This window comes from Serratia sp. 22264, assembly GCF_052045345.1.
In the GTDB taxonomy this organism is placed as follows: Bacteria; Pseudomonadota; Gammaproteobacteria; order Enterobacterales; family Enterobacteriaceae; genus Serratia; species Serratia plymuthica.
Genome location: NZ_JBQEOY010000007.1, coordinates 167,606 through 270,613, shown reverse-complemented (window position 1 = coordinate 270,613; position 103,008 = coordinate 167,606). Strand labels below are relative to the sequence as shown.

At 54.4% G+C, this 103,008-nt stretch carries 96 protein-coding genes and 2 tRNA genes (1 of these 98 running past the window's edge); 53 read left to right on the top strand and 45 right to left on the bottom strand.

Translation table 11 applies throughout. The features are described 5' to 3' along the window. Nucleotides 1-36 precede the first annotated feature (36 nt). From ACTJJ1_RS21645 to yjfF, 6 genes are all read left to right on the top strand, one after another. Nucleotides 37-113: transfer RNA gene (locus ACTJJ1_RS21645), tRNA-Asp, on the top strand. A gap of 53 nt (nt 114-166) precedes the next feature. Continuing rightward, nucleotides 167-242 (top strand) — tRNA-Trp (locus ACTJJ1_RS21640). A 317-nt stretch (nt 243-559) separates the two neighbouring features. Continuing rightward, nucleotides 560-1,516 (top strand): galactofuranose ABC transporter, galactofuranose-binding protein YtfQ, encoded by a 957-nt coding sequence (gene ytfQ / locus ACTJJ1_RS21635; RefSeq protein WP_004951740.1) that lies wholly within the window; start codon nt 560-562, stop codon nt 1,514-1,516. A 23-nt stretch (nt 1,517-1,539) separates the two neighbouring features. Beyond that, complete coding sequence (ytfR, locus tag ACTJJ1_RS21630) at nt 1,540-3,054, top strand: galactofuranose ABC transporter, ATP-binding protein YtfR (RefSeq protein ID WP_122288646.1); 1,515 nt, start codon at nt 1,540-1,542, stop codon at nt 3,052-3,054. Then, nucleotides 3,051-4,073, top strand: a complete 1,023-nt coding sequence (gene ytfT / locus ACTJJ1_RS21625; RefSeq protein ID WP_086012904.1) for a galactofuranose ABC transporter, ATP-binding protein YtfT — start codon at nt 3,051-3,053, stop codon at nt 4,071-4,073. Before ytfR ends, ytfT begins: the two co-directional genes overlap by 4 nt. Beyond that, a complete protein-coding gene (gene yjfF, locus ACTJJ1_RS21620; protein ID WP_440835231.1) occupies nt 4,070-5,062 on the top strand; it encodes a galactofuranose ABC transporter, permease protein YjfF in 993 nt (330 codons plus the stop codon). The genes ytfT and yjfF overlap by 4 nt, the downstream gene beginning before the upstream one ends. A 4-nt stretch (nt 5,063-5,066) precedes the next feature. On the opposite strand, the gene hdfR is transcribed toward yjfF, so the two are convergent. Then, nucleotides 5,067-5,894, bottom strand: coding sequence for an HTH-type transcriptional regulator HdfR (gene hdfR, locus ACTJJ1_RS21615; RefSeq protein WP_004951728.1), 828 nt, complete (start codon nt 5,892-5,894; stop codon nt 5,067-5,069). A gap of 119 nt (nt 5,895-6,013) precedes the next feature. On the opposite strand from hdfR, the gene ACTJJ1_RS21610 reads away from it, so the two are divergent. Beyond that, nucleotides 6,014-6,352, top strand: coding sequence for a DUF413 domain-containing protein (locus tag ACTJJ1_RS21610; RefSeq protein WP_004951725.1), 339 nt, complete (start codon nt 6,014-6,016; stop codon nt 6,350-6,352). 27 nt (nt 6,353-6,379) lie between these two features. On the opposite strand, the gene ACTJJ1_RS21605 is transcribed toward ACTJJ1_RS21610, so the two are convergent. Further along, nucleotides 6,380-7,903 (bottom strand): YifB family Mg chelatase-like AAA ATPase, encoded by a 1,524-nt coding sequence (locus tag ACTJJ1_RS21605; protein WP_006328780.1) that lies wholly within the window; start codon nt 7,901-7,903, stop codon nt 6,380-6,382. Between the two features lie 341 nt (nt 7,904-8,244). Here ACTJJ1_RS21605 and ACTJJ1_RS21600 point away from each other — a divergent pair, with 341 nt between their 5' ends. The 8 genes from ACTJJ1_RS21600 (at nt 8,245) to ACTJJ1_RS21565 (ending at nt 16,956) form a co-directional block, all read left to right on the top strand. Next, the gene (locus ACTJJ1_RS21600; protein WP_440835229.1) at nt 8,245-9,477 is read left to right on the top strand and encodes an MFS transporter; all 1,233 of its coding nucleotides are present in this window, start codon (nt 8,245-8,247) and stop codon (nt 9,475-9,477) included. Between the two features lie 133 nt (nt 9,478-9,610). Further along, nucleotides 9,611-9,709, top strand: a complete 99-nt coding sequence (gene ilvL, locus ACTJJ1_RS21595; RefSeq protein ID WP_013814970.1) for an ilv operon leader peptide — start codon at nt 9,611-9,613, stop codon at nt 9,707-9,709. A 142-nt stretch (nt 9,710-9,851) separates the two neighbouring features. Continuing rightward, nucleotides 9,852-11,498 carry an acetolactate synthase 2 catalytic subunit gene (gene ilvG, locus ACTJJ1_RS21590; protein ID WP_004951717.1) on the top strand — a complete coding sequence of 549 codons (1,647 nt, stop codon included), beginning with the start codon at nt 9,852-9,854 and terminating at the stop codon, nt 11,496-11,498. Then, nucleotides 11,495-11,752, top strand: coding sequence for an acetolactate synthase 2 small subunit (gene ilvM, locus ACTJJ1_RS21585; protein WP_004951714.1), 258 nt, complete (start codon nt 11,495-11,497; stop codon nt 11,750-11,752). The genes ilvG and ilvM overlap by 4 nt, the downstream gene beginning before the upstream one ends. Before the next feature lie 22 nt (nt 11,753-11,774). Next, nucleotides 11,775-12,701, top strand: coding sequence for a branched-chain-amino-acid transaminase (gene ilvE, locus ACTJJ1_RS21580; RefSeq protein WP_004951712.1), 927 nt, complete (start codon nt 11,775-11,777; stop codon nt 12,699-12,701). A 131-nt stretch (nt 12,702-12,832) separates the two neighbouring features. Next, the gene (gene ilvD, locus ACTJJ1_RS21575; protein ID WP_004951710.1) at nt 12,833-14,683 is read left to right on the top strand and encodes a dihydroxy-acid dehydratase; all 1,851 of its coding nucleotides are present in this window, start codon (nt 12,833-12,835) and stop codon (nt 14,681-14,683) included. Nucleotides 14,684-14,688: 5 nt separating this feature from the next. Continuing rightward, the gene (gene ilvA, locus ACTJJ1_RS21570) at nt 14,689-16,233 is read left to right on the top strand and encodes a threonine ammonia-lyase, biosynthetic (protein WP_004951707.1); all 1,545 of its coding nucleotides are present in this window, start codon (nt 14,689-14,691) and stop codon (nt 16,231-16,233) included. 21 nt (nt 16,234-16,254) lie between these two features. Then, nucleotides 16,255-16,956, top strand: coding sequence for a DUF2461 domain-containing protein (locus ACTJJ1_RS21565; protein ID WP_325987400.1), 702 nt, complete (start codon nt 16,255-16,257; stop codon nt 16,954-16,956). 115 nt (nt 16,957-17,071) lie between these two features. Here the strand turns inward: ACTJJ1_RS21565 and ilvY are convergent, their stop codons facing one another. Then, nucleotides 17,072-17,953, bottom strand: a complete 882-nt coding sequence (gene ilvY / locus ACTJJ1_RS21560; RefSeq protein ID WP_006328776.1) for an HTH-type transcriptional activator IlvY — start codon at nt 17,951-17,953, stop codon at nt 17,072-17,074. Between the two features lie 179 nt (nt 17,954-18,132). Between ilvY and ilvC the strand changes: the two genes are divergently transcribed. Further along, complete coding sequence (ilvC, locus tag ACTJJ1_RS21555; RefSeq protein WP_004951700.1) at nt 18,133-19,608, top strand: ketol-acid reductoisomerase; 1,476 nt, start codon at nt 18,133-18,135, stop codon at nt 19,606-19,608. A gap of 118 nt (nt 19,609-19,726) precedes the next feature. Here ilvC and ACTJJ1_RS21550 read toward each other — a convergent pair whose 3' ends face one another. Continuing rightward, nucleotides 19,727-20,659: a sugar kinase gene (locus tag ACTJJ1_RS21550; protein ID WP_440835225.1), complete on the bottom strand. Its 933-nt coding sequence runs from the start codon at nt 20,657-20,659 to the stop codon at nt 19,727-19,729. Between the two features lie 165 nt (nt 20,660-20,824). Continuing rightward, nucleotides 20,825-21,028: a 2-hydroxymuconate tautomerase family protein gene (locus ACTJJ1_RS21545; RefSeq protein WP_004951695.1), complete on the bottom strand. Its 204-nt coding sequence runs from the start codon at nt 21,026-21,028 to the stop codon at nt 20,825-20,827. Nucleotides 21,029-21,170: 142 nt separating this feature from the next. Between ACTJJ1_RS21545 and pdeH the strand changes: the two genes are divergently transcribed. Then, nucleotides 21,171-21,956 (top strand): cyclic-guanylate-specific phosphodiesterase, encoded by a 786-nt coding sequence (gene pdeH / locus ACTJJ1_RS21540; RefSeq protein WP_006328773.1) that lies wholly within the window; start codon nt 21,171-21,173, stop codon nt 21,954-21,956. A gap of 103 nt (nt 21,957-22,059) precedes the next feature. Beyond that, on the top strand, nt 22,060-24,093 hold the full coding sequence (locus ACTJJ1_RS21535) for an AsmA family protein (protein ID WP_440835222.1): 2,034 nt from the start codon (nt 22,060-22,062) through the stop codon (nt 24,091-24,093). Nucleotides 24,094-24,121: 28 nt separating this feature from the next. On the opposite strand, the gene ACTJJ1_RS21530 is transcribed toward ACTJJ1_RS21535, so the two are convergent. The 4 genes from ACTJJ1_RS21530 to ACTJJ1_RS21515 all read right to left on the bottom strand — a co-directional run bounded on the left by ACTJJ1_RS21530 (nt 24,122) and on the right by ACTJJ1_RS21515 (nt 28,023). Next, nucleotides 24,122-24,883 (bottom strand): CDP-diacylglycerol diphosphatase, encoded by a 762-nt coding sequence (locus tag ACTJJ1_RS21530; protein ID WP_440835220.1) that lies wholly within the window; start codon nt 24,881-24,883, stop codon nt 24,122-24,124. Between the two features lie 99 nt (nt 24,884-24,982). After that, entirely contained in the window at nt 24,983-26,305 is a 1,323-nt protein-coding gene (locus ACTJJ1_RS21525) for an MFS transporter (RefSeq protein WP_004951686.1), read from the bottom strand. A gap of 328 nt (nt 26,306-26,633) precedes the next feature. Then, complete coding sequence (gene yhjD, locus ACTJJ1_RS21520; RefSeq protein ID WP_006328769.1) at nt 26,634-27,653, bottom strand: inner membrane protein YhjD; 1,020 nt, start codon at nt 27,651-27,653, stop codon at nt 26,634-26,636. 160 nt (nt 27,654-27,813) lie between these two features. Beyond that, entirely contained in the window at nt 27,814-28,023 is a 210-nt protein-coding gene (locus tag ACTJJ1_RS21515; protein ID WP_006328760.1) for a hypothetical protein, read from the bottom strand. Nucleotides 28,024-28,116: 93 nt separating this feature from the next. Here ACTJJ1_RS21515 and ACTJJ1_RS21510 point away from each other — a divergent pair, with 93 nt between their 5' ends. Next, a complete protein-coding gene (locus ACTJJ1_RS21510; protein WP_006328758.1) occupies nt 28,117-28,983 on the top strand; it encodes a crotonase/enoyl-CoA hydratase family protein in 867 nt (288 codons plus the stop codon). 16 nt (nt 28,984-28,999) lie between these two features. On the opposite strand, the gene pdeR is transcribed toward ACTJJ1_RS21510, so the two are convergent. Next, nucleotides 29,000-30,994 (bottom strand): cyclic di-GMP phosphodiesterase, encoded by a 1,995-nt coding sequence (pdeR, locus tag ACTJJ1_RS21505; protein ID WP_004951678.1) that lies wholly within the window; start codon nt 30,992-30,994, stop codon nt 29,000-29,002. Between the two features lie 556 nt (nt 30,995-31,550). Between pdeR and spy the strand changes: the two genes are divergently transcribed. Continuing rightward, entirely contained in the window at nt 31,551-32,048 is a 498-nt protein-coding gene (spy, locus tag ACTJJ1_RS21500) for an ATP-independent periplasmic protein-refolding chaperone Spy (RefSeq protein ID WP_004951675.1), read from the top strand. 128 nt (nt 32,049-32,176) lie between these two features. Here the strand turns inward: spy and ACTJJ1_RS21495 are convergent, their stop codons facing one another. Together ACTJJ1_RS21495 and ACTJJ1_RS21490 are read right to left on the bottom strand one after the other, a co-directional pair. Beyond that, nucleotides 32,177-33,010, bottom strand: coding sequence for a phosphoenolpyruvate hydrolase family protein (locus ACTJJ1_RS21495; protein ID WP_004951670.1), 834 nt, complete (start codon nt 33,008-33,010; stop codon nt 32,177-32,179). 12 nt (nt 33,011-33,022) lie between these two features. Further along, on the bottom strand, nt 33,023-34,240 hold the full coding sequence (locus tag ACTJJ1_RS21490; RefSeq protein ID WP_062792997.1) for a Tm-1-like ATP-binding domain-containing protein: 1,218 nt from the start codon (nt 34,238-34,240) through the stop codon (nt 33,023-33,025). 317 nt (nt 34,241-34,557) lie between these two features. Here ACTJJ1_RS21490 and ACTJJ1_RS21485 point away from each other — a divergent pair, with 317 nt between their 5' ends. From ACTJJ1_RS21485 to ACTJJ1_RS21470, 4 genes are all read left to right on the top strand, one after another. Beyond that, complete coding sequence (locus tag ACTJJ1_RS21485) at nt 34,558-35,193, top strand: TetR/AcrR family transcriptional regulator (RefSeq protein ID WP_004951666.1); 636 nt, start codon at nt 34,558-34,560, stop codon at nt 35,191-35,193. A gap of 405 nt (nt 35,194-35,598) precedes the next feature. After that, nucleotides 35,599-38,697 (top strand): autotransporter outer membrane beta-barrel domain-containing protein, encoded by a 3,099-nt coding sequence (locus ACTJJ1_RS21480; protein WP_440835216.1) that lies wholly within the window; start codon nt 35,599-35,601, stop codon nt 38,695-38,697. Nucleotides 38,698-38,766: 69 nt separating this feature from the next. Further along, nucleotides 38,767-41,856: an autotransporter outer membrane beta-barrel domain-containing protein gene (locus tag ACTJJ1_RS21475; RefSeq protein ID WP_440835214.1), complete on the top strand. Its 3,090-nt coding sequence runs from the start codon at nt 38,767-38,769 to the stop codon at nt 41,854-41,856. Between the two features lie 475 nt (nt 41,857-42,331). Next, nucleotides 42,332-43,183: a helix-turn-helix domain-containing protein gene (locus tag ACTJJ1_RS21470; protein WP_004951658.1), complete on the top strand. Its 852-nt coding sequence runs from the start codon at nt 42,332-42,334 to the stop codon at nt 43,181-43,183. Here the strand turns inward: ACTJJ1_RS21470 and ACTJJ1_RS21465 are convergent. From ACTJJ1_RS21465 to ACTJJ1_RS21455, 3 genes are all read right to left on the bottom strand, one after another. Then, nucleotides 43,173-44,957 carry an ATP-binding response regulator gene (locus ACTJJ1_RS21465; RefSeq protein ID WP_004951655.1) on the bottom strand — a complete coding sequence of 595 codons (1,785 nt, stop codon included), beginning with the start codon at nt 44,955-44,957 and terminating at the stop codon, nt 43,173-43,175. The two genes, ACTJJ1_RS21470 and ACTJJ1_RS21465, sit on opposite strands and share 11 nt — an antisense overlap. Then, nucleotides 44,954-45,448 (bottom strand): molybdopterin-dependent oxidoreductase, encoded by a 495-nt coding sequence (locus tag ACTJJ1_RS21460; RefSeq protein ID WP_004951652.1) that lies wholly within the window; start codon nt 45,446-45,448, stop codon nt 44,954-44,956. The genes ACTJJ1_RS21465 and ACTJJ1_RS21460 overlap by 4 nt, the downstream gene beginning before the upstream one ends. Nucleotides 45,449-45,609: 161 nt before the next feature. Continuing rightward, on the bottom strand, nt 45,610-46,257 hold the full coding sequence (locus ACTJJ1_RS21455) for a hypothetical protein (RefSeq protein WP_004951649.1): 648 nt from the start codon (nt 46,255-46,257) through the stop codon (nt 45,610-45,612). Nucleotides 46,258-46,330: 73 nt separating this feature from the next. Here ACTJJ1_RS21455 and ACTJJ1_RS21450 point away from each other — a divergent pair, with 73 nt between their 5' ends. Both ACTJJ1_RS21450 and ACTJJ1_RS21445 read left to right on the top strand, forming a co-directional pair. Beyond that, nucleotides 46,331-47,095, top strand: a complete 765-nt coding sequence (locus tag ACTJJ1_RS21450) for an AraC family transcriptional regulator (RefSeq protein ID WP_440835211.1) — start codon at nt 46,331-46,333, stop codon at nt 47,093-47,095. Nucleotides 47,096-47,223: 128 nt separating this feature from the next. After that, entirely contained in the window at nt 47,224-47,796 is a 573-nt protein-coding gene (locus ACTJJ1_RS21445) for a DinB family protein (protein WP_004951642.1), read from the top strand. Between the two features lie 77 nt (nt 47,797-47,873). On the opposite strand, the gene ACTJJ1_RS21440 is transcribed toward ACTJJ1_RS21445, so the two are convergent. Together ACTJJ1_RS21440 and ACTJJ1_RS21435 are read right to left on the bottom strand one after the other, a co-directional pair. After that, entirely contained in the window at nt 47,874-49,526 is a 1,653-nt protein-coding gene (locus ACTJJ1_RS21440) for a ShlB/FhaC/HecB family hemolysin secretion/activation protein (protein WP_110605952.1), read from the bottom strand. Between the two features lie 57 nt (nt 49,527-49,583). Then, nucleotides 49,584-50,993 (bottom strand): filamentous hemagglutinin N-terminal domain-containing protein, encoded by a 1,410-nt coding sequence (locus tag ACTJJ1_RS21435; RefSeq protein ID WP_440835208.1) that lies wholly within the window; start codon nt 50,991-50,993, stop codon nt 49,584-49,586. Nucleotides 50,994-51,494: 501 nt separating this feature from the next. Here ACTJJ1_RS21435 and ACTJJ1_RS21430 point away from each other — a divergent pair. The 3 genes from ACTJJ1_RS21430 to ACTJJ1_RS21420 all read left to right on the top strand — a co-directional run bounded on the left by ACTJJ1_RS21430 (nt 51,495) and on the right by ACTJJ1_RS21420 (nt 53,383). Beyond that, nucleotides 51,495-51,665 (top strand): hypothetical protein, encoded by a 171-nt coding sequence (locus tag ACTJJ1_RS21430; RefSeq protein WP_440835206.1) that lies wholly within the window; start codon nt 51,495-51,497, stop codon nt 51,663-51,665. A 478-nt stretch (nt 51,666-52,143) separates the two neighbouring features. Continuing rightward, the gene (locus ACTJJ1_RS21425) at nt 52,144-52,920 is read left to right on the top strand and encodes a winged helix-turn-helix domain-containing protein (protein WP_440835204.1); all 777 of its coding nucleotides are present in this window, start codon (nt 52,144-52,146) and stop codon (nt 52,918-52,920) included. Next, on the top strand, nt 52,892-53,383 hold the full coding sequence (locus tag ACTJJ1_RS21420) for a hypothetical protein (RefSeq protein ID WP_020457656.1): 492 nt from the start codon (nt 52,892-52,894) through the stop codon (nt 53,381-53,383). Before ACTJJ1_RS21425 ends, ACTJJ1_RS21420 begins: the two co-directional genes overlap by 29 nt. Nucleotides 53,384-53,578: 195 nt before the next feature. Here the strand turns inward: ACTJJ1_RS21420 and ACTJJ1_RS21415 are convergent, their stop codons facing one another. After that, nucleotides 53,579-54,346 (bottom strand): winged helix-turn-helix domain-containing protein, encoded by a 768-nt coding sequence (locus ACTJJ1_RS21415; RefSeq protein WP_440835203.1) that lies wholly within the window; start codon nt 54,344-54,346, stop codon nt 53,579-53,581. 422 nt (nt 54,347-54,768) lie between these two features. Between ACTJJ1_RS21415 and ACTJJ1_RS21410 the strand changes: the two genes are divergently transcribed. From ACTJJ1_RS21410 to ACTJJ1_RS21360, 11 genes are all read left to right on the top strand, one after another. Next, nucleotides 54,769-55,320, top strand: a complete 552-nt coding sequence (locus ACTJJ1_RS21410) for a fimbrial protein (protein WP_440835202.1) — start codon at nt 54,769-54,771, stop codon at nt 55,318-55,320. A gap of 87 nt (nt 55,321-55,407) precedes the next feature. Further along, entirely contained in the window at nt 55,408-55,953 is a 546-nt protein-coding gene (locus ACTJJ1_RS21405; RefSeq protein WP_440835244.1) for a fimbrial protein, read from the top strand. A 37-nt stretch (nt 55,954-55,990) separates the two neighbouring features. Then, nucleotides 55,991-58,522: an outer membrane usher protein gene (locus tag ACTJJ1_RS21400; protein ID WP_440835200.1), complete on the top strand. Its 2,532-nt coding sequence runs from the start codon at nt 55,991-55,993 to the stop codon at nt 58,520-58,522. 39 nt (nt 58,523-58,561) lie between these two features. Beyond that, nucleotides 58,562-59,326, top strand: a complete 765-nt coding sequence (locus ACTJJ1_RS21395; RefSeq protein ID WP_004951614.1) for a fimbria/pilus periplasmic chaperone — start codon at nt 58,562-58,564, stop codon at nt 59,324-59,326. Between the two features lie 36 nt (nt 59,327-59,362). Continuing rightward, on the top strand, nt 59,363-60,010 hold the full coding sequence (locus ACTJJ1_RS21390) for a fimbrial protein (RefSeq protein ID WP_440835198.1): 648 nt from the start codon (nt 59,363-59,365) through the stop codon (nt 60,008-60,010). Between the two features lie 13 nt (nt 60,011-60,023). Continuing rightward, on the top strand, nt 60,024-60,545 hold the full coding sequence (locus tag ACTJJ1_RS21385) for a fimbrial protein (protein ID WP_440835243.1): 522 nt from the start codon (nt 60,024-60,026) through the stop codon (nt 60,543-60,545). After that, nucleotides 60,542-61,033: a fimbrial protein gene (locus tag ACTJJ1_RS21380; protein ID WP_440835196.1), complete on the top strand. Its 492-nt coding sequence runs from the start codon at nt 60,542-60,544 to the stop codon at nt 61,031-61,033. Before ACTJJ1_RS21385 ends, ACTJJ1_RS21380 begins: the two co-directional genes overlap by 4 nt. Nucleotides 61,034-61,041: 8 nt before the next feature. Beyond that, nucleotides 61,042-61,578, top strand: coding sequence for a fimbrial protein (locus ACTJJ1_RS21375; protein ID WP_421414446.1), 537 nt, complete (start codon nt 61,042-61,044; stop codon nt 61,576-61,578). Nucleotides 61,579-61,831: 253 nt separating this feature from the next. Further along, a complete protein-coding gene (locus tag ACTJJ1_RS21370) occupies nt 61,832-62,656 on the top strand; it encodes a hypothetical protein (RefSeq protein ID WP_440835194.1) in 825 nt (274 codons plus the stop codon). Nucleotides 62,657-62,985: 329 nt separating this feature from the next. After that, the gene (locus ACTJJ1_RS21365) at nt 62,986-64,713 is read left to right on the top strand and encodes a Wzy polymerase domain-containing protein (protein ID WP_440835241.1); all 1,728 of its coding nucleotides are present in this window, start codon (nt 62,986-62,988) and stop codon (nt 64,711-64,713) included. Between the two features lie 33 nt (nt 64,714-64,746). After that, nucleotides 64,747-65,328 (top strand): helix-turn-helix transcriptional regulator, encoded by a 582-nt coding sequence (locus ACTJJ1_RS21360; protein ID WP_440835192.1) that lies wholly within the window; start codon nt 64,747-64,749, stop codon nt 65,326-65,328. Between the two features lie 490 nt (nt 65,329-65,818). On the opposite strand, the gene ACTJJ1_RS21355 is transcribed toward ACTJJ1_RS21360, so the two are convergent. Genes ACTJJ1_RS21355 through ACTJJ1_RS21345 form a run of 3 tightly spaced genes read right to left on the bottom strand, consistent with a single transcriptional unit; the run spans nt 65,819 to nt 66,869 of the window. After that, entirely contained in the window at nt 65,819-65,956 is a 138-nt protein-coding gene (locus ACTJJ1_RS21355; RefSeq protein ID WP_080653258.1) for an IS3 family transposase, read from the bottom strand. Beyond that, nucleotides 65,904-66,527 (bottom strand): IS3 family transposase, encoded by a 624-nt coding sequence (locus ACTJJ1_RS21350; protein WP_440835189.1) that lies wholly within the window; start codon nt 66,525-66,527, stop codon nt 65,904-65,906. Before ACTJJ1_RS21350 ends, ACTJJ1_RS21355 begins: the two co-directional genes overlap by 53 nt. 30 nt (nt 66,528-66,557) lie before the next feature. Continuing rightward, nucleotides 66,558-66,869, bottom strand: coding sequence for a transposase (locus ACTJJ1_RS21345; RefSeq protein WP_440835187.1), 312 nt, complete (start codon nt 66,867-66,869; stop codon nt 66,558-66,560). Between the two features lie 576 nt (nt 66,870-67,445). Here ACTJJ1_RS21345 and ACTJJ1_RS21340 point away from each other — a divergent pair. Then, the gene (locus ACTJJ1_RS21340) at nt 67,446-68,027 is read left to right on the top strand and encodes a hypothetical protein (protein ID WP_440835185.1); all 582 of its coding nucleotides are present in this window, start codon (nt 67,446-67,448) and stop codon (nt 68,025-68,027) included. Between the two features lie 263 nt (nt 68,028-68,290). Here ACTJJ1_RS21340 and ACTJJ1_RS21335 read toward each other — a convergent pair whose 3' ends face one another. Together ACTJJ1_RS21335 and ACTJJ1_RS21330 are read right to left on the bottom strand one after the other, a co-directional pair. Continuing rightward, nucleotides 68,291-68,611, bottom strand: a complete 321-nt coding sequence (locus tag ACTJJ1_RS21335; protein WP_004951599.1) for an SMR family transporter — start codon at nt 68,609-68,611, stop codon at nt 68,291-68,293. A 2-nt stretch (nt 68,612-68,613) separates the two neighbouring features. Continuing rightward, on the bottom strand, nt 68,614-68,970 hold the full coding sequence (locus ACTJJ1_RS21330) for a DMT family transporter (RefSeq protein WP_440835183.1): 357 nt from the start codon (nt 68,968-68,970) through the stop codon (nt 68,614-68,616). A 99-nt stretch (nt 68,971-69,069) separates the two neighbouring features. Here ACTJJ1_RS21330 and ACTJJ1_RS21325 point away from each other — a divergent pair, with 99 nt between their 5' ends. Continuing rightward, entirely contained in the window at nt 69,070-69,942 is an 873-nt protein-coding gene (locus ACTJJ1_RS21325) for a LysR family transcriptional regulator (RefSeq protein WP_440835181.1), read from the top strand. 160 nt (nt 69,943-70,102) lie between these two features. Here the strand turns inward: ACTJJ1_RS21325 and gorA are convergent, their stop codons facing one another. Both gorA and ACTJJ1_RS21315 read right to left on the bottom strand, forming a co-directional pair. Continuing rightward, entirely contained in the window at nt 70,103-71,455 is a 1,353-nt protein-coding gene (gene gorA, locus ACTJJ1_RS21320; protein WP_004951597.1) for a glutathione-disulfide reductase, read from the bottom strand. Nucleotides 71,456-71,785: 330 nt separating this feature from the next. Beyond that, nucleotides 71,786-72,628 (bottom strand): 23S rRNA (adenine(2030)-N(6))-methyltransferase RlmJ, encoded by an 843-nt coding sequence (locus tag ACTJJ1_RS21315; protein ID WP_004951595.1) that lies wholly within the window; start codon nt 72,626-72,628, stop codon nt 71,786-71,788. 135 nt (nt 72,629-72,763) lie between these two features. Here ACTJJ1_RS21315 and ACTJJ1_RS21310 point away from each other — a divergent pair, with 135 nt between their 5' ends. After that, nucleotides 72,764-73,168: an ASCH domain-containing protein gene (locus ACTJJ1_RS21310; RefSeq protein WP_440835179.1), complete on the top strand. Its 405-nt coding sequence runs from the start codon at nt 72,764-72,766 to the stop codon at nt 73,166-73,168. A 16-nt stretch (nt 73,169-73,184) separates the two neighbouring features. Continuing rightward, nucleotides 73,185-73,655, top strand: a complete 471-nt coding sequence (locus ACTJJ1_RS21305) for an HIT family protein (RefSeq protein WP_004951592.1) — start codon at nt 73,185-73,187, stop codon at nt 73,653-73,655. 194 nt (nt 73,656-73,849) lie between these two features. On the opposite strand, the gene ACTJJ1_RS21300 is transcribed toward ACTJJ1_RS21305, so the two are convergent. The 9 genes from ACTJJ1_RS21300 to ACTJJ1_RS21260 are packed head-to-tail and all read right to left on the bottom strand — an operon-like array spanning nt 73,850 to nt 81,685. Continuing rightward, nucleotides 73,850-74,107, bottom strand: a complete 258-nt coding sequence (locus tag ACTJJ1_RS21300) for a YfhL family 4Fe-4S dicluster ferredoxin (protein ID WP_071824751.1) — start codon at nt 74,105-74,107, stop codon at nt 73,850-73,852. Nucleotides 74,108-74,149: 42 nt separating this feature from the next. Further along, the gene (locus ACTJJ1_RS21295; RefSeq protein ID WP_440835176.1) at nt 74,150-74,875 is read right to left on the bottom strand and encodes a carboxymuconolactone decarboxylase family protein; all 726 of its coding nucleotides are present in this window, start codon (nt 74,873-74,875) and stop codon (nt 74,150-74,152) included. A 22-nt stretch (nt 74,876-74,897) separates the two neighbouring features. Further along, complete coding sequence (locus ACTJJ1_RS21290) at nt 74,898-75,209, bottom strand: YdhR family protein (RefSeq protein ID WP_110605955.1); 312 nt, start codon at nt 75,207-75,209, stop codon at nt 74,898-74,900. Continuing rightward, nucleotides 75,206-75,838: a maleylacetoacetate isomerase gene (maiA, locus tag ACTJJ1_RS21285; RefSeq protein WP_020457648.1), complete on the bottom strand. Its 633-nt coding sequence runs from the start codon at nt 75,836-75,838 to the stop codon at nt 75,206-75,208. Before maiA ends, ACTJJ1_RS21290 begins: the two co-directional genes overlap by 4 nt. Then, a complete protein-coding gene (locus tag ACTJJ1_RS21280) occupies nt 75,838-77,106 on the bottom strand; it encodes an MFS transporter (RefSeq protein WP_110605956.1) in 1,269 nt (422 codons plus the stop codon). The genes maiA and ACTJJ1_RS21280 overlap by 1 nt, the downstream gene beginning before the upstream one ends. A gap of 41 nt (nt 77,107-77,147) precedes the next feature. Beyond that, a complete protein-coding gene (locus tag ACTJJ1_RS21275) occupies nt 77,148-77,666 on the bottom strand; it encodes a cupin domain-containing protein (protein WP_020457647.1) in 519 nt (172 codons plus the stop codon). Beyond that, nucleotides 77,663-79,510, bottom strand: coding sequence for an FAD/NAD(P)-binding protein (locus ACTJJ1_RS21270; RefSeq protein ID WP_004951586.1), 1,848 nt, complete (start codon nt 79,508-79,510; stop codon nt 77,663-77,665). Before ACTJJ1_RS21270 ends, ACTJJ1_RS21275 begins: the two co-directional genes overlap by 4 nt. A gap of 2 nt (nt 79,511-79,512) precedes the next feature. Then, nucleotides 79,513-80,310, bottom strand: a complete 798-nt coding sequence (locus ACTJJ1_RS21265; protein ID WP_110605957.1) for an N-acyl homoserine lactonase family protein — start codon at nt 80,308-80,310, stop codon at nt 79,513-79,515. A 25-nt stretch (nt 80,311-80,335) separates the two neighbouring features. Then, nucleotides 80,336-81,685, bottom strand: coding sequence for a KamA family radical SAM protein (locus tag ACTJJ1_RS21260; RefSeq protein ID WP_440835172.1), 1,350 nt, complete (start codon nt 81,683-81,685; stop codon nt 80,336-80,338). Between the two features lie 177 nt (nt 81,686-81,862). Between ACTJJ1_RS21260 and ACTJJ1_RS21255 the strand changes: the two genes are divergently transcribed. From ACTJJ1_RS21255 to rsmJ, 3 genes are all read left to right on the top strand, one after another. Further along, nucleotides 81,863-82,744 carry a LysR family transcriptional regulator gene (locus ACTJJ1_RS21255; protein ID WP_004951576.1) on the top strand — a complete coding sequence of 294 codons (882 nt, stop codon included), beginning with the start codon at nt 81,863-81,865 and terminating at the stop codon, nt 82,742-82,744. A 133-nt stretch (nt 82,745-82,877) separates the two neighbouring features. Continuing rightward, nucleotides 82,878-84,920, top strand: a complete 2,043-nt coding sequence (prlC, locus tag ACTJJ1_RS21250; RefSeq protein WP_004951573.1) for an oligopeptidase A — start codon at nt 82,878-82,880, stop codon at nt 84,918-84,920. A gap of 7 nt (nt 84,921-84,927) precedes the next feature. After that, nucleotides 84,928-85,674: a 16S rRNA (guanine(1516)-N(2))-methyltransferase RsmJ gene (rsmJ, locus tag ACTJJ1_RS21245; protein WP_004951569.1), complete on the top strand. Its 747-nt coding sequence runs from the start codon at nt 84,928-84,930 to the stop codon at nt 85,672-85,674. 36 nt (nt 85,675-85,710) lie between these two features. On the opposite strand, the gene ACTJJ1_RS21240 is transcribed toward rsmJ, so the two are convergent. From ACTJJ1_RS21240 to ACTJJ1_RS21200, 9 genes are all read right to left on the bottom strand, one after another. Then, nucleotides 85,711-86,310, bottom strand: a complete 600-nt coding sequence (locus ACTJJ1_RS21240; protein WP_006328695.1) for a KpsF/GutQ family sugar-phosphate isomerase — start codon at nt 86,308-86,310, stop codon at nt 85,711-85,713. Beyond that, nucleotides 86,310-87,947: an FGGY-family carbohydrate kinase gene (locus ACTJJ1_RS21235; protein ID WP_004951563.1), complete on the bottom strand. Its 1,638-nt coding sequence runs from the start codon at nt 87,945-87,947 to the stop codon at nt 86,310-86,312. The genes ACTJJ1_RS21240 and ACTJJ1_RS21235 overlap by 1 nt, the downstream gene beginning before the upstream one ends. Before the next feature lie 13 nt (nt 87,948-87,960). Beyond that, entirely contained in the window at nt 87,961-88,914 is a 954-nt protein-coding gene (locus ACTJJ1_RS21230) for an ABC transporter permease (protein WP_004951560.1), read from the bottom strand. 1 nt (nt 88,915) lies between these two features. Further along, nucleotides 88,916-89,905 (bottom strand): ABC transporter permease, encoded by a 990-nt coding sequence (locus ACTJJ1_RS21225; RefSeq protein ID WP_004951557.1) that lies wholly within the window; start codon nt 89,903-89,905, stop codon nt 88,916-88,918. Beyond that, complete coding sequence (locus ACTJJ1_RS21220) at nt 89,898-91,397, bottom strand: sugar ABC transporter ATP-binding protein (protein ID WP_440835168.1); 1,500 nt, start codon at nt 91,395-91,397, stop codon at nt 89,898-89,900. The genes ACTJJ1_RS21225 and ACTJJ1_RS21220 overlap by 8 nt, the downstream gene beginning before the upstream one ends. Nucleotides 91,398-91,514: 117 nt before the next feature. Continuing rightward, a complete protein-coding gene (locus tag ACTJJ1_RS21215; protein WP_004951554.1) occupies nt 91,515-92,501 on the bottom strand; it encodes an autoinducer 2 ABC transporter substrate-binding protein in 987 nt (328 codons plus the stop codon). 338 nt (nt 92,502-92,839) lie between these two features. Beyond that, entirely contained in the window at nt 92,840-94,183 is a 1,344-nt protein-coding gene (gene gdhA, locus ACTJJ1_RS21210) for an NADP-specific glutamate dehydrogenase (RefSeq protein ID WP_004951552.1), read from the bottom strand. A gap of 322 nt (nt 94,184-94,505) precedes the next feature. Continuing rightward, complete coding sequence (uspA, locus tag ACTJJ1_RS21205) at nt 94,506-94,952, bottom strand: universal stress protein UspA (protein ID WP_004951550.1); 447 nt, start codon at nt 94,950-94,952, stop codon at nt 94,506-94,508. 35 nt (nt 94,953-94,987) lie between these two features. Then, nucleotides 94,988-95,269 (bottom strand): hypothetical protein, encoded by a 282-nt coding sequence (locus tag ACTJJ1_RS21200; protein WP_139281166.1) that lies wholly within the window; start codon nt 95,267-95,269, stop codon nt 94,988-94,990. A 298-nt stretch (nt 95,270-95,567) separates the two neighbouring features. On the opposite strand from ACTJJ1_RS21200, the gene uspB reads away from it, so the two are divergent. Then, entirely contained in the window at nt 95,568-95,903 is a 336-nt protein-coding gene (uspB, locus tag ACTJJ1_RS21195) for a universal stress protein UspB (RefSeq protein ID WP_004951547.1), read from the top strand. Between the two features lie 75 nt (nt 95,904-95,978). Here uspB and pitA read toward each other — a convergent pair whose 3' ends face one another. Further along, nucleotides 95,979-97,481 carry an inorganic phosphate transporter PitA gene (pitA, locus tag ACTJJ1_RS21190; RefSeq protein WP_004951543.1) on the bottom strand — a complete coding sequence of 501 codons (1,503 nt, stop codon included), beginning with the start codon at nt 97,479-97,481 and terminating at the stop codon, nt 95,979-95,981. A 301-nt stretch (nt 97,482-97,782) separates the two neighbouring features. Here pitA and ACTJJ1_RS21185 point away from each other — a divergent pair, with 301 nt between their 5' ends. Continuing rightward, nucleotides 97,783-98,982 carry an NAD(P)/FAD-dependent oxidoreductase gene (locus tag ACTJJ1_RS21185; protein WP_311995098.1) on the top strand — a complete coding sequence of 400 codons (1,200 nt, stop codon included), beginning with the start codon at nt 97,783-97,785 and terminating at the stop codon, nt 98,980-98,982. 185 nt (nt 98,983-99,167) lie between these two features. On the opposite strand, the gene ACTJJ1_RS21180 is transcribed toward ACTJJ1_RS21185, so the two are convergent. Further along, the gene (locus ACTJJ1_RS21180; RefSeq protein WP_004951537.1) at nt 99,168-99,794 is read right to left on the bottom strand and encodes a TetR/AcrR family transcriptional regulator; all 627 of its coding nucleotides are present in this window, start codon (nt 99,792-99,794) and stop codon (nt 99,168-99,170) included. A 261-nt stretch (nt 99,795-100,055) separates the two neighbouring features. Between ACTJJ1_RS21180 and ACTJJ1_RS21175 the strand changes: the two genes are divergently transcribed. The 4 genes from ACTJJ1_RS21175 to ACTJJ1_RS21160 all read left to right on the top strand — a co-directional run. After that, complete coding sequence (locus tag ACTJJ1_RS21175; protein WP_440835163.1) at nt 100,056-100,718, top strand: DUF3313 domain-containing protein; 663 nt, start codon at nt 100,056-100,058, stop codon at nt 100,716-100,718. A 149-nt stretch (nt 100,719-100,867) separates the two neighbouring features. Next, nucleotides 100,868-101,500, top strand: a complete 633-nt coding sequence (locus tag ACTJJ1_RS21170; RefSeq protein WP_440835161.1) for a paraquat-inducible protein A — start codon at nt 100,868-100,870, stop codon at nt 101,498-101,500. Then, nucleotides 101,493-102,098 (top strand): paraquat-inducible protein A, encoded by a 606-nt coding sequence (locus ACTJJ1_RS21165; protein WP_004951527.1) that lies wholly within the window; start codon nt 101,493-101,495, stop codon nt 102,096-102,098. The genes ACTJJ1_RS21170 and ACTJJ1_RS21165 overlap by 8 nt, the downstream gene beginning before the upstream one ends. Further along, a protein-coding gene (locus ACTJJ1_RS21160) for a PqiB family protein (protein ID WP_440835159.1) crosses the window boundary here: on the top strand, nt 102,095-103,008 show its 5' portion. 736 nt of this gene lie beyond the right edge of the window; 914 of the gene's 1,650 nt are visible here — the first part of the coding sequence; the start codon lies at nt 102,095-102,097; its stop codon lies off the right edge, out of view. The genes ACTJJ1_RS21165 and ACTJJ1_RS21160 overlap by 4 nt, the downstream gene beginning before the upstream one ends.

Sequence of the window (103,008 nt, the reverse complement as noted above, 5' to 3'; positions counted from 1 at the left end):
TGCCTGCATCGAAAGATGCAACGTAAAAGAATCGGTGGAGCGGTAGTTCAGTTGGTTAGAATACCTGCCTGTCACGCAGGGGGTCGCGGGTTCGAGCCCCGTCCGTTCCGCCACTTATTTAAATTATGCCTGCTAATTTTAGCAGGCATAATGTTAAGCGAGATTTAGGGGCGTAGCTCAGTTGGTAGAGCACCGGTCTCCAAAACCGGGTGTCGCGAGTTCGAGTCTCTCCGCCCCTGCCATATTAAAAACCCTTTGCGAAAGCAAAGGGTTTTTTTTGCTTTCTACATTTTCTAACTTTTTGCTACTCCTCTGAAAAACTGCCTAAAAACCCCTCTGAAATCGTTCCCAATTTAGACATTTTTAGCTGAATCCATGTACAAAATGGTTGTTCTACCGCGATGTGATACTGCTCATTATTCCTGCCTGATTTTCAACTACAACTAAGTAGCGCCCAACCTTTTGGCCGCCAACTCCACCAGAAAAATATGCAGCATATACAACAACGACTACCCCTGTCGGAGGGAGTCACATCCCTGGGCAAAGCGAGGAGAACAACATGGTTAAACGTCTGCTGTTAGCGGCCGCCATTACTGGCGCATTGATCGGGACGGCACAGGCAGCACCGCTGGTCGTCGGTTTTTCTCAGATTGGTTCTGAATCGGGCTGGCGCTCGGCGGAAACCAAAGTATCGAAACAAGAAGCGGAAAAGCGCGGAATTACGCTGAAAATCGCCGATGCGCAGCAAAAACAGGAAAACCAGATCAAAGCGGTCAGATCTTTTATTGCCCAGGGCGTTGACGCTATTTTCATTGCGCCAGTTGTCGCTACCGGCTGGACCCCGGTACTGCAAGAGGCGAAAGAGGCCAAAATCCCGGTATTCCTGCTCGACAGGATGATCGAAGTGAACGATCCCTCGCTGTATACCGCGGCTGTGGCATCGGACAGTGTGCATGAAGGCAAAGTTGCGGGGGAGTGGCTGGTCAAAGAGGTAGCCGGTAAGCCTTGTAACGTGGTGGAACTGCAAGGCACCGTGGGCGCCAGCGTTGCAATCAACCGCAAGAAAGGTTTTGCTGACGGTATTGCCAGCGCCGCCAACGTCAAAATTATCCGTTCGCAATCCGGCGACTTCACCCGCAGCAAGGGTAAAGAAGTGATGGAAAGCTTCATCAAGGCCGAGCAAAACGGCAAAAATATCTGCGCCGTATACGCTCACAACGACGATATGGCGATAGGTGCCATTCAGGCGATCAAAGAAGCCGGCTTGAAACCAGGCTCACAAATTAAAATCGTCTCCATTGACGGTGTTCCCGATATCTTCAAAGCGATGATCAATGGCGAGGCCAATGCGTCGGTCGAACTGACACCGAATATGGCTGGCCCTGCGTTCGACGCGCTGTTGGCGATGAAAAAAGACGGAACGCAACCCGCGAAGTTTATTCAGACCGAATCGAAACTGCTGCAGCCTGATACCGCAAAACAGGAATTCGAGCTGAAGAAAAGCATGGGTTATTAATCCACTCACCGACGGGACAAAAGATGGCCGCATCGCAGACCACGTTATTGGCGATTAAGGGATTATCCGTCGAGTTTCCTGGCGTAAAGGCGCTGGAAGAGGTTGATTTCACGCTACAGCGCGGAGAGATCATGGCGCTGTTGGGTGAAAACGGCGCGGGAAAATCCACGCTAATCAAAGCGCTGACCGGGGTTTATCAGCGTTCCGCCGGTGAAGTTCTGCTGGAGGGCAAAGCCATTGCGCCGCAAAGCACCGCGCAAGCGCAGGCGCTGGGGATTGGTACGGTTTATCAGGAAGTTAACTTGCTGGCGAATATCTCGGTGGCCGCCAATTTGTTTATCGGCCGCGAACCTACCCGTTTCGGCCTGGTCGATCAAAAAACCATGCTGCGGCGGGCCCAGCAACTTTTGCTGGGTTATGGGTTGCAGTTGGATGTCAGCCAGCCATTAGGCAATTATTCGATTGCGATCCAGCAGATTGTCGCTATCGCACGGGCGGTCGATCTTTCAGCCAAAGTCCTGATCCTGGATGAACCCACTGCGAGCCTGGATGCTAAAGAAGTCACCATGCTGCTGGATATTCTCAGTCAACTGCGATCGCAGGGGATAGGCATGATCTTTGTCACCCATTTCCTCGATCAGGTTTACCGCATCAGCGATCGCATTACCGTGCTGCGCAACGGTAGGTTGGTGGGTACCAAGCCTGCCAACGACTTGCCACGGCTGGAGCTGGTCCAGATGATGCTCGGTCACGCCTTTGACGAGTCGTTGCTCAAGCGGGGCGAGCATGTGCCGACGGATGCGTCTCCGCTGGTCGAATTTAACGGCTACGGGCGTCGTGGCATGGTTGAACCCTTCGATCTGAGAATAAGGCCGGGTGAGATTGTCGGATTGGCCGGTCTGCTCGGTTCGGGGCGCACCGAAACGGCCCAACTGATATTTGGCATCAAATCGCATGATAGCGGCAATGCAAAAGTGGAGGGCCGCGCGGTGAATATTCGTACGCCGCGCAAAGCTGCCAGTCTTGGCTTCGGCTATTGCCCGGAGGATCGTAAAACCGACGGAATTATCGGTGCTGCGACGGTGCGAGAAAATATCATTCTGGCTCTGCAGGCTCAGCGCGGCTGGTTAAAACCGCTTTCGCTACGAGAACAAACCCGCATTGCCGAGAGTTTTATCCAATTGTTGGGTATTCGCACGCCGGGCCCGGAGCAACAGATCCAATACCTGTCCGGAGGGAATCAGCAGAAGGTGCTGCTGTCGCGTTGGTTGGCAACCAAACCCCGTTTTCTGATCCTGGATGAACCGACGCGCGGGATTGACGTCGGTGCGCATGCTGAAATCATTCGGTTGATTGAAAGGCTGTGCGATGAAGGGTTAGCGCTGCTGGTGATCTCTTCTGAGCTGGAGGAATTGGCGGGATATGCCGACCGCATCGTGGTATTGCGCGACAGAAAACACGTTACGCAGCTTGAGCATACGGCTATTACGGTACCTGCGATTATGCAGGCTATTGCTGTGCAACAGGGGGCAGGATGAACCACAGGAGCTTCTCCATGACCGGTGGACCACGCAAAGTCAAATGGGTATTCCCGGCCGGGGCGACGCAGTTGGGAGCGTTGGCGGCGATTTTGCTGATCGACAGCCTGGTCGCCCCGAATTTCTTTTCCATTCACGTTCAGGATGGCCGTTTGTTTGGCAGCGTGATCGATATCGTTAACCGCGGTGCGCCGGTCGCCTTGCTTGCCTTGGGCATGACGCTGGTTATCGCCACCGGGGGTATCGATCTTTCCGTAGGGGCGGTGATGGCAATCGCCGGTGCTACGGCGGCAACGCTGACCAGTGCGGGCTATCCATTGGGTTACGTGCTGGCCGCTGCGCTGGCCGTGGGGGCGTTGTGTGGCCTGTGGAACGGATTTCTGGTCGCGGTGCTGCAGATACAACCGATTGTCGCCACGCTGATGTTGATGGTGGCTGGGCGCGGTATTGCACAGTTGATCACCGAAGGGCAAATCGTCACTTTCGAACGTGAAGGTTTGGCGCAACTGGGCAGCGGCGCGCTGATGTATTTGCCGATGCCGGCGATCATTGCCGCCGTGATGCTGTTGTTGATCTGGCTGCTGACGCGCAAAACCGCGTTGGGGCTGTTTATCGAAGCGGTGGGAATTAACCTGCGCTCGGCGCGCAATGCGGGGGTGAGTACGCGTTGGGTGGTCATGGCGGTCTATGTGATCTGCGGGTTGTGCGCCGCCGTGGCGGGGATTATTGTGACCGCGGATATCCGTGGCGCAGATGCCAACAATGCCGGGCTGTGGCTGGAGCTGGATGCGATTTTAGCGGTGGTGATTGGCGGAGGATCTTTGCTGGGCGGCCGTTTTAATCTTCTGTTGTCGGTAGTGGGGGCATTGATTATCCAAGGGATGAATACCGGCATTCTACTGTCCGGCTACCGGCCGGAGTTCAATTTGGTGCTGAAGGCGATAGTGGTGCTGGCGGTACTGATGATTCAATCGCCGAGCGTATCGTTGCATCGGCTGTTAAGGAGACGAAAGCCATGATCAAACGTAATCTGTCATTGTTGATTACCCTCGTGGTCTTTCTTCTGGGCTACGGATTTTGTCTCACCCAGTTCCCCAGCTTTGCGTCAACGCGGGTATGGTGCGATTTACTGACAGACAACGCGTTTCTCGGCATTGTTGCGGTGGGGATGACGTTTGTGATCCTTTCCGGCGGTATCGATCTGTCGGTTGGCTCGGTGATCGCCTTCACCGGCGTATTGTTGGCCAAGCTGATCGGCGTTTACGGCATTGCACCGGGCTATGCGTTCGTCATTGCTCTGTTGATGGGGGCGTCGTTTGGCGCTCTGATGGGCTGGATCATTGATACGCTCAAGCTACCGGCATTTATCATCACGCTGGCTGGGATGTTCTTCGTACGCGGCATGAGTTTTATCCTTTCGGAAGAGTCGATACCCATTGATCATCCGCTGTATGCGACGCTGGCCAACTACGCCTGGAAACTGCCGGGTGGTGGCCGCTTCACGCTGTTAGCGCTGGTGATGCTGTTGGTGGTGGCGGTTGGCATGGTACTGGCGCACCGCACGCGCTTCGGCCATAACGTCTATGCCATCGGCGGCAATCGGGTATCTGCGGCATTAATGGGTGTGCCGGTACAACGCACCACGGTGCTGATTTATATGCTTTCAGGCACGCTGGCGGCGCTGTCCGGGATTATTTTCTCGTTATATACCTCTGCGGGCTATGCGCTGGCGGCCAGCGGTGTGGAGCTGGATGCGATTGCCGCCGTGGTGATTGGTGGCACTTTGTTGACCGGCGGTGTCGGCACCGTGCTGGGCACGCTGTTTGGCGTGCTGATCCAGGGGCTGATTCAGAGCTATATCACCTTCGACGGTACGCTTAGCTCATGGTGGACCAAAATCGTCATCGGTATCCTGCTGTTCTGCTTTATCGGCCTCCAGAAGGCGATGAGCGCATTTTGGCTCAACAGACGAACCAAACCACGCCATCCCCGACTAAAGCCGTTATAGCGTCTTAGGCTGCGGTGTTTAAAGGTATTTTCAGCAATTGCCGGATGAGTGGCTGCTGGTCGCTATTTTGCAGCCACACAGCGTACAGCGGGCGGATAATCGCCGGGATTTCGGGGGTCGCGACCAACTGTGGATAGTCCTTCTCCCACTGGCTGGGCAGGAAGGCGCAGCCGCCGGTGGTTTCCAGTAACTGGCGGGTCAGGTGTGCCGAGGTGGTGGTAAGCACCGGCAGATTATCGCTTTCCAACATGCGGCTTTCTTGCGGATGAAAGTCGGCCCCCCATTCCAGCTTGATATACGGCATCGGCGCATGCTTATCGCGCAGGGTAGAAGAGAATAGCCGCAGCGAGAAATTCCCCAGCAGCTGGCTGGCCAGCTCATCCATCTTTGGCGGTTCGGTAGTGATGAGCAAATCGAGCTGTCTCTCATGCAGCTGTTTTACCAAAGAATGCCGTAGCGCAACCCTGGCCTCAAGTTGTAGCGCCTCACGTTGTTGATAGAGCGATTGCAGCCATGGGGTTAGGTAGGCCTCCCACAAAGATGCGGTGGCGCCGATGGACAACTCGGTATGCTGCAGCGAACGCACCACCTCTTTTTTTGCCAATTGCCAGGTTGTCATCAGGCTCTCAGCATAGGGCAGAAGCCGCTCTCCGGCGGGCGTCAGGCGAATATTGTTACGGTGACGGGTGAATAAATTCGCGCCTAATTGGTTTTCTAACTGGCGGATGCGGAAACTGACCGCAGACTGCGTTAAGTACAAGGATTCCGCGGCTCGGCCAAAGTGACGCGTTCTACTGACCTCCAAAAAGGTTTTCAGTAATTCGGTATCCACACCTATCTCCAGAAATTTTTATCGTTAAGATTTAAATGTTTTGTTTTACACAATGTCAAGCCTATCTAATACTCCGCGCCATAAACAGCACGGCCATGAGAGAATTAGGAGCGTGTCAGATGGCGGATAGCTTCACCACGACCAATCGTTTTTTTGATAATAAACATTATCCTCGCGGGTTCTCCCGTCACGGCGATTTCACCATTAAAGAAGCGCAATTGCTAGAGCGCTTCGGGTATGCGTTCAACGAGTTGGACGCAGGCAAACGCCAGCCAGCCACTGAAGAAGAACAGCTGTTCGTCGCAGTGTGCCACGGTGAGCGTGAGCCGGTAACCGAGCAGGAAAAAGTATGGGCTAAATATCTGGCGCGCACACGTCGCCCGAAAAAATTCCATACCCTGTCTGGTGGCAAGCCGCAGGCTGATGCGGTGGAAGACTACACCGAAAGCGACGATTGATAACGATGGGGCCTGTGGGCCCCATTTTTATTCCAGGCTGCGATGCAGCTGCAACAACAGTCGGTCCATACAACGGTAGCCAAGCGCTTCGCTCAGGTGGCGCTTATCAATATCCCGATCCCCCGCCAAATCCGCCAGCGTGCGTGCCACTTTTAAAATTCGTTGCCAGGCACGAACCGATAATCCCAACTTGTTTAACGTCGTCTCAAGAAAATCGGCATCCGGTGCGCTGAGCGTACAATCCCGTTCGACTTCGGGATTACTCAACAGGGCGTTGATTTTTCCTGCCCGGCAGAGTTGCCTTTCACGCGCCTGCAATACCCGTTCACGTACCTGAATGCTGCTTTCTCCTCCGGCGCGCTTTTTACTGAGCACGCCTGGCGGCAGCAACGGCACCTCAATCGATAAATCGAAACGATCGAGAAACGGCCCTGAAAGCCGCCCGAGATAGCGCAGGACCTGTTGCGGCGACGCGCGGTTATGCATGCCCTGGTAGTGTCCTGTCGGGCTGGGATTCATTGCGGCGATCAACTGCACCCTGGCCGGGAAACAAACCTTGGCGCTGGCGCGTGAAATGACGATTTCGCCAGACTCCAGCGGTTCACGCAGGGCATCCAGCACGCGCCGTTCGAATTCCGGCAACTCGTCCAGAAACAGTACGCCGTTGTGCGCCATGGAGATTTCCCCCGGCCGCGGCAGTGAGCCACCGCCGACCAGCGCAACCATTGAGGCGCTGTGATGCGGTGCGCGAAATGGCCGCTGGCGCCATGGCAGCGTTTCGGCAGGGTGATGCAGCAGGCTGGCTACGGCCACGCTTTCCAGCGCCTCCCGGTCGGTCAGCGGTGGCAGCAGGCCGTTCAGGCGGCTGGCCAACATGGTTTTCCCGGTACCCGGGGGGCCGACCAGCAACAGGTTATGCCCCCCTGCTGCGGCGATCTCCAGCGCACGCTTGGCCTGTTCCTGGCCCAGAATATCCTGCAAATCGGCGGGTTCCTGCCGGGTTTCGGCGGGAGCCGGGGCGGTGGCCCCCGGTAAATCGCCTTTGCCCAACAAAAAGGCGCACACTTCCAGCAGATGTTCCGCAACCCGGCTTTCACTCTGTGCAATCAGGCCCACTTCCTTACCATTGGCTGACGCCAGAATCAGCTGTCTTCCGGCATCCATTGCCGCCAGCGCGGCGGGTATTGCGCCACTTACTCCCCGCAGAGCGCCGGAGAGCGCCAGCTCCCCGAGGAACTCATAGCGCGCAAGCTGATCGGCCGGCAGTTGTTCGGAGGCGGCGAGGATTGCCAGGGCAATAGGCAGATCGTAACGGCCGCCCTCTTTGGGAAGATCGGCTGGAGCCAGGTTGACGGTGATGCGTCGGGCGGGAAAGGTGAAACCGTTGTTGATCAACGCGCTGCGTACCCGATCGCGGGCCTCTTTCACCGTGGTTTCCGGCAGGCCGACCATCGTCAGGCCGGGTAACCCGTTACTGATATGTACTTCGACCGTCACCGAAGGGGCCTGAACGCCCATCGTTGCCCGGGTATAGATAACCGCCAGTGACATATTGCTCTCCTTTCTGAAGGCAACATGATGCGGGATTCGCGCCCCCGGAGCGCGGCAACATTGAAGAGTTTACGTAAAGGTTCGCAAGTTAGATCTTTTATTTCAAACAGATATAAATATTTTGCGAAGCGCACCGCAAGTGATGGCAATACCCCTTAACAATTACGCGAACGCTGCAACACATTAGCGGGCTAGCCCTGTTGCAGACGGAGGTTGGATGGGTGTATTTAACAATTAGTTAAAATAAAAGCCCTTTAATTAACAAACCCCGACCGCCGACGCGTTCCGCCACGGCAGCCGCTAAATCTCACGACTTCGTAAGCTAGAGTAGGGATAACACTATGTTTGGTTGGACCCCGCAGCAACGCAATGCGGCTATCGCCAGCTTTTCAAGCTGGACGCTCGATGCGTTTGATTTCTTCGTGCTGGTGTTTTTGCTCAGCGATATCGCGCAATCTTTCCATGTCGGCATGGAAGAGGTGACGCTGGCGATCCTGCTGACGCTGGCAGTACGTCCGATCGGCGCGCTGATCTTCGGCCGCGCGGCGGAAAAATACGGCCGCAAACCGATTTTGATGCTGAACATCGTGTTCTTCTCGGTGTTTGAGCTGCTGTCTGCAGCGGCCCCGTCGCTGACGGTATTTTTGCTGCTACGGGTATTGTACGGCGTGGCGATGGGCGGGATCTGGGGCGTGGCGTCATCGCTGGCGATGGAAACCATCCCGGACCGTTCACGCGGCCTGATGTCGGGGATTTTCCAGGCGGGTTATCCGTTCGGGTATCTGTTGGCGGCGGTGGTGTACGGCCTGCTGTTTGAGGCGGTGGGTTGGCGTGGCATGTTTGTTATCGGCGCAGCGCCGATTTTGCTGTTGCCGTTTATTTACTATTGCGTACAGGAATCGCCGGTGTGGCTGGCGGCGCGTGAACGCAAGGAAAGCAGCGCGTTGCTGCCGGTGCTGAAGAGCCATTGGAAACTGTGTGGCTATCTGGTGCTGCTGATGGCCGCGTTTAATTTCTTCTCGCACGGTACCCAGGATATGTATCCGGTGTTTCTGAAAGTTCAGCATGGTTTCGATGCTAAAACCGTCAGTATCATCGCTATTAGCTACAATATCGCGTCAATTATCGGCGGGGTTTTCTTCGGCGCGCTGTCGGAAAAAATCGGCCGCAGGAAAGCGATTATCATCGCTGCGCTGCTGGCCTTGCCGGTGATCCCGCTGTGGGCGTTTTCCAGCGGTTCGCTGATGCTCGGGATTGGCGCATTCTTGATGCAATTCATGGTGCAGGGCGCCTGGGGCGTGGTGCCGAGCTATCTCACCGAGCTGGTACCGGCTAATACCCGTGCGGTGCTGCCGGGGTTCGTTTACCAGTTGGGCAATCTGCTTGCGTCGGTGAACGCGACATTGCAGGCAACGATTGCCGCTCACAATGGCCATAACTATGGGCTGGCGATGGCGATCATTGCCGGCACGGTGGCGATTGTTATCGCACTGTTGGTGTTCCTCGGCAAGGATACGCGCGGCAAGGCGATCTCTGGCGAGGTGAAAACCCCAAGCCTGCACGCTAACGTTTGAAATCGCGGTAGTTTGCGCGAGGTATGACCAGATTGCGTCGAATAATAACGCAAAAAAAGTGTTGTCATGCCGAGCATGACTATGGTACCTCTGTAGGCATTAGTTCGAAACGAGCACAGTGAACAAACCTATTATGAAAGCCTTTGCCCAAGTGATTAGCCTAGTCGTGATTAGCGTGGTGGTGATTATTATCCCACCGTGCGGGGCTGCACTTGGACGAAGAAAGGCTTAGAAAACAAGCCGGAATCGCAAGAGAACCCCCGCACCGTAAGGTCCGGGGGTTTTTTATTGGCATAAGAAAAGTGAAGCGAGGATAAGAGAATGAATAACAGAGCAAAATCCTGCAATTATCGAAGTAAGGCGGGGAAATAACCATGAACGGGGCTCAGTGGGTAGTACAAGCGTTGCGTGCGCAGGGTGTTGATACGGTATTCGGCTATCCGGGCGGCGCAATCATGCCAGTCTACGATGCATTGTATGACGGCGGTGTGGAACACCTGCTGTGCCGCCACGAACAAGGCGCCGCAATGGCCGCCATCGGCTATGCCCGTTCAACCGGTAAAATCGGCGTTTGTATCGCCACTTCCGGGCCTGGCGCCACCAACCTGATCACCGGCCTGGCCGATGCGCTGCTGGACTCCGTGCCGGTCGTGGCTATCACCGGTCAAGTGGGATCTGCGCTGATCGGCACCGATGCCTTTCAGGAGATCGATGTTCTCGGCCTGTCTCTGGCCTGCACCAAACACAGCTTCCTGGTGGAGTCATTGGACGCGCTGCCGGGCATCATGGCGGAAGCCTTCGCCATCGCCGGCAGCGGTCGTCCAGGCCCGGTGCTGATCGATATCCCGAAAGACATCCAGTTGGCACAGGGTGACCTGCATCCTCATCTGATGCCGGTAGTGGAACAACTGAACTACCCGGCGGCAGAGCTGGCGCAAGCCGCCGAATTGCTGGCGCAGGCGCACAAACCTATGCTGTACGTTGGCGGTGGGGTTGGTATGGCACAGGCGGTGCCGGCGTTGCGCGAGTTTATCGCCGTGACTCAGATACCAAGCGTCGCCACGTTGAAAGGGCTGGGCGCGCCAGATGCGGAACACGCCTATTATCTCGGCATGCTGGGCATGCACGGTACCAAGGCCGCCAACCTGGCGGTGCAGGAATGCGATTTGCTGATCGCCGTCGGCGCGCGTTTTGACGATCGCGTGACCGGAAAACTGAACGCTTTCGCACCGCACGCCAAGGTGATCCACATGGATATCGACCCGGCGGAGATGAGCAAGCTGCGTCAGGCGCACGTGGCATTGCAGGGCGATTTGAAAGCCTTGTTGCCTGCGCTGCAGCAGCCGTTGAATATCAGCACCTGGCAGCAACGGGTCGCTGAGCTGAAAGAAACCCATACCTGGCGTTACGATCACCCAGGCCAGCCGATCTACGCGCCGCTGCTGTTGAAACAGTTATCCGAGCGCAAACCGGCCAATACTGTGGTTACCACCGACGTGGGCCAGCACCAGATGTGGACCGCGCAGCACATGACCTTTGAATGCCCTGAAAACTTCATCACGTCCAGCGGTCTGGGCACCATGGGGTTCGGCGTGCCGGCCGCGGTGGGGGCCCAAATGGCGCGGCCGCAGGATACGGTGATCTGCGTGTCGGGCGACGGTTCCTTCATGATGAACGTGCAAGAGCTGGGCACCATAAAACGAAAACAGCTGCCGCTGAAAATCGTTTTACTGGATAACCAGCGTTTAGGGATGGTTCGACAGTGGCAGCAGCTGTTTTTTGACGGTCGTTACAGCGAAACCAACCTGTCCGATAACCCCGATTTCCTGATGTTGGCCAATGCCTTCGGTATCCCCGGCCAGCGCATTACCCGCAAAGACCAGGTGGCAGACGCCCTCGACGCCTTACTCAACAGCGAAGGGCCTTATCTGCTGCATGTGTCCATTGATGAACTCGAAAACGTCTGGCCGCTGGTGCCGCCGGGCGCCGGCAACGAAACCATGTTGGAGAAAATGTCATGATGCAGCATCAACTCTCGATCCAGGCACGTTTCCGCCCTGAAATGTTAGAGCGCGTATTGCGCGTCGTGCGTCATCGCGGCTTTCAGGTTTGTGCTATGAATATGGTTTCAGCGGTGAATACCGACAACATTAATATTGAATTGACCGTTGCCAGCCAGCGCCCGGTGGATCTACTGTCATCACAGTTAAGCAAACTGATGGACGTCTCCTGCGTTGAGATCCAGCAACCAACATCACAACAAATACGCGCCTAAGGCGCGAGAAGGATAAAGAATAATGACGAAGAAAGCCGATTACATTTGGTTCAATGGTGAGATGGTTCCCTGGGCTGACGCCAAAGTGCACGTGATGTCGCATGCGTTGCACTACGGCACTTCGGTGTTTGAAGGAGTCCGCTGCTACGACTCCCATAAAGGCCCGGTGGTATTCCGCCACCGCGAACATATGCAGCGTCTGCACGACTCGGCAAAAATCTATCGCATGCCGGTATCGCACAGCGTCGATGAACTGATGGAAGCCTGCCGCGCCACGCTGCGTAAAAACAATCTGATCAGTGCTTATATCCGTCCGCTGGTGTTTGTTGGCGACGTCGGCATGGGGGTTAACCCGCCAGCCGGTTACAATACCGACGTGATTATCGCGGCGTTTCCTTGGGGCGCGTATCTGGGTGAAGAAGCGCTGGAACAAGGCATCGATGCGATGGTTTCTTCCTGGCAGCGCGTGGCGCCGAATACCATTCCAACTGCGGCCAAAGCCGGCGGCAACTACCTTTCCTCCCTGCTGGTGGGCAGCGAAGCGCGCCGCCACGGTTATCAGGAAGGGATTGCGCTTGACGTGCACGGTTATATTTCCGAAGGCGCAGGCGAGAACCTGTTCGAAGTGAAAGACGGCGTGCTGTTTACTCCGCCGTTCACCTCATCCGCGCTACCGGGCATCACCCGTGACGCCATCATCAAACTGGCGAAAGACATGGGCTTCGAAGTGCGTGAGCAGGTATTGTCGCGAGAGTCGTTGTACCTGGCCGACGAAGTGTTCATGTCCGGCACCGCAGCGGAAATCACCCCGGTGCGCAGCGTTGACGGCATCCAGGTCGGTATCGGCAAATGCGGACCGGTGACCAAACAGATCCAACAGGCATTCTTTGGCCTGTTTACCGGCAAGACCGAAGACAAGTACGGTTGGCTGGATCCGGTAAATCCATAATTTACCCGTCGCCTTTCAACCTGAAGCGTTGTTAGCTGCAGGTTGAAATTCATAGGGTAAATCGACAGACAGATAAGAATATCCAGGCGGTTCGTTCGCCGCCTGTAATAAATACATTTGGAGTGAAGAGCATGCCTAAGTACCGTTCCGCCACCACCACCCACGGCCGCAACATGGCGGGTGCCCGCGCATTATGGCGCGCGACCGGAATGACCGACGACGATTTTGGCAAACCGATTATTGCGGTGGTCAACTCATTTACCCAGTTCGTGCCGGGCCACGTGCACTTGCGCGATTTGGGCAAACTGGTTGCAGAGCAGATCGAAGCCTCCGGTGGCGTCGCCAAAGAGTTCAACACCATTGCGGTGGATGACGGTATCGCCATGGGCCACGGCGGTATGCTCTATTCCCTGCCGTCGCGCGAACTGATCGCCGACTCGGTTGAATACATGGTGAATGCCCACTGCGCCGATGCGATGGTGTGTATCTCCAACTGCGACAAAATCACCCCAGGGATGCTGATGGCGTCACTGCGCCTGAACATTCCGGTGATTTTCGTTTCAGGTGGCCCAATGGAAGCCGGCAAGACCAAGCTGTCCGACAAGATAATCAAGCTGGATCTGATCGATGCGATGATCCAGGGCGCCAACCCGAACGTCAGCGACGCCGACAGCGCGCAAATCGAACGTTCCGCCTGCCCGACCTGCGGCTCCTGTTCCGGCATGTTCACCGCCAACTCGATGAACTGCCTGACCGAAGCGCTGGGTCTGTCCCAGCCGGGTAACGGCTCGCTGCTGGCGACCCATGCGGACCGTAAGGATCTGTTCCTCAACGCCGGCAAGCGCATCGTTGCGCTGACCAAACGTTACTACGAGCAGGACGACGAAAGTGCGCTGCCGCGCAGTATCGCCAACAAAGCGGCATTCGAAAACGCCATGACGCTGGATATCGCCATGGGCGGCTCGACCAACACCGTACTTCACCTGCTGGCAGCGGCCCAGGAAGGCGAGATTGACTTCACCATGGCGGACATCGATCGCCTGTCGCGCAAGGTGCCGCACCTGTGCAAAGTGGCGCCAAGCACCCAGAAATACCATATGGAAGACGTGCACCGCGCCGGCGGCGTACTGGCTATCCTCGGCGAGTTGGACCGCGCGGGGCTGATGAACCGCGACGTCGATAACATCCTGGGCCTGAAGCTGTCGGAAACGCTGGAACAGTACGACATCATGCTGACCAAAGATGAAGCCGTGAAGAAAATGTTCCGCGCCGGCCCGGCGGGTATCCGCACCACTCAGGCGTTCTCTCAGGATTGCCGCTGGGATACGCTGGACGACGACCGCGCAGAGGGGTGTATCCGTTCGCTGGAAAATGCGTTCAGCCTGGAAGGCGGATTGGCCGTGCTGTACGGCAACATGGCGCTGGACGGCAGCATCGTTAAAACTGCCGGCGTCGACAAAGATAACCTGACCTTCCGTGGCCCGGCGAAAGTCTACGAAAGCCAGGATACGGCGGTGGAAGCGATTCTCGGCGGTAAAGTGGTTGCCGGCGACGTGGTGGTCATCCGCTACGAAGGGCCGAAAGGCGGGCCGGGCATGCAGGAAATGCTGTACCCGACGACCTACCTGAAATCCATGGGGCTGGGCAAAGCCTGTGCGCTGATTACCGATGGGCGCTTCTCCGGCGGCACCTCGGGCCTGTCTATCGGCCACGTTTCTCCGGAAGCGGGCAGCGGCGGCCTGATCGCACTGATCGAAGATGGCGACATGATCGACATCGATATTCCAAAACGCAGCATGGTGCTGGACGTTACAGACAGCGAACTGGCGGCACGCCGCGAGGTTGAGCTGGCGCGTGGCGATCGCGCCTGGACACCGAAAAATCGTGAACGTCAGGTGTCTTACGCCCTGCGCGCCTACGCCACGCTGGCGACCAGTGCCGACAAAGGCGCAGTGCGCGACAAGAGCAAGCTGGGAGGCTAAGCATCATGGCGGAATCACAACCCCTATCCGACGCCCCTGGCGGCGCGGAGTATCTGCGAGCGGTGCTCCGCTCGCCGGTTTACGAGGTGGCTCAGGTCACCCCGTTACAGGCCATGAGCAAAATCTCTTCGCGGCTGGGCAATACCATTCTGGTGAAGCGTGAAGATCGTCAGCCGGTGCACAGCTTCAAGCTGCGCGGTGCCTATTCGATGATCGCCAGTCTGAACGAAGAACAAAAGGCGCGCGGCGTGGTGACGGCTTCCGCCGGTAACCATGCGCAGGGCGTAGCCTACTCCGGCAAACGGCTGGGGATCAAAACGCTGATCGTGATGCCGGTATCCACCGCAGACATCAAAGTGGATGCGGTGCGCGGTTTCGGTGGCGAGGTGTTGTTGCACGGCGCCAACTTTGATGAAGCCAAAGCGCGGGCGATTGAGCTGTCGCAGAAACAGGGCATGACCTTCGTACCGCCGTTCGATCATCCCACGGTGATTGCCGGGCAGGGCACGTTGGCGATGGAGCTGCTGCAGCAGGATGCGCATCTTGACCGGGTGTTTGTGCCGGTTGGCGGTGGCGGCCTGGCGGCCGGCGTGGCGGTGCTGATTAAGCAACTGATGCCGCAAATCAAAGTGATTGGCGTGGAAGCTGAAGATTCCGCCTGCCTGCGAGCGGCGCTGGATGCCGGGCACCCGGTGGATCTGGCGCGCGTCGGGTTGTTCGCCGAGGGGGTGGCGGTGAAGCGCATCGGCGATGAAACCTTCCGCCTGTGCCGGGAATACCTGGACGATGTGATCACCGTCGACAGCGACGCTATCTGTGCGGCGGTAAAGGATTTGTTCGAAGACGTGCGTGCCATTGCCGAGCCTTCCGGCGCGCTGGCGCTGGCCGGGCTGAAAAAGTACGTGCAGCAGCACAATATTCAGGGCGAGCGCCTGGCGCACGTACTGTCTGGCGCCAACCTGAACTTCCACGGATTGCGTTACGTGTCCGAACGCTGCGAATTGGGTGAACAGCGTGAAGCCCTGCTGGCGGTGACTATTCCAGAGCAGAAAGGCAGCTTCCTGAAGTTTTGCCAACTGCTGGGCGGCCGTTCGGTGACCGAGTTCAACTACCGCTATGCCGATGCGGATAACGCCTGCATTTTCGTCGGTGTTCGTCTGACGCGCGGTCATGCGGAACGGCTGGAGATCATCGACGAGCTGAACGCCGACGGCTATCAGGTGGTAGACCTGTCCGATGACGAAATGGCCAAGCTGCACGTGCGTTACATGGTGGGCGGGCGTCCTTCGAAGCCGCTGCGCGAACGTCTGTACAGCTTTGAATTCCCGGAGTCGCCGGGTGCGCTGCTGAAGTTCCTGCAGACCTTGGGTACTCACTGGAATATCTCGCTGTTCCATTATCGCAGCCACGGCACCGATTTTGGCCGCGTGCTGGCGGGCTTCGAGCTGTCGCAGACCGAACCCGAGTTTGAGCAGCACTTGCAGGCGCTGGGCTACGATTGCCACGATGAAACCGATAACCCGGCGTTCCGCTTTTTCTTGCAGGGCTAAGGGAATCGACAAGGACGGCGTATGACAGACAGTTTTACCGGTTTCAGCCAACAGGGGCTGAATTTTCTCCAACAGGTGCGTATCGAGAACGACAAAGACTGGTTTGAAGCCAATCGTAACCTTTACGAGCGGGAGCTGTTGACGCCGTTCCGTACGCTGGTGGCCGAGCTGAGCCCGGCCATGCTGGCCATCGATCCGCAGTTTGAAACCCGGCCGGCGATCGGTAAAACGCTGTCGCGGCTCCACCGCGATACGCGTTTCTCTCATGACAAATCGCGCTATCGCAGCCGCATGTGGCTGACGTTTAAACGGCCGAGTAAAGACTGGAAAGACGCGCCGGTGTATTTCTTTGAGCTGGGGCCGGATATGTTGCGCTATGGGCTGGGCTATTACAGCGCCAACAAGCCGACGATGGACCTGTTCCGCCATACGCTGCTGCGCCGGCCGCAGCCGTTTTTAGAGGTGGCGGCCTGCTGTCGGCCGCCGTTCGAGCTGGTGGGGGAAAGCTACAAACGCCCGCTGGTGAAAGAGCAGGCGGCGGAGATCGCCACCTGGTACAACCGCAAATCTTTCGCGGTGATGGTCAGCGACAGCCAGGTAGAAAAGCTGTTCAGCGCAGGCCTGGTGCAGACGCTGACGCAGGGTTTCCAACAGTTGGAGCCGCTGTATCGCTGGCTGATGCAGGTGGAGACGATGAAGCAAATCGATCCGGCTGATTTATGAATACCCGTCGTCTTTCAAGCTGCAGCCTGTTGGCTGTAACTTGAAATCCATCGGGCTTAATATTTCAAATGTTCATGTTTGAATGCAGTGATTTCGTTTTCAAGATGTCGACCGTTCACAGCAGGCGCCAAAAAGCCTCGATCAACGGATCGCTGAGGCGCTTTTTCTGTACGCAAACGCCCAGTTCAAAGGGTTCGACCATCGAAATATTTTCCAGCTGCGAGATGCGGTTACGCACCGGTTCCGGGCTGTTGTCTACCACCACGCCGGGGATCAGCGCAATGCCGCAACCCAGCGCTACCATCGAAACGATGGCCTCGTGGCCGCCGACGGTGGCGTAAATCAGCGGGTTGGCGATGCGTTGGCGGCGGAACCACAGTTCGATGCGTTTTCGCGACGGGCCGTGCTCCGGCAGGATAAACGGAATGGTGGCCCAATCGGGCTTCGCGACAAACGCCTGGCTGCGTACCGCGCAGGGGAGCGCAGGGGCGATCAGTACCAGCGGGATTTCGCCGATTTTAGTGAACGCCACGCTGGTGGGCAGGGTTTCTGGCCGGCCGGCAATGCCGAGGTCAGCCTCGTTGGACTGCACCTTGTCGACCGCGTCGGCAGCGTCACCGGTGGTGAGTTTGATTTCCACCAGCGGATGCTGCGCCCGGAACCTGTCGAGGATTGGCGGCAGATGGCTGTAGGCGGCGGTAACCGAGCAAAACAGCCGCAATTCGCCGCTCAGCGAAGGGCCGTGCTGGCCCAGCGAATGTTTCAACTGCTGGTATTGCAACAGGGTATGCTGGGCAAACTCTTTCAGCTGTTCACCGGCATCGGTGAGCTGCACGGTGCGGTTATCGCGCAAAAACAGCGGTTGCCCGAGGATCTCCTCCAGCCGTTGGATCTGGCGGGATAGCGTCGACGGGCTGACGTGCATCGCTTTGGCGGTGCGGCCAAAATGCTGGCTTTCCGCCAGATGGAGGAACAGTTTTAAATCACGTAAATCCATATAGGTACGCTCGCAGCAAGAGTGTTGCATAAATTGCAATATCACATTCGTAATATATCAATTTAAGCAACGCGTTTCCTGTTATACATTGAGTTTAACGAATCTCCGCACAGACAGGGCGGGGAATGAAAATAACATCGATAAGCTAAATCGACACAACATCTAACTGGAGTACCACGATGGCTAACTATTTCAACACCTTGAACCTGCGTCAGCAGTTGGCGCAATTGGGCAAGTGTCGTTTCATGGCTCGCGACGAATTTGCGGATGAAGCCGGCTACCTGAAAGGCAAAAAAGTGGTGATCGTCGGCTGTGGCGCACAGGGCCTGAACCAGGGGCTGAACATGCGTGACTCGGGCCTGGACGTTGCCTATGCCCTGCGCAAAGAAGCCATCGACGAGAAGCGCCCTTCATGGCGTAAAGCGACCGAGAACGGCTTCAAAGTCGGCACCTACGAAGATCTGATCCCGCAGGCGGACCTGGTGGTTAACCTGACGCCGGACAAACAGCACACCTCAGTGGTTCGCGCAGTACAGCCGCTGATGAAAGACGGCGCGGCGCTGGGCTACTCCCATGGCTTCAACATCGTTGAAGTGGGCGAACAGGTACGTAAAGACATCACCGTAGTGATGGTGGCGCCGAAATGCCCGGGCACCGAAGTGCGCGAAGAATACAAACGCGGTTTCGGCGTGCCGACCCTGATTGCGGTTCACCCGGAAAACGACCCGAAAGGCGAAGGCATGGCGATCGCCAAGGCCTGGGCAGCAGCGACTGGCGGCCACCGTGCCGGCGTGCTAGAGTCCTCCTTCGTTGCCGAAGTGAAATCTGACCTGATGGGTGAGCAAACCATTCTGTGCGGCATGTTGCAGGCGGGTTCGCTGCTGTGCTTCGACAAATTGGTTGCGGAAGGCACCGAGCCGGCTTACGCCGAGAAACTGATTCAGTTCGGTTGGGAAACCATCACCGAAGCGCTGAAGCAGGGCGGCATCACCCTGATGATGGATCGCCTGTCCAACCCGGCCAAGCTGCGCGCTTATGCGCTGTCCGAACAACTGAAAGAGATCATGGCGCCGCTGTTCCAGAAACACATGGACGACATCATCTCCGGCGCCTTCTCCAGCGGTATGATGGCCGACTGGGCAGAAGACGACGTAAAACTGCTGAACTGGCGTGAAGAGACCGGCAAATCGGCATTCGAGAATGCGCCGCAGTTCGAAGGCAAAATCAGCGAGCAGGAATACTTTGATAACGGCGTGCTGATGGTCGCTATGGTGAAAGCAGGCGTTGAGCTGGCGTTCGAAACCATGGTTGACGCAGGCATCATCGAAGAGTCCGCTTACTACGAGTCGCTGCACGAGTTGCCGCTGATCGCCAACACCATCGCGCGCAAGCGTCTGTATGAAATGAACGTGGTTATCTCTGATACCGCTGAATACGGCAACTACCTGTTCGCTAACGCCGCAGTGCCGTTGCTGAAAGAGTTTATGACGACTCTGCAGGCAGGCGACTTGGGTAAATCCGTGGCCGGCACTTCCGTGGACAACGCGCAACTGCGTGACGTGAACGAAGCGGTGCGCAATCACCCAATCGAATCCGTTGGCCGCAAACTGCGTGGTTATATGACTGATATGAAACGTATCGCGGTGGCAGGCTAAATACCCGTCGTCTTTCAAGCTGTCGCGTTGTTATTTCAGCGACTAAGGGCTTAGCATATTAAGCCCATTAAAAAGGCCAGCATCATTGCTGGCCTTTCGCATTTTTGGAGATCAGGCATTACTGCGGCATCGCCTCCCGCGGGATGATGGCTCCACGATATTGGATAACCGTGCTGGCAGTCAGGTGGCCACGCTGTGCCGCCTGTGCCGCGTCGCCGCCGGTTAAACGTACCGCCAGGTAACCGGCGCTGAAGGAGTCCCCTGCGGCGGTGGTATCCACCACCTTCTCTTTCGGCAACTGCACTGCCGGAATCTCAAGCTCGGTGCCTTCGGCGCTGAATACCAGGCAGGCGTCTGCGCCGCGTTTGATCACAATCTCCGTCACGCCCAATGCCTGCGTGCGGCGGACCACCTGTTCCACCGGTTGTTTGCCCCACAGCAGGTCTTCATCGTCCAGGGTCAGGAAGGCGATGTCGGTACAGGCCAGCACATCGCGATAAACCTGTTGGGTTTCCTCGCGGTTCTGCCACAGGCGCGGCCGATAGTTATTATCGAAAATCACCTTCCCGCCGTTGGCGCGGCACTGGCGCAGCAACGCCAGCAATCGGGTGCGGCTGGCTGGGTTGAGAATGGCCACGCTGATACCGCTGAGGTACAGATAATCGAAGTGGGCCAGATGCTCGCACAGGCTTTGCGCCTGGGGTCCTTCCAGCCAGTAGCGTGCGGCGGCGTCGTTGCGCCAGTAATAGAAGGTGCGCTCGCCGGTATCATCGGTTTCGATCACATACAACCCCGGCAGCTTGTTTTCCAGCCGTTGGATCAAATCGGTTTTAACCTTTTCCTGTTGCCAGGCCTGCAGCATTTCCTGGCTGAAGCTGTCGGTGCCGAGGGCGGTGACGTAATGCACCTGCAGCACGGTTTCCGGCACCTGGCGGGCGATGTAAACGGCGGTGTTTAAGGTATCGCCGCCAAATCCGCGGCTGAGCTCCGCGCCTTTTTGCGACAGTTCAATCATGCATTCGCCGATCACGGCAAGATTCTGGGTGGTCATAGTCAACGGCCCTGGCTGAAAGAAGAAAACGAAGGAATGCGCAATGCCTTCAGTCTCAACGCAAGGGCGGGGAGGAGTCAATGAAAATAAAACAACGTTTTAATTAATTTATGATCGCTATCGGGAAATGGAAAAGTTTCCCGATGCGAAGCGTGCCGCCGACCGTTATTTAGCGGCTGCGCGCAGGTCGGTGACGCTGTGGCCGCCGATGCCCCAATTGTCGGTTTCTACTTCATCAATGACCACCACGGTGGTCGCCGGGTTTTTCCCTAGCGTATCCACCAACAGTTGCGTCACGCCGGCGATCAGCTGTTTCTTTTGCTCCGGCGTCGCGCCTTCGCGGGTAATTTTGATATTTACGTAGGGCATGTCTTTTCCTCTGTTATTGATCTGTTATCAATGTAAAAGGCTTTCGCTATCGCTTAAAGCTTTATCGCATCTTGCCGATAAACTAAGAGCAGCACTACCGCAGCCTGAGCGTTTTCATTCTCCTTCGATGGCGATAGTACCCATGACAACCAAGACGAACTCTGGTCTGCTGGCGCCATTCCTTGCCGTCTGCATGCGCGTAAAAACGCAACGTTACTGGCGACAATGTCGGCGTTTGTACACCTTTCAGCCTATCTACCGCACCTCCGGCGCTTTGCTGGCGATAGAGCTGTTAACGGTGGTGTATCACCCCAGCGCGCCGGACAAGCCGCAATCGCCGGAGCGTTATTTCGCCGCCCTCGACGTTAGCTCGCGCCTGCGGATCATTCAGGAACAACTCAGCTTCCTGCAAGGCTGGCAGCCGCATCTTATCCGCCATGCGTTGATGGTGTCGGTCAATATCGACGGTATTGCGCTGCAGGCGTTGCAGCGACATGCTGAGTTGCAAAGGCAGATTACCGCGATGCCCTATCTGCGCTTTGAGTTGGTGGAGCATGCCGGGATGGCGCTGAGCTGTCCGTTGCAGCAAATTACGGGGGCGGAGCGGTTGTGGCTGGATGATTTCGGCAGCGGCTTGGCGAACTTCTGTGCCATCAGCACCTGGCGTTACCAATACATTAAAGTGGCGCGTGAGTTATTCACCCTGCTGAAGCAGACGGAAGACGGCATCGAGTTGCTTTTCACCCTGATCAAAATAATGAACCAGTTCAGCGAAGGGGTGATCGTCGAAGGGGTGGAGACCGAGCAGGAATGGCTGCTGGTACAGCGTTCCGGCGCATTGGCTGCGCAGGGCTACTACCTTTCCCGCCCGGCCCGTTTTGAAACGCTGCAAACCTTGCCGATGTTGTTTTCCTCGCCGCCCGCCTGACTCTCTGCCCGCCTAAAGCGTGAACTCTCGCCTATCCTCGGCTAGGCTTGGTAAAGCCTGCTTATCAATTTTAGTGGCAGATTACCGTGTTCAGGGAGCCGATATGACAAGAACGGGAAAAGCTTTCAGCTGGGTTGGCGGCATCGTGCTGCTGGTGATTGCCGCGCTGGTGATCTTTGTGATGACCTTCGACTGGAACCGCCTTAAACCGACCATCAATGACAAGGTGTCTGCCGAGTTGCAGCGGCCGTTTGCGATCCGCGGCGAGCTGGGCGTGGACTGGGCGCGTGAGAAAGATGAGGGGGGCTGGCGTGCCTGGGTGCCGTGGCCGCACATTCATGCCGAAGATATTGTGCTGGGCAATCCCAAAAATATTCCCGGCGATAGCATGGTCCAACTGCAACGCGTCGATGCCAGCATCGCGCCGCTGGCGCTGCTCGGCAAAGAGGTGTTGATTCCGCGTATCTGGCTGAAACAGCCGAACGCCACCTTGCAACGGCTGGCGAACGGCGACAATAACTGGACCTTCAACCTGGCCGGCGATCCCAAACAACCGACGTCCGACTGGTCGGTGAATATTCATGACGTCGTCTTCGATCGCGGTCAGATTGATGTTAAAGACGCCACGCTGAAGGCAGATTTCCGTGCGCTGATTGACCCGCTTGGCAAGCCGCTGCCGTTCAGCGAGGTCACAGGAAAAAAAGACGCCGGCAGTGCGATCACCCCCGACTATGTTTTTGGCTGGAAGGTGAAAGGCAAATACAACGGCGAGCCGCTGTCGGGCAGCGGCAAGATGGGCGGCATGCTGTCGCTGCAGAATGCCGAGGTGCCTTTCCCGCTGCAAGCCGACGTGCGCTCCGGCGCAGCCCGGGTGGTAGTGGCCGGCACGCTGTCCGATCCGATGAACCTGGGCGGGTTGGATCTGCGGGTAAAATTATCCGGCGATAGCCTGGGCAATCTGTATGGCCTGACTGGTGTTTTGCTGCCGAATACCCCGCCGTACTCTACCGATGGGCACCTGACCGCCCGGTTGCACGAGAAAGGCGGCGCGGTGTTCCAGTACCAGAAGTTCGACGGCAAAATCGGCGACAGCGATATCCACGGCAATTTGAAATATGTCGCCAGTAAGCCGCGGCCCAAACTGAGCGGTGAAGTGCTGTCGAAACAGCTGCGCCTGGCCGATTTGGCGCCGTTGATTGGTGCGGATTCCAATACGGAAAAAGCCGGTCGTGGGGAGAAGAGCCGTCAGCCTGCCGACAAGGTGTTACCGGTTGAGAAATTTGACACCAAAAGCTGGAACCTGATGGATGCGGACGTGAAATTTACCGCGAAACGCATCGAGCGCGGCAATTCGCTGCCGCTGAGCGATCTCTCTACCCATTTGCAGTTGGATAACGGCGTGATCCTGATGGATCCGTTGCGATTCGGCGTGGCCGGCGGCAACCTCAACGCCACCCTTCGTCTGGACGGCGGTAAAAACCCGATGCAGGGCCGGGTGGATATGCATGCGCGTAAATTCCAGCTTCAGCAACTTCTGCCGAACGTGGCGTCGATGAAGCGCAGCCTGGGGCAGATGAACGGGGATGCCAAACTGACCGGCAGCGGTAATTCGGTGGCCGATCTGTTGGCAACCAGCAGCGGCGAACTGCGCATGGTGGTTAACAACGGCGTGATCAGCCGCGGACTGATGGAGATCCTCGGTCTGAATGTGGGCAATTATCTGGTCGCGAAGCTGTTTGGTGACGACGTCGTGGGCATCAACTGTGCGGCGGCGGATGTCGGTATTCGCAATGGCGTCGCCGCGCCGCGGTTGTTCGTGTTTGACACCGAGAACGCCATTATCAATATCAGCGGCAACGCCAATTTGGCCAGCGAGCGGCTGGATTTGTCCATCGATCCGGAAAGCAAGGGGATGCGTGTGCTGACGCTGCGTTCACCCTTGTATGTGAAAGGGACCTTCAAGAACCCGGATGCCGGCGTTAAAGCCGGCCCGCTGATTGCGCGCGGTGCGGCTGCGGTGGCGCTGGGCGTGGTGCTGACGCCGGCGGCAGCCTTGCTGGCGTTGGTTTCCCCGAGCGAAGGCGGCGATGAAAACCAATGCGGGCAAATCCTGCAAAAGATGAAGCAAAAGAAATGATCTCTATGGCCCGTCAAGCGGGCCATCTTTAATTCAGCACCCGGCAGTCGTGATCCTGAATTTCTTCCGCCGAGGCCAGAGTAAAGGGCAGCAGGCTGCGTTCGGTGGCCAGCAGCAGGAAGTCGCCACCTGGGAGTGCGGTCATCGCCAAGCCAAAGCTGCCCATGCGGCCATTGGCGCGTGGGATGCCCTCGGCCAGCAGGCGGAATGCACCTTGTCTGGCCAATTCGTCAGGCGCGACCCGGCGCACCAGATAATCATGACCCAGCAGGCCACCGGGCAGCGGTTGCCATTGCTCGGTGTAATCCGCCGCAAACTGCGCCAACTGCGTTTTTACCGCCGGTAGCAGGCAGGAAATATGAATGTGCAGCTGATTCTGGCTGCGGCCATACTCGGAATTAATCGCCAGCGAAATATCAGCGTCATCTATCTCTTTGCCATATTTATCTGCCATAAAATGGCGCGCCGCCCAGGCTTGCACAAAGAAGTTTGGGGTGGTGGCTTCCAGCACCGTCGGGCTTTCAATACCGGTAATTTTAGCGCTTGGCATCAACAGATATTGCAGCGGCCCGTTGCGATCCTTAAACACGACAAAACCGGCCTGTGTGTCAACCTGTGCGCAGGGCGCCGGGTTATTGTGCGCCTGCTGGTTGGGCAAGCACTGTTGGCTGACGATGCGCCAAAGCGCGTCCGGATGGGATGATTTCAGCCCGAACCAGGCACCCAATGCAAGGGCGGCAACGATCAGGGGAACAAGGTACCAATACAGCCTGCGGCGCAGAGACATCATCGATTTCCGTTCAACGGGAGGAGCGCACAGCATAGTCCGAATTTATGACAGGAGACAAAGCGGGAAGTGCGGCCCCGCCGGGGGGCCGCAAAACAAGGGTTACAGCGACATATCCCGGGTCTCTTTCATCAGCAGCAAGGCGATCAGCGTGAGGCTGGCCATCGCTGCCAGATACAGACCGACGTAGAACAGACCGTAGTGGGTTGCCAGCCAGGTGGCGATATAAGGCGCCACGGCGGCCCCGAGGATTGACGCCACGTTGTAGGAGAACGACGCGCCGGTATAACGCACTTCGGTCGGGAACAGCTCCGGCAGCAGCGCCCCCATAGGGCCGAAGGTCAGGCCCATGATGCTCAGACCGCACAGCAGGAAGCCCATCACCAGCACCTGATTGCCGGAGCCCAACAGGCTTGGGAACAGGAAGGCGAAAGCGATCATCAGCAGGGTAATGACGATCATGGTCTTGCGGCGGCCAAAGGCATCCGCCAACAGGCCGGCAATCGGCACCATCACGCCAAAACCGATTACCGCCACCATCAGCATCCACAGGAAGGTATTGCGTGAGTAGCCTAACCCCAGCGGCTGCGCCGTGGTGCCGTAGGTCATCGAGTAAACCGTCATCAGGTAGAACAGGGTATAGGTCGCCAGCATGATGAAGGTACCGAGTATGGTCGCCTTCCAATGCTTGCTCAGCAGGGTGCCGAGCGGGATTTTTACCTGTTTGCCGGCTTTCGCCACCTTGGCGAATACCGGGGTTTCATGCAGCGATACGCGGACATACAGGCCGATCAGCACCAGAGCTGCGGACAGGATAAACGGCACGCGCCAGCCCCATTCCATAAACTGTTGGTCTGTCAGCAGCCAGGAGAGCAGCAGGAAGGTCCCGTTGGCGAAGAAGAAGCCGATAGGCGCACCCAATTGCGGGAACGAACCGTACAGCGCGCGCTTTCTGGCAGGAGCATTCTCGGTAGCCAGCAAAGCCGCGCCGCCCCATTCACCGCCCAGACCAAGCCCTTGGCCAAAACGCGCCAGCGCCAGCAGGAGCGGCGCAAAGATGCCAATGGTGTCGTAGCTCGGCAGCAGGCCGATCAGCACGGTAGAAATTCCCATGGTGAGCAGCGAGGCGACCAGCGTCACCTTGCGGCCCACGCGATCGCCGAAGTGACCGAACAGCGCCGAACCAATCGGGCGTGCAATAAAGGCGACGGCGAAAGTGGCCAGCGATTGCAACGTGGCCGTGGTCGGGTCGCCCTGCGGGAAGAAGATATGCGGGAAGACGATCACTGCGGCGGTGGCGTAAATATAGAAATCGAAAAACTCGATGGCGGTACCGACCAGCGAGGCGACAATCACTTTTCCGCGTGAGTTTACCGGTGTTGACGCCTCGTCGGCGTCCAGAGTTGGTGCGATGGATGCTTGCATAGTGTTTCTTATTTTTTGAATTTGTAAAAATCCATCTTAGTCATAGCAAAATGCCTTTTCAATGATGAAACTTTGTACAATACCGTCATTAACCGGTTAAAAAGCTTAATGTTTCAGTACTGTAACTCCCTTTAGGTTTTAACGTTGCAAAATGAATAATATACAGATTTAATTGCTGTAAAAATCGTAAAGAAAAGTTAGCCGGTAGTTTGTTATGCTGGTTTTGAGACAGCGAAAGGTTTGGTTTTGGTGGTGTGTGCTGGGTTTTTAGTGTTATCTCAGAATAAAACACCGGCCATCGAATGATGGCTGGTATGATTGCATTGCTTCAGGGGGCAGGCTGCTCGGACGTCGGCAGGGTTTTATCTTCTTTATACTGCGCGGTGGCTATCCAGGCGGCGCAGAACAGCGTCAGGCGGGCAAAGAAATAGAAGAACGCCATCAACCCAATCACCGAGCCAAAGGCGGCGCCGGAAGGGGATTTTGCCACCTGCGGCAGCGTCATGGTCATCACAAACTTAATCACTTCGAAGCCGATGGCGGCGAGCAGCGTCCCGCGCAGCAACGCCTTTTTCTTTGGCTTATGGCGTGGCAGCATCCAGAAGATCCACAGGAACAGCAGGTAGTTGGCGAGAATGGAGATCGACAACGCAATCAGCGTCATCGCCGGGCGCAGCCATTCTATGCCTTCCAGACCCAATGCGCTGACGATGGCCGCCTGTGCCGAACCGGCGATGGAGGTTAGCGTCAGGGTAATGATCAGCGCCACCACCAGGCCGGTTAGCGAGATAAAGTCGCGGGTATATTTGAAATAGAGCTTTTCCTGATCCTGCGGATTACGCTCCCACACGTCACGCGACTGCGCCCGGATCGCCTCGCGCAGATTGCCCATCCAACTGATCCCCGAATACAGCGCCAGCGCCAGGCCTGTCAGCCCCACCGTAGTGCGCTGCTGAATGGCGGTATTAACGGTATTTTTCAGCGTGCTGGCCAGCGTAGGATCGCTGATGCTGCCGACAATTTTATTGATCAACCCGGCCAGCAGGTCAGGATTGGACGCCAGCACGAAGCCGACGGCGGCGAACGACACCATCAGAATCGGAATCAGCGAGAGAAACGAAAAATAGGTGATGGCGGCACCGAATTGGCTGCCCAGACGATCGTTAAAGCGCTCGGTGGCGCGCAGCAGATGAGCGATGCTGGGCCAGGCCTGGATGCGCTCGACCAGCCGTGAGAAACCGGAAATGTGCCGGTCAATTTTTCCGTGGCCGGTTTTGATACCGATCAGGGGTTTTTGCGGCGTTTCACTGTGGGGCTGACGGGGTTCTTTATCTGATCCTGTAGGCATTACGTCACGATTTCCTTAACGATAAATATACCCGTCATACTTCAACTTGCATGTGCGTTGGCTGCCTTCACTTACCCGAATCACTTACTGAAGTAAGCTCGCCGGGATTCGTTCAGTTGCCGCCTTCCTGCAACTCGAATTATTTAGGGTAGAGGCTGTCTCAGCCTTGATTATAGCCAAAATGCCCGCCGATTGGCCGTCGGGGCGGCAAGCGAGCAATTTGTGAGCTTATCGCGTTGCCCTGCCGGGTGAAATCTTCTTGCTCGCCGATAGGTAAAATTCTCATATCAACCGCGCTGCCAGCGCGGCCTTTTTCATTCGCCGACCGCCAATTTTTATCTATTTCATCACCAAGAAAGCGTTTACTCATGAGGTGGCGCTGCGGGGTTCAACCGCAGCGTTGCTGCAGCCGTAGGGGCTGGAACGGTTTCAACTGTTATCAATAGAGAAAATGGAAGGCCATATGAAATTACTAAATCATCCCACCTGTCGTCCGTTCACCGAAGCGGGCACTTTGACACAGATTTCCGCCTACTATGAGGAAGAGCGGCACATCATGTGGATGCTGCTGCGCGCCGAGCCGCGGCCTTGCTTCAATCAGGCGCTGATCGAGGACATCATGACGTTGGCGCAGGCGGCGAAGGAGTCGTCGCTGCAGTTTGATTTTTGGGTGACCGGTTCGCTGGTGCCGAACATGTTCAACGTCGGCGGCGATCTGCAATTCTTTGCCGAAGCGATTAAAAACCGCAAACGTGAAGCGATGATGGCTTACGCGCGCGCCTGCATTGATTGTGTGCACGCGGCGGCGCGCGGGTTCGATACCGGAGCGGTCAGCATTGCGATGGTGGAGGGCAGCGCGCTGGGCGGGGGGTTTGAAGCGGCGCTGGCGCACCATTTCGTTCTGGCGCAGAACAATGCGCGCATGGGCTTCCCGGAAATTGCCTTCAATCTGTTCCCCGGCATGGGCGGTTATTCACTGGTGGCGCGCAAAGCGGGCATGCGCTTGGCCGAGGAGCTTATCTGGAGCGGCGAGTCGCACACCGCCGAATGGTTTGAAAGCCGCGGCCTGGTCGATCAACTTTTCCAGCCCGGTGACGCCTATATAGCCACCCGTACCTTTATCGATACCATCCGGCCCAAGCTGAACGGCATGCGCGCCATGCTGCGCGCTCGCCAGAGGGTATTGCAGCTTACGCGTTCGGAGTTGATGGATATCACCGAAGATTGGGTACATTCGGCTTTCACTATCGAGGAGAAAGACCGCGCCTATATTGAACGTTTGGTTATGCTGCAGGATCGTCATACGCTGAACCTGCGCCGTGCCGGCTAATGCAAACCTGCCCGCATCACGCTGAGGGGGGTGACGGGCAATAAGACCGCAGCCAATGTTCCAGCTGTTCCGGGAGCATTGGCCGCGCAAACAGGAACCCCTGTTTCTCGTCCACGCCAACCTCATCCAGGAACCTGTTCTCGCTTTCTGTCTCAACGCCTTCGGCGATCACCCGGAATTTCAGCGCCTCGGCCGCCGCGACGATGGCGCGCACCAGCGATTGCGAAACCGGATTGAAATTCACGCCGCGCACAAAGCTTTTATCCAACTTAATGGCATCCAGCGGGATACGCGCCAGCTGCGCCAGCGAGGAGTACCCGGTGCCGAAATCATCGAGATGAACTTGCGCGCCCAGTTCACGCAGCCGGGTGATGACCGCGCGTGCGCGTCTCTCATCCTCAATCAGGCTGCTTTCCGTCAGTTCGAAGTCCAGCAGGCACGGCGTCAACTTGTTGTGCTGCAACACGTTGATAAGATCTTCCACGATGGAATCATCGACCAACTGCCGTGCGGAAAGATTTACGGCGACCCGCAGCGCCAGCCCTTGCTGTTGCCACTGGGCGGCCTGTTTGGCCGCAGTCTGCAGCACCCATCGGCCGAGCGGGCCTATCAGCCCGGATTCTTCAGCGTAAGAGATAAACTGTAACGGCGGGATCAGACCGCGTTCGGGCGAGTCCCAACGTACCAGGGCTTCCACGCTGTGCACCATGCCGCTGAGCGCATCGATTTTCGGTTGGTAATAAACCACCAGTTGATTCTGTTCCAGACCCTTGCGCAGGTTGGTGTCCAGCCACATATATTCGGCGACGCGTTTGTTCATTTCCGGCGAGAATACGGTAAAGGTGCGTTTGCCGCGCTCTTTGGCGACGTACATGGCGGTGTCGGCGCTGCGGATCAGGCCGTCGAGATCGTTACCGTGTTCCGGGCACAGCGCGATGCCAATCGAACAACCGGTATAGACTTCGATAAGGCCGATGCGGAAGGGCGTTTTCAATCGGTCGATAATACGCTGGGCCAGCTGTTGCAGCATCTCGCGTTCGGCCTGTTGGGCCAGCACCAGGAATTCATCGCCCCCAAGACGGGCCAGAACCTGATCGGGCTCCAGACAGCCGAGCACCGCCAGCGATACTTCAACCAGCAAACGGTCGCCGAACATATGCCCGTAGGCGTCGTTCACCTTTTTGAAATTATCGAGATCGAGGTACACCAGCCCAACGTTGCTGTCACCGCGTTCCGCGATAGCCTGGATGATTTTGTCCTGAATGGCGTTGCGGTTGGGCAGGCCGGTGATGATATCGGTATTGGCCAGCACCCGCAGGCGTTCCTGGGCGCGGCGTTCTTCGGTGATGTCCGTACCGGAACAAATCAGGAAGACTTCGTTTTTCCCGCTACCGCTGTGGACGAATTTGTTGCGGAACAAAAACAGCCGCTCGCCTTTTACCGTTTTGACCCAACGTTCCACCTCGTAGGACGAACCATTACGGAAAAAACCGGCGATATTTCGCCGCGAGGCCGCCGCTTCTTCCGGGCTCATAAACAGCTGAAAGACGTTTTTGCCAATGACATCATGTTCATGCAGGCCGGTGTATTCTTCGCTCAAACGGTTGAAGCGTTGGATGCGGCCATGCTGATCGACAATCACGATCACCGAATTGGCTTCGGATACCACCTGCTCGGCAAAGGAAAGCCCATGCACCAGGTCACGGGCGACCGACTTGGTGTCGCTGAAAGCGGAGGCGGTGCCGGCCCATTCCAGTTTGTTGATCCGGCGGCCCACCAGATGCAAATGTATCGGCTCGCCGACCAGCGAAATAGAGATATCCAGGCTGGCGGTAATGCCGCTCAGACGCCGTATTTTTGCCGCCTGTATGGCGCTGAGCGCCACGGCCATATGGGCTTTGCCTTTGACTGCGGACAGCTCCAGGGCATTGCTGTCGAATGCCAGCCGCCAGTAGGGGCTGCCGGTGCCAAAGTGGGCGTTCAGGAGCATAGGACCTTGGTCTGCGAACATGATGATTCCTCAAAAGGGCACGACAGCCAGGTTTCCGCAATGAGCGTAGCCGCAGTTTTCAGGCTCGGTAGCGGCCGCAGTGCACGTATCTCCATCATATAACACGTTTTTCACGGGCGGGCATGGGTGATGAAACTATTATATAAGCAATAATTAGTTTTGCTGTGTAAATGTCCCACTGTTGCCGGTTGCTTTGAGTGTAAGAGAAAAATCTTCAATCAAGGGACATTCGTACGATTTTTGCGCATTGGATACCGCCATATTGTTGAAGGGCGGTTGTACTGGATGAGGCTAAATTATAATAAAGGCGGCGGGCGGCAGGAATAACCCCATTGAGGTGAATTTTAATTTTCTCAGGCAATCAAAATTTCCGGACCCTAGACACTATCTCCATAATTTATTCAAAGTTGTCGAATAAACCTGTTTTGGGTTTTAAAAAATTTACACAGCATCGCATTACTCTATGTTTAACGGCCTACTATTATCCCCGACGAACGAAAGAAGAGCCTGTTCACGTACAGCGCTCCTGATGAAGAATAATTTTAAGGAAATGATTATGCGTAAACTGACCGCTTTATTTGTAGCTTCTACTCTGGCGCTGGGTTCTGCTTCCATGGCCTTCGCTGCGGACACCACGGCGGCGCCGGCAACTGCTGCGGATGCCGCCCCGATGAAAATGATGCACCATAAAGGCGAAGGTAAAGGCGGGCCGTTTGCCGGCCTGAACCTGACTGAACAGCAGCGCCAGCAAATGCGCGACATCATGAAAGAATCACATCAGAATCGCGGTGCGGGCGTAAAAGAGGAGCGTCAGGCGTTGCACAACCTGGTGGCTAGCGACAGCTTCGATGAAGCAAAAGCGAAATCCCAAATTGATGCCATCAGCAAAGCGCAGTCCGAACATATGTTGGAACGCGCCAAAGCGGAAAATAAAATGTATAACCTGCTGACCCCTGAGCAGAAAAAACAATACAATGAGAATTATCAGAAACGCGAACAGAAAATGATGGACCACATGAATAAAATGAAATCGAAAATGACGACCGAACAGTAATAGCGTCATGGGGTAAATAAAAAGGGCCAGATTATTCATCTGGCCCTTTTGCTTATCTCACTTCAACTTACCTTCCCGTTAAACAACGGGTTTCCCTTGGTATTGCGTGCGAGTGAGTGAGTTTCCTGTCAATCCCGGTTAATTTTTTTAAATTGACGAGTGGTTTCGGTTAACGCTAGTTCCGTAGGCAGACGCTCCATGGAGCTGGCACCGTAGAAGCCATCCACCAAAGGACAGCGCCGCATGATATATGAGGCATCTTCAGGCGTGGCTATTGGACCTCCGTGACAAAGGACGATCACGTCTTCGCGGATCCGTTTGGCAGCCTGGGCCCAATCGTTAATCAGCGAGACGCAATCGGCCAGGGTCAGAGCCGTTTCTGCGCCAATGCTGCCGCCGGTAGTCAGCCCCATGTGCGGCACTATGATATCGGCACCTGCCTCAGTCATCGCTACCGCATCTTGTGCATTGAAAACATAAGGTGTGGTCAGCAGATCTTTTTCATGCGCCAGACGAATCATGTCCACCTCCAGCGCATATCCCATACCGGTTTCCTCCAGATTGGCGCGGAAGTTGCCGTCAATAAGACCCACCGTTGGAAAGTTCTGCACCCCGGCGAAGCCCGTGTTCTTAATCTCATCAAGAAACTTGTCAAAATGGCAGAAAGGATCCGTACCATTAACTCCAGCCAAAACAGGAGTGTGTTTGACCACGGGCAAGACTTCTTTGGCCATATCCATGACGATTTCGTTTGCGTTGCCATAGGCCAGCAAACCTGCCAGGGAGCCTCGACCCGCCATGCGATAGCGGCCCGAGTTATAAATGACAATCAGATCGATGCCGCCGGCCTCTTCGCATTTGGCTGAGAGCCCGGTGCCGGCACCTCCGCCAATGATAGGTTCACGGCGGGCAATCATTTCCCTGAATTTAGTAAGTAGCTCCTGTCGGGTATGTTTGGCCATTTTTAACTCCAATCAATAAGTACGAGATATCTCCCTAAACTGTTGCACGGCGATGTCGGCAAAGCGGGGATCGTTGATGTTATAAGGGGTTCTGATCAGACGGTGTTTTTCCGTGGGTCGCCATGTCATTTCCAGCGCGTTGACGAAGGCTGCCAAAGCTTCGGGATCCCAGAATGCTTGCCCAGGGGCATCGAGAGCGGAAACGCCACCTTCAGGGATCAGGAAGCGAACCTCCCCGGTACATGTATTCAGCTTTTCACCAATCCAACGACCCATTTGGGCATTTTCTTCTGGCGTAGTCCGCATCAGAGTCACTTGGGCATTATGGTTATAGAACTGACGCTCAGCATAACGAGCGGGGATGGTGTCTGGGTGGCCAAAGTTAATCATATCGAGGGCACCGCAAGACATGACACAAGGAATGCCGGTATGGGCTATCGCATTGAAGCGATCTTCGTTACAGGCCAACACGCCACCAAACAGGTAGTCGCAGACTTCAGTAGTAGTTAAATCGAATACGCCATTTAACAGGTGGCTATAAACCAGCTTTTCCATCGCCCTGCCGCCGCTGCCGGTTGCATGGAATACCAGACAATCCCATTCCTTTTCAATTGCGGCTGTCACCTCCTGAATGCAAGGAGTAGTGACACCAAACATGGTGAGCCCAACGGCAGGTTTACTGTCGGTATCTGCCGGAGTGGCAAAGCGAACGGCGCCGGCGATTTGATGGGCGGCATTTCCTAAAACGATACGGGAAATGCGGTTGAGACCGGCTACGTCTGTAACCGAATACAACATGCCAATATCACTTGCACCAACATAGCTGGAGGTATCACCGGATGCCATGGTCGAAACCATTAGCTTTGGCAAGCCAATGGGTAATTGCTGCATGGCGGGTGTAATCAATGCAGTACCGCCGGAACCGCCGAGGCCAAGTAAGGCTGCAACATCCTGACGTGAAAGCATAAACCGCTCAAAAGCGATGGACATGGCGGCAATCGCTTTACCGCGATCCCCGCAGAATACCGCGTTTTCGCCTTCTGGGTGGTAGCTGGCGACGGTGGCGGCGGAAATATCGGCAGGGTAGCGGGCCGGAAGGTGATGGGTGGATAAATCAATGGTTAGCGTGGGTAACCCGATATCGGCGATAAGGCTGCGGACATAGGCCAATTCTCGCCCTTTCGTATCCGCCGTTGTCGCAATATAGATCATCCCCTGATTATTGTTCATTAGCCTGTTCCTGAATGATAGGTTCGGATGGCCGCCACGCTATATTAATTATAATTTAATAAGTTAACTCAATTGAATCCCTGGTGTTGACTAATGTTACTGAGCGTAGTCGGTGAATTCATCATCATAATGAGACGGCTGTATCATTTGTGCAAGAGGTTTGCGCACAAAAATGAGATTGACGTCTCATATGATGAAAGAAAGGAAAAATTAACGCCTTTTCCTGCGTGGCGCAGCGTTAGCCAAGTTTGTTACAGTGGTGTTTATTCGCCCGAGCTATTGTTCTGGCAAGCGTTATCTTGGTGAAAGAGGTCGCCGTGCCATTAAATGTATCCCCAAATCTGACCCATACTCGAGCAAGAACCCGCAAGCTGTTACTTGACAGTGCGATGGTGTTGTTTGACGGTGGGACTTTTCCCTCAATTACCGAACTGGCCCTGCATGCGCAGGTTTCGCGTGCTACGGCTTATCGCTATTTTCCTACGCAGAGTGCGTTAGTCGCTGCCGTGGTTGCGGAGAGTTTGGGGCCTATTCTGGAGTGGCAACCAACGGACAATGACGCTCGGGCGCGCATTCAACAGTTGCTGAGTTTTGCTTATCCACAGATGGAGCAACATGAAGGTGCTTTGCGTGCCGCATTGCAACTTTCGCTCCAGCAATGGGCCGAGGCGCGTTCCAGTACCATTAAACCGATAGAAAAGCTGGTACGCGGCAACCGCAAACGTCTGCTGAAGCTGGCGGTAGAACCGTTACAGGATAAACTGCCGCCAGAGGCGTTACAGAGGGTGATTCATTCTTTTTCACTGATTTATGGTTCGGAAGTTTTTCTGGTACTGAAAGATATTTGGGGTTTGGATCTCGGCGGCATTCAGGATGTGACGCAGTGGATGGCGAAGGCCATTATTCGGCAGGCCGAAGAAGATGCGATGAACAGCAGAAAACCGTTAGCATGATAATCCAATTTTCAACGTTCTTCTCTGTCAAAACCAGCACATTTCACTGAGTAAATATCGGCAATTCTTATAACTTAAAGTGATAAGAGGGGGCGGAAAGCTATTTTTAATAGGCCTAAGGGGAAATAACCCTTGGCCTTTTTGTTTTTATATTATTCATGTTTATCATTGGATTATATTTTTATCCACCGCAATTAAAACGCTCTCTCCGGCCATTTATGGTCATTTGAAATCCTTATGCATCCCCTCTCCTTGCCATAACGTTTATCGGTCCCAATCGGGCGTCCTCGCTATTGACCCATTAGGCGTGCTTGAGATTGTTGTGCTTTATTTATTTGGTGTTACGAAACTGTTACACAAAAAAACCAATAAAACATTTGCAAACAACAATGGATGGTATCTGGGATGGAAAGTAAACGTAGAGGAGTCAAGCCTGTTCAGGCGGCCTTTGGCTGGCCTGAAATTGGCGTGAATCGTGCGCAATGGAGCGCAGTGCTTTTATGTCTGGCGGCGATCGGCGGAGCGCAGGCCGCACCCTATGTCGAGAGCGGCAGGCAGGGCGATCCGGCCAGTTGGCGCAGTAATGAATTCAACGCTGAATGGGGCCTGGGGGCGATCCATGCAGAGCAGGCCTACGCCGCCGGTTATACTGGAAAAGGCGTTAAGCTCGGTATTTTCGATCAGCCGGTGTATGCCCAACATCCGGAATTCGCCAGCCCGGGCAAGGTGATCAACCTGGTCACGACCGGCATCCGCGAGTACACAGATCCTTACATCCCGGTGAAGAAAGGCGACGCATTCCGTTATGACGGCACGCCGAGCGTGGATTCCGACGGCACGCTCGGCTCACATGGCACCCATGTGGGCGGTATCGCAGCCGGCAACCGCGATGGCGGCGAAATGCACGGCGTGGCGTTCAATGCGCAAATCATCAGCGCGGAAAACGGTGACCCGGGGCCGGAAGACGGCATCATTCTCGGCAACGACGGCGCGGTATACCAAGCCGGTTGGGATGCGCTGATCGCCAGCGGTGCGCGCATCATCAATAACAGTTGGGGTATCGGCATCACCGAGAAGTTCGATGAAGGTGGCAAGGATCCGGCTTACCCTCACTTCACGCTCGCCGACGCGCAGAAACAGTTCGATCAAATCAAACAGATATTGGGCACCAAAGCCGGCGGTGCCTATCAGGGCGCTATCGATGCGGCACGCAGCGGCATCGTCACCATTTTTGCCGCAGGCAATGACTACAACCTGAATAATCCGGATGCGATGGCCGGCCTGGCCTATTTCGTGCCGGAGATTGCCCCCAACTGGCTTTCCGTCGCCAGCCTGCAAGATCCGAACAATAGCGGCGATTACAGTATCAGCACCTTCTCTTCACGCTGCGGTTATACCGCCAGCTTCTGCGTTGCCGCGCCGGGCAGCAAAGTCTACAGCTCGATCATCGAAGGCAACAGCCTGGAGAATCTGACCACGGGTTACGCCAAATACAGCGGCACCTCGATGGCGGCTCCGCACGTGGCTGGCAGCATTGCGGTGCTGATGGAGCGCTTCCCGTACATGACCGGCGCACAGGTCGCTTCGGTACTGAAGACTACCACCGTCGATATGGGCGCGCCGGGTATCGATGCGCTGTTTGGCTGGGGGATGATCGATCTGGGCAAAGCGATTCGCGGTCCGGGCATGTTCGTCACGGAACAGGACATTCCGGAGGAATTTCGCGTCAGTGGTGCCTATGGTCCCGAACAGTTTGTGGTGAATCTGCCGGGCATCGGCGCGGTACTGGACAAGGGCAAACCGACCGAACGGGTGTGTGACGATATTCACTGCGGGCTGGATGTCTGGAGCAATGCTATCTCAGGCCACGGCGGCCTGACCAAGCAGGGTATTGGTACCTTGGTGCTGACCGGGGCCAACACCTACGCCGGCCCGACGCTGATTAACGAGGGTCTGCTGGCGATCAACGGTTCGGTCACCTCGGCGGTGACGGTGCAGAACGCCGGTATTCTGGGCGGCTCCGGCAGCGTCGGTGCGTTGACCGCCCGCCGTGGCGGCACCGTGGCGCCGGGCAACTCGATCGGCACGCTCAACGTGGCCAACAACGTCAGCTTCGAACCGGGTTCGCGCTATGCGGTGGAAGTGGCGCCGAACGGCCAGAGCGATCGGATCCACAGCGGCGGATCGGCGACGATCGGCGGCGGTGGGGTGGCGGTCTCGCTGGAGAACAGCCCTAACCTGTTATCGCAGAGTGAAGTGCGCAGCCTGCTTGGCCAGCAGTACAACATCCTGACGGCGGATCAGGGCGTCAGCGGGCAGTTTTCTTCAACGTCAAGCTTCTCCCCCTTCCTGGACTCCGGGCTGAGCTATCAGCCTAATCAGGTGACGCTGAGCATCGAACGCAACGACACCTCCTTCGCCAGCGTGGCGCAAACGCACAACGAGCGTGCGGTGGCGGCGGCGGCGGATGCATTGGCGGCGGGCAACCCGGTGTACGAGAGCATCCTCAACGCCGGTTCGGCAGGGGAAGCGCGGCAGGCGTTCCGTCAGTTGTCCGGGCAGATCCACGCGGATATCGCGTCGGCGCAGGTCAACGACAGCCGCTACCTGCGTGAGGCGCTCAACGGCCGCCTGCGGCAGGTGGAAGGGCTGGCGACTGCGCCGGACATCAAGTCCGACGAAGGCGGTGCCTGGGCGCAGCTGCTGGGTGCCTGGGACCATGCGTCGGGGGATGCCAACGCCACCGGCTACCAGGCCTCGACCTACGGGGTTCTGCTGGGGCTGGACTCGGCATTGGCAGACGACGGGCGATTGGGCGTCGCGACCGGTTACACGCGCACTTCGCTGGACGGTGGCTACGGCTCGAACGCCGACAGCGACAACTACCACCTGGCGGTGTACGGCGGCAAACAGTTCGGTGAGCTGGCGCTGCGCGCCGGCGGTGCCTACACCTGGCACCGTATCGATACCTCACGCTCGGTCAATTACGGCACGCAGTCGGATCGCGAAACCGCGAAGTACAGTGCGCGCACCGAGCAGGTGTTTGCCGAAGCAGGTTACAGCGTGAAGGCCGGTTGGGTGAATCTGGAGCCGTTCGCCAACCTGGCGTACATCAACTTCCAGAACAACGGCATATCTGAAGACGGCGGCGCGGCAGCGCTGCATGGCGACAAGCAGCACACCGATGCCACCGTCTCGACGCTGGGGCTGCGGGCCGATACCGAGTGGCAGGCGAGCAAAACGACGGCGGTAGCGCTGCGCAGCGAACTGGGCTGGCAGCATCAGTACGGCGATCTGGATCGCGGCACCGGGCTGCGGTTCAACGGCGGCAATTCGCCGTTCGTGGTGAACAGCGTGTCGGCATCGCGTGACGGTGCGGTGCTGAAGGCCAGCGCGGAAGTGGCGGTGAACAAAAACGCCACGCTGTCGCTGGGTTACGGCGGCCTGCTGTCGCAAAACCACCAGGATAACAGCGTCAACGCCGGTTTTACCTGGCATTTCTGATCTTAAAAAAACCAACGGAACAGCCGCCCCGCCTGGAGCGGTTTTACGCAAAACAAAAAGGATAAGGGAATGAAGCAATCTGCAGGAAACAATAAACCGGCATTGGCGCCAGCCTGGAAACTGAACGCCTTGCTGTGCGCAATGCTGGCGGCGGGAGGGGCGCAGGCGGCCCCGCATGATGTGGGCGGCAACCCAGGCGATCCGGCCAGTTGGCGAAGCGATGAATTCAAGGCTGACTGGGGGCTGGGCGCGATCCACGCCGATGAGGCCTATGCGGCGGGGTATACCGGCAAAGGGCAAAAGGTGGGGATCTTCGATACCCCGGTAAACAAGCATCCAGAGTTTGCCGGTGACGGCAAGCTGACCAATGTGGTTACCGAAGGCTATCGTGCCTATACCGATCCGCATCGGGAGGGGATTAAGGCCGGCGATTATTTTTATTTCGACGGCGCTTTCCATTTTTACAGCGGGTCGCAAGGCCTGTTGAGTAATCACGGGGTCCATGTGGCGGGTATCACTGCAGCCAATCGCGACGGTATCGGCATGCACGGCGTTGCCTTTGATTCGCAGATCATCAGCGTGGACAACGACAATGATGGCCCGGCTTACGGCGAGTTCCTTGGGTTGGACGGCAGCGTGACCAACGCAGGTTGGCAGGCGATGATCAACAACGGCGTACGGGTGATCAACAACAGTTGGGGTGTCAGTATCCCTGACTTCCTTTCGGATAATGGCAGTAAACCCGAGGCCCTGCATTTCGAGTTAAAAGATGCGCAGGAACAGTTTGATCAGGTCAAACCGCTGCTCGGCAGCCTGGCCGGTGCGGGGTATCAGGGGGCGATCGACGCTGCCCGTAACAACATTCTGGTGCTGTTTGCTGCCGGGAACGACGGTAACTACAACCAACCGGATGTGATCAGCGGCCTGGCCTATTTTGTGCCGGATATTGCGCCTAACTGGTTGTCGGTTGCCAGTATTCAGGATCCGACGAAAACCGGCGACTACAGCATCAGCACCTTCTCTTCACGCTGCGGCTATACCGCCAGTTTCTGCGTTGCTGCTCCTGGCAGTAAAATCTATAGCACCGTGGCTAACGGTTCAGATCCAAATCAATTGGTCTCGGACTACGGCATTAAAAGCGGTACCTCAATGGCGACGCCGCACGTGACCGGCGCGGTAGCGGTGCTGTTGCAGCGTTTTCCGTATATGACGTCGGCGCAAATTGCCGACGTGCTGAAAACCACCGCCACCGATATGGGCGCGCCGGGTATCGATGCGCTGTACGGCTGGGGGATGATCAACCTGGGCAAAGCGATTAATGGGCCTGGGATGTTCTATACCCTTGAAGATATTCCGCAGGAGTTCCGTATTCCCGATCCGGCCGGCGTGGCTTACGGTTCAACGCAGTTTGTCGCCAATATTCCAGGTCTGGGGGCGGAGGTCGATCAAGGCACGTTGCATGCGCGCATTTGTGATGACTTCCACTGTGGGTGGGAAGTGTACTCAAATAACATTTCCGGCCACGGCGGCCTGATCAAAGAGGGGGCGGGCGCGCTGGTGCTGACCGGGGCCAACACCTACGCCGGCCCGACGTTGGTTAATCATGGCGTGTTGGCAATCAACGGTTCGGTCACCTCGGCGGTGACGGTGCAGAACGCCGGTATTTTGGGCGGCTCCGGCAGCGTCGGTGCGTTGACCGCCCGCCGTGGCGGCACCGTGGCGCCGGGCAATTCGATCGGCACGCTCAACGTGGCCAACAACGTCAGCTTCGAACCGGGTTCGCGTTATGCGGTGGAAGTGGCGCCGAACGGCCAGAGCGATCGGATCCACAGCGGCGGATCGGCGACGATCGGCGGCGGTGAGGTGGCGGTCTCGCTGGAGAACAGCCCTAACCTGTTATCGCAAAGCGAAGTGCGCAGTCTGCTCGGCCAGCAGTACAACATCCTGACGGCGGATCAGGGCGTCAGCGGGCAGTTTGACGCGGTGGCACCAAATTATCTGTTCCTGGGTACCGGGCTGAGCTATCAGCCGAATCAGGTGACGCTGAACGTCGGTCGTAATGACACCTCTTTCGCCAGCGTGGCGCAAACGCACAACGAGCGTGCGGTGGCGGCGGCGGCGGATGCGCTGGCGGCGGGCAACCCGGTGTACGAGAGCATCCTCAACGCCGGTTCGGCAGGGGAAGCGCGGCAGGCGTTCCGTCAGTTGTCCGGGCAGATCCACGCGGATATCGCGTCGGCGCAGGTCAACGACAGCCGCTACCTGCGTGAGGCGCTCAACGGCCGCCTGCGGCAGGCGGAAGGGCTGGCGACTGCGCCGGACATCAAGTCCGACGAAGGCGGTGCCTGGGCGCAGCTGCTGGGTGCCTGGGACCATGCGTCGGGGGATGCCAACGCCACCGGCTACCAGGCCTCGACCTACGGGGTGCTGCTGGGGCTGGACTCGGCATTGGCAGACGACGGGCGATTGGGCGTCGCGACCGGTTACACGCGCACTTCGCTGGACGGTGGCTACGGCTCGAACGCCGACAGCGACAACTACCACCTGGCGGTGTACGGCGGCAAACAGTTCGGTGAGCTGGCGCTGCGCGCCGGCGGTGCCTACACCTGGCACCGTATCGATACCTCACGCTCGGTCAATTACGGCGCGCAGTCGGATCGCGAAACCGCGAAGTACAGCGCGCGCACCGAGCAGGTGTTTGCCGAAGCGGGTTACAGCGTGAAGGCCGGTTGGGTGAATCTGGAGCCGTTCGCCAACCTGGCGTACATCAACTTCCAGAACAACGGTATCTCTGAAGACGGCGGCGCGGCGGCGCTGCATGGCGACAAGCAGCACACCGATGCCACCGTCTCGACGCTGGGGCTGCGGGCCGATACCGAGTGGCAGGCGAGCAAAACGACGGCGGTAGCGCTGCGCAGCGAACTGGGCTGGCAGCATCAGTACGGCGATCTGGATCGCGGCACCGGGTTGCGCTTCAACGGCGGCAATTCGCCGTTCGTGGTGAACAGCGTGTCGGCATCGCGTGACGGTGCGGTGTTGAAGGCCAGCGCGGAAGTGGCGGTGAACAAAAATGCCACGCTGTCGCTGGGCTACGGCGGCCTGCTGTCGCAAAACCATCAGGACAACAGCGTCAACGCCGGTTTTACCTGGCGTTTTTAACGCTTCTTGCCTGAAAGACACGGGGCCAGCTTGCTGGCCCCGTTTTTATTGGGGTCGGGTAACCGTGACGGCAAGGGAAGCTGTCCGTATGATGCATCGCGCAGTTTGGCGAAAAAACGGCAATAAAAAGCCGGGACCCTTGCGGATCCCGGCTCAAAAGTGGGTAAAACAGATTAGCGCTACGGCTCAAATTCCGGTTTGCTTACAGACTGAGTGAATGCATACATCCTTCAGCAGCGGCAATCGGAACTAATTTTCCCTGGTGTTATTATGGTTATTATCAAAAGTGGTTCTAGTATTATTTTTTATAGTGTATTGCTGTATGTGTCTTTTGATACCATGTTTGACCATAGAACATGGTATGTCAAGCAACGTTTTTAAATTAAGATTGCATGGTATGCAATGTTTTGAGCATGCTTCTTCATAATTCATAATTAAAACAACTAATAAATAAGCATAAAAATCGAAGGGAAAAATGGATAACAATCATCACAAATTCGATTCGTTGTCGATTGCAAACCGGGTCAGGGAACTGTTGTTGCATTACGGCATTGGCAAGCGGCAGCATGCAAAAGAGCTTAGCCGCATTCTGGATCTGAGTTTTTCGCACGCGCATCGAAAACTGAAAGGGCAAAGCCCCTGGACGCTGGAACAGATCAACAGCGTGGCCGCTGCACTGGGGGAAACACCGGCGGCTATCGCGGACATGGGGGCGGAACAGGAGACGTCGGCGCAAACTATGGCGCAGGATGCCATCTTTTTTGTGGCCGGTGCGGAAATTCCCTGCGTCGGTCATATCGGCGATGAACTGCCGGCCGGGCGACAGGCGGAGTTCGTGGCGCTGAAGCCGGACCAGCAATGGCAGATTTATCGGGCGGACGATGCGCCGTTGGGCAAACGCTTCTGGGTTGAATTGATCGAGATCCGCCCGAGCCATACCGATGATGAGCGTTTGAGCATTGCGGTGCTGGATGATTCGCACCAGGCGGCGGATGAGTTGGCGAAATACCTCGATGGCTGCGGCTTCACGGCGGTGGCTTTCTACGACGTCAGCAGTTTTTGCCAGGCGCTGCAACAAAGCCTGTTCGACGGTTATGTGGTCGACTGGTTGATCGGCGAGGAAACGGCGGATAAATGCATTGAAACCATTCGCAGCTCCGACAACCCGGATGCGCCGGTGTTGGTACTAACCGGCCAGTTGGGCACCGATCTGCGTGAGTCGGAAATCGCTAAAGCGATGCGTGACTATGACGTGCTCGGCCCCTATGAAAAACCGGTGCGGCTTCACGTCATCGAAGCCGCTTTGTTGCGGTGCTTTAATCTTTAGCGGTGAACAGCGAAGCCAAGGCGGTGGACAGCGCGTCTAACCGCACCGGCTTCATTAAATAGTTATCGAACAGCGCCCGCTGTTCGGCAGACAGTTGTTCCGGGGTGTAGGCGCTGATGCCGATAATCGGCACCTGGCGGTTGGGGCCGCGGCGGCTGCGCAGCTGTTTGGCCAGCGCGGCGCCATCGATGCCGGGCATTTGCAGGTCCAGCAGCAGCGCGTCGTAAGGGCGCCGAAACAGCTTTTGCAGCGCCCGTTCAGGCGAGTTGCACAGCTCGTGCCGGTAACCCAGTTTGTCCAACAGCGCCGCAAAGGCGTCGCTCACCGACTTATTGTCATCCACCACCAGAATATGCTGCTGCTTCTGCACCAGGCCGTGGTGCTGCGCCGGTATAGCACCTGGTTCTTCTTCATCGCCGATCTCGACAGGGATGCTGACGATAAAGGTGCTGCCTTTTTTGATTTCGCTGTAGACGGTAATGGTGCCGTTGAGCAGCGTCACCAGCCCGTGCACAATCGCCAACCCCATGCCGACGCCGCCATACTGCCGGGTGTGCGACTGATCAAGTTGGGTAAAGGGCCTGAATATCTGGTCGAGCATCTCTTTTTCGATGCCGATACCGGTGTCGGTGACCTCGATAATCAACGCGCTGCCGGTAGGCTGCCGCCGCAGGCAACTGTGCAGCGTGATGGTGCCGCTTTCGGTGTATTTGTAGGCGTTGGTCAGCAGGTTGACGATGATCTGCCTGATACGCAACGGATCGGAATGTATTTGCTGGTGGCCGCACTCAACCTCGCACAACAGCGTGACCCGATCTTTCTGGCTCAGCGTGGTGATTTCATTCGCCGTTTCATCGATCAACCGTTGGGCGTCGAACGGCACTATGCGCAATTCCATCATGCCGCTGTCCAGATGGGCATAATCGGTCAGGTCCTTCATCTGGCTTTCAACCTGCTGCGCGGCGGTTTCCAGCCGCTGGAAGGTATCCGCATGTTCGGCCGACACTTTAGTATTCACCAACACGTCAATGGCGGACATGATGCTTTGCAACGAGGTACGCAACTCGTGGCCGATGGCCCCGAGAAAGGCATTTTTGGTGCGCGTGGCTTTCTCCGCCTCAATCGCTTTGGCCTGTTGCCGGATGGTCAGACGCTGCTGGCGCAACACAATCAGGGTGATGGCAATCAGGGCGATCACCGAGAACATCACGATCACCAGACCATAAAAAATGATGTGCCGCTTTTCGATATAGTCTTCATAGGCGGCGGTACGCTGCTTCACTTCGGCGTGATCGGTCAGGTTGGCCATCTCAATCGAGTAAGGCTTGATTTGTTTCATGGCCTGAGAAATGCGGGTGAAATCAATCGTCGGGCTATTCAGCAAAGTATCAATCCGATCCATTTGCCGACGCATTTGGGTGACCACTTCAGGGTAACCCGGTTCGGCATACAGCGGCTGCGTGGATTCGGATACCGTTTCCAGTACGTAAAAGCGGGAATAAAGGATTTCAAATTTAAGCCTGAGATCTTCGCTATCCACCTGCTGCGCGTTTTTCTGCTGTTCGACCAGGGTTTCAAATTCGGCCAGCTTGATGGCGAATTTGGCGATCGACCAGGAGTAATTTTCCTGAGTGCCGGCAATGGCATACAGCCCTTTCTTTGACAGGGTGGCGCTGTAGTAATACAGCGTTACCGTGGAGGCAACCAAAAAAAGCGCGGCGAAAATCGCTGGGATCGCCAGCCTGCTGCCGTTTTTAAATCCTTTGAGCTTCATTTAATCACTATCCTGTCCACTTGCCAGATAAAGCGCGAGTTGTAGAGCGGGGAATTTAACTCAGGCCCTGCGGCGTCCCTTGGATAAACCAAAAACAGCGGTCCGAAGTTTCTGATCTTCAGCATTTCGCCGTCCATCTTGTAGGCCAAAATTATATGGTAATTCTCGACGTCGGACAGCGGCACGTCGATGTAATAATCGTTCAGCGCATGAAACGTCAGCGTGCTGCCTTTGGCCCCCACGCGCGCCAAAATATCCGCCACGGCCACCCCTTCGAACTTTCTTTGCGGCGTCCAGGAAGTTGAGGTGGTGATGCTGTGCACCGGCATCGCCAACAGTTGTTTATCGGTAAACAGATAACTTTTTTTTGCCGGGTCGGTGGCGTTTTCGATATTGCCCGTCACTTCCAGAGTGAAACTTAGCGCGCTGGATTGAACGATGACCAGCGCAAAAAATGCCCACGCGGCGTTTTTAAAAAAAGTGAACAGCATCGGTGTTCTCCAGAAGTAGCGGAAGTCTGCATAAGGCCTGCTAATTTAACAGGCAAAATCATGGCAGAAAATACAGGGTTGTGCCGGAGGGAAGAGGAAAGGAAGTGAAATTAAGCAGGCCGGGGCATGACCCCGGTCTGATAGAGGAACGGGTGCCGGGTTTAGTCGGCAGAGGCGGCTCGGAGAATATTCAATGCGGCCGACAGGCTAACCGAAGCGCTGGACAGGGGAACCCGGTCGGTTGCGATCGTGGCTAACGCCCCTTCCATCCACGGATGCATCAGCACCACGTCGGTGGCCCCTTGTTGGCTGGCCTGTTCGGCGGCCAATGCGGTCAGCCGCAGGGCCGCTTGGGTATTACCGCGTTGCAACTGCAAGCCACAGTCCGGGACAACCCGGGCTTCAACCCTTTGGGCGGCGCGCTTGCCTGCTTCTTCAAACAACCGTTGCGTATACAGCGCCGAGGCTTCGGTGGCGCACAGGGCCACTATCGAATCACTTGCCTGCAACGCCCTTTGCGCCAGCACATAGTCCGCTCTGAGTATCGGGACCGGCGAGGTTGCGGCGAGCGCTCTGGCGGCGCCGGAGAGCGTGGAACAGGTCAGCACCACCACATCGGCAGCTTGGCCGAGTGTTTCAAGTGCGGCGCAGACCTGTTGTTCCAGGTCTGGCGCTCCCGCTTCCGCGGCGGCACGCAGATCGGCACGAACGGCGTGCACCAGTGAATCTGCGGGCAAGCCGAGCCGGGACGCGGCCTGAGTAAATAGCGCAATATTGGTTTCAAAGGTATGCAGTAACGCGATGTGCATGTGGGGGGCTCCATGAGGTTTTGACGGTTGCCTGCAAACTAGCGTACTTTCTGACGGATAATGTCCAAACTTCATGATGAATAGTACAAATATGCACAAGCATGACCGGCTGGCCGCCTTTCTCCGGGCATTTGATCTGAAAGCCAGGGTGCTTTCCGGCCCGACAGACTCTGCCAACCTCTACGTCGCTGCGCGTGAGGTGGGAGAAGGGGCGTCGCATATCCGTTTTAACGTCGCCGGTGGGCCGCCGCCGGAAGGTGAGTTTGCAGTCATCGTCAGCGCCGGCGTCGACTTTTCCGGCGAGCTGAACCCGCTGGTCGGCACCTTGCCCGACAGAATGGATTTCTTGCTGGCGGATACGCCGGCGCTGCAGGGCGTGGCCGATTTGTTTATTGGCGAAGCGCAATCCCCCCGTTGTGGAACGGTGTCGGTGCAGGACCGATTGTGCGAAGTCATCATTGTGCTGGTCATCAGGCGCGCTATTGCCGCCGGTGCGGTGAAAGCCGGCATGTTGGCCGGGCTGGCCCATCCCACCCTGCACCGCAGCCTGGTCGCCATGCATGACGAGCCGGCCTGCAAATGGTCGGTTGAACGGTTGGCGCAGATCGCCGGCATGTCGCGCAGCCATTTTATCGAGCGATTCGGCACGGTTGTGGGGGAAACGCCGGGTGCCTATCTCACGGCATGGCGTTTAACGCTGGGCAGAAAAGCGCTGATGTCGGGGCGAAGCGTCAAGCAGGTGGCTTATCAGGTTGGGTTTGGCAGCGTGGAGGCGTTTTCGCGGGCATTTTCCGCCAAATATGGCGTGCCCCCGAGCTCAGTAAAAAATGGCATGTAATTACAGTGACAAAATAAAAGAGCCAGGTGCCGATGCAACCTGGTTTTTTTAATGCACAATCAGGTGACTGATACAGGGTAATCAACGCTTTTTAAAAACGTTAAATGTTGAAATCAGGAGTTCACAGCATGTCAGTGGTTACGAATAACTCGCTTCTCAGTGAAACGGCCGTTCAGACAGCGCCGACGGCCTCGGCCCTCAACACGTTGAAAATGCTGGTGCGTTACAAAGCCTGGGCGGATGCATTGACGTTCAGCAACGTCAGGTCCTTGCCGGAGGGCGAAGCCCTGAAACAGCGCCCGACGCGGTTTGGCAATATGGTACACACGTTAAACCATACCTACGTGGTGGACGATATCTTCAGGCACCATCTGCAGGGGAAAAAGCACGGCTATACCGCGCGCAATACCGAGCAGACACCGGCGCTGGAGACGTTGTGGCAAGCGGTGCAGGAAATGGACCGCTGGTATATCGATCTGGTGGATAGCTGGTCAAACGAGGATCTGACGAAAGCCGTTCATTTCGAGTTTGTCGGTGGCGGTGAAGGCGTGATGACGCAGGAGGAAATCGTGCTGCACCTGGTAAATCACGCTACCTATCACCGGGGCTTTGTCGGCGACATGATGTACCAGGTGCCCTTTACGCCGCCGTCAAACGACCTGCCGGTGTTTATCAGGGATCATTTCAACCAGGCCCGTTAAGCCGGCCCCGGTTTTTGACATCTCCGAATAGATATAAAAAGGTCAGGGTGTTGAAGCGCCTGACCTCATCTCTATCATTAATATCGCCATACCAGTGAAAAACCGATATTCATTGAACTGGTAGCGAAGCCATGGGGTTTATAGAGCGGTGTACCGATGAAGGTATCGAGGCTGGTATTCCATTTTTCAATTCTTACGCCCGCGATACCGCCTGCCAATTTATGCCCAATAGCGTTCTCGCTCTGCATGACATAGCCATAATCCATGCCAACATAGGGTTGTATCGGGACTGAACTTAGGTACCAGGCTATCGTATTTTGCCAGTAGAGACCTTTATTGCCGAACAAGTTACGCTCGCCATCAAATCCCCTCACGGTAGTACGGCTCCCAATGCCTAACTTGTCCTGTATAGGCAAGTCATAGTTGGCGAGTTGCAGCGTTAAGCCGCCCCTATAATCCATGGAAAGGTCGGACAGCATGAAGGGGTTAACTACGCCGGCTTCGGCTTTAATAATGTGGCTGCTTAAGTTATAGGCACCATCGAGATGATCAGCCTGGAACCATTGCATATTTTTCAAAAGATCCAGCGATAACGAAACCCTTGCATCATCGATATAGTGCAAGTGTTTGGCGCCAATTTTTATATTGGTTAAGCGTTTACGCTGAAGGTCTATTTCCGTGTCATTAATAAAATAATGATAATCCCGTTCCAATAATTGCGCATTGAGCGTGGTTTTGTACCGAGCACCGCGTGATACCGTTCGGCCAATTTGCAGGCTGAGGCTTTCTGATTGACCCTTATATTGGTAGTCAACAGCATAGCCGGGAATACCCTGATGATATTTACTCTTACCCGCAAACAGGTCTACTGACCAGAACCCATAGGGAAGGGAGTAGGATATTGCGTGTGAACTGTTGCCGCGAGTGTCAGATCTCTCAATATTCTGGGAGTATGATGCGTAAAGGGTATCGTTAAGCGAGGTCAGATTATTGAGGAAAAGCGCGGCACCACCCTGATAGCGGCCAGTAGCCTTGGTGCCAGAGTTATCGACCCAGGATGCTAACTGCCAGTATTTCGCTTGTTTGCGCAGCACTTCAATTTTACTTTCTCCCGGCGTTTGGCTGGGGGCAATACGGATGTCAGACAGCGTACCGGGGAGGGTGTTGATGTTTTCCAACCCTTGTTCAACGTTGCGGATATTGAGTATGTCGCCGGCTTTAAGCGGAAAAACGCTGGCCAGATTGAAATGCCCGCTGCTGTCGTCACTCAGCTTGATGCTGTTGACGCGGCCATAAATCAGAGAAAGGGTGAGAGTCTCTTCTTTGGCCTGATAGGTTTTCACTGCCGCACGTGAAGTGATCAGCCCTTCGCCGATCAACTGATTTTGTATGGCCTTCTGCAGGTTGCTTATTCCTGTTGCGCCCAGACACTGGTGTTCGGCGCTCTTGGCCAATTGCCTAATGGCGGGGATTGGGCGTATTTCACCACTTTCAATTTGCACCTTACGGATCTTCAGACACGGGCTTTCCTGCGGGTAGAAGAGCGCCTCTTGGCGCGTGTCGCTCGGCTGGGTGAATACGGTGGGAGCGCCAGGTTGCAGCTTGTTCTGGATATTCCGCTCGCTATTTTCCTGGCTGACAGTCTGTTGTTCCAATGTGGATAACAGATTACCGGCATGGGCAACCCCTGTAAGCAGGAGGCTCAGCAGCAATGGGATGTTTTTTTTCATAGTCAATTTTGGCATCGGAGCGGGGAAAAACCTCCGCCAAGCGGCGGAGGAATAATGTTACCAGAGTGGGTACCACCAGGATGACCACCATGGGTTCTGCTGTGGTGGGGAGACAACAACAGGTTTATTGATATCTCTACCATTGTTGAATACGGAACCCTGGGTTGACACCATTTTTCCGCTATTACCGAAGGACGTTCCTGTCCGGGTAATATTATTATATGCGCTGATATTTCCAGTGTTATAAAAAGAGGTGCCTGATGACGTGATCCCCCCTTGAGCGGATGTCAGGCTACCGCTATTGGAAAAAGACGTGCCCGACTGAACGATGTTGCCGCGTGCGGAAATATTTCCATCATTAGAGAATGAGGTGCTATTCAACATCATTCCGCCCTGATGAGAGGTGATATTTCCACCGACTTTGTTCGCCAGAGAGGTGGAGTTAATGCTTAATTCATTATTGGAGCTGATATTTTTCTCATTTTGAAGCGAGGTGGTATTGATATACGCCACATCGTTGACTTTTATGTCACCGCTATTGTTCAGCGCTGTGGTTTGTATCGCTGCACTGGCACCTGAGGTAATTTTTCCCTGGTTTACAACGCTCGCTGCCGTCAGGATCAAATTATCGCCATCAGTGATGAGTTCACCCTTGTTTCTCAGGCTGATTTGCGGGTTGTTATTGACGCCAACACCGTTTTCATTGGCGATCAGGTTGATTTTACCGGCGTACATGCCGCCGAGTTGGGAGACATCGACCAACACTTCTGGTGATTGCTCTTTGTTTTCCAGATCGGTGTAGCGCGTCAGATCGGCGGTAACGGTCTTTTTGCCCGCCAGCACCAGCAGGCTTTTGGCTTGCACTGCGGCATTGATATTCTCAGCACGGGCAATCACGGCGGTGTAGTCCACATCGCCCTTCTGCAACCCTTTGCCTTCGAAGGTTATCGTGCCGTCGGTAACGTTATAGCCGGTGAACTGTTTGTCTTTGAACTGCAGCTTGCCGGTGGTCAGTACCCCGGTCCCGGTATTGATAAATCCGCAACCGTTACAGGTAATGCCGGAACGGTTGGCGACGATAACGTCCGCTTTCTGACCGGCGACTTCGATCATCCCATTCAGCAGCGTTTTGTCGCTGGAATTGATTTCGTTAAGAATCACCTTCGCGGCACCTGCGCTCAGGTTGGGGTTGGCATTGATGGCGCCGGCCAGTTGGCTTTGCGCGCTGCCTTGCGCATTGTTCAATACTGCGCCCTGGCTACCCACGTCAAACTGGCTGTATTGGTTATGCGATACGCCATCTTGACCTGGTTGATTGATATTCACTACCGGCACATTATTGGCAGTGAGGTTAACGTTGCCGCCAACCGGCACAATGGAGGTGTCAGCAAAGGCGGAGCCGACGCTAACACACAGCATAATCATTGCCGAAAGGCAGGATATTTTCCTTGGTAATACCTTTTTCATTTTATTACTCCATAAATATAAGGGTATTTATAATACTGATCCGGTTTCAGCGACGCGCTTGCATATCAACATGTAAATAGCGCCAATTAAATTTATGAGCCCATAATCAATAAAATAGCATGCAGGATTACCTAGCGAAATATTATGGTAATTGTTATCTTGTAATCGAATTATTGTGCTGGATTGATGAGTTTTTTTGGTGTTTATTTTGTTTGCTCTGGGTTGAAAACTAATTAATTATAAGTTTATTTCACTTTGTGTATGTTATAGATATATATTTATATTTCTGGTTTATCTGTCTGTGAAAAGCATCCAGAATTAAGAGGGTGTTTTTTAGGCCAGACAGGCTTTTTCTCGTTTGTCAGGATGATTGAGCATGCAGGTGTAATTGTTTTGTCACTGTCTGGGGGGGAAGTGATGCATCCAGTGACAAAAAATATTAACATTAGGCTTGAATGATATTTTGATGATAAGATCGCTTAAAATTTTTAGGGGTACTACATGGGTAAGAATATCCATGCAGCACTTATTGCTGAGAGTATCTATTTACCGAAACTATTCCAACCGAAGAACGTTTTCTTTTTTATTTATGCAGAAATCAGGCAAGCATTAATCGATGCGGGAAAAATGTTGGATTTTTCGCAAGAAGACACAGAAGCGCCGATGGCTTGATGTGCAACCCTTGAGCCAGGGATTGCGCGCGGGTTTTGGTGTAATCGACCTGGGTCAGGGGCGGAGGATTCTGCGCCATATTGCCGTGCCATTTCGCAGCCGAGGCGAATCGTTCTCTTGAAACCCGGAGTTAGCATGGCATTCAGATGGCGCCTGCAACAATGTGGAAACACCCATGTAACGATCAATAACACAGTATAACATCAGCAGCGTGCGCCAATGGGCAGTTTGCTTACCCTCAAAAGAGCATCATGAAGGGGAAAATCCTTTTAATTCATGGCATAAGGATTATTTTTGCGCCAACCGGTGTTTGGAACATTTATGTGGAGCCGTGCTGTTCTGTCAATACCCTTGGACACCCTTGATTCTTTTGTTGTAGTATTGTTTTCTAAGAATTTTCTTAATTCGTTTTTTTGAATATGATTGCGACACTATTTTTATTTATTTACAGTGCTTTATATGGAATGAAAGTGGATAAATGAAATTTATAATCAATAAACGGATTATCTTCCATGAAGATAAGTCTTCGATAGAGTTGCTGGATGATACCATCGAGCCCGTTATGCTTACTGCAACATTGTGCAGGGTATTGTCGCTATTGGTGAAAAATAACAATCTGTTGCTGACCAGGGAGTTTCTTCTCTCCAATGGTTGGGATGAGTATGGGAAATCCTCTTCGCACAGCAACCTGAATAACTATATTTCGATGATCAGGAAGATATTCAATTCATTTGGCGAAAGTGAGATTATTGTCACCGTGCCCCGGCAAGGGTTTATGTTTTCTGCCGATGAAGTGAATACTGTTGATGGAGAGAGCTCGCTGAGTTCGGTGAGCAGGGACTTGCCGGCACCTGCGGCAGCGATACAGTGGAAACCTGCCAGCTTGGTATCGCTGGTGTTGGCGGCTATGGCGATCCTTATGGTTGCGGCTTACCCTTTTTTTGATCGATATCAGCCCGTTAAACACAGTGAAATTGGTAAGATAGACCACTGTTCCGTCGAAGTCTTAACTACGTCACACTATGTCAAACATACCGATGATGAGCTGGAAAAAATAAAGCCACTGATTGAAACGGCAAGGTTTAACTGCAAAGTGCCTGCAACCATTTATTATTTTAACACCAAAATGTTGGTCAGCAGGGCAGGCATGAATAATGACATATCTTTTTTGTCTTACTGCCCCGCCTCACGGTTAGAGGGGGTTGAAGCTCAGTGTGAAAATACCCATGAGATTATTGAAAAAAGGCAATTATAAGAAGAATATCTGCATCGCGGTCTCGGTCTTATCCATAGTGATCATCGCGGGCATGTTCTACTTGATGTTTGGCTCTCACACCGTGCCGGAGTGTAAAGCGGTGGTTAAGAGCATCAGGCCCATTGACGGGGAAAAGAAAGAAAGCATTATACTGGTCAACTTGGTGTCCTCCGGTTTTCGTGAGGCGACCTTTGTGATTAACGGGCATGCTAACGGCGCGAAGGGAAGCTACACGCTGTCACGGATAATCGAGGCTGATTACAAGTATCGAAGCGGTTATTACTACTTTACCGTCAGAGATATGAAAAAACAGCCAGCGGATAATGCCGGACAGGATGATGTGGGCCAGGCAGTGCCGGTCATAAACAGCAAGTATTTTTTACTGAAGATAGAGAAGTTGGATACAAAAAACTATGTCTTTAGCGAAAACCGCGCCCCTGTTTTCATCTGCACCAAAACCTGAATGCAGCAATTGTCCCATAATAGCGTTCGGTAGTGTGTCCTCGACGCTATTATGGGGTTTTCGCAGGAGAAAATGAGTGGGTGATGTTATCTGTAAGCCTGGTTATGGCGAAAATTCTTATACAAGATCACTCTACAGCCGTTCTTATTGTGTTTTTATGCATTATCAATCAGGTGTTCTGGTTTTTATGCGAATTTAACTTTTTATATAACTGAGTTCGCAGGCGACGGAGACATCCAACGGGCAGTAAGTAATCAATGACGCATAGTCTGAAAACCCCTTTTCCTTGATGTTGAAGTAATAATATATGTTGGCTTTATCCTCGCAGGAGTAGCGTTTAGCGATAATGTTCTCAATCTCTTTCGGCGGCATTCCATTGTACTTTATCGAGTAAATGTCGCAGTTCTTATATTGACCCAGGTTGGTAATGTTACTGACCGGAATCTGTTTATAAGCCATGCTTAAAAAAAAGGGTATCAGCAAGATAACACTGATAATGGCGATTTTTTTTAGCGGAATATTTCTCAGGCCAGCATAATAATGCCGATTAGCAACTGCCGGGGCATCCGTCGTCAGGTTTTCCTTGTTTTCTACCTCTATGATGCAATCTGGATCTAACATTGCCGTGTTGACTTCCTGCCGGGTAATCTTTTTTGCGACGAATTTAAATCCCTGCCTTGGGTAGGTGATTATCAGTTCGTCATCATCGAACTTTGCCAGCGATTTTCTCAGGCCGGAAATATAGTTGTTCAGATTACTGTCCGTTGCTTTAAGCCCATAATCCTCCCATACCTCATCAAGCAACTGTTTGCGCTTTATGAGCATGTCGTTATTTCTTACGAAGATCGACAGAAGTCTGCACGCGGGCTTAACCAGGATAATAGTGTTGCCTGGGTCGTCAATGTTTTCCAGCGTTCCTTCATATTCATTGTATTTAATCGTCTTGTTTATTACGAAAATCATTTTAGTAAAACCTCGTCTTATCCTTGAGAGGTTTGATTCTGCTATCACCGATTTCTTTTTTCAATAACCCCACCGGGTTGGATGTAGGATTAATCTGCTTCTTTGTCACGTATTAATTAAAATCAGCTATATGAATATTTATGAACATGTCTATATCCATAATTGAAAAGTCATTTTTGGGTTTAAATAATATATATTTATTATTTTTGTTTATTAAATCCCGTAATTTTGTACATTAACACTATAATGTTCCAATATAGTTCTGGATTGGGTACATTGTAGTGGCTGGCGATGAGCTGGCCGAAAATAGAGTTAGTTTTAAGAAAAAGCTTAGGCATCATCCGGTTTTCTCTACTCTCTTCGACACACTTTAAAATTGACTATTGATATCCTCTTCTTATAAAGGAATGTAAGGGTTTTTTATGAAACTGAATAAAATCATGATGGCAGCAGTACTGGCTTTCGGCGCAACTTCTATGATGGCTAACGCTGCGGTTAAAGATCAGGGCCACGGCACTGTAACCTTTAAAGGTGCAATCATCGATGCGCCTTGCTCTATTACGCCTGAATCCGTAGACCAGACCGTAAACCTGGGCCAGGTTTCTAGTGTTGCTCTGAAAGACGGTGGCCAGTCCACGCCGAAAAACTTCCAGATTAAACTGGAAAACTGTGGGCTGATTTCTACCGCTCCAGGTAAAAATAATACTGTTGCTCTTACCTTTACCGGCGCATCTTCAGTTGAAGACAATAAACTGCTGGGTATTACCGGTACTGCTAAAGGCGCAGGCATCGCCATTACCGACGGTTCAGGCAGACTGATCGAGCTGGGTAAAGCCTCTAACGCACAGGTGCTGAGCAATGGTAATAACACCCTGAGCTTCTCCGCTTATCTGCAGGGCAGCAAAGCCTCTGGCGCCGTAGTGACCCCGGGTGAATTCCAGTCCGTGGCTGACTTCACCCTGGCTTACCAATAAGCCCGGCTGTGGTGAAATAAATTCAGCATGCGGGGTAACCCGCATGCTTTATTACCGGAAAACACATTTGTGAATAGGGAATATTCAATGAATCATTTTCCTGGGAAAGTAATGCCCCCTTGCATATTGACCCTGTTGTTATTCTTCAGCAGTGCCCAAGCCGCCCACCAGACTCAGGGCTGGGGACGCGTCAATATGCAAGGGGCCATTGTCGATACTGCCTGCGCCATTGCCGCCGGCAGCCGGGAACAGGTTATTGATATGGAGACGGTGCCGGTCGCCGATATTATCCGTGACGGCCAGGGAATATCACGCCCTTTATCCATTGAGTTAATCAACTGCGTATTAACCCGGCCCAATAATACATTACCGGACTGGAAGCATTTTCAGGTGACCTTTGACGGTGAGACGGACGGCGCATTATTTGGCGTGCGGGGGGAAGCAAAGGGCTTTGCCCTGCAAATTGCCGACGGGAAGGGAAATATTGCCACACCAGGAAAACCTTTGCCGCTTGGGGATGTTTCATTAGGAACCATGCAGTTGAATTATGCCCTGCGGCTGGTAAGCAATAACCAGTCATTACGGGCAGGGGCTTATTCCACCGCCGTACGCTTCAAGCTGGATTATTACTGATGCGGATAAAAATCATTAAATAACAGGGTAGATGGCTATGGTGTTTTTTCCTGCAGGGACGCGGTTCCGTATTCGGTTATTAAGAGCCTGTATTTGTCTGGCGATAAGTTCTGCGGTGCCGTTGGGCTATGCCGATGACGGCATACAGTTCAATACCGACGTGCTGGATGTGAATGACCGGAAAAATATCGACCTGAGCCAGTTCTCCCGCAGCGGTTACATGATGCCGGGCACCTACAGCCTGACGGTGCACATCAATAAAAATGAGTTGCCGGAGCAGAACGTCCCTTTTTATCCGCCGGACGATGATCCGAAAGGCAGCCAGGCCTGTCTTTCACCGGCGCTGGTGGAGCAACTGGGGCTGAAGGCCGACGCACTGAAAGGGCTGCGCTGGTGGCACCAGGACCAATGTCTGGATATCGCCAGCCTGAAGGGCATGGAAGCCCGTGGTGACCTGGCGACTGCGGCGCTGTACCTGAGTATTCCGCAGGCCTATCTGGAATATTCATCGCCGGACTGGGATCCGCCATCGCGTTGGGATGAGGGTATTTCGGGGCTGTTGTTTGATTACAACCTCAATGGCCAGACCCAGCGCCAGCAACGCGACGGCTCACAGCGCTCTAGCCTGAGCGGCAACGGCACCACCGGCGCCAACCTGGGGGCCTGGCGGCTGCGGGCAGACTGGCAGGGGCAGCTCAATCACCAGACCAGCGGACGGGGAACCGATCAGCAACTGGACTGGAGCCGTTACTACCTCTACCGCGCGCTGCCGGCGCTGCGGTCAAAGCTGACGCTGGGGGAGGGTTACCTCAACTCCGGTATGTTCGACAGCTTCCGCTTCACCGGTGCCAGCCTGGTGTCGGACGACAATATGCTGCCGCCGAACCTGCGTGGTTATGCGCCGGAAGTGGTGGGGGTGGCGAAGACCAACGCCAAGGTCACCGTCAGCCAGCAGGGGCGGGTGATTTACGAGACCCAGGTGGCGGCGGGGCCGTTCCGCATTCAGGACATCAGCGAAGCGGTGTCCGGCGAGCTGGACGTGCGGGTGGAAGAGCAGGACGGCAGCGTGCAGGCATTCAAGATGAACACCGCCAGCATTCCTTATCTGACGCGCCCTGGTTCGGTGCGTTTCAAAGCGGCGGCGGGGCGACCTTCGGACTGGCAGCACCGTACCAACGGCCCGTTATTCGGCACCGGGGAGTTTTCCTGGGGGGTGAGCAACGGTTGGTCGCTGTATGGCGGCGCGCTGGGCGGCGGCGATTACAACGCGGCCTCATTGGGTATCGGCCGCGACCTGATGGCGCTGGGGGCGTTGTCGTTTGACGCCACCCAATCGCGGGCGCGTTTGCCGCAGCAGGGTGGCACGCTGAGCGGCGGCTCATACCGCCTGAGCTATTCGAAGAGCTTTGACAAGCTGGACAGCCAGGTGACCTTTGCCGGCTACCGCTTCTCGGAGCAGGACTTCATGAGCATGAGCGAGTACCTGGATGCCCGCTATGAGGGCCGCCGAACGGGTAACAACAAGGAGATGTACACCATCACCTTCAACCAGCAGTTCCGCGATGCGGGGGTCAGTTTGTACCTGAACTACGACCACCAGACTTACTGGGATCGGCCGGTGAATGACCGTTACAACCTGACGCTGTCGCGTTACTTCGACATAGGCCGGTTCAAGAACCTGAGCCTGTCATTGTCCGGTTATCGCAATAAATACAACGGCAGCAACGACGATGGCATGTACCTGTCGCTGTCGATGCCGTGGGGTAACGGTGCCAACGTCAGTTACAACACCTCGGTGAACCGTAACGACACCAGCCACCGGGTGGGAATTTACGACCGGATTGACGAGCACGACAACTACCAGTTGAGCGCGGGCCACTCACGCGGCGGCGCCAACCTGAGCGGTTACTACAACCACGAGGGAGATATTGCCCGGTTGAGCGTCAACGCCAGTTACCAGGAAGGCAGCTACAGCGCGCTGGGCTTCTCCGCCCAGGGCGGCGCCACAGTAACGCCGCAAGGCGGCGCATTGCACCGTATCGGCATGCCGGGCAGCACCCGCCTGCTGCTGGATACCGGCGGCGTGGCCGGGGTACCGGTACGCGGCTACGGTAGCACCAGCGACACCAACAGGTTTGGCAAGGCGGTGGTGGCGGACGTCAACAGCTACTACCGCAACCAGGCCAGCATTGATTTGAACAAGCTGGGTGACAACGCGGAGGCCACCAAATCGGTGGTGCAGGCCACCCTGACCGAGGGCGCGATCGGTTATCGGAAATTTGACGTGATCGCCGGGGAGAAGGCGATGGCAGTGATCACCCTGGCGGATGGCAGCACCCCGCCGTTCGGTGCCACGGTGATGAACGCCAACAAGCAGGATACAGGGATAGTGAACGACGGCGGCAGCGTCTACCTGAGCGGCATTCAGGCCGGTGACCGCATGACGGTGCACTGGAACGGCGCGGCGCAGTGCGCCATCAGCCTGCCGAAGACGCTGCCGGACAGCACGCTGAGCAACCTGCTGTTGCCGTGCCAGGCATTGCCGGCGGCAGAGGCAGACGCGCAGTAAGTGCAGACACCCTATTTGAATCAGCAAGAGAGACTTCTTATGAAAACGCATTTTGTCATCAACAAACACTGCCTGACCACCGCCGCCCTGTTGGGTGCATTGCTGGCCCCGCAGGCACAGGCGGCGATCGCGCTGGACCGTACCCGAGTGATTTTTGACGGAGGCCAGAACTCGGTGAGCCTGAACATCAGCAACCAGAACAAACAGTTGCCGTACCTGGCGCAGGCCTGGCTGGAAGACGAACAGGGCAACAAAATCCAGACTCCTCTGGTGGTATTGCCGCCGGTGCAGCGCGTTGAGCCGGGCAAACCGAGCCAGGTGAAAATCCAGGCACTGCCGGCGGCCAAACAGCTGCCGCAGGACCGCGAGACGCTGTATTACTTCAACCTGCGCGAGATCCCACCGAAGAGCGACAAGCCGAACACCCTACAGATAGCGCTGCAGACGCGCATCAAGCTGTTCTACCGCCCGGCGGCGATCACCCCGACCCAGGCGGAGATGGCCACACCGTGGCAGGAAAAGCTGACGCTGAGCAAGCAGGGCGATAAATATCAGGTGAATAACCCGACGCCGTACTACATCACGCTGGTGGATGCCGGCAGCAAGAAAGGCGTGGAAGGGGTGAAAGGTTTTGAACCGCTGATGGTGCCGCCGAAGGGGAATATGTCATTGGGCGTCAGCGCGGCTGCGTTGGGTGGAACGCCGGTACTGACCTACATCAACGACTACGGCGGTCGCCCGCAGCTGACCTTTAACTGCAGCGGCAGCACGTGCCAGGTGGTGCCGGAAAAGAACAAGTCATAAGGCCGTAGTCGGGGCAGGTGAACAGGAGATAAGACGATGCAACGGATAAGCAAGACACTGAGTCAACACCTGCCGGGTTACCGCGACTGGCAGTACTACGGCACCCTGGGTGCACTGGCGCTGATGGCGCCGATCACGCTCGGCACCCTGCTGCTGTTGCTGCCGAATGCGCACGGGCAGGCGGTGGATAACGGGTATGGCATGTTGCAGGTACGCGGCGCATTGACCGAAAGCGCCTGCCGGCTGGAGATGAGCAGTGCACGCCAGGATATTCAACTGGGCGAGACGGGCACCGGCCGGCTGCAAAACGTCGGGGACCGGGGCACGCCGGTGGGTTTTGAGCTGAGTTTGCAGGATTGCCTGCGCAGCCCGGCGGCCAGCCGCGACAGCCGCACCGGAGCACTAACCTGGGCGGCGCATCAGCCGGCGGTAACGGTGAGCTTCAGCGCCCCGGCGGACGCGGACAACCCGCAATTGGTGAAGGCGCGGGGCGTCTCCGGGCTGGCATTGCGAATGACTGATCCGCTGGGGCAGGACGTGCGGCTGGGCAGCCGCGGGCAACCGTTGCTGTTGACGCCGGGGCAGAACACGCTGGCATACAGCGTGGCACCGGAACGCACCCGCGCGCCGCTGGTGGCGGGCACCTATTCGGCTTCGGTGGATTTTCGGTTGAGTTATGACTGATAAGGAACAAGCGATGCGCATCTTAAAGCGGACAGAGAACCGATTTGTGGGGGCGAAACAGGCGCTGGTTTCTGTGCTAATGCTTTCGGCAGCGGTGTTCAGTACCAGTAGCGATGCTCTCACCAACATTAATATTTCCGTCACTGTTATGGCGCCGCCTCCCTGTGTGATTAATGGTGATCAGACCATTCAGGTGGATTTTGGCCAGAATGTGGTGATCTCACGAATTGATGGCAGTAACTACCTGACGACGATCGATTACACCCTTGAGTGTAAAGGCCCAAGCAAAAATGCCATGAAGATGATGATTGAAGGCACTGGCGCGGGATTTGACAGCGACGTCCTACAAACCGTTAAAACAGATCTGGGGATTGCGCTGAAACAGAATGGCCAGCCGCTTCGGCTCAACCAATGGTTGAACTTTACTTACCCGACGCGGCCAGTGCTGCAGGCGGTGCCCGTGAAAAAAGCGGGCGCAAACTTGCCAACGGGTGTTTTTTTCGCCGGCGCGACGTTGAAGGTGGATTATCAGTGAATTCGAAATACGCTATAGCCGCCTTGCTGGGCGCAATGTTGACTCTGCCACTGTCGTTACCCACTCAGGCGGCAGATATGTTCTTCAGCGGGCGGTTAGTTCAGGCCCCGTCTTGTGAGATCAATGAAGGGCAAACCATCGACGTCGACTTTGGCGATCGTGTCGGGGTGAGCAAGGTAGATGGCGTCAATTATTTACAGCCCATTAATTATCGTATCACCTGCCAGCCGGGGGCGACCACGCTGGAGTTGGGGTTAAGGGTGGTGGGGCCACCGACAGTTTTTGACGGTGCGGCATTGCAAACCAACGTGGCTGATTTGGGTATCCGGCTGTTGCAAAATGGTCAACCGTTGCAGGTCAATCAGCGCATTGCTATAGACCCTCAGAATCCGCCGCGTTTACAGGCGGTGCCGGTAAAAAAAGGGGGGGGTACATTGTCTGAAGGATTATTTGAGGTGGCCGCCACGCTGCTGGCGGATTACCAATAGGAGGATTTATGTCGAATAGCTTGTACATCTGCCTGTTGGTCGGTTGGTTATTTGCGGCGAGTGTGCCGCCTGTGGCTGCGGCAAGCAATAATCTGAAACTGCACGGTGCCCTGGTTGCAGAGCCTTGCACCTTATCTCCGGGGGATGAAAACGTGCAGTTGGATTTTGGTACGACGATAGACAAATACCTGTATCTTAATGGCCGCACTAATAGCAAGGCATTTCAACTGCATTTGATTGATTGCGACATCACCCTGGGAAAAACGCTCAGGATTACTTTCAATGGTACGGAGAATAGTAAGCTCCCCGGCCTGCTGGCGCTGGATGGCAGTAGTCAAGCGAACGGCGTGGCTATCGGTATGGAAAACCCACAAGGGCAGCCCTTGCCCCTGAATCGAAAGACCGGCACTTATACGCTGACCGACGGCAACAACGTGATTAATTTGCTGGCCTATGTGCGTGGTGAGCCGGAAGCGATAAGCAATAAGTCTATTGGCCGCGGAACCTTTACTGCCATTACCACTTTTAGCCTGGAATATGAATAACCGAATAAACATGAGTAGGCTTAGTATTAAGGCGAAGCCTATATTTTTCATTAAACAGTATTTAATAAGGTTTGGAATTCATTTGGGTTATGCACAAGTTCAACGTCGTTAAGCGCCGAAGATAGAAGCAGAGCATTGACTGCTTGCTTATTAAAACTGATGGGTGCTAGATAAGCAATTATTCGAAGGGTGCAAGGTGAATACTTTGTTGGATTATTAGCTGTTATTTTATCTTATAACCAATGGGAATATTATGGGACATCGAATTCTGGCACTATTTCTCTTTTTTACCTCATATTCCTATGCGGGGTCTTGGGCTGGTCAATACGAATCCGTAGTTATCTCGGATAAATTTTATGTGTCGTATGAGTGGGGGATCATGCCTCCTCATAATGTTTCAGGAACGGTCCAATGTTCTGCGGCCATGTGTCATTTTGGTCCCCTTCTTCGTGCCGGTGTCGGTAAGAGTTCGAGTGGGTATTATTGTGACGGTGGGGGTATATGTAATGGTAACTATACGGGCCTTTCTGAATATATGATTAAAGTACCCAATGGTACTTCGTATACCGACGCCTATGATAAGTATGTCGCCAAGTTTGGTTTATCCGGTCGAGTGATCCGGACCGAAGTTGGCAAGTATTATCCTGATGAGATCGCATGGGGTAAGCTCTGCACGGGATTCGCTATCCTACCTGTCGATAAAGCCGTTATCTCAACCCTTGTTCCTGATACCTCTTGCGGCTTAGTTGCACCGCCTCAAACCTCGTGCGAAATCATACTACCTCAAGTTCTGGACTTGGGGACGCCCCTCGTTGGCACTACTCCTCCGTCAGTACGCCAGGCAGGTCGTGCCGACTGTGGGGGTCATGCGACAATTAGTGCTGCCATAATGAATACGCCTGAATTGGATGGAAATGTCGTGACAATTTCTATTAACAACAAAGTTCTATCCTCGAAGCCGCAAACAGTGGGTGTTGGCAGTGTTATCGCTCTTAACACCACGGCTTCTGTATCAGCGCCATTCCTGCATGCTGGTTACTATGAAACCAATGCCATACTACTTATGAGCTATTACTGACAGGTATTGAATCACTTCTTGGAGATAAATTAGCGCCAAGGTTCCACTGACCTGTTTTTATCTAAAGATAAAAAATCGGTCGAGAACTATATTTCATTCTACTCACGATAATAAGGTGTTTGTAGCATTAAACCAGAACTGAGCGCAGCAAGCTCATTACATAATTGCTGTTGTGCTGGATTGTTCTGAACCAGGTAATCGTATTGATTGAGTGTGATTGCGTATTATCTTATATGATTCAAAGGCCACAAACTTGCCTCTGTATTTAATATTGTCATGATTAAACAATGATTTTTATGTTAATGCCTGTTAATAGAATGCGGTGGATTATGCTTTTATATAGTTCAAAAATTAGACGTTGCCCTCCCTATATTATGCTATTAATATGGTTTGGAATAGCGATGCATCTCTATCTCCCCAATATGGGTGGGATGGGTTTAGCCTTGCCGCAGAATATCATTAGCTGGGGAGCGATGGCACTGCTAAGCCTGGTTATTTGGCTGAGCATCTTGTTTAACAAACAACGCATCATAATAACGCCCACGATGAAATTGTTCTTTGTCGCCTCGGCGTTATTGGCTGTTCCTTTATTGTATACCCGGCCGGAATGGTTGGAAGCTGCCTCATGGCGCTTGGCTGGGTTATTTGGCGGCCTGATATTCTATTTTTCCTGGCTGCAGGTGTCTACATCCTCCCGCCTGCGGCTGGGGGTGCTGTACGGCCTGTTGCTTGCCATCAGTGTGCAGGCATTGCTGGCGCTGTTGCAGTTATTTTCCCCGGATTTGAGCTGGGTGGCTTTCAAAGGCGGCCGGGTTTATGGCGTTTTTCAACAGGCCAACGTGCTGGCCAGTTTTATCGCTACCGGTGTGGCGCTGGCCCTGATGCTGTTTCTGCTGCCCTGTTTTGCCCTGGCTCAGGCCTGGCATGAACGCTGGCGCCAGCGAACATTGGCCATGTTACTGGTGCTGTTCTCAGCGCTGTTGGTCTGGATACAGTCGCGTGTTGGTTGGTTAGGTGGGTTGTTGGTAGCGTTGCTATTTTGCGGTGCCTATGGCCGAAAATTGCCGGGACGCTGTGCGGCCGCGATAGGCCTGATACTTATCGGCGCCTTGTTAGGGGGCGCGATTATGACGTCGGGATGGGCTGGGGATGCGGGCTTCGCCTATGTCAGCCATAGTCACTCCAATCAGGCGCGCTACACCATGCTGCGCGATACGCTGACCATGATCACGGAGAAACCTTGGTCAGGTTGGGGATACGGTGGATTTGAGTACAGCTTTATGCATTTTCGCATCACTCAAACGCCGCCAACGATTATCACCGAGATTGCCAGTCATCCCCATAATGAGCTGCTGTTGTGGTGGCTGGAAGGGGGCGTGATCGCGTTAGCTGGAGTGGGTGTGTTGCTCATCGGCGGCTCACTGTTATTGCGGCGGCTCTGGCGCTACGAGGCGCGCGTAAACAAAGCGGGATCGGCCAATCAGGGAGAGGCGCTGGCACTCTGTTTTGTCTTGCTGCCGATTGCCTTGCATACCCAGACGGAGTACCCGTTTTATTTATCAGCGCTGCATTGGGCCGTTTGCCTGCTGTTGCTGGCGATGTTGGATCGTCTGGTTACCCCCGCCAGTGAGCGTGGCGCATTAACCGGCGTTGGGCGGAAAACCTTGGTCATTCTGTTGCCGATAGTCTCCCTGATCACGCTGTTGGTGATGCTGGTCGGATTGCTAGGGGGTATCACCCTTACGCGTGCAGAACAGAATAAATTTATGGATATGCGTGAGGTAGCCGCCATGCCGCCTGTCGCCAACTGGGTACAGAGTGAGCGTCGGGAGTTTGATCAACAGGTCTACGCATTGCTGTTATTCAACCAAACGCAGGATGAGGCATTGCTATCCGGCTACGCGAACTGGGCCAACGGCTATTTGAAAAAACGAATAGATAGAAATGTGTACGCCAGTTTGTATTTGATATTGAAACATCAGGGGAACAGTACGCAGGCTAAGAGGCTACGGCGGGAAGCGATAGCATTTTTCCCTGATGATCCGCGGTTTATGTAAACAGGAGCGTAATTTAAAAGGAGGCACATAGTCATGACAGTAAAAATATCAATCATAGAGACTAATCTCTTTTTTGCTGAAGGGTTGAAGTATGCCATATCAGAATACTTTACCCTAAATGGAAGAACCGTTGAGTTTTTAGAAAAACCAAAAAATAATGTATCCGCCGATCTGGTTTTTATTACACAGCCTGAATCAGGCAATGTGGCCTATTGTGACAGGGATATACAAGAGACGGGCGTTTCCCCTTTGTATATCTCTATCCGTAAAATAAAACCTGCCCAAACGACGAGGGAGAAAGCCTGTTCTCGTGAGTTGGGGGTTTTAGATTGTCATGCCGGTCTTGAGGCTTTGTTTCATCTGTTGGATGACAAACTTTGGCGAATGAATGTAACCAGTGCGGCGGCGGCACCCTGTTATTTTTGCTTAAGCAGAAGGCTCAGCGGCAGAGAGAAAGAGGTTGTCTCTTATCTCCGGCTAGGGGTTAATCAAACGCAAACGGCAAAGTATATGCATTTGAGTGTGAAAACCGTTCATACATACAAACGGTCTGTTATGCGTAAGCTTAACTTAAAGAGAAGAAATGATCTTTTTAGTTGGTTATTGAAGACTTGAATTTAAAAGGGATTTTATGTTGTTTTTTATGCTGTTTTTTTGTGTAGGGTTAAGTATTTTTTCATTTTATAAACATTTCTCTTTGGTGAAGAAAAAGCAGATTATGAAGAAAATGAACGTAAGACGGTGAGGCTTTATTTTTCGTGCTATTTTTTTTGAAAATTTAGCAGGTTAATAAAAATCACTTATTTCTGTAATGAATTACCCGGGTTTCTTATATGAAACGTTCAATATCATTTTCCAAGGCGTTGTGAAATGCAGGCATGGAGAGGTTAGCCTCACTGCTGCTTTGTGCCTGTTGTTTTCATCGCCATTTTTCGCGAATGGCACAGTTGATGTAAATATAACCTGGGTGAAGCACACAGAAACATTACAATCGATGTCCATAGCGCCAAGAGGAACGGTGAGCAACCCATATGTGCCGCCTTTTGGTGATGGACGCGGGGTAAAATGCACGTATTGTTCTGGTCTAGTGAAAGTTGACACCCCATTAAGCGGCGACTTCATATTCGTTTGGTGAAAGACCACCAAGATGGGTATGAGGTCGCCACATATTGTAGTATTCAATGACGTATTTACTGATGTCCCGCTTTGCACTTTCCGCATCTTGATAGCAACGCTCTTTCACCCACTCTGATTTCAGACTGCCAAAAAAACGCTCCATAACAATTTCCTCGCCGGCTTTGGCTGAGTTCTACGCCATTACTTGCAGCATAATTACGCCACTCACCACTGGTATATTGGCTGCCCTGATCTGAGTGAACCAACACGCTGTCTTTCGGTTTTCGCAACAGCCTTGCCAGGCGTAATGCCCTCAGAGCTAACTCAGCCGTCATTGTTTTCGCTACATCCCAACCCACGACTTGACGCGAGTAAAGATCGATAACGGCTGCCAGATAGCACCAGCCCTGACGTGTCGGGATATAGGTAATGTCAGTCACCCATTTTTTATTCGGTGCCTCAACGCTAAATTCCCGACCGAGATGGTTAGGCATTGCAGCACTAATATTGCGAGTATATACATACTTGCGTCGGCGCTGATGTCCCGATAACCCCAGCTTTTTCATCAGGCTACGGGTCGCATATCGTCCGAGGTTAAAGCATGGGCATTCCGCTCGGCATTTGATGATGTCGCAGGACGATGCTTTGCCTGAAGCCAGCGATAAAACCCGTTGCGGTTCACCGCCAGGGTTCGACAAAGCAGCGCTACCGACCAGAATAGGCGCTGCTCATCGATGAAAGCGAACCTCAGCGCTGCTCTTTTGCAAAGAAGGCTGTTGTAGAATCTCCTTCTGCTGCCTGAGTTCTTCATTTTCAGCACGCAGGCGGAGCAATTCGGCTTCAAGTTCGCTGCGAGGTCTTTCTCCCGACAGCTCAGTTTGCAGGGATTGCTCATAAGCAGTAACCCAGCGACTGATATTCTGATCGGAGACGTTGAGCTGACGGGCAACTTCGACACATGAAAGCCCTTGTTCACAAACAAGTTTGGCGGCTTCGATCTTGAATTCTTTGCTGTAATTTTTGCGTGTAGTTCTGGCCATAGGCACCTCCGTTTCAAGGATTATATCCTCTTAAGTCGATGTCACCGATTATTAGGCCAGAACAGAATGTAAGTTCCATTTATCGTTATCCTCTTAAATAAGTAGAGTGAATCGCCCATTGTGAAATGGACAGGCAGATAATCGTATTGCAATATGTTTTCGGTAATTGATATTAAAAATAGAATGTAACTATGTATTTTTTAGTAAATATATGTCAGTAGGTTCAATGAAATAGGCGAGATTTCATATGAGGTTGTCTCAGTTATCACCTCGATTTTAAATTTCAAAAATAGTAAACCCTCTCTTGTTGCCAGACCAGATGAATATAAGTTGACAAGAAAAGCTGTGCGCAGTTTAGGGGAGGCTATTGTCATTTTTATAGCGAGGGTCTTTGTCTTTCTGTGGCTTGGAAGGAGATTATGACGACTTAAGCGAAAGTGATCAGGGTGCAGAGGGGTTTGTAGGGCTCTCTATTGTTTTCTTTTCTTTTGTAAATTTCATAACTATTCCTTTATCAATACGATTGTATTGATAAAATGGCGCGCTCAATAGCGACAATAAAATCCGAGGGGAGTTATGGCTTTTAAAGCAAGAATGGACAGTGCCGATAGAAAAGAGTTATCTGAAATCTTGTCGCATAACTATGAATTGGTTAAGGATATACTTGGCTACTCTCCTTATGTTTCAACCTGTACCGGCCCTGTATGGGAAGCGAACAAATCGAGCATAAAACAATGCCTTTCTGGATTGACAGCAAATAACATGGTAACAACCCTCATGGAGATAAAGGGGCACGATGCAAAAAGAGCATTGTGGACCCTGATTGAAATGGAACTGCGAAAAGAGATATCATTAAAATTACCTGATGGATTAATGAAAAGCATTCTCAATGGTGTTGGTTATAAGGATTTAGTCGCATTCTTGACGGTGCATAATCCTGTGGAGAGGGAGCGTTTATTGCGTTTGTTACCCGCGGGTTTGGTTAGTGTGGTTGTTCTACATAATTTTAATTACAAGGTCATTCTGAATCATTTAAAAGAAAATAATATAGAGAATAAAATAAATAACTTCATACTGGCTAAAGTCATGGCTAAGTCGAGCGTTACCTGGGGCGTATTTTTAAATACGGCACCAATTGTATACTTGATTGTTTCCTAGGTGAACAGGGAGTTAAGTCATATTGCTATCTACAATGACGTACGGCGAAAATTCAGTTTCAGCAGCCAGTAAACGTGGTGGTTCCGTTTGTGTCCCTTCGGAGCCCTCCTGCCGTCAGGCTGGGGCTTGACACGTGGTTAAACAGAAAGTTTGCCGGCTGGTGTATTCAAGATCCTCTCTGGGAATAGGTGCCTGAATTTTTACGGTATATCAGAGAGCATGGCGCATTTTTAATATCGACAGGTCCTGATTTTCAAAAGATATTATGCAGTTGATAAGACAATAACCGCGACCGTTATCGCTGCAATGCCAAACCAGCCAATCGGGCGTAGTCGATGGCCAAACAAAATGCGACCAAACGCGGCTGTACCGGTGACGCCAATCGCCCCCCACATGGCGTAAGCCACCGCCAGATCCATGGTTTTTACCGCTTGCCCCAGCAAGGCGAAGGCAATCCAGACCAAAACGATAGCGCCAATGCCCCAGCCAACCTTGCGGAAGCCCTGTGATTTGGCAATCATCATATTGGCAATGATGTCAATGAACGCGGAAACCGTTACGAAGAAAATAGCCAGTGCCGTCATGATTAATGCTCCTCACCCAAAGCAACGCAGACAATGCCCACAACCGCAATGCCAAGACCCATCAACTCTCTCATGGACAGGTTATCCTTAAAAATAAAGACGCCGACCAGCGTTAATAACGTCAACCCCAAACCTTCCCAAATGGCATAGGCTACGCCGACACCAATCGTCCGGATTGACAGTGCGAGAAAGTAATAAGAAACCGCCAAGGCCGCGGCCATGACGAGATAACCCAAATACCCGCCATCACGGGCTGCAGAGGCCATGAATGACGTCCCTACCACTTCAAAAGTGATGGCCACCATTAAGCACATCCATGCCAGCATTCGTGTACTAGCGCCGTTCGCTAAACTAGCCATTTTAAACCTCTCCTCAATCACTTTCCGGTTTGTGTCGCTCATTATCAAGGTGTAACACATACTGTGCAAAATACTTACCATCAGGGAAGTTGATATATTATGCGATGTTCTCATGAAGCTTTTCAGGCGTTTGTCGAAGCCGTTACTCACGGTTCTTTTTCATCCGCAGCACGAAAATTGCGAAAGTCACAGTCTGCTATCAGTATGGCGATTTCGAACCTTGAAGAGGACTTTGGCGTACTTTTATTTGACCGTACATCACGATACCCGGCATTAACGCCTGCCGGACATAAAGTTTTGGGGTATGTAAAAGACGTCTTGGCGGCAGCCGATCGGCTTGAAGAATTGACACTGCGGCTTGCGGCTGAAAAGGTGACTGAAGATAAGCTAACTATCGTTATTTCTGATGTATATCAGCTCAATCCAAATCATAAGTTGATGCATAGGTTTGAGAAGTGCTATCCGCTTATCGAGCTCGAATGCCTAGATGCTGAAGGCGATGATGTGTTGGGTCTGTTGCAAAATGGAAGGGCTCATCTTGGGTTGCTAACCACACAGATGAATTACCCACAAGATATTATCGTGGAACGCCTGCCAGTGCGTGTTGACATGGCTTTGTATGTGGGACGCAAGCACCCGTTAACGCTGCTGGAAAACGTTGAAGAAGCCCATTTGGCTCGATACCGCAATCTGTATCTGAATACGCATGTGGGATCTGAAAATAAACCGCACGGCAATGTATGGTCTGCGTCAGATTACTTTATGATCCTGGAAATGGCTGAAGAAGGCTTTGGATGGGCTGAGTTGCCACGCAGCCTGGTAAAGCAATATGGCAGAGGGCGTCTGGTCGAATTAAAGATGAAAACATGGCCCCGACATATCTCGTCGGATGCGGTCTGGTCAAAACTCCATCCACCTGGGCCGGCAGGATTCTGGTTGCTTGATGAACTGTTAAAAACAGGTTCTTTATAGTGATGCCAACAGGATTAAAGGCGATTGCCGGTAGTTGCATTAACGGTCTGACACGCATGGATGACGTCACCACGCCAAATATAAAAAAAGGTCAGGGCCCTGAGGCACCTGACCTTTTTGTTGCCGTTTACCCAGTAGCTTTGGCCGCCGGGCATGCAAATCAACGCATGGTAACGAACTCTTCCGCTGCGGTCGGGTGGATCGCCACGGTGTTGTCGAAGTCTTTCTTGGTGGCGCCCATCTTGATGGCGACGGCGAAGCCCTGCAGGATCTCGTCCATGCCCAAGCCGATACCGTGCAGGCCGACAATCTTCTCTTCCTTGCCTACGCACACCAGCTTCATGCGGCACGGTTGGCGGTGCTGCGTCACGGCGCTGTACATGGCGGTGAAGGAAGACTTATACACTTTCACGCTGTCGGCGCCGAATTTCTCGATAGCTTCCGGCTCGGTCAGGCCGATAGTGCCGATCGGCGGATGGCTGAACACCACGGTGGCGATGTTGCTGTAATCCAGGTGTTCTTCCGGCTTGTTGTTGAACAGGCGTTCGGACAGGCGACGGCCGGCGGCGACCGCAACCGGGGTCAGTTCAACCGCGCCGGTGTTGTCGCCCACCGCGTAAATGCCTTTTACGCTGGTATTCTGGTATTTATCGACGTCGATATAGCCTTGTTCGTTGGTTTTCACCCCGGTCACGCTCAGGTTCAGGTTATCGGTCGCCGGTTCGCGGCCAATCGCCCATACCAGGCTGTCGACGGTGAATTCCTTGCCGTTTTCGAGTTGCAGCGTCAGGCTGCCGTCGGCGTTCTTGACGATGGCTTTCGGCACGGATTCGGTGTGCAGGCTCGGTCCTTCGGTGTTCATCACTTCCACCAGGGTTTCGACAATCATCGGATCGAAGGTACGCAGCGGTGCGTGTTTACGCACGAACAGGTGGGTTTCGGCCCCCAGCGCGTTCATCACGCCGGCGATCTCCACCGCGATATAGCCCGCGCCGACGACCGCAACGCGTTTTGGCATTGCGTCCAGCTCGAAGAAGCCGTCTGAGTCGATGCCGTATTCGGCGCCTGGAATGTCAGGGTGGCTCGGGCGGCCGCCGGTGGCGATCAGAATATGGTCGGCGGTGATCTTCTCGCCGTTTACTTCCACCGTGTGGGCGTCGATAAAGCGCGCGAAACCTTTAATCACGTCGACTTTGTTTTTGCCCAGCACGTTGTCGTAGGAATTATGGATACGGTCGATATAAGCGGTGCGGTTGGCGACCAGCTTCTTCCAGTCAAAGGTGTTGACGGTAGTATCGAAGCCGTAATCCGGGCCGTACAGGTGGATGGCTTCGGCGATCTGCGCCGCGTGCCACATGACTTTTTTCGGTACACAACCCACGTTTACGCAGGTGCCGCCCAGTTCCTTGGCTTCAATCAGTGCGCATTTCTGGCCATACATGGCTGCCCGGTTGATCGATGCGATGCCGCCGCTGCCGCCGCCAATTGCTAGATAATCGTAATGTTTGGTCATCTGGGATTTCCATGAATTGTGTGAATCGAAGAGGGTAAGAGTTTAACGCCTGATACGGGTTTGTCGCAAAGGTTGCGTCGATGGTTGCGATAGGTGGGGTATACCCGTCATCTTTCAAGTTGCAGCGTTGTTATCTGCACTCAATTATGTGGCCCGTCCATGGGCCACACCCCTGTGGGGCCGCTGCTGGCAGCGTTCAAATCTGCTCCCTGCAGATTTGTCACCCCAGTTACTTACTTAAGTAAGCGGCTGGGGATGAGCGAGTTGGCCGCCTAGCTGCAACTTGAAAGCTATAGGGTATAAAGGCGCGGCGTACCGCGCCAGGGGGGCTTATTCCGGCACCACCCAGTTCACCAAATGGTGGCCATTGCCCGACGGTACCAGCGTCTTGTGCAGCCACGGCAGCACGTTTTTCATCTGCTGTTCCAGCTTCCACGGCGGGTTAATCACGATCATGCCGGAGGCGGTCATGCCGCGCTGATCGCTGTCGGGTTTTACCGCCAGTTCGATCTGCAGAATATTGCGGATGCCGGTGGCTTCCAGCTCTTTGAGCATGCGTTTGATCTGCTGGCGCATCACCACCGGATACCACAGCGCGTAAGTGCCGGTGGCAAAGCGCTTATAGCCTTCCTGCAAGCCTTTGATCACGTCCTGATAATCGGTTTTCATCTCGTACGGTGGGTCCATCAGGATCAACCCGCGGCGCGACAGTGGCGGCAACTGGGATTTCAGTTGCTGGTAGCCGTCGGCACGCTGCACCTTGGCGCGTTCGTCTTTCTGGAACTCGTTGCGCAGCAGCGGGAAATCGCTCGGGTGCAGCTCGGTCAGGTGGATTTTATCCTGCGGGCGCAGCAACTGACGGGCAATCAGTGGGGAGCCAGGGTAGTAACGCAGCCTGTCGGTGCGGTTAAAGTTGCGAATCACGCTCATGTAAGCCGCCAGCTCTTCCGGCAGATCGTCACGTTGCCACAGCAGGCCGATGCCTTCCAGGTATTCCCCGGTGCGTTCGGCGTGCTCACCGCTCAGTTGATAGCGCCCTGCGCCGGAGTGGGTATCCAGGTACAGGAAAGGTTTTTCTTTTTCTTTCAGCGATTCAATGATCAGGCTCTGAACGGTGTGCTTGAGCACGTCGGCGTGGTTGCCGGCGTGAAAACTGTGGCGGTAACTTAACATGGCTGGTGGTAATTCCTTGTGCTCCTGCGGAGCGTGCTGAAGAAAATGAAGGCTTATAATCTGCACAGTATAAACTGTCTGGCAGGGAAAAACTGAACTGCGTTGCCGCAGGTCATTAAAGGGAGCGATAAGACGATGAGTGGAAACGCGATTTTGGACCGTTACCCCGAGGCTGCGCGTTGGGCATTCGGCGATGGGCCCGAATTGGCCAATGAACTGCTGCAGCTAGTGCTGAGCGGGGATAAAACGGCGACCTGCGGTTCTTATGCCAGTTACCGGCAAGAGAAGTCGCCTCTGTTGGGCGATTATAGCGTCATCCTTGATGGGCGAGGGGAACCCGCCTGCGTGATCAGAACGCTCTCCCTGCGGCTGATCCGCTACTGTGACGTCAGCGCCGAGATGGCGGCCAAAGAGGGTGAAGGGGATAAAAGCCTGGCGTTCTGGCAGCAGGGGCACCGGGCTTTTTTCAGCCGTGAAGGCAGCTTCGCACCGGATATGTGGCTGGTGTTTGAAGAATTCGAATTGGTCGAAACGCTGTGAATCACAAGGAGAAATGATGAGCTGCATCTTTTGCGACATGGTGGCGGGCAAAGTGCCGTGCCATAAAATCTGGGAGGATGACGCGCATATGGCGTTTCTCTCCATTTATCCGAATACCGAAGGTTTCAGCGTGGTGATCCCCAAGGCGCACTTTGACAGCTACGCCTTTGCGCTGCCGGACGAGGCGCTCAGCGAACTGATGCTGGCGACCAAGCGGGTGGCGCAATTGCTCGACCGGGCATTTGACGACGTGGGCCGCTGCGGCATGGTGTTCGAAGGCTTTGGCGTCGATCACGTGCATGCCAAACTGATCCCGATGCACGGTACCGCCGGGCTGGATCAATGGCAGCCGATAGAGTCCAAATCGACCAAGTTTTTCGATCGTTACGAGGGGTATCTTTCCTCGCACGACGCCGCTCGCGCCGACGATGAGCATCTGGCTGCTCTGGCGGCGAAAATCCGTCGCTGTCAGAGTGGGAATGGATGAATAAAAAGGCAGTGATCGGCCCTAAGGATGCTGACAACATTGCCTTAGAGCCTGAGAGACTCGGGCCAGGTGCACCGGGGGCCATTATGGGACACGTCCTTGTGTCCCATCCTATGGGGTGACATGAAGTCGTTCTAATTTTCTCCCGGCAAATGGGTCGGCGGCAAGCCGCTACGACCGATCCCTTTGTCGACTCAGGCAGTCCGTTGGCCGGAAATGCGCAGATACTTATTCCATAATTGCTCGTGCGTCTCGGTGTTTTCAGGCAATAAGGGAATGCAATCTACGGGACAAATCTGCTGACATTGCGGTTCGTCATAATGTCCTATGCATTCGGTACAGAGATTAGGATCTATTTGATAATAATCACTGCCTGCGGAAATGGCACTATTCGGGCAAGCTGGACGGCAAATATCGCAATAAATGCATTCGTCAGTAATAAACAAAGCCATGGAGGAACCTCTCGTGTAGGGGCAGAAAACGGTAAGTGATAGTTAAGCCTTCCAGGGCGGATTAAAAGGGATAATGACCCCTTCGGGAACGGGCGTTCTGGCGACGTTGAGCTGTTGGCCAAGCAAGGCAAAATAGCTGTCTAGCGCCGTTAGTTCGACGATACCTGCATCGCCAAAACGTTGCTGCATAGCCAGATAGGTGGCGTCCTGTACCATGTGGGTATGATGTAATTCCGTCAGAAAATCATATACGATGCGTTCATCCTCCGTTAAATGTGGAGGATGCTGCTGTTTGGCCAAGAAGCCGGCTGTTTCGAGAGTAATGCCGGCACGCAATGCGATGGGTTCATGGATATACCATACGTAAGGCGCTTGAATCTCGCGCCCGGTTATGAGGATGGCAAACTCCCTTATGCGCAGTGGTAATTGGGACATGAAGCGAATATGTTCGCCTAACGCCTGAACTCGGTTCAGTAATTCAGGGCTGCGTAATAACACGGCGAAAGGGCCAAAAATACAACCGCGAGGACCTTCTGTAATTTTTTTTATCGCTTGTAATTGTTCTTGTGTAACCTGCTGGCGAGTAAGGTCTGGCAAACGCGTCAAGGCTTTTTCTTCAGCAGAATAGTGAACAGTGGCACATTGCGACGGCCAACTCAGTGGATTATTGCCTTTTACTGTATCATTTGCCTGTACGGACAGAGTCATCCAGGAAAATAGTGAACCCATTAACCAACAGGTATATTTCTTATTGAAAAAATACGACATGGTTTTACTGCTCTCCGAATAGTTACTTCAGGGTTATATTTTTATTTGGTACGTCAACAAAAAAACTCGTCTCATAGAATGTTACCTGAGGGATGCTACCGTACGAACTCAAGATCATTTTACTATAAGACTCTCCCAACCAATTTTTTGCATCTTGCATGGTTTTCCAATAATAAATGCCACCTGCATGAGTTAAATCTGGTGAGATAAAGTACTGTTTTGAGATCAGATGTGGGTTTTTAGCCCACTCTTCTGCCGAGTTGACAAAAATGGCCTCAATATCTTTTTTAGATTGATTCGGTAGTAAAGAAAACGTACTAATTGCAACGATCATTCTTTGCTCCTGTCCATTTTAAATTCCTCTAATTGTTTGCAATGCGTATAAATACGCCAGATGTTAGGATAAAGTTCGAGCGAAAATCCCATACGATGTGCTGCATCACATTGAGGTATTAGAAAAATATCGGCTAATCCCGGTTGATCACCCTGACAATAGGTCATGCTCTGCGATCTTTGCGACAACATTTCCTCTGCGGCGACAAAGCTTTCTCTGAGCCAATGCATCCGCCATTGCTGTATTTCCTCTTCCCCCATACTCATCTGATTCAGCAGTGAGAACACACGGCGCGTGAGTAAGGGATGCGTGTCGGCACAGAAAATCTGCGCAAATGCACGAACCCAGGCCCGTTCACTGAGCGTATTGGGTAACAAGCGGGGCAAAGGGTAGCATTCATCCAAATATTCAATAATCGCCAGTGACTGTATATACGTCCCGTTTTTATCAACCAGTACAGGCACCAACTTTTGGGGCTGTAACTGCAAATAAGCGGGGCGATGCTGCTCACCTTCAGCCAGCCCAATAGTAATTTCTTGAAATTCCAATCGTTTTATTTTTAGTGCAATACGCACACGGGCAGATGCGGAGGAGACTTGCCCGGCATATAAAACCCTGTGGACGGCCATTATTCTTGACCTTCAGGTGTACGTAAGGTCCCCCGAACAACCATACGCGACCCCCAGCGCAGCAGCCCGGGTAACTGCAGTAATACCATTATGCCGAAAGCAACTTGATAGGCGATCGCTGGATAATGACCCAGTTTGTCGACAGGCCAGAAGCCAATGATGACGCCAAAGCCGGTTTGGGTTAAGAAAGCGCCAAATAAAATCAGCAGGTTGAGGCAAGTTGCAGCACGCCCCGTCATGGCGGGGGAGACGCTTTGCGCGACAATGGTATACTCCAGGCCTGCTATGGTGCCAATGAGGGTAAAGGCGATCGACAGTGCCGGTAGCAAGGGAACGATATTGAAGATGCACAGTATTTGCACCAGCAGGAATAGCGCGACGCCCAGACCGCCTACTTCCATGGGTTTAATACCGTACTTGCCGGCCCATTCGGTGATAGCCCCTACGGATAATGAACCCACGACGACGGCGCCCATGCCAATAAACAGATAAATTGACGTGGTCTTATTATCATATTGACCAATGTCCTGTAGCCATTTTCCCATCCATAATCCCTGCAGACCGAAAGCAACGGTATGTGGCAATAACAGAAGGCTGATTACCCGACGGAAAGCGCGATCGCGGTAAACCTCCATCAGTGAAGCCAGGGTTGGCCATTTAACCATACGGTGTTCAACGGGATCTTTAGGCACCCAAAGTGCAATAGCCAGCATGACAATGACTGTTACGCCTGCCATGGCGAAGAACAGCATGCGCCAGGAGACGAATCCGGCCAGCCAGGCTACCGGTAAGGTGGATGTCATGGCTCCCAGACCGCCGGCAGCGAGCAGATAACCGTGGATGGAAGGTAGCTTTTTGTCCGGTACCCAGAAAGAAAGCACCTTGATAGATCCCATAAAACAGGAGGCTAAACCAAGGCCAATTAAAATACGTGCAATTAAAAGCGTTGAAAAATCCTGCCCGACGCCAAAAAGAATGGCTCCTATTACCGCAATACCTAGCAGGAAGAGCTGCACGCGTTTTGGGCCATAACGGTCAAGCGCCAAGCCAACAGGTAATTGTGCCAGCGAGAAAGAAAAGAAGTAGGCGCTGGATAAAATACCCAACTGCCCGGCCGATAAACTCAAGGCGGAGACTAAAAAAGGGGTTAATACCGCGTTGATATTACGAAATATAAACGAAGTATAATGACCAAACGCAAAGGGTAAAAAAACTCGCGTCATTACTTTTGTAGTGCTTAGCGCTGTTTGTGATGAAATATCAGACATTTTCCACCATCCGTAAAATAAGGATTTTTAATATAGAGTGTTTACTCAGAGTAAATGTTGGTGACATCATTACTCTCCTTCCGCATTAATGTGCCCATCTCCGCCATGGCGGGAAGATTCTGCATTGCGTATAACATTAGAGGGGCGTCGTTATGGGGATTGATAAATTGATGGTGGCTCCATGCGGGAATGTAAATGACATCACCAGACTGTATTTTCATATTTTCTTTCTCATCAATGAAAACTTCTCCCTGGCCTGATACCACAATATAAATATGCCAGAAAGAATGTGCATGAGATTGGGTTTTTTCCCGGGGGGCAATGATTTGAACGGCCATGGAAATACCTGAAGCCATTTCTCCCACCATACGTCGTGCCGGATTATTAAGGTTAAGAGCCCCTCTGGTATTGGTTCGCTGACCGAGATTTTGGTTTATTACATTGATGTCCCAGTGAAGGGCAACTTCTTTAGCATTACGGCTCTGCGTAAGGTATTGCTCGAAGGGGAGCAGATTGCCGGCATGAATGGCTGCGCCAAGTGAAGAGTTTGTTGGTTTCATAAGAAGGTAACCATCTGATTTTTTTGTTCAATATGTTGCCTGATTTGCCGCAAGCAACTGCGGACACCTATTTCGGCATCAGTGACCTGGCGTGAATCCATATGGGGTCTTGGCAGTGCATGAGTGTAGTAATGCGGCCCCTCAACCAAAAAACCCATGGCCCACAGTTGCTTCTGTGGATTGCCCTCAGCATCCAGCGGGTTCAAATTTTCGTCTATAGCGATACCTCCAGGGTGGTAATCACCATTACGAAAAGGACGAATAATCGCGCGTTTCAATAATTGCGAGCTGAGTGGGCTGGCATCAGTCAAAGGAGAATAATTGTCTAAACGAGCGCTAATAATCACATCAGCCTGCTCCAACCAATGCTCCTGGTTAAAGATGCTGCGGACAATGAATTTACCTGTTCTTTCATCACTGGTGATAGATGAGCCCGGGCCACCGGCCAATGTCAAAATGTCCGCATCCATCAGAGCCAACAGCTCTTGGTTGCGTCGGACAGGGGGGCCGAAAGAAATACGGTTAATGATGGGATTGAATTGTTCGATGAAATAACGGTGCGATGCCGGCAATAAACCGCCATATTCCACAGATCTGCGCAAGGATTCACGCACGTCACGAAGAGTATCTGTGGCGGCTTTGACCGGACTGTTCATGTTACCGTTAAGTGCTTCCTGCAAGTCATGTTCAATGCTCAGGCGAAAGAATGCAGCATACTCAGTGAAGCTGTTGAAGGTTTTTCCTTCCAGCGGCCAAATAATAGCTCGGACTGACGCAATCTCTTCGGCAGTCGGCGTGAATGTCTGTGTGCTCACCTTTTTTTTGACGACGGCGCAGCGCCAGGCATAGGCCATTTCTTTCAAGAGCAGCGGTAAGAGGTCTTGCTCAAAATTCAGGCGTGGATCGCCTGTTTTCAGCAATGTTTGTTGGCGTATGATATCGACGGCTTGTGGAGTGAAAAATTGTGCCTGATGGCGACCAGTCAGACCTTTTTGGTTAATGCCCCTACCTGCGAAGGGCAGGCATTGCCGTGAAATAAGCCTTAGTTTTGGTTCCCGCCCCGAAGGGAGGTAGATCAAGCCGTTTGGGGTTTGCTGATAACGCCCTCCACGTCCGAGGGTAAAGGCCGAGATCGTATCATGCGCCGTTAAGCCAAACCCTTGAATAAGAACAGTGGCTTGAGGCTTCACGCTATCCAGGTTTGCAATCGGATATGGCGTGGGGTAGTACGCAAGAAGAGGGTTCTGTTGTTGATGAGAATCGACAAATTTGCGAAAGGTCAAATCTGCCTCTGTAGGTTTACGATAGCCGTGACCCGTGGTTAAAAAGACAAAATCCGCCACCAAGGGCTGACGGTTTTTTAGTGTCAATTTATAGATGCCATCATGAACGATATCCAGGACTTCGGTACGATGCACCACGAGATTGACTGATGCTGGCAGCATTGAGCACAGGCGCTGGTAGAAATGATGCAAATATTTACCCAGCAGATTGCGGGGTAAATAATCCATATCGTTCAATAGGGTTCCAGCAGGTATTTGCTTAAATTCATTTTCCAACCGGCGATAATTCTGTGACTTAGCCCAGTCGATAAATGATTCCCCTCCCTGTGCCAGAGCCAGGCTTTCCGGTGCATACAGAGTAATTTGCGATGAAACGGTATTCACCAATAAATGCGACGGCTGTATTGAAGGATGGCATCCCTCTCCTGGAATACCCGGATCGATAAGATGCAGTGTTATATTTTCTGAAAAATTTTCTTTATGTATCAGTTCGACAAAGCGTTCAAGAACATTTAAACCTCTTGGACCAGCACCTACGATAGCAATTTGCATTGTCTTCATTTTCAATCCCGTGGAGATAGGTGGAGTTGAACGATATTGGGATTATCATTCCATTTCGGAAAACGCTGCCTGACAGCAGGATCGTGACCGGGAATAATATGGTCTGGGCCTGAGGATAACTGAATGATACGCTGGTGCGCCGTTAGCATATCGGGGATGCTCATAACAATTGGGAAGGGAGTCCCTTTACGCAAATGGTGCCAATAATGTGCCGCATCACTGGCGAGAATGACTGTGCCTCGTTCGGTATTAACACTAACGATTTGCATTCCATCGGTATGTCCTCCCATATGATGGATGTTGACACCGGGCAGTATTTCTTCATTGGCGTTTACAAAGCGAACTTTGCCGGCATGCAGGCGATATATGGCATTGGCGATATTATCCGGATCGTAGGGCGCACGGATAAATTCATGATTCATGGCCCGGCCCGTGCAATAATGCATCTCTTTCTCTTGCACATACAAGACCGCATTAGGAAACGCGGCAAGATTGCCAATGTGGTCATAATGCATATGTGTAATAATCAGGTGCTGGATATCTTCTGCATTAATACCTAGTTGTGCCAACAGAGATTCTGGCGAGGCATGATAATGGCGGTTTCTTTTTATTGCCATTTCCGCATTAAATCCTGTATCAACAAGAATGCAAGTGTCACCATCCTTTATTAACCACAAATAAAAATCCAATGGCATGTTACTGTTATCGTGTTCGTCGCTTGAAATGAAATTTTCATTACGCGAGCGTTGTTTGTGCTCAGCATAGCGTAATGCATAAACTTCATAGTCTATTTTTTTCATAATATTACTTTCTATTAATAAAAAATCAGATTGAGGTGACGGCGATCCTTACTTCAGATTCTGGCATTATCTGAGTATTGGTTTGCTGTTCGAAAAAGAAATGAGATTCGCCAAATGCAGGTTTTAAGTCATCAAACCATAAGGCGGTTGGATCATATTTTGCGTAGAATGGTCGACGTACCCAATCTGGATTACGTGCTTGCAGAAATTGTAATGCAAAGACTTTTTCGCCCGCAATGTCGATTACGCCGTCGATCATTATCTTGCCTGGGAATGCGCTCATTGACGGGCCCCGTACCGTACGCGCCAGCCCAGAAACGGATTTGTACGCTTCTTGGAAAATCTCCCATGCTCGAATTAACGGCATTCCAAAGTAATCATTAGGTCCGGTATCGCGCTCCACAAACATATAATAAGGAATTGCGCCTAATCGGACTCCTGTTGTCCATAACGTCGCCCAGTCTTTGGGATTATCATTGATGTGGCGAATTAAAGGGGATTGCATGCGAACGGTGGCCCCGGTTGAAATAATGCGTTTCAGAGCGCGTTGTGCGACCTCTGGTTGGATTTCGTGTGGATGGTTATAATGCGCCATCAAAGCCAGATTCCGCCCGGAAGCCACTACCTCCTCAAAAATACGTAACACGTCATCCGCATCTTTGTCCGTCAAATAACGCTGCGGCCAATAAGATACAGATTTGGTTCCGATTCGGATATTTTTTATATGACTCAGCTCAGGAACGAGCAATGGTCGAATATAATCACCTAATGCGCGAGCATTCATGATCATCGGATCGCCACCGGTAATGAGGATATCCGTGACTTCAGTATGACGTTTGAGATACTCCACCAACATCTGCGAGTTACGTGCCTCGAACTTGAGCTCATCCATGCCTACAAATTGGGGCCAGCGGAAGCAAAATGTGCAGTAAGCATGGCAGGTTTGACCGGCTGAGGGGAAGAAAAGCACGGTCTCTTTATACTTATGCTGAAGGCCGCTCAGTGGCTCATTATCCAATATGGGGACGTTGTGGGTTAGTTGACCCGCTGGATGTGGGTTCATTCGCATGCGAATTTTGTTCACTAGCATTTGAAGTTCTGCATCACCAGCTTGGCGAGTTATTGCATCACTTAGCTGAGAAAACTCTTCGCTTCTTAGCATGTCCTTGTGTGGGAAGGTCAGGCGAAATATCGGGTCATCCGGGATGTTATCCCAATCAATCAGTTCATCAAGAATGTACTGGTTCACACGAAAAGGAAGAACGTGGCTCAATACTTCGACAGAATGACGCATTTCAGAAGTGAAATTCTGCCATTGTGGTGCTTGGTTAATATTGCGTAGCGTATAAGGTTGAAATTTGGTAATGGTTTTCATTTACATCTACCTTCATCACTTTGCCCAAAAAGGCGATAGCATTTCGCCATCGCGTAAAATAAATGTAATAAAAAATATCCAGAAATGTTGATTTAACCGCTAGCTATGTTTACCAAAACGATTCGTGTGATACAATTTCGTTAATGTAATTTCAGAAATAATGAGAGGTTATGGATCATGGGGTATTACCTTGATATACATACCGTCGAGGCATTTCTTAAGGTGGCGGAGTTGAGCAGTTTTACTTTGGCTGCGGAGTCGCTTTGCATCACTCAGGCCGGTGTTACCATTAAAATTCAAAGGCTTGAGAAAATTTTGGGTCAGCCGTTATTCCACCGAACACCCAGGAATGTTTACCTTTCTCAGGAGGGGAAAAGTTTTTTGCCCAAAGCCAGGGCATTGCTGGATGCGCATTTTATTGCGATCAGATCTATAAATATGGCTAATGAGAATAAAGAAATTAACATTGGTATCAGCGATCATGTTATTGACCATCAATTTATGTTTATTCTGACCCAATTAAGACAGCGTTATTCTGATATTTTAATTAAAGTAATTGTAGACGGTTCCTCTTCCATTCTTCAGCAATTTGAAAATAAAAAAATAGACATTGCAATAATCACCCAAGATGGTGATAAAAAAGGTGGCGAATATTTGCGCCAGGAAAGTTATGGTTGGTATGGTGCCATAAATATGATGGCAGAAATAAAAAAATTGCCATTAATTACGCTAAAGGAATCGTGTCGTTTAAGAAAACTCATTATCGATCTGCTTCTTGAACATGGGAAAGATTGGTATGACAGTTTCCAGGGGGGAGGGCTCAACGCTATTCTTGCTGCGACAAAAATGGGGTTAGGTATTGCACCTTTGCCTCTGGGCTTGCTAAGCCCGGTGGATCGGCTGGAGCTGATAGACGTCACCGAACGGTTTAACTTGCCAAAAATACCTTCGGCATCTGTAGTGGTTTACGATAACTGTCTGGATTTGTGTTCTCGCGAGTTGCTGCGCGAACTGGTCTCTCTGATCAAACAGGATGAGAAGCAGCCGCTAACCGCCTGACTCTGCCGACCAAGGCACTATCTATCAACGCCCGGCCATTGATTTTCCCGCTGCTTGGCTCCATGTTAGAGATTCATTCGCATTTTAAGGCCTGCCCACTGCGGCGGGCCCCAACGCTAATCAGGACTGCCCTATGACAAATCCGTTGCTGACACCGTTTTCCCTGCCGCCGTTTTCCGCCATTCGCCCTGAAGATATCGTGCCTGCGGTGCAATCCGCATTGGCCGATTGCCGCGCTGCGGTAGAGCGCGTGGTTGCGCAGCCGGGGCCGTTCACCTGGGATAACCTGTGTCAGCCGCTGGCGGAGTCGGACGATCGCCTGTCGCGCATCTGGTCGCCGGTCGGGCACCTGAACTCGGTCAAAAACAGCCCGGAGCTGCGCGCCGCCTACGAGCAGGCGCTGCCGCTGCTGTCTGAATACGGCACCTGGGTGGGCCAGCATGAGGGGCTGTATCAGGCCTATCGCAGCCTGAAAGAGGGCGAAGCGTTCAGCCAACTGACTGCGCCACAGCGCAAGTCGGTGGAAAACGCGCTGCGTGATTTCGAACTGTCGGGCATTGGTCTATCGGCGGAAAAACAACGGCGCTACGGCGAGATCGTCGCGCGCCTGTCCGAGCTGGGTTCTACCTACAGCAACAATGTGCTCGACGCCACCATGGGCTGGAGCAAACTGATTACCGACGAAGCCGAGCTGAGCGGCCTGCCGGAAAGCGCGCTGGCACAGGCCCAGGCGATGGCGCAGGCCAAAGAGCAGGACGGCTGGCTGCTGACGCTGGATATGCCGAGCTACCTGCCGGTGCTGACCTACGGCGACAACCGTGCGCTGCGTGAAGAAATGTACCGCGCCTTTGCTACTCGCGCTTCTGATCAGGGGCCGAACGCCGGCAAATGGGACAACAGCGAAGTGATGGCGGAAACGCTGGCGCTGCGCCACGAACTGGCGGAACTGCTGGGCTTCGCCAGCTACGCCGACAAATCGCTGGCGACCAAAATGGCGGAAAACCCGGAGCAGGTGCTCGGTTTCCTGAGCGATCTGGCCAAGCGCGCCCGGCCGCAGGCCGAGAAAGAGCTGGCGCAACTGCGCGCCTTCGCCAAACAGCATTACGGCGTGGATGAGCTGGAAGCCTGGGACATCACCTATTACGGTGAAAAACAAAAACAGCACCTGTTCTCCATCAGCGACGAACAGCTGCGCCCGTACTTCCCTGAACAGCGCGTAGTAGAAGGGCTGTTCGAAGTGGTGAAACGCATTTACGGCATCACTGCCAAAGAGCGCAAGGATGTGGATACCTGGCATCCTGAAGTGCGCTTCTTTGACCTGTTCGATGCCGACGGCGAACTGCGCGGCAGCTTCTACCTTGACCTGTACGCGCGTGAAAACAAACGCGGCGGCGCCTGGATGGACGACTGCGTCGGCAGCCTGCGCAAGGCCGACGGCTCGCTGCAAAAACCGGTTGCCTACCTGACCTGTAACTTCAACCGCCCGCTGGGCGACAAACCGGCGCTGTTCACTCATAACGAAGTGACTACGCTGTTCCACGAGTTCGGCCACGGTCTGCACCATATGCTGACCCAAATCGATACCGCCGGCGTCTCCGGCATCAGCGGCGTGCCGTGGGATGCGGTCGAGCTGCCGAGCCAGTTTATGGAAAACTGGTGCTGGGAGCCGGAAGCGCTGGCCTTTATCTCCGGCCATTATCAGAGCGGCGAGCCGCTGCCGAAAGAGATGCTCGACAAGCTGCTGGCGGCCAAAAACTACCAGGCGGCACTGTTTATCCTGCGCCAGCTGGAGTTCGGCCTGTTCGATTTCCGCATGCACGCCGAGTACAGCCCGGAAAAAGGTGCGCAAATCCTGCCGACGCTGGCGGAAGTGAAAAAAACGGTGGCCGTGGTGCCTTCACCAAGCTGGGGCCGCTTCCCACATGCCTTCAGCCATATCTTTGCCGGCGGTTATGCGGCGGGTTATTACAGCTATCTGTGGGCGGAAGTGCTGTCTGCCGATGCCTACTCGCGCTTTGAAGAAGAGGGGATTTTCAACGCCGAAACCGGTAAATCCTTCCTCGACAACATCCTGTCGCGCGGCGGTTCGGAAGAGCCGATGGAACTGTTCAAACGCTTCCGTGGCCGTGAGCCGCAGCTGGATGCTATGCTGCGCCATTACGGTATTAAAGGATAACCCACCGGTGAGCGTGTGTTTATTGTGTGAAGAAGGCGCCGATCCCGGCGCCTTGTCTATTCTGGCGGAGCGCTGGCAGTTAACGTCGGACGACGACGCGCTGATGGCGCTGGTGCTGACGCCGCAGCGGCTGGAGCTGCGTAAACGCGACGAGCCCAAACTGGGCGCGATTTACGTCGATTTTGTTTCCGGCACCCTGGCGCATCGGCGTCGCTTCGGCGGCGGGCGCGGTGAGGCGGTGGCGAAAGCGGTCGGCATCAAGGGCAATTACCTGCCGGAGGTGGTGGACGCGACCGCCGGGCTGGGGCGTGATGCCTTTGTGCTGGCTTCGCTGGGCTGCAAGGTGCGGATGCTGGAACGCAACCCGGTGGTAGCGGCGCTGTTGGATGACGGGCTGCAACGCGGCTATCAGGATACGGAAATCGGCCCGTGGCTGCGCGAGCGCTTGACGCTGCTGCACGCCTCCAGCCTGACCGCACTGACCGGCCTCGATCCACGGCCCGAAGTGGTGTATCTCGATCCTATGTATCCGCACAAGCAAAAAAGCGCGCTGGTGAAGAAAGAGATGCGGGTATTTCAGTCGCTGGTGGGCAGCGATGACGACGCCGACGGCCTGCTGGAGCCTGCGCGTCGGCTGGCGACCAAACGCGTGGTGGTGAAGCGGCCGGATTACGCCCCGCCGTTGGCCAACGTGCCTGCGCACGCGGCCAGCCTGACCAAAAGTCACCGCTTCGATATTTATATGCCGCTGTAAGCTTATTCTCAGGGGGCGAACATCTTCGCCCCGCTGTTATTCCTGCTCGCGCAGACTTTTCCCCACGTCACCGCCCGGATGCACCGCCAGCAAGGTTTCTTTGCTGTAGCCGCTGCGTTCCATCAGGCAGGCGCAGGCGGCATCGAAAATCGCCAATACCAGCACGATAGACGTAGTTGCCAGCATATTCAGCGGATCTATCTCGTTTTCCACCCCGGTGCGGATCACCAGCTGCGCCGCATGAGCGATCGCCGAATCCGGGTTTTCCGTCACGCCAATCAAGGGCACGCCTTTAGCCTGCAGCGTCGGCAGCAGGCGGGTCAGCTCATCGGAATTGCCGCCGCGCGAAATCAGAATCATCAGATCATCGCCGCGCAGAAAGCCCAAATCGCCGTGCGCCGCGTCGGTGGCGTTCAGGTAGATGGCCGGCCGTTCCACACAGGCCAGCATATGGGCAATCTTGCGCGCCGCGATGCCGGAGGTGCCGACGCCGGTGACCACAATCTTGCCCCGGCACGCCGCCAGCAGCGTCAGCAGCCGTTGCCAGGTGGGCGCGTCGATGCGTTGGCTGAGTTGCGCCAGTTCGCGGCTGTAAATGGCCCAGGCCTCCGCTGCACGCTGCCATTCCTGCTGCATCACGCCTCCTCCTGCATCAGCCGGCGGTATTTCATATGGTCGTTATACAGCTCATGGAACACGCGGTATTTGCGGTCGTAATAGCTTTTTATTTTGTTGGTCTGCGGCGTAACGGTTTTACCGATGCGGCTCATGGCGCTCATCGCTTCCGGCAGCGTGTCGAACACGCCCGCCGCCACGGTGCCCATCATCGCGCCGCCCAGCAGCATCGCTTCGCTCTCCTCCGGCAGCAGCATGGCGCAGCCGGTGGCGTTGGCGTGCTCCTGCACGAACAGCGGGTTCTTGGTGCCGCCGCCGCTGGCCATAATGGTGTCGATGCTGTAGCCGCTTTGGTTCATGGTTTCGATAATATGGCGGGTGCCGAGCGCGATCGCCTGGAGGGTCGCCAGATAGTGCAGCGCCATGTCCTCCGGGGTGCGCGACAGCTTCAGCCCGGTCAGGGTGCCGGTCAGCGTCGGGTTGGCGCGCGGCGAACGGTTGCCGTGGAAATACGGCAACATGTGAATATCCTGGGTCAGGAAGGCGATGTCCTCCGGCTCGCCGGCCATGCGGCGCAGCAGGGCGTTCAGCACCTCATAGATGGTCTGCCCCTGGGTTTTCGCCTGCGTCAGCAGATCCTGATAGCACGGATGAGACTGGATCACATGGTCAATCAACGCGCCGGTAGCGGATTGACCCCCTTCGTTCAGCCAGTATTCCGGCAGAATTGCCGAGTAATACGGTCCCCAAACGCCGCCGATAAAGCGCGCGGTACGCGACATCGCCATATGGCCGGTAGAAGTACCGCCGATCAGCGCGATGCGGCGGTTAAAATCCGCCACTTCGCCGGAAACCCCGGTGGCGCCCAGCGTGCCGAGGGTGCCGGCATGAGCGTCGATGATCGACACGCTGACCGCCGTACCGGCAATCAGGCCCATCTCGCCGGCGGCGCGCTGCGTCAGGCCGTGGCCCAGCGGTTCGCCCATCATTTTTACGTCGCTGCCGATTTTGGCGGCGTCGTGTTCCAGCACGTCTTCCAGCCCAATCTGTTTGAAATAGCTCTTGTCCCAGCGCTGTTCATGGCCGAGGTAAGTCCATTTGCACACCGTCGAACACAGCGAACGGGTGGCGTCCTGGGTGGCGCGCCAGGTGAGAAAATCCGGCAGGTCAAACAGGTAGCCGGCATTGGCCCAGGTGGTCGGCATATGCTGCTTCAGCCACAGCATTTTGGGGGTTTGCATCTCCGGCGAGATGATCCCGCCGACGAAGTCCAGCACCCGGTGTTTGGTGGCGTTGATGCGCTCGGCCTGAACGATCGCCCGGTGATCCATCCACACGATGATGTTCTGCTCGGTGCGGCCGGATGGGCTGACGGTCAGCGGCTGGCCTTCTTTATCCAGCACCACCAGCGAACAGGTGGCGTCGAACCCCAGCCCTTTGACCTGAATCGGGTTGATATCGGCCTGGTTGACCGCATCGCGCACCGCGCTGCACACCGCTTGCCAGATATTGTCCGAAGACTGTTCGACAAAGTCCGCCTTCGGGCGGTACAAATCGATGGGCCGGCTGGCCTGCCCGACCATGCGGCCGTTGAGATCGAATACCCCTGCGCGTGCGCTTCCAGTGCCTACATCTACGCCAATAAAATAACTCGCCATTGTTCTTCTCCAGTCAGGCTTTTCGATTCTGTAATGCGATAAACAGGATCAGCACACCGCCCCACAGGGCCATGGTCAGATAACTGCTGACGCCCAGCAGGTTGAGGCCGCTTTCCAGCATTTGCAGCACAATCAGCGCCAGCACCAGGCCAAGTACCCGGCCAAAACCGCCGTCCGGATTAATGCCGCCCAGCACCGAGGCCAGAATGGTCACCAGCAGGTAGGATTCGCCGTAACCCGCCTTGGCCGAGTTGAACTTGGCCATCATCAATAGGGCTGCGCCCCAGCCGAGCAAGGCAGACAGGATATACACCGCGATCTGCACCCGGGCGGTATTGACCCCGCTAAAACGGGTGGCCTGTTCGTTGGAGCCGATCAGGTACAAACTGCGACCCAGCGTGGTGTGCTCCAGCAGCAGCCACAGGCCGACGGCCACCAGCAGAAACAGCAGCAGCGCCACCGGAATGCCGAGCAGGCTGCCGTTGCCGAAGTACTGAATCACCGCCGGGAAGCCGGAGATCACAGCGCCGTTGGACAGCAGGATATTCAGGCCGGTGATCAGCGTCATGGTGCCGAGCGAGGCCAGAATCGGCGAAACGCCGATCCAGGCGACCAGCACGCCGTTAAGCGCGCCGATGGCGACTGCGACCAGTAACCCGGCCAGCAGCGCCAGCGCTAAAAACAGCGGTTGATCCGGATGGCTGACGATAATCGCCGCCATCACCAGCGAGCAGGCGTTGGCACCGGCGATGATCGACAAATTAATGCCGCCGGTCAGCATGGTAATGCCCATTCCGAGCGCCAGCATGCCGAGGATCGGCAGTTGCGAGGCGATCGACTGGAAGTTGCCGACGCTGAAGAAACGCGATCCGAGCAGCCCGGCAAACAGCAGCGCCACGGCGATGATGATCGCGCTTTGCAGGCGGATGATCCGATCGTTCGGGATCAGACGGGTTAACGAATTCATGTCATAGCTCCTTGGCCAGCTTGCGTTTTTCATTCCAGGCGGTGCTGCTGATGCTGATCAAAATGATCGCGCCGCTGAACACCTGGTGCCAATAAGCCGACACGCTGAGCAGCGTCAGGCCGTTTTGCAGGAAGGCCAGCAACACTACGCCAAGCAGCGTGCCGGTCAGCGAGCCGCGGCCGCCGGTCATGCTGGTACCGCCGAGCACCACCGCCGCCAGCACCGTCAGCTCAAAGCCGAGCAACGAGTTGGGGGCGACCGACTGGGTGATTTGCGCCTGAACCACCGCAGCGATACCGGCCAGAATGCCCATGTAGCCATAAACGTAGAAGTGCAGCCGCAGCAGGTTCAATCCCAGGCGCGACGCCGCATCGCGGTTGCCGCCCATGGCGAAGATCTGGCGGCCGAGGCGGGTAAAGTTCATCAGCACGCCGGTGACGATCACCACCGCCAGCAGGCATAGCAGCGGCAGCGTCAGGCCGTAGTCGTAGCCATCGGCGCCCTGGAACGAGAACCAGTTGATGCCGTCCATAAACCAGTCTGGGAAACCGTACAGCCAGGTGCCGTTGGTGGCGTACACCAGCAGGCCGTAGAACAGATTCAGGGTGGCGATGGTGATGATGATGGCCGGCACCTTCAGCCAGTACACCAGAAAACCGTTCACCAGCCCGAGCAGCAGGCCGACGCCCATCGCCAGCACGAATGCCAAAGGGAAGCCGCCGCCGTGCTGGATAACCCAGGTTGCCATCACGTACTGGGCGATGGCGGTGATAGCCGGGAACGAAATGTCGATGCCACCGGCAATCAGCACCACGAACAGGCCGCAGGCGAGAATGCCGAGAATGGCGTAGCTGGTGGCGACGTCGGTCAGGTTGCCGAGCGTCAGAAACTCGCTGGTGCCGGCGCTCAGGCCAATGGCCAGCAGCAACACCAGCAGGCCCAGGTAAAACTCGTGCCGGCCGGCCAGGCGGGCCAGTAATGACTTATCCATTCACCACCTCGGCGATCTGTTGTTCGGTGCTGTGGTGCGGCGAAAACTCGGCGATCAGTTCGCCTTTGCGCATCACCATCACCCGATGGCTGTTGTAATAGGCTTCCGGGATCTCGTCGCAGATCATCAACACCGCCATGCCGAGCTCGGCCAGATCTTTGGCGATCTGGTAGATCCCCTCTTTGTTGGCGATATCCACCCCGACGGTGGGCGAGTCGAGGATCAGGATCTTCGGCCGAGTCGCTACCCATTTGGCGATGGCGATACGCTGGGCGTTGCCGCCGGACAGGGTTTTGACCGGCAAAGCGCTGTCGGACACCTTGATGTTCAGGTCGCGGATCAGCCGGTTGACCAGCTCGGTCGCCTTGGCGTGATCCAGCAACCCAAGCGGGGTATGCAGTTGATCAAACACCGTGACGATGGTGTTGTCGTAGATCGATTGTTCCATGATCAACCCTTGGGTCAGACGATCTTCCGACACGTAGCCGATACCGTGACGCACCGCGTCGCGGTTGTTGTGCAGCCGCACCGCTTGGCCGTCGATTTTGATTTCACCGCTGTCCGGGCGCGTCATGCCGAACAGGCTGAGGCATAGCTCGGTGCGGCCTGCGCCGAGCAGCCCGACAATGGAGACTATTTCGCCGCTGCGCAGCGAAAGATTGATGTCCCGGTATTTGCCGCGTCGGCTGAGGTTGCAGACCTCAAGCAGCGGGGCGGTATCGGCTGGCGGGCGTGCCGGCAGCTGGCTGTAGTGGAAGCGTTGGCCGGTCATCAGGAACGCCAGTTCGTGGCTGTCGAGCTGGCTTGCCGGGTAAGTACCGACCAGCTTGCCGTCGCGCATTACGCTAATGCGGTCGGCGACTTCCATCACCTCATCCAGGCGGTGGCTGACAAACACCACGCAAATGCCCGCGGCTTTCAGCTCGTTGACCACCCGCAGCAGGCCGTTGACCTCCTGACGCGTCAGCGATGCGGTAGGCTCATCCATAATCACCAGCCGCGCTTCGGCGGCAATGGCGCGGCAAATCGCCACCAGTTGGCGATCGGCAATCGACAGTTTTTCCACTTTTTTATCGGGATCGATATGTACCCCGACGCGCGCCATGGCGTCCAGCGCGGTCTGGCGCATCACCTGCTTGCGCACCCAGAAATGGCCGCCGGGCAGATAGCGATGAATGGCGATATTTTCCGCCACCGTCAGATTGGGGAATAACGACAGATCCTGATAAATCACCTGAATACCGTAATAGCCGGAGAGCTGCGGCGTCAGGGAATGAAAGAGTTTACCTTCCAGCGAAATATTGGCGCCTTTTTCCGGCTGATAAACGCCGGAAATAATTTTAATAATGGTACTTTTGCCGCAGCCATTTTGTCCGGCCAGGCAATGCACTTCGCCAATATTCAGCGTCAGGTTTATCTGGTCCAATGCCAGCACGCCTGGGAATCCTTTACTGATATTCTCCAGGGTGATAAATGCGGTGGATGTGGTCATAGTGTTAACCTGTGCAGGTTTTTATTATCCTAAGGCGCAGCAGGCGCTGCGCCTTAGGTTATTGAATAACTTTCCCGGTGTGGCGTAATAAGTCATACCCGTGTGAAACGGGTAAAATTAAAATCCTAGCGATTTGGCATTATCTTTGGTCACTTCAAGAATTTTATTAAACCGAATCACTTTTTTATCCATATCGACGTCGGCTTTACCCAGGCCTTCTATCGACAAGTCTTTGGTCACTTCCTTGCCTTGCAGCAGTTGGTCGGCCACCGTCACCAACGCATAGCCGGCGTCTTTCGGATCCCACAGCAGCGCTTTCTTGATATCGCCGCGCATCAGGTAAGGAGCGGCCTGCGCCGGCATGGCGATGCCCACCACGGCGATTTTGTCCTTGGCGCGTTTCTTGGCGACTGCCTGGCCGGCACCGATCGGGCCGAGGGAACCAAAACCGATAATGCCTTTCATCTGCGGATAGGTTTTCATCAAATCCAGCGTGGTGGCGTAGGATTTATCGATGCTTTCCGCCACCGGCAGACGCGAAGTGACTTCGAACATGTCCGGGTATTTGGCTTTCTGGTATTTGATGGCGGAATCGGCCCAGGCGTTGTGCAGCGGCACGGTCAGCGAGCCGACGTAAATGGCGTAACCGCCTTTGCCGCCCATGTCTTTCGCCAGCTCATCGACGTTGGCCTGCGCATATTTCTCGCTGTCGATGGTTTCGATGTCCCACTGGCCGATCTGCTGGTCCGGGGATTCATGGGTCAGTACCACGATGCCTTTCTCGCGCGCTTTTTTCAGCACCGGCTCCAGCACCTTGGCGTCGTTCGGCACCACGATGATGGCGTTAACGTTTTTGGCGATCAGATCTTCAATCACTTTGACCTGTGCGGCCGGGTCTGGCGTGGAAGGCCCGGTTTGGTAAGCGTTGACGTCGAGCTTTTTGGCTGCGTCGTTTACGCCCACTTCCATACGGTTGAACCAGGGAATGCCGGTCACTTTGGCAACCACGGCGATCTCGTACTTTTCAGCGGCAAAAACAGGTGTTGTCGATAACATGCACGCAGAAACCACACATGCATTTAATAATGCGAGGTTAAATTTCATTCGCTGTACCTTTTTTATCTGTAGGGGTGGATGTTTTTCCACCAGTGCAGATTACAAAGGAATGGAAGAGGGGGCGTAACCGAAGTTGAGGAAATGTGATCTGCGCACATTGAGGTAAAATTATGGCAGCTTTAATGTTAATTAAATGTTTAATAATTTAGTGGTGGTAATTTTACCACGGAAAATCATCACTTATTTAACAAAATAAATCATATTTATTTACATTATTGCAACTACCTAAGGGTGGGAATGGCGTTTTGGGGCGGTAAAAATGCCGGCAGGAGAGCCGGCATTGAAGCATTTAATGGATGTGTGATCAATGTCACCTTAAGGATGAGTTACAGCACTCCCTGTGCCAACATGGCATCGGCAACCTTGACGAATCCGGCGATATTGGCGCCATGCACGTAGTGAGTTTGTTTCCCTTCACCGCCGTATTCGACGCAGGCTTGATGAATATCCGCCATGATATGTTGTAAACGTACATCCACTTTTTCTGCCCGCCAGCTGATGCGCGCGGCATTCTGCGCCATCTCCAGCCCGGAAGTGGCCACGCCGCCGGCGTTGGCGGCCTTGCCCGGGGCAAACAGCACGCCGGCGTCCAGGAACGCATCGGTAGCCTGAATGGTAGTGGGCATATTGGCGCCCTCGGCCACAGCTTTGACCCCGTTGCGGATCAGCAACTGTGCGGCTTCCAGATCCAGTTCGTTTTGGGTTGCGCACGGCAGAGCGATATCCACCGGCACGCTCCACGGTTGCTGGCCGGCCAGGTAGACCAGGCCGCGCTCACGGGCGTAGTCTTCCACCCGGCCATAACGCTGATTCTTGATTTCCGCCAGATGGGCCAGCTTCTCGGTGGTGAAACCGGCCTCATCGACCACGGTGCCGCCCGAGTCAGACGCGGTGATCACGCGCGCATCCAGTTCCAGCGCCTTCTCGATGGCGTACTGCGCCACATTGCCTGAGCCGGAAACGGCGACCCGCATCCCTTCAAAGCCCAGCCCGTGGCGTTGCAGCATGGCGTCGGTGAAATAGACCAGTCCATAACCTGTGGCCTCGGGCCGGATCAGGCTGCCGCCGAACGACAGCCCTTTGCCGGTAAATACGCAGGCGGTGTTGTTGGACAGTTTTTTCATCATGCCGGTCATAAAGCCGACTTCACGGCCGCCAACGCCGATATCCCCGGCGGGCACATCGGTATCCGGGCCAAGATGGCGGTACAGCTCCGTCATCAGCGACTGGCAGAAACGCATGATCTCCGCCTGGCTTTTGCCTTTCGGATCGAAATCCGACCCGCCTTTACCGCCGCCCATGGGCAAAGTGGTCAGCGCATTTTTGAAGGTCTGCTCGAAGCCGAGGAATTTCAGAATCGATAAATTCACCGACGGATGAAAACGCATACCGCCTTTATACGGCCCGATGGCGGAATTGAACTGCACGCGCCAGGCACGGTTAACCTGCACCTGGCCGCGATCGTCCACCCAACTGACGCGGAACTGGATGGCACGCTCCGGTTCCACCAAACGCTCCAGCAACGCGTGCTCGCGATAGCGCGGGTTGCGTTCGATAAACGGCCACAGAGAGGTAAACACTTCTCTTACCGCCTGCAAATATTCAGGTTGGTGGGGATTGTGGCGTTGTAGCGAGGACAAAAACGACTCTACCGATACGGCATTTTCCATGGATAGCTCCTTTATACCCGTCGCCTTTCAAGCTGTAGCCTTGTTAGCTGAGCTCGCGGTTCCCCAGTGACTTAATTAAGTAAGCGCTTGGGGAGCCGCGAGCTGGCTGCCTGGCTACAGCCCGAAATTCATAGGGTAATACTATTAATTTCCCCCATTATTTTTATAAATATTGGTATGAATAAAGCCTGGGGGATGATGTTGTGTCTTTAGCGACTATATCACTGGAGGACGGTTGATTAACAAGCGATTAATGATCGCGGTATAACGAAAAACGCCCGCAAGAGGCGGGCGTTGGCAGGCTAAGTTTGCGAGCGCTTACTTAATCTTCGGCGCTGTCTTCTTCGTCACGCAGCGGCACAATCAGCATATCGATATGCACGGTGTTGATCAGTTGGCGCGCAGAGGACATCAGCTTGCTCCAGAAATCCTGGTGGTGACCGCACAGCACCAGGTCCATATCGTATTTCTTGATGGCATCGACCAGCACCTGCGCCAAATCGCCGCTGCCGCTCAGGGTCTCGGTAATCGGGTAACCGGCATTTTGCGAAAGCTCGGTCAGCGCGTGGTGCGTTTCCTCGGAGATACGCTTTTGCATATCGCCGAGATTAACGTCGATCAGGCCGGTATACAGGTCGGAATAGTTAACATCTACGTGGATCAGGGAAACTTTGGCGTTGTACGGTCGCGCCATAGATACGGCTTTTTCCACCAGAATTTTGCTCTCCGGGGACAGGTCTACCGCAATCAGAATGTGTTTGTAAGCCATGAGAATACTCCTTCCATATAATGCCGATTAAAGGGTTAGCAGGCATTCAGCGTACCAGCCTGGCGCTTTAGGTTTACCTGCATTTTATCATTCAGATAACACAATGATATGTTGGGGCGATCACAGTGTGTTGCATCAAAAAATCTCTTCATCTCTACCCCCGTCAGTTTTACACCCGCTGGGTTGAAAATCCTATCATTACTGGGGTTATTGGCGGTTTGACCGCTTGAAACATAAGCATTCTTAAACAGAGTATAGTCCCAAACGCCCATCTGGCCGTGGAAAATACCGGGAATGGCGGGCAGGGCGGTTATCACTTATAACCAATCGATGGATGACAAATGGGCAGGTTGCGGTAAATTTTATCGACTGCTCAGGCCAGTTTACGTTTCATTCACCTACAATAATGAATATGGGCCTCACCTTTTCTCCTCTGAGCCAGTCTGCGCTACCGTACTTTGCCTGGCGGCGGCTTGTTTCAGAGGCTGTGGGTTATGCGTGGCCCGAGCGGTAAAAAGGGGATCGGAGCGGTAGGCTCCCGCAGTAATGGGCATCGAGGTAGGGCAGTTGGACCCGGCGGAGCGCCGCGGATAACAACGCCTTGAGGGGGCAATCATGATCAGTACCGTCGCGCTGTTTTGGGCTTTGTGTGTGGTGTGTGTGGTAAACATGGTGCGGTATTACTCTTCTCTGCGTGCGCTGCTGGTGGTGTTGCGCGGCTGCGATCCGCTGTTGTACCAATACGTCGACGGCGGCGGTTTCTTTACTGCCCACGGCCAGCCGAGCAAGCAGTTGCGGCTGGTGCGCTACATCTTCTCGCAGCGCTACGTCGAGCACCACGACCCGGAGTTCATCCGCCGTTGTGAGCGGGTGCGCGGCCAGTTTATGCTGACTTCCGCCCTGTGCGGGCTGGTGGTGGTCAGCCTGCTGGCGCTGATGATTTGGTATTAAAACCGGGCGGTTTCCCTGGTTACGAGCAAAAAAAAGGCGGCCACATCGGGCCGCCTTTTTCATGGAACAAGCTGCTTAGATAACCTTAAGCGCCAGCCAGTACAGTGAACCGGAAAGCAGAATCGAAATCGGCAGGGTCAGTAACCAGGCCAACAGGATGTTCTTCACGGTTTTACTTTGTACGCCGCCGCCGTCCACGATCATCGTCCCGGCTACCGCCGAAGAGAGCACGTGGGTGGTGGAAACCGGCATACCGGTGTAGCTGGCCACGCCGATCGACAAGGCTGCGGTCATCTGAGCCGACACGCCCTGAGCGTAGGTCATGCCCTTCTTACCGATTTTCTCGCCGATGGTGGTGGCAACGCGCTTCCAGCCAACCATGGTGCCGAGTGACAGCGCCAGAGCAACCGCAACGATGATCCACAGCGGTGCATACTCAACGGTTTGCAGCAGATCCTGACGCAGGTTCTTCAGGAAACGCTGGTCCGCGGCGGAGGTTTCCGGCAGTTTGGCGACCTTGTCTGCGGTATCCGTTACGCACATCAGCAGGCGGCGCAGATGGCTGCGCTGTTCTACCGTCAGTTGATCGTAACTTTGCAGATTGTTCAGCAGGCCCTGCGTCAGCTCAATCGCCGGCATGGCGCGGGAGCTGTCGCAGTGGAACTCGGTCGGCTTATTCGGCGAAACCTCGTCTTCCGGGCTTGGCACCAGCGGCGTCAGGGACACCACGTGTGACAGGGCATCGCCGTGCTGCTGGTAATATTGCTGCAGGTGGGTCACGGCATCACGCGTACGGGTGATGTCATAGCCGGTTGCATTCATATTGACCACGAAGCCGGCCGGCGCAACGCCGATCAGCACCAGCATGATAAGGCCGATGCCTTTCTGGCCGTCGTTGGCGCCGTGCGAGAAGCTGACACCGATAGCCGACAGGATCAGTGCGATACGGGTCCAGAACGGCGGCTTGCGTTTGCCGTCGACCTTTTCACGTTCCGCGGGGGTCATGTGGATACGCTGGCGTTTCTTGTTGCCGCTCCAATAGCGGCGCAAGGCAAACACCATCAGCCCGGCGACCATCATGCCGACCAGCGGCGAGATGAGCAATGACAGGAAAATACCGATCATTTTCGGGACGTTAAGCGCATCCACCACCGAGGTGTGAGTCATCAGTGCGTTGGTTAAACCAACACCGATAATTGCGCCAATCAGCGTGTGGGAGCTGGAGGCCGGCAGACCGAAATACCAGGTGCCGAGGTTCCAGATAATCGCCGCCAGCAACATGGAGAAGACCATGGCTAATCCGTGCGCTGAACTGACGTTCAACAACAGATCGGTAGGCAACAGGTGAACAATGGCGTAAGCAACACTCAAACCACCGAGCATAACGCCAAGAAAGTTGAACAAGCCCGCCATCACGACCGCAAGTTGCGAGCGCATGGCACGGGTATAGATTACTGTAGCGACCGCATTGGCCGTATCATGAAAGCCGTTGATGGCTTCATAAAACAACACGAACAACAATGCGAGAATTAACATCAGGCCGGTATGGAAATCCAGGCCTGCGAACAAATGCAGCATAAGCGTTACGCCAGTTTGTGGACATGAACGCCGCGCATTATCCGTGACAACCGGGGCCGGGGAAAAGGAAAATATGACGTTTTTTTGATTTAGATATGACGAAACGATGGCGCTGGCATGACAAAGATATGAAATATCATAACCTTATGCTGATAAGCGTACTGTAATATTTTCTTACTATGGCGCTGGCGGCGGCATGGCTTTACAATCTGCCGCCGTAAAGTTGTCGGTTACCGGTAGCGAAACGGCGTAATATGGCGGCCTTTTGTCGCGATTGTGGTTTTTATTCAGAGAGGCGCAGGTGGAACAGTTTGATGTCGTGGTAATAGGTGCGGGCGCAGCGGGCATGTTTTGCGCGGCACAGGCGGGGCAACTCGGTTGCCGGGTGCTGCTGCTTGATAACGGCAAAAAACCGGGACGCAAAATCCTGATGTCCGGCGGCGGACGCTGTAACTTTACTAATATGTACACCGAACCGGCCGCCTACCTGTCGAACAACCCGCATTTCTGTAAATCGGCGCTGGCGCGATATACCCAGTGGGATTTTATCGATCTGATTAACCGCTACGGCATCGCCTACCACGAGAAAACGCTGGGGCAGCTGTTTTGCGATGACTCGGCGCAGCAGGTGGTCGAACTGCTGGTTAAAGAGTGCGAACTGGGCCAGGTGACGACGCGCCTGCGCAGTGAAGTGCTGGGCGTGGAAAAAACCGAAGCCGGTTTCGAACTGGCGCTGAATGGCGAGAAAGTGAGTGCTCGCTCACTCGTGGTGGCCAGCGGCGGGCTTTCCATGCCGGGGCTGGGCGCGTCGCCGTTCGGCTACAAGCTGGCGGAGCAGTTTGGCCTGAAGGTGTTGCCGACCCGCGCCGCGCTGGTGCCTTTTACCTTGCATAAACCGCTGCTGGAACACCTGCAAACGCTGTCCGGCGTCTCCGTGCCGGCGGTGATCACCGCCGAAAACGGCGTCAGCTTCCGCGAAAGTCTGCTTTTCACCCATCGTGGCCTTTCCGGCCCGGCGGTATTGCAGCTTTCCAGCTACTGGCAGCCTGGTGAGTTTGTGAGCGTTAACTTACTTCCTGCACTCGATCTGGCGGGCTTCCTTAATGAGCAACGTCAGGCCCATCCCAACCAAAGCCTGAAAAACACCCTGGCGCTGCACCTGCCAAAACGCCTGGTGGAGTGCCTGCAAACGCTGGGGCAATTGCCGGAAGCCACGCTGAAGCAGCTGAACCCCACGCAACAGGCCGCGCTGGTCGAAACCTTGCAGAATTGGCGCGTGCAGCCGAACGGCACCGAAGGCTACCGCACGGCGGAAGTGACGCTTGGCGGCGTGGATACCAAAGAGCTGTCTTCCAAAACGATGGAAGCCGGCAAGGTGCCCGGCCTGTACTTTATCGGCGAAGTGGTGGATGTGACAGGGTGGCTGGGCGGTTATAACTTCCAGTGGGCCTGGAGCTCGGCCTGGGCTTGCGCTCAGGCGCTGGCGGCGCGGGGGCAGTAAGGCCGATTGTTACTCCAAACCGGAATGGATTTTTGCGGGTCTGCCTCAGCCGGGAAAACGTTCTCGCCCGCACAAATCTCCAGACAAAATGCCATAAAAGCCTCTACAGCCGCTGGTGCCGGTCTGGGGGGCGGCAGTGTGATATACAGCGATACACGGGCAATAAAGCCCAGTTAACCCGCCCGTCAAATGCCCTTTTTAAATGCCGCGCCGCCCAGGAACATGCTCACTGCGTTGCTGACCATCTCGCGAATGCGCGGCAGGCTGATCGGCTGCAATTCGCGCTGGAATACCCGCATGTCGATCTCGGCGGTGAGCAGTGAAAGGAATTGGGTTGCCTTGAGGTAAGGGTCGGCCAGCCGCAGTTCCTGGCGATCCATGGCGGCAGACATCAGCACCGACAGTTTTTCCACGCTCTCGCGCGGGCCGGCCTCGTAAAACAGCGTGCCGATATCAGAATGCCCGGCCTCGGCGACCACCATGCGGTAAACCGCCATTGCGCTGTTGTCGTTGGTCAGCACCAGCAGCATCTGTTCGCCGAAGCGCGTCAGCGTTTGTTCCAGCGTCTCCTTGCCCCGTTTTTCATTCATCAACTCGGTGGCGGCTTCGGAAAGATGCTGGGTGGCGTGCTGGCGAACAACGGCGGTAAACAGCTCCTCCTTGGAAGGAAAATACCCGTACAGCGTCGCTTTGGAGCCGCCGACTCGTTTCGCCAGCTCATTCATCGATGCACGCTCATAGCCCATCTCCTGAAACAGCAGTGCTGCCTCTTCAACGATGGCATCGCGGCGCGCGTTGGTCCGTACTTTCATCATCTCTCCTGCAAGCTAACCGGGAAATCGCACAAAAAAAGACATCTTCTTGACAAGCGAAGAATATCAATGCAAAACTCAACTGTACAGTTTTGTTTTGGCGGTTTTTCATCCATTTCAATGTCTGTTTACCCCGCCGGGGGCAGCGCTGTACGGGCCGTCAAGGCCGCATACTCGGGCGTACGCAGCGGGCAAATATCGTCGCTGAAACAGCACGTTCTGACCGATATTGGTGGCATTTTCTTTTACAGGATCACCTAAATGTTCGCATACCTCAAGGTTTCTCGTCCGGCAATGCTGGCACTTGCCATCGCGCTGGTCGGCTGCGCCGGAACGCCGCCGGTGCGTTACGCCAGTATTGATTCATCATCACAGTTAAAGCCTAACACTGACGATCAATCCGACCGTATTCCTTACCGCTATACCACCCCGGTGGAGTGGAAAAAATACACCAACATCATCATTGAGCCGGTTGTCATTTATCAGGGTGCGGACAACCAGTTTGGCGAGGTCTCGCAGGAAGATCGCAAGGCGCTGGCAGACTATATGCACAGTAAATTCAGCGAAGCGCTGCGCCCCCGTTTTCGTGAGGTCAGCAGCCCGGCACCCGATGCGCTTCGCCTGAAGCTGACGCTGACCGGGGCAGAGACCACCACGCCGGTGGTTGGCACCTTCACCAAGTTTGATTTGGCGGGCGGGCCATACAACATCGTGCAATCCATTCGCGGTAAAGAAGGGATGCTCAACGGCTCGGTCAATTACGCCGTCGAGGTCTATGACGCCTCGACCCAGCGCCTGCTTAACGCTTACGTCGCCAGGCAATACCCGAACGCCATGAACGTCGGTGCCAGCATCGGCTCGTTGAGCGCCGCCGAGGTAGGGATCGATAAAGCCGCCGAAGAACTGGCCGAGATCCTGAAGTAAAGAGTGTGAAATATAGAAAGAGTCAGTCAACACCAAGGGGAAAACAGGCAGGCAAACGCTGCCTGATAATAAAAAATGAGGCGGGTAGCCGGCACATGCCGGTTATCCGCTCTCAACACCTTGCCAGGAACCTCGTTCCCATTAACCAGATGAAAATCTTACCCAATACGGTGGTGTGTCGGCACTGCGACAGCGTCTATCGCTACCGGCCACTCACGGCGGGTGACGAAGCGCGCTGCCTGCGTTGCCGCGCCACGCTCTATCGCGCCGGGCAGATCAACACCGAACGGATGTTGGCGCTGGCGCTGACCGCAATCATCGCTTTTGTCGTGGCCAACGTCTGCCCGGTGATCGGCGTCAGCTTCCATGCGGTGCAGAATGTCGCCACCCTTTGGCAGGCCGCCGTGGCGCTGGCTCAGGGTGTCACGCTGCCGCTGGCGGTTTGCATGGTGTTCTTACTGATTGTGGCGCCTTTTCTGCAAATTACGCTCTTCGGCTGGGTACTGATGTTTGCCCATGCGGGCCGTTGCGCGCCGGGTTTTATCGGTGCTGTCAGGCTGCTGAAATGGCTGCGGCCCTGGAGTCGGGTTGAGGTCGGCATGTTGGGGTTTTTGGTGGCGGCCATCAAACTGTCCGGTTTTTTGCAGGTGGTAGCAGGCCCCGGCAGCTTGGCGATGGCGGCCCTGATGTTGCTGATTGTCATCATCGGCAGCCAGGATCTTCAACCATTGTGGGAACGGATGCCGGTAGCACCGGATGAGGGGGAGGAAGATCATGAATAGGCCACTCTATGCCCGGCAAATTAACGTGGTGGGCTGTCCGACCTGCGGGTTGGCGTGCCGTCACCTTTCCCGCTGCCCGCGTTGCCGTACCCGGTTGCATGGCCGGCGGCCCGGTGGTCTGGCTCGCCCCTGGGCGTTGCTGATCGCCGCCGTGATTTTGTATATCCCCGCCAACCTTCTGCCGGTGATGTCCACTCGTCTGTTCGGCAAGGACAGTGAAAGTACCATCATGGCCGGAGTGATCGATTTCTGGCGTGCCGGCTCCTATGGCATCGCGCTGGTGATCTTTGTCGCCAGCGTGGTGATCCCCTGCCTGAAATTTCTGAGCCTCGGCCTGCTGCTGCTCGCTTCCCGGCGCCGTAGTACCTGGGCGATGGGCGAAAGAGCAAGGCTTTACCGGCTGACGGAAGGGATCGGTTATTGGTCGATGCTGGACGTGGTGGTGGTGGGCGTCGTGTCGGCGCTGGTGCAGTTCCAAACGCTGAGCGCGGCGGAACCCCGCAGCGGCATCCTGTTTTTCGGCCTGGTGGTCATCCTGACCATGTTGTCCGCCATGGCTTATGACCCTCGCCTGATCTGGGAAGGTGACGATAAGTGAACCCGATTCCACAACAACCCGGTGAGCCTGGGGTGATCCGTCGCCGCTGGCCATCGCCGATCTGGCTGGTGCCGGTCATTGCGCTGCTGATTGGCGCTTCGATGCTGCTGCATGCCTGGCTCGCGGCCGGCCCGGAGATCGCCATTACCTTCCAGACCGCCACCGGTCTGGAGCCGGGCAAAACGGCGGTGAAATACAAAGACGTGACGGTCGGCGTCGTCAAAGATATCCAACTGCGTGGCGACGACTCGCAGGTGCTGGTGACGGTCAGCCTCAACGAAAGCGCGGCGAACCTGGCCCGTGCCGACACTCGGTTCTGGGTAGTGCGCCCGCGCGTCGGTATCGGTGGCGTCACCGGCATCGATACCCTGCTGTCGGGAGCGTACATCGGCGTGGACAAAGGAAGCTCGGCCCGCACCCGCAGCGCTTTCACCGGGCTTGAATCGCCGCCGGCCATCATCAACGACATGCCGGGTTCCCGCTTTGTGGTGCAGACCGACGACTTGGGCTCGCTGGATATCGGCTCGCCGGTCTATTACCGACGGGTGCCGGTAGGGCGGATCGCGTCCTATCAGCTTAATGCCGATGGCAAGAGCGTCAGCCTGCAAATCTTTATCGATGCGCCTTACGATCGCTTCGTGACGCCGAACTCACGTTTCTGGAACGCCAGCGGTTTGGACGTGTCGGTGGGCGCCAACGGATTCCGGCTCAGAACGCAAACGGTCGCCGTCATCATGGCGGGCGGCATCGCCTTCGCCACGCCGGAAAACGCTTCAGGGGCTTCCCCCGTCGGGCCGAAGGGCGAATACGTGCTGGCTAAAGATCAGGAATCCGCTCTGGCCGCGCCCGATGGCCCGCCGATGCGCTTCAAGCTGCGCTTTGAGCGTTCATTGCACGGTCTGGAAGTCGG

Coding starts and splice junctions, on each gene's coding strand:
- ytfQ (WP_004951740.1), top strand. CDS start 560: ATGGTTAAACGTCTGCTGTTAGCGGCCGCCATTACTGGCGCATTGATC.
- ytfR (WP_122288646.1), top strand. CDS start 1,540: ATGGCCGCATCGCAGACCACGTTATTGGCGATTAAGGGATTATCCGTC.
- ytfT (WP_086012904.1), top strand. CDS start 3,051: ATGAACCACAGGAGCTTCTCCATGACCGGTGGACCACGCAAAGTCAAA.
- yjfF (WP_440835231.1), top strand. CDS start 4,070: ATGATCAAACGTAATCTGTCATTGTTGATTACCCTCGTGGTCTTTCTT.
- ACTJJ1_RS21610 (WP_004951725.1), top strand. CDS start 6,014: ATGGCGGATAGCTTCACCACGACCAATCGTTTTTTTGATAATAAACAT.
- ACTJJ1_RS21605 (WP_006328780.1), bottom strand. CDS start 7,903: ATGTCACTGGCGGTTATCTATACCCGGGCAACGATGGGCGTTCAGGCC.
- ACTJJ1_RS21600 (WP_440835229.1), top strand. CDS start 8,245: ATGTTTGGTTGGACCCCGCAGCAACGCAATGCGGCTATCGCCAGCTTT.
- ilvL (WP_013814970.1), top strand. CDS start 9,611: ATGAAAGCCTTTGCCCAAGTGATTAGCCTAGTCGTGATTAGCGTGGTG.
- ilvG (WP_004951717.1), top strand. CDS start 9,852: ATGAACGGGGCTCAGTGGGTAGTACAAGCGTTGCGTGCGCAGGGTGTT.
- ilvM (WP_004951714.1), top strand. CDS start 11,495: ATGATGCAGCATCAACTCTCGATCCAGGCACGTTTCCGCCCTGAAATG.
- ilvE (WP_004951712.1), top strand. CDS start 11,775: ATGACGAAGAAAGCCGATTACATTTGGTTCAATGGTGAGATGGTTCCC.
- ilvD (WP_004951710.1), top strand. CDS start 12,833: ATGCCTAAGTACCGTTCCGCCACCACCACCCACGGCCGCAACATGGCG.
- ilvA (WP_004951707.1), top strand. CDS start 14,689: ATGGCGGAATCACAACCCCTATCCGACGCCCCTGGCGGCGCGGAGTAT.
- ACTJJ1_RS21565 (WP_325987400.1), top strand. CDS start 16,255: ATGACAGACAGTTTTACCGGTTTCAGCCAACAGGGGCTGAATTTTCTC.
- ilvY (WP_006328776.1), bottom strand. CDS start 17,953: ATGGATTTACGTGATTTAAAACTGTTCCTCCATCTGGCGGAAAGCCAG.
- ilvC (WP_004951700.1), top strand. CDS start 18,133: ATGGCTAACTATTTCAACACCTTGAACCTGCGTCAGCAGTTGGCGCAA.
- ACTJJ1_RS21550 (WP_440835225.1), bottom strand. CDS start 20,659: ATGACCACCCAGAATCTTGCCGTGATCGGCGAATGCATGATTGAACTG.
- ACTJJ1_RS21545 (WP_004951695.1), bottom strand. CDS start 21,028: ATGCCCTACGTAAATATCAAAATTACCCGCGAAGGCGCGACGCCGGAG.
- pdeH (WP_006328773.1), top strand. CDS start 21,171: ATGACAACCAAGACGAACTCTGGTCTGCTGGCGCCATTCCTTGCCGTC.
- ACTJJ1_RS21535 (WP_440835222.1), top strand. CDS start 22,060: ATGACAAGAACGGGAAAAGCTTTCAGCTGGGTTGGCGGCATCGTGCTG.
- ACTJJ1_RS21530 (WP_440835220.1), bottom strand. CDS start 24,883: ATGATGTCTCTGCGCCGCAGGCTGTATTGGTACCTTGTTCCCCTGATC.
- ACTJJ1_RS21525 (WP_004951686.1), bottom strand. CDS start 26,305: ATGCAAGCATCCATCGCACCAACTCTGGACGCCGACGAGGCGTCAACA.
- yhjD (WP_006328769.1), bottom strand. CDS start 27,653: ATGCCTACAGGATCAGATAAAGAACCCCGTCAGCCCCACAGTGAAACG.
- ACTJJ1_RS21515 (WP_006328760.1), bottom strand. CDS start 28,023: ATGAGTAAACGCTTTCTTGGTGATGAAATAGATAAAAATTGGCGGTCG.
- ACTJJ1_RS21510 (WP_006328758.1), top strand. CDS start 28,117: ATGAAATTACTAAATCATCCCACCTGTCGTCCGTTCACCGAAGCGGGC.
- pdeR (WP_004951678.1), bottom strand. CDS start 30,994: ATGTTCGCAGACCAAGGTCCTATGCTCCTGAACGCCCACTTTGGCACC.
- spy (WP_004951675.1), top strand. CDS start 31,551: ATGCGTAAACTGACCGCTTTATTTGTAGCTTCTACTCTGGCGCTGGGT.
- ACTJJ1_RS21495 (WP_004951670.1), bottom strand. CDS start 33,010: ATGGCCAAACATACCCGACAGGAGCTACTTACTAAATTCAGGGAAATG.
- ACTJJ1_RS21490 (WP_062792997.1), bottom strand. CDS start 34,240: ATGAACAATAATCAGGGGATGATCTATATTGCGACAACGGCGGATACG.
- ACTJJ1_RS21480 (WP_440835216.1), top strand. CDS start 35,599: ATGGAAAGTAAACGTAGAGGAGTCAAGCCTGTTCAGGCGGCCTTTGGC.
- ACTJJ1_RS21475 (WP_440835214.1), top strand. CDS start 38,767: ATGAAGCAATCTGCAGGAAACAATAAACCGGCATTGGCGCCAGCCTGG.
- ACTJJ1_RS21470 (WP_004951658.1), top strand. CDS start 42,332: ATGGATAACAATCATCACAAATTCGATTCGTTGTCGATTGCAAACCGG.
- ACTJJ1_RS21465 (WP_004951655.1), bottom strand. CDS start 44,957: ATGAAGCTCAAAGGATTTAAAAACGGCAGCAGGCTGGCGATCCCAGCG.
- ACTJJ1_RS21460 (WP_004951652.1), bottom strand. CDS start 45,448: ATGCTGTTCACTTTTTTTAAAAACGCCGCGTGGGCATTTTTTGCGCTG.
- ACTJJ1_RS21455 (WP_004951649.1), bottom strand. CDS start 46,257: ATGCACATCGCGTTACTGCATACCTTTGAAACCAATATTGCGCTATTT.
- ACTJJ1_RS21450 (WP_440835211.1), top strand. CDS start 46,331: ATGATGAATAGTACAAATATGCACAAGCATGACCGGCTGGCCGCCTTT.
- ACTJJ1_RS21445 (WP_004951642.1), top strand. CDS start 47,224: ATGTCAGTGGTTACGAATAACTCGCTTCTCAGTGAAACGGCCGTTCAG.
- ACTJJ1_RS21440 (WP_110605952.1), bottom strand. CDS start 49,526: ATGAAAAAAAACATCCCATTGCTGCTGAGCCTCCTGCTTACAGGGGTT.
- ACTJJ1_RS21435 (WP_440835208.1), bottom strand. CDS start 50,993: ATGAAAAAGGTATTACCAAGGAAAATATCCTGCCTTTCGGCAATGATT.
- ACTJJ1_RS21430 (WP_440835206.1), top strand. CDS start 51,495: ATGGGTAAGAATATCCATGCAGCACTTATTGCTGAGAGTATCTATTTA.
- ACTJJ1_RS21425 (WP_440835204.1), top strand. CDS start 52,144: ATGAAATTTATAATCAATAAACGGATTATCTTCCATGAAGATAAGTCT.
- ACTJJ1_RS21420 (WP_020457656.1), top strand. CDS start 52,892: ATGAGATTATTGAAAAAAGGCAATTATAAGAAGAATATCTGCATCGCG.
- ACTJJ1_RS21415 (WP_440835203.1), bottom strand. CDS start 54,346: ATGATTTTCGTAATAAACAAGACGATTAAATACAATGAATATGAAGGA.
- ACTJJ1_RS21410 (WP_440835202.1), top strand. CDS start 54,769: ATGAAACTGAATAAAATCATGATGGCAGCAGTACTGGCTTTCGGCGCA.
- ACTJJ1_RS21405 (WP_440835244.1), top strand. CDS start 55,408: ATGAATCATTTTCCTGGGAAAGTAATGCCCCCTTGCATATTGACCCTG.
- ACTJJ1_RS21400 (WP_440835200.1), top strand. CDS start 55,991: ATGGTGTTTTTTCCTGCAGGGACGCGGTTCCGTATTCGGTTATTAAGA.
- ACTJJ1_RS21395 (WP_004951614.1), top strand. CDS start 58,562: ATGAAAACGCATTTTGTCATCAACAAACACTGCCTGACCACCGCCGCC.
- ACTJJ1_RS21390 (WP_440835198.1), top strand. CDS start 59,363: ATGCAACGGATAAGCAAGACACTGAGTCAACACCTGCCGGGTTACCGC.
- ACTJJ1_RS21385 (WP_440835243.1), top strand. CDS start 60,024: ATGCGCATCTTAAAGCGGACAGAGAACCGATTTGTGGGGGCGAAACAG.
- ACTJJ1_RS21375 (WP_421414446.1), top strand. CDS start 61,042: ATGTCGAATAGCTTGTACATCTGCCTGTTGGTCGGTTGGTTATTTGCG.
- ACTJJ1_RS21370 (WP_440835194.1), top strand. CDS start 61,832: ATGGGACATCGAATTCTGGCACTATTTCTCTTTTTTACCTCATATTCC.
- ACTJJ1_RS21365 (WP_440835241.1), top strand. CDS start 62,986: ATGCTTTTATATAGTTCAAAAATTAGACGTTGCCCTCCCTATATTATG.
- ACTJJ1_RS21360 (WP_440835192.1), top strand. CDS start 64,747: ATGACAGTAAAAATATCAATCATAGAGACTAATCTCTTTTTTGCTGAA.
- ACTJJ1_RS21345 (WP_440835187.1), bottom strand. CDS start 66,869: ATGGCCAGAACTACACGCAAAAATTACAGCAAAGAATTCAAGATCGAA.
- ACTJJ1_RS21340 (WP_440835185.1), top strand. CDS start 67,446: ATGGCTTTTAAAGCAAGAATGGACAGTGCCGATAGAAAAGAGTTATCT.
- ACTJJ1_RS21335 (WP_004951599.1), bottom strand. CDS start 68,611: ATGACGGCACTGGCTATTTTCTTCGTAACGGTTTCCGCGTTCATTGAC.
- ACTJJ1_RS21330 (WP_440835183.1), bottom strand. CDS start 68,970: ATGGCTAGTTTAGCGAACGGCGCTAGTACACGAATGCTGGCATGGATG.
- ACTJJ1_RS21325 (WP_440835181.1), top strand. CDS start 69,070: ATGCGATGTTCTCATGAAGCTTTTCAGGCGTTTGTCGAAGCCGTTACT.
- gorA (WP_004951597.1), bottom strand. CDS start 71,455: ATGACCAAACATTACGATTATCTAGCAATTGGCGGCGGCAGCGGCGGC.
- ACTJJ1_RS21315 (WP_004951595.1), bottom strand. CDS start 72,628: ATGTTAAGTTACCGCCACAGTTTTCACGCCGGCAACCACGCCGACGTG.
- ACTJJ1_RS21310 (WP_440835179.1), top strand. CDS start 72,764: ATGAGTGGAAACGCGATTTTGGACCGTTACCCCGAGGCTGCGCGTTGG.
- ACTJJ1_RS21305 (WP_004951592.1), top strand. CDS start 73,185: ATGAGCTGCATCTTTTGCGACATGGTGGCGGGCAAAGTGCCGTGCCAT.
- ACTJJ1_RS21300 (WP_071824751.1), bottom strand. CDS start 74,107: ATGGCTTTGTTTATTACTGACGAATGCATTTATTGCGATATTTGCCGT.
- ACTJJ1_RS21295 (WP_440835176.1), bottom strand. CDS start 74,875: ATGTCGTATTTTTTCAATAAGAAATATACCTGTTGGTTAATGGGTTCA.
- ACTJJ1_RS21290 (WP_110605955.1), bottom strand. CDS start 75,209: ATGATCGTTGCAATTAGTACGTTTTCTTTACTACCGAATCAATCTAAA.
- maiA (WP_020457648.1), bottom strand. CDS start 75,838: ATGGCCGTCCACAGGGTTTTATATGCCGGGCAAGTCTCCTCCGCATCT.
- ACTJJ1_RS21280 (WP_110605956.1), bottom strand. CDS start 77,106: ATGTCTGATATTTCATCACAAACAGCGCTAAGCACTACAAAAGTAATG.
- ACTJJ1_RS21275 (WP_020457647.1), bottom strand. CDS start 77,666: ATGAAACCAACAAACTCTTCACTTGGCGCAGCCATTCATGCCGGCAAT.
- ACTJJ1_RS21270 (WP_004951586.1), bottom strand. CDS start 79,510: ATGAAGACAATGCAAATTGCTATCGTAGGTGCTGGTCCAAGAGGTTTA.
- ACTJJ1_RS21265 (WP_110605957.1), bottom strand. CDS start 80,310: ATGAAAAAAATAGACTATGAAGTTTATGCATTACGCTATGCTGAGCAC.
- ACTJJ1_RS21260 (WP_440835172.1), bottom strand. CDS start 81,685: ATGAAAACCATTACCAAATTTCAACCTTATACGCTACGCAATATTAAC.
- ACTJJ1_RS21255 (WP_004951576.1), top strand. CDS start 81,863: ATGGGGTATTACCTTGATATACATACCGTCGAGGCATTTCTTAAGGTG.
- prlC (WP_004951573.1), top strand. CDS start 82,878: ATGACAAATCCGTTGCTGACACCGTTTTCCCTGCCGCCGTTTTCCGCC.
- ACTJJ1_RS21240 (WP_006328695.1), bottom strand. CDS start 86,310: ATGCAGCAGGAATGGCAGCGTGCAGCGGAGGCCTGGGCCATTTACAGC.
- ACTJJ1_RS21235 (WP_004951563.1), bottom strand. CDS start 87,947: ATGGCGAGTTATTTTATTGGCGTAGATGTAGGCACTGGAAGCGCACGC.
- ACTJJ1_RS21230 (WP_004951560.1), bottom strand. CDS start 88,914: ATGAATTCGTTAACCCGTCTGATCCCGAACGATCGGATCATCCGCCTG.
- ACTJJ1_RS21225 (WP_004951557.1), bottom strand. CDS start 89,905: ATGGATAAGTCATTACTGGCCCGCCTGGCCGGCCGGCACGAGTTTTAC.
- ACTJJ1_RS21220 (WP_440835168.1), bottom strand. CDS start 91,397: ATGACCACATCCACCGCATTTATCACCCTGGAGAATATCAGTAAAGGA.
- ACTJJ1_RS21215 (WP_004951554.1), bottom strand. CDS start 92,501: ATGAAATTTAACCTCGCATTATTAAATGCATGTGTGGTTTCTGCGTGC.
- gdhA (WP_004951552.1), bottom strand. CDS start 94,183: ATGGAAAATGCCGTATCGGTAGAGTCGTTTTTGTCCTCGCTACAACGC.
- uspA (WP_004951550.1), bottom strand. CDS start 94,952: ATGGCTTACAAACACATTCTGATTGCGGTAGACCTGTCCCCGGAGAGC.
- uspB (WP_004951547.1), top strand. CDS start 95,568: ATGATCAGTACCGTCGCGCTGTTTTGGGCTTTGTGTGTGGTGTGTGTG.
- pitA (WP_004951543.1), bottom strand. CDS start 97,481: ATGCTGCATTTGTTCGCAGGCCTGGATTTCCATACCGGCCTGATGTTA.
- ACTJJ1_RS21180 (WP_004951537.1), bottom strand. CDS start 99,794: ATGAAAGTACGGACCAACGCGCGCCGCGATGCCATCGTTGAAGAGGCA.
- ACTJJ1_RS21175 (WP_440835163.1), top strand. CDS start 100,056: ATGTTCGCATACCTCAAGGTTTCTCGTCCGGCAATGCTGGCACTTGCC.
- ACTJJ1_RS21170 (WP_440835161.1), top strand. CDS start 100,868: ATGAAAATCTTACCCAATACGGTGGTGTGTCGGCACTGCGACAGCGTC.
- ACTJJ1_RS21165 (WP_004951527.1), top strand. CDS start 101,493: ATGAATAGGCCACTCTATGCCCGGCAAATTAACGTGGTGGGCTGTCCG.